Annotated in this window: 63 protein-coding genes, 5 tRNA genes and 8 pseudogenes; 25 read left to right on the top strand and 51 right to left on the bottom strand. The window is 47.9% G+C overall.

The features are described 5' to 3' along the window. A pseudogene (locus tag ACFPVS_RS06150) lies at window positions 1-188 on the top strand (IS5/IS1182 family transposase); the annotation flags it as partial. Between the two features lie 157 nt (window positions 189-345). Here ACFPVS_RS06150 and ACFPVS_RS06145 read toward each other — a convergent pair. The 5 genes from ACFPVS_RS06145 to polA all read right to left on the bottom strand — a co-directional run bounded on the left by ACFPVS_RS06145 (window position 346) and on the right by polA (window position 4,917). Next, entirely contained in the window at window positions 346-582 is a 237-nt protein-coding gene (locus ACFPVS_RS06145; RefSeq protein WP_095502508.1) for a cytochrome-c oxidase, read from the bottom strand. A 186-nt stretch (window positions 583-768) separates the two neighbouring features. After that, entirely contained in the window at window positions 769-1,098 is a 330-nt protein-coding gene (locus tag ACFPVS_RS06140) for an STAS-like domain-containing protein (protein ID WP_096294551.1), read from the bottom strand. 18 nt (window positions 1,099-1,116) lie between these two features. After that, window positions 1,117-1,515, bottom strand: a complete 399-nt coding sequence (locus ACFPVS_RS06135; RefSeq protein WP_096294552.1) for a hypothetical protein — start codon at window positions 1,513-1,515, stop codon at window positions 1,117-1,119. Next, window positions 1,505-2,050 (bottom strand): hypothetical protein, encoded by a 546-nt coding sequence (locus ACFPVS_RS06130; protein WP_123804044.1) that lies wholly within the window; start codon window positions 2,048-2,050, stop codon window positions 1,505-1,507. Before ACFPVS_RS06130 ends, ACFPVS_RS06135 begins: the two co-directional genes overlap by 11 nt. A gap of 71 nt (window positions 2,051-2,121) precedes the next feature. Continuing rightward, window positions 2,122-4,917, bottom strand: a complete 2,796-nt coding sequence (gene polA, locus ACFPVS_RS06125) for a DNA polymerase I (RefSeq protein WP_378595497.1) — start codon at window positions 4,915-4,917, stop codon at window positions 2,122-2,124. A gap of 343 nt (window positions 4,918-5,260) precedes the next feature. Between polA and ACFPVS_RS06120 the strand changes: the two are divergent. Continuing rightward, a pseudogene (locus tag ACFPVS_RS06120) lies at window positions 5,261-5,807 on the top strand (carboxymuconolactone decarboxylase family protein). A gap of 178 nt (window positions 5,808-5,985) precedes the next feature. Here ACFPVS_RS06120 and ACFPVS_RS06115 read toward each other — a convergent pair. Next, complete coding sequence (locus tag ACFPVS_RS06115) at window positions 5,986-6,990, bottom strand: quinone-dependent dihydroorotate dehydrogenase (RefSeq protein WP_378595496.1); 1,005 nt, start codon at window positions 6,988-6,990, stop codon at window positions 5,986-5,988. A gap of 205 nt (window positions 6,991-7,195) precedes the next feature. Here ACFPVS_RS06115 and ACFPVS_RS06110 point away from each other — a divergent pair, with 205 nt between their 5' ends. Further along, a complete protein-coding gene (locus ACFPVS_RS06110; protein ID WP_096294554.1) occupies window positions 7,196-7,900 on the top strand; it encodes a fumarylacetoacetate hydrolase family protein in 705 nt (234 codons plus the stop codon). A gap of 57 nt (window positions 7,901-7,957) precedes the next feature. On the opposite strand, the gene ACFPVS_RS06105 is transcribed toward ACFPVS_RS06110, so the two are convergent. The 12 genes from ACFPVS_RS06105 to tagD all read right to left on the bottom strand — a co-directional run bounded on the left by ACFPVS_RS06105 (window position 7,958) and on the right by tagD (window position 25,877). Then, window positions 7,958-9,376 carry a tetratricopeptide repeat protein gene (locus ACFPVS_RS06105; protein ID WP_378595495.1) on the bottom strand — a complete coding sequence of 473 codons (1,419 nt, stop codon included), beginning with the start codon at window positions 9,374-9,376 and terminating at the stop codon, window positions 7,958-7,960. Between the two features lie 143 nt (window positions 9,377-9,519). Then, window positions 9,520-10,761: a capsule biosynthesis protein gene (locus ACFPVS_RS06100; protein WP_378595494.1), complete on the bottom strand. Its 1,242-nt coding sequence runs from the start codon at window positions 10,759-10,761 to the stop codon at window positions 9,520-9,522. 170 nt (window positions 10,762-10,931) lie between these two features. Further along, window positions 10,932-12,980: a capsular polysaccharide biosynthesis protein gene (locus tag ACFPVS_RS06095; protein ID WP_378595493.1), complete on the bottom strand. Its 2,049-nt coding sequence runs from the start codon at window positions 12,978-12,980 to the stop codon at window positions 10,932-10,934. Between the two features lie 125 nt (window positions 12,981-13,105). Then, window positions 13,106-13,645, bottom strand: a complete 540-nt coding sequence (gene rfbC, locus ACFPVS_RS06090; protein WP_096294556.1) for a dTDP-4-dehydrorhamnose 3,5-epimerase — start codon at window positions 13,643-13,645, stop codon at window positions 13,106-13,108. Between the two features lie 260 nt (window positions 13,646-13,905). Next, the gene (gene rfbA, locus ACFPVS_RS06085; RefSeq protein WP_123804036.1) at window positions 13,906-14,781 is read right to left on the bottom strand and encodes a glucose-1-phosphate thymidylyltransferase RfbA; all 876 of its coding nucleotides are present in this window, start codon (window positions 14,779-14,781) and stop codon (window positions 13,906-13,908) included. A gap of 214 nt (window positions 14,782-14,995) precedes the next feature. Continuing rightward, window positions 14,996-16,057 carry a dTDP-glucose 4,6-dehydratase gene (gene rffG / locus ACFPVS_RS06080; RefSeq protein ID WP_378595492.1) on the bottom strand — a complete coding sequence of 354 codons (1,062 nt, stop codon included), beginning with the start codon at window positions 16,055-16,057 and terminating at the stop codon, window positions 14,996-14,998. A 114-nt stretch (window positions 16,058-16,171) separates the two neighbouring features. Continuing rightward, window positions 16,172-17,188 carry a UDP-glucose 4-epimerase GalE gene (gene galE, locus ACFPVS_RS06075; RefSeq protein ID WP_096294557.1) on the bottom strand — a complete coding sequence of 339 codons (1,017 nt, stop codon included), beginning with the start codon at window positions 17,186-17,188 and terminating at the stop codon, window positions 16,172-16,174. Window positions 17,189-17,235: 47 nt separating this feature from the next. Further along, the gene (locus ACFPVS_RS06070) at window positions 17,236-20,082 is read right to left on the bottom strand and encodes a tetratricopeptide repeat protein (RefSeq protein ID WP_123804033.1); all 2,847 of its coding nucleotides are present in this window, start codon (window positions 20,080-20,082) and stop codon (window positions 17,236-17,238) included. A gap of 77 nt (window positions 20,083-20,159) precedes the next feature. Then, on the bottom strand, window positions 20,160-21,200 hold the full coding sequence (locus ACFPVS_RS06065; RefSeq protein ID WP_123804032.1) for a glycosyltransferase family 2 protein: 1,041 nt from the start codon (window positions 21,198-21,200) through the stop codon (window positions 20,160-20,162). Window positions 21,201-21,211: 11 nt separating this feature from the next. Continuing rightward, the gene (locus ACFPVS_RS06060; RefSeq protein ID WP_378595491.1) at window positions 21,212-24,190 is read right to left on the bottom strand and encodes a CDP-glycerol glycerophosphotransferase family protein; all 2,979 of its coding nucleotides are present in this window, start codon (window positions 24,188-24,190) and stop codon (window positions 21,212-21,214) included. Between the two features lie 7 nt (window positions 24,191-24,197). Continuing rightward, window positions 24,198-25,466 carry a tetratricopeptide repeat protein gene (locus tag ACFPVS_RS06055; protein ID WP_378595490.1) on the bottom strand — a complete coding sequence of 423 codons (1,269 nt, stop codon included), beginning with the start codon at window positions 25,464-25,466 and terminating at the stop codon, window positions 24,198-24,200. Window positions 25,467-25,469: 3 nt separating this feature from the next. Then, window positions 25,470-25,877 (bottom strand): glycerol-3-phosphate cytidylyltransferase, encoded by a 408-nt coding sequence (gene tagD / locus ACFPVS_RS06050; RefSeq protein ID WP_096296059.1) that lies wholly within the window; start codon window positions 25,875-25,877, stop codon window positions 25,470-25,472. A gap of 118 nt (window positions 25,878-25,995) precedes the next feature. Between tagD and ACFPVS_RS06045 the strand changes: the two genes are divergently transcribed. From ACFPVS_RS06045 to ACFPVS_RS06030, 4 genes are read left to right on the top strand one after another with little or no spacing between them, the layout of a single operon-like run. Continuing rightward, window positions 25,996-27,168 (top strand): polysaccharide biosynthesis/export family protein, encoded by a 1,173-nt coding sequence (locus ACFPVS_RS06045; protein WP_123804030.1) that lies wholly within the window; start codon window positions 25,996-25,998, stop codon window positions 27,166-27,168. Between the two features lie 16 nt (window positions 27,169-27,184). Continuing rightward, window positions 27,185-28,348 carry a capsule biosynthesis protein gene (locus ACFPVS_RS06040; RefSeq protein WP_096294560.1) on the top strand — a complete coding sequence of 388 codons (1,164 nt, stop codon included), beginning with the start codon at window positions 27,185-27,187 and terminating at the stop codon, window positions 28,346-28,348. After that, window positions 28,348-29,145, top strand: a complete 798-nt coding sequence (locus tag ACFPVS_RS06035) for an ABC transporter permease (protein ID WP_096294561.1) — start codon at window positions 28,348-28,350, stop codon at window positions 29,143-29,145. Before ACFPVS_RS06040 ends, ACFPVS_RS06035 begins: the two co-directional genes overlap by 1 nt. Beyond that, window positions 29,142-29,792 (top strand): ABC transporter ATP-binding protein, encoded by a 651-nt coding sequence (locus ACFPVS_RS06030; RefSeq protein WP_096294562.1) that lies wholly within the window; start codon window positions 29,142-29,144, stop codon window positions 29,790-29,792. Before ACFPVS_RS06035 ends, ACFPVS_RS06030 begins: the two co-directional genes overlap by 4 nt. A 108-nt stretch (window positions 29,793-29,900) precedes the next feature. Here the strand turns inward: ACFPVS_RS06030 and ACFPVS_RS06025 are convergent, their stop codons facing one another. Further along, window positions 29,901-30,935, bottom strand: a complete 1,035-nt coding sequence (locus tag ACFPVS_RS06025) for a lysozyme inhibitor LprI family protein (RefSeq protein ID WP_378595489.1) — start codon at window positions 30,933-30,935, stop codon at window positions 29,901-29,903. A 133-nt stretch (window positions 30,936-31,068) separates the two neighbouring features. Continuing rightward, window positions 31,069-32,289: a sodium/glutamate symporter gene (gltS, locus tag ACFPVS_RS06020; protein WP_378595488.1), complete on the bottom strand. Its 1,221-nt coding sequence runs from the start codon at window positions 32,287-32,289 to the stop codon at window positions 31,069-31,071. Window positions 32,290-32,693: 404 nt separating this feature from the next. Between gltS and ACFPVS_RS06015 the strand changes: the two genes are divergently transcribed. Genes ACFPVS_RS06015 through ACFPVS_RS06005 form a run of 3 tightly spaced genes read left to right on the top strand, consistent with a single transcriptional unit; the run spans window position 32,694 to window position 35,634 of the window. After that, on the top strand, window positions 32,694-34,364 hold the full coding sequence (locus ACFPVS_RS06015) for a carbon starvation CstA family protein (protein WP_096294563.1): 1,671 nt from the start codon (window positions 32,694-32,696) through the stop codon (window positions 34,362-34,364). Then, window positions 34,364-34,627 carry a cory-CC-star protein gene (locus tag ACFPVS_RS06010; RefSeq protein ID WP_096294564.1) on the top strand — a complete coding sequence of 88 codons (264 nt, stop codon included), beginning with the start codon at window positions 34,364-34,366 and terminating at the stop codon, window positions 34,625-34,627. Before ACFPVS_RS06015 ends, ACFPVS_RS06010 begins: the two co-directional genes overlap by 1 nt. Further along, a complete protein-coding gene (locus ACFPVS_RS06005) occupies window positions 34,627-35,634 on the top strand; it encodes an ArsA family ATPase (protein ID WP_233572075.1) in 1,008 nt (335 codons plus the stop codon). Before ACFPVS_RS06010 ends, ACFPVS_RS06005 begins: the two co-directional genes overlap by 1 nt. Window positions 35,635-35,710: 76 nt before the next feature. Here the strand turns inward: ACFPVS_RS06005 and ACFPVS_RS06000 are convergent, their stop codons facing one another. From ACFPVS_RS06000 to ACFPVS_RS05970, 6 genes and pseudogenes are all read right to left on the bottom strand, one after another. Beyond that, window positions 35,711-36,307 carry a uracil-DNA glycosylase family protein gene (locus ACFPVS_RS06000; RefSeq protein ID WP_378595487.1) on the bottom strand — a complete coding sequence of 199 codons (597 nt, stop codon included), beginning with the start codon at window positions 36,305-36,307 and terminating at the stop codon, window positions 35,711-35,713. 15 nt (window positions 36,308-36,322) lie between these two features. Next, window positions 36,323-36,869, bottom strand: a pseudogene (locus tag ACFPVS_RS05995) (hypothetical protein). After that, window positions 36,866-37,680 (bottom strand): annotated as a pseudogene (locus ACFPVS_RS05990) (DNA-methyltransferase). Before ACFPVS_RS05990 ends, ACFPVS_RS05995 begins: the two co-directional pseudogenes overlap by 4 nt. Continuing rightward, window positions 37,670-38,484: pseudogene (locus ACFPVS_RS05985) on the bottom strand (Dam family site-specific DNA-(adenine-N6)-methyltransferase). Before ACFPVS_RS05985 ends, ACFPVS_RS05990 begins: the two co-directional pseudogenes overlap by 11 nt. A 300-nt stretch (window positions 38,485-38,784) precedes the next feature. Next, complete coding sequence (locus ACFPVS_RS05980; protein WP_378595499.1) at window positions 38,785-41,073, bottom strand: Tex family protein; 2,289 nt, start codon at window positions 41,071-41,073, stop codon at window positions 38,785-38,787. 549 nt (window positions 41,074-41,622) lie between these two features. Next, the gene (locus tag ACFPVS_RS05970; RefSeq protein WP_096294567.1) at window positions 41,623-42,084 is read right to left on the bottom strand and encodes a hypothetical protein; all 462 of its coding nucleotides are present in this window, start codon (window positions 42,082-42,084) and stop codon (window positions 41,623-41,625) included. Between the two features lie 149 nt (window positions 42,085-42,233). Here ACFPVS_RS05970 and prmC point away from each other — a divergent pair, with 149 nt between their 5' ends. The 4 genes from prmC to ACFPVS_RS05950 all read left to right on the top strand — a co-directional run bounded on the left by prmC (window position 42,234) and on the right by ACFPVS_RS05950 (window position 45,385). After that, window positions 42,234-43,049, top strand: a complete 816-nt coding sequence (gene prmC, locus ACFPVS_RS05965) for a peptide chain release factor N(5)-glutamine methyltransferase (RefSeq protein ID WP_096294568.1) — start codon at window positions 42,234-42,236, stop codon at window positions 43,047-43,049. 193 nt (window positions 43,050-43,242) lie between these two features. Next, window positions 43,243-43,584 carry a glycine zipper domain-containing protein gene (locus ACFPVS_RS05960; protein WP_096294569.1) on the top strand — a complete coding sequence of 114 codons (342 nt, stop codon included), beginning with the start codon at window positions 43,243-43,245 and terminating at the stop codon, window positions 43,582-43,584. 200 nt (window positions 43,585-43,784) lie between these two features. Continuing rightward, on the top strand, window positions 43,785-45,167 hold the full coding sequence (locus ACFPVS_RS05955; protein ID WP_096296060.1) for a Na+/H+ antiporter family protein: 1,383 nt from the start codon (window positions 43,785-43,787) through the stop codon (window positions 45,165-45,167). Next, complete coding sequence (locus ACFPVS_RS05950; RefSeq protein ID WP_096294570.1) at window positions 45,167-45,385, top strand: SlyX family protein; 219 nt, start codon at window positions 45,167-45,169, stop codon at window positions 45,383-45,385. The genes ACFPVS_RS05955 and ACFPVS_RS05950 overlap by 1 nt, the downstream gene beginning before the upstream one ends. An 84-nt stretch (window positions 45,386-45,469) precedes the next feature. On the opposite strand, the gene lysA is transcribed toward ACFPVS_RS05950, so the two are convergent. Both lysA and lptM read right to left on the bottom strand, forming a co-directional pair. Beyond that, window positions 45,470-46,690, bottom strand: a complete 1,221-nt coding sequence (lysA, locus tag ACFPVS_RS05945; RefSeq protein ID WP_096294571.1) for a diaminopimelate decarboxylase — start codon at window positions 46,688-46,690, stop codon at window positions 45,470-45,472. Window positions 46,691-46,696: 6 nt separating this feature from the next. Continuing rightward, entirely contained in the window at window positions 46,697-46,870 is a 174-nt protein-coding gene (gene lptM, locus ACFPVS_RS05940) for an LPS translocon maturation chaperone LptM (protein ID WP_096294572.1), read from the bottom strand. Between the two features lie 70 nt (window positions 46,871-46,940). On the opposite strand from lptM, the gene cyaY reads away from it, so the two are divergent. From cyaY to ACFPVS_RS05925, 3 genes are all read left to right on the top strand, one after another. Then, the gene (gene cyaY / locus ACFPVS_RS05935) at window positions 46,941-47,264 is read left to right on the top strand and encodes an iron donor protein CyaY (protein ID WP_096294573.1); all 324 of its coding nucleotides are present in this window, start codon (window positions 46,941-46,943) and stop codon (window positions 47,262-47,264) included. A 50-nt stretch (window positions 47,265-47,314) separates the two neighbouring features. After that, window positions 47,315-47,821, top strand: a complete 507-nt coding sequence (gene luxS, locus ACFPVS_RS05930) for an S-ribosylhomocysteine lyase (RefSeq protein WP_378595486.1) — start codon at window positions 47,315-47,317, stop codon at window positions 47,819-47,821. 284 nt (window positions 47,822-48,105) lie between these two features. Next, on the top strand, window positions 48,106-48,888 hold the full coding sequence (locus ACFPVS_RS05925) for an Abi family protein (RefSeq protein WP_198345364.1): 783 nt from the start codon (window positions 48,106-48,108) through the stop codon (window positions 48,886-48,888). 249 nt (window positions 48,889-49,137) lie between these two features. Here ACFPVS_RS05925 and glnE read toward each other — a convergent pair whose 3' ends face one another. Next, complete coding sequence (glnE, locus tag ACFPVS_RS05920) at window positions 49,138-51,834, bottom strand: bifunctional [glutamate--ammonia ligase]-adenylyl-L-tyrosine phosphorylase/[glutamate--ammonia-ligase] adenylyltransferase (RefSeq protein WP_378595485.1); 2,697 nt, start codon at window positions 51,832-51,834, stop codon at window positions 49,138-49,140. Between the two features lie 531 nt (window positions 51,835-52,365). On the opposite strand from glnE, the pseudogene ACFPVS_RS05915 reads away from it, so the two are divergent. The 4 genes and pseudogenes from ACFPVS_RS05915 to ACFPVS_RS05900 all read left to right on the top strand — a co-directional run bounded on the left by ACFPVS_RS05915 (window position 52,366) and on the right by ACFPVS_RS05900 (window position 55,143). Further along, window positions 52,366-53,463 (top strand): annotated as a pseudogene (locus ACFPVS_RS05915) (FAD-dependent oxidoreductase). 22 nt (window positions 53,464-53,485) lie between these two features. Beyond that, entirely contained in the window at window positions 53,486-54,103 is a 618-nt protein-coding gene (thiE, locus tag ACFPVS_RS05910) for a thiamine phosphate synthase (protein WP_096294574.1), read from the top strand. A 40-nt stretch (window positions 54,104-54,143) separates the two neighbouring features. After that, a complete protein-coding gene (gene thiS / locus ACFPVS_RS05905; RefSeq protein WP_096294575.1) occupies window positions 54,144-54,338 on the top strand; it encodes a sulfur carrier protein ThiS in 195 nt (64 codons plus the stop codon). Window positions 54,339-54,354: 16 nt separating this feature from the next. Then, entirely contained in the window at window positions 54,355-55,143 is a 789-nt protein-coding gene (locus ACFPVS_RS05900; protein WP_378595484.1) for a thiazole synthase, read from the top strand. Between the two features lie 82 nt (window positions 55,144-55,225). Here the strand turns inward: ACFPVS_RS05900 and ACFPVS_RS05895 are convergent, their stop codons facing one another. Both ACFPVS_RS05895 and moaC read right to left on the bottom strand, forming a co-directional pair. Then, on the bottom strand, window positions 55,226-55,972 hold the full coding sequence (locus tag ACFPVS_RS05895) for a HesA/MoeB/ThiF family protein (protein WP_096294576.1): 747 nt from the start codon (window positions 55,970-55,972) through the stop codon (window positions 55,226-55,228). Between the two features lie 120 nt (window positions 55,973-56,092). Beyond that, window positions 56,093-56,593: a cyclic pyranopterin monophosphate synthase MoaC gene (gene moaC / locus ACFPVS_RS05890; protein WP_096294577.1), complete on the bottom strand. Its 501-nt coding sequence runs from the start codon at window positions 56,591-56,593 to the stop codon at window positions 56,093-56,095. Between the two features lie 289 nt (window positions 56,594-56,882). Here moaC and ppc point away from each other — a divergent pair, with 289 nt between their 5' ends. Together ppc and ACFPVS_RS05880 are read left to right on the top strand one after the other, a co-directional pair. Next, the gene (gene ppc, locus ACFPVS_RS05885) at window positions 56,883-59,585 is read left to right on the top strand and encodes a phosphoenolpyruvate carboxylase (protein ID WP_096294578.1); all 2,703 of its coding nucleotides are present in this window, start codon (window positions 56,883-56,885) and stop codon (window positions 59,583-59,585) included. A gap of 388 nt (window positions 59,586-59,973) precedes the next feature. Beyond that, window positions 59,974-61,119: a 5-methyltetrahydropteroyltriglutamate--homocysteine S-methyltransferase gene (locus ACFPVS_RS05880; RefSeq protein WP_096294580.1), complete on the top strand. Its 1,146-nt coding sequence runs from the start codon at window positions 59,974-59,976 to the stop codon at window positions 61,117-61,119. Window positions 61,120-61,496: 377 nt separating this feature from the next. On the opposite strand, the gene ACFPVS_RS05875 is transcribed toward ACFPVS_RS05880, so the two are convergent. The 4 genes and pseudogenes from ACFPVS_RS05875 to ACFPVS_RS05860 form a co-directional block, all read right to left on the bottom strand. Next, window positions 61,497-63,065, bottom strand: a complete 1,569-nt coding sequence (locus ACFPVS_RS05875; RefSeq protein WP_096294581.1) for an AbgT family transporter — start codon at window positions 63,063-63,065, stop codon at window positions 61,497-61,499. Window positions 63,066-63,239: 174 nt separating this feature from the next. Continuing rightward, window positions 63,240-63,620 (bottom strand): annotated as a pseudogene (locus tag ACFPVS_RS05870) (universal stress protein); the annotation flags it as partial. Between the two features lie 240 nt (window positions 63,621-63,860). Beyond that, a pseudogene (locus ACFPVS_RS05865) lies at window positions 63,861-64,304 on the bottom strand (universal stress protein). A 411-nt stretch (window positions 64,305-64,715) separates the two neighbouring features. Continuing rightward, the gene (locus ACFPVS_RS05860) at window positions 64,716-65,507 is read right to left on the bottom strand and encodes an inositol monophosphatase family protein (protein WP_123804014.1); all 792 of its coding nucleotides are present in this window, start codon (window positions 65,505-65,507) and stop codon (window positions 64,716-64,718) included. A 145-nt stretch (window positions 65,508-65,652) separates the two neighbouring features. Here ACFPVS_RS05860 and ACFPVS_RS05855 point away from each other — a divergent pair, with 145 nt between their 5' ends. Further along, the gene (locus tag ACFPVS_RS05855; protein WP_096294583.1) at window positions 65,653-66,378 is read left to right on the top strand and encodes a 16S rRNA (uracil(1498)-N(3))-methyltransferase; all 726 of its coding nucleotides are present in this window, start codon (window positions 65,653-65,655) and stop codon (window positions 66,376-66,378) included. Window positions 66,379-66,653: 275 nt separating this feature from the next. Here the strand turns inward: ACFPVS_RS05855 and glyS are convergent, their stop codons facing one another. From glyS to glyQ, 4 genes are all read right to left on the bottom strand, one after another. Continuing rightward, window positions 66,654-68,717 (bottom strand): glycine--tRNA ligase subunit beta, encoded by a 2,064-nt coding sequence (glyS, locus tag ACFPVS_RS05850; protein ID WP_378595498.1) that lies wholly within the window; start codon window positions 68,715-68,717, stop codon window positions 66,654-66,656. Between the two features lie 239 nt (window positions 68,718-68,956). Continuing rightward, window positions 68,957-72,112 (bottom strand): glycosyltransferase family 2 protein, encoded by a 3,156-nt coding sequence (locus ACFPVS_RS05845; protein ID WP_096294584.1) that lies wholly within the window; start codon window positions 72,110-72,112, stop codon window positions 68,957-68,959. Between the two features lie 61 nt (window positions 72,113-72,173). After that, on the bottom strand, window positions 72,174-74,024 hold the full coding sequence (gene msbA, locus ACFPVS_RS05840) for a lipid A export permease/ATP-binding protein MsbA (RefSeq protein ID WP_096294585.1): 1,851 nt from the start codon (window positions 74,022-74,024) through the stop codon (window positions 72,174-72,176). Window positions 74,025-74,181: 157 nt separating this feature from the next. Next, window positions 74,182-75,087 (bottom strand): glycine--tRNA ligase subunit alpha, encoded by a 906-nt coding sequence (gene glyQ / locus ACFPVS_RS05835; protein ID WP_096294586.1) that lies wholly within the window; start codon window positions 75,085-75,087, stop codon window positions 74,182-74,184. 230 nt (window positions 75,088-75,317) lie between these two features. On the opposite strand from glyQ, the gene ACFPVS_RS05830 reads away from it, so the two are divergent. Beyond that, a complete protein-coding gene (locus tag ACFPVS_RS05830) occupies window positions 75,318-75,845 on the top strand; it encodes an OmpA family protein (RefSeq protein WP_096294587.1) in 528 nt (175 codons plus the stop codon). Window positions 75,846-76,049: 204 nt separating this feature from the next. Here the strand turns inward: ACFPVS_RS05830 and ACFPVS_RS05825 are convergent. The 12 genes from ACFPVS_RS05825 to ACFPVS_RS05770 form a co-directional block, all read right to left on the bottom strand. Continuing rightward, window positions 76,050-76,125, bottom strand: a tRNA-Val gene (locus ACFPVS_RS05825). Window positions 76,126-76,164: 39 nt separating this feature from the next. Beyond that, window positions 76,165-76,241 (bottom strand) — tRNA-Asp (locus ACFPVS_RS05820). Window positions 76,242-76,275: 34 nt separating this feature from the next. Then, window positions 76,276-76,351: transfer RNA gene (locus ACFPVS_RS05815), tRNA-Val, on the bottom strand. 39 nt (window positions 76,352-76,390) lie between these two features. Next, window positions 76,391-76,467: transfer RNA gene (locus ACFPVS_RS05810), tRNA-Asp, on the bottom strand. Between the two features lie 34 nt (window positions 76,468-76,501). Continuing rightward, window positions 76,502-76,577, bottom strand: a tRNA-Val gene (locus tag ACFPVS_RS05805). 71 nt (window positions 76,578-76,648) lie between these two features. After that, window positions 76,649-78,631 carry a monovalent cation:proton antiporter family protein gene (locus ACFPVS_RS05800; protein ID WP_096294588.1) on the bottom strand — a complete coding sequence of 661 codons (1,983 nt, stop codon included), beginning with the start codon at window positions 78,629-78,631 and terminating at the stop codon, window positions 76,649-76,651. A gap of 295 nt (window positions 78,632-78,926) precedes the next feature. Continuing rightward, the gene (gene fabG, locus ACFPVS_RS05795; protein ID WP_096294589.1) at window positions 78,927-79,673 is read right to left on the bottom strand and encodes a 3-oxoacyl-ACP reductase FabG; all 747 of its coding nucleotides are present in this window, start codon (window positions 79,671-79,673) and stop codon (window positions 78,927-78,929) included. Between the two features lie 116 nt (window positions 79,674-79,789). Further along, window positions 79,790-80,821 (bottom strand): WaaS/CpsH family glycosyltransferase, encoded by a 1,032-nt coding sequence (locus ACFPVS_RS05790; RefSeq protein WP_123804010.1) that lies wholly within the window; start codon window positions 80,819-80,821, stop codon window positions 79,790-79,792. Further along, entirely contained in the window at window positions 80,818-81,828 is a 1,011-nt protein-coding gene (locus ACFPVS_RS05785) for a WaaS/CpsH family glycosyltransferase (protein ID WP_465263257.1), read from the bottom strand. Before ACFPVS_RS05785 ends, ACFPVS_RS05790 begins: the two co-directional genes overlap by 4 nt. 88 nt (window positions 81,829-81,916) lie before the next feature. After that, entirely contained in the window at window positions 81,917-82,843 is a 927-nt protein-coding gene (gene fabD / locus ACFPVS_RS05780; RefSeq protein WP_096294590.1) for an ACP S-malonyltransferase, read from the bottom strand. Window positions 82,844-82,867: 24 nt separating this feature from the next. After that, on the bottom strand, window positions 82,868-84,115 hold the full coding sequence (locus tag ACFPVS_RS05775) for a DUF1294 domain-containing protein (RefSeq protein WP_096294591.1): 1,248 nt from the start codon (window positions 84,113-84,115) through the stop codon (window positions 82,868-82,870). A 183-nt stretch (window positions 84,116-84,298) separates the two neighbouring features. Continuing rightward, the gene (locus ACFPVS_RS05770; protein WP_096294592.1) at window positions 84,299-85,261 is read right to left on the bottom strand and encodes a beta-ketoacyl-ACP synthase III; all 963 of its coding nucleotides are present in this window, start codon (window positions 85,259-85,261) and stop codon (window positions 84,299-84,301) included. Window positions 85,262-85,567 lie beyond the last annotated feature (306 nt).

Genomic DNA, 85,567 nt, shown 5'->3' with positions numbered 1-85,567 from the left:
GCAATACGCAGCTGTCGGAAGTGCGCTGTGCGGCCGGGCAAACCTTCGGTACGCCGCACCGGAAATCCGGCTGTAAAAGAGCGCGTTATTTCGGTTTACGGAAAGTACCGGCGCAAAGCCATTTGAAAGCGGTGTGCCTGAACCTGCCAAAGGCAGCCGGCAGGCTTCGTGTGCCTGCTGCTGCCTGAAAAGGGCAATGGCACCCGATAAAGGGGCTGATTGGGGGAAATACGGACGGGAAACACGTCTGAAAATGAAAAAACGGTTACCTGATTGTTCAGGTAACCGTTTGGATGGGGTGGCCGGTATTTCGCAAAGGTCTCGGCCTTTGGTATGGTTTAACCATCAATCTTTATCATTGCCGGCCACATCGTTGACCACATCTTCCACAAACTGCTCCACCGGATTAATACCCGACTGCTCACGCACGATTTGACGCTGCTCATCTGTCAACGGCTCATATACTTCCGTCGCCGCACGCTCACGCGCTTCTTCACGCTTGCGGTCTTGCTCTTCAAAGCTCTCATAAGGCTGCGGCTTCACTTTACTCAAATCCACTTCATCGCCTTTAAAAATGCTCATATCTCGCTCCTTTGCGTTATTGCGGGGTATGGATTGAGTGTAAACAAATAGGGGTGGGGTGGCAAGTAAGGATGGGTAAAAGGGGCTAACTGACAAAAGATGAGTATATTTCGTTATCAAAGATAAAGCTGCTTGAAAAAAATATTTCAAGCAGCTTTTTTATATTTTTTATAAATGTATGAAGCTTTAAGCCATCGCTAAATCTAATTTTTGTACTTTAAAATTAGCTAACTCTTTTTTCCTGCCTAAAATAGCTTTTGCGATACTCTTATCCGCTTGACCATTGCCATTGATTAAACGTATTTTTGATTTAACAGTATCCCAGCCATAAATTTTAACTAGAATACCTACGCATTCATCAGCAAATGAGCCAGAAATTATTTCCGTATTTTTGAGATCAAGGATAATTTTCGTGCAATCTTTGTCTTCAATAAGACTGATAATTTGGTCTCGAAATGGAATAGCGGAGCGACGAGAAGCAAGGCTACCGCTAGGTAAGCGAATAGTTTGTTCCATGATGTGTACTCCTTAAGTTTAATCGGTTAGTGCTAATAAAATATCACTAAGTTCTGAATTGTCTACTGAGTCGATACAAGGTTGTGTTAATGCTTCTACATTTAGTTGACATGTGATAATAACGCCATCCCAATTGTATTGTTCAGAAGTGGTGTAGACAATATTAGGCGAATTCGGATTGATTGACAACATACAATTTCCAGAAACTATATTTAATTTTCCATTATATTGTTGAATTAATTCGATAAATTTTGCTAATCCCAGACCTGCATGATTGTTGCTTTTCCTGTATTTAGCGGATTTCCCCATGGGGTTTCCAATTACATCGGAGGGAAGTTGTTGTGTCCAATCATCATAATTTTCGGCTTCAATCTTTTTGGAAGAGTGCCCTTTTTCGATACACCATTTATTGGTCATGTGTTGAAATTGGCAAATTTACACGATTGAGCTCTTTTAAAAAGCCACCGCCTAAATCTGCTAGTGCAAATTCGATTTTTCCAGCTTTCTTGTAGAGTTGAGTCATGGAGAATCCGGTAGATTTTCCATGGGACCATACATTGTCATGAACTTCTCCAATTACTTCCTTTAATGAATTTAGTCCCTCACTTTGGTAATTAGTTGTGAAGTTGCTGATACAGCTAATAATTTGTGTATTGGCGCTATCTGTGGCTTCTTCATTATCGAGTAAGGTTAAAACGGAGTAAGTGCTACCTATGTTATGACGATAGTTAGTACAAGGTATGTTCCATAATGCTTCATTGAATCCAATAGTAGCTAAGTAGCTCTGAATAGACTCTGATTGGACCTGAAAACAATCTAATGTAATGGGGTTCTTTTTAAGATGGGCTGCAATTGTCACAATATATGATGGAGTCAGAAAGTCGTCATTTTTAATAAGAAAATTAGATCCTGAGCTACATTCTTGTAATGCTGAAAAAATATTTTTAGTCATAATAAAGTTTTATAGAAGTAGAGGGTTTGTGAGTTAGTATATTAATGTATTATTATTTAGTTATCTATCAATCAATGTGCTTCGTCCCAATTCTCCCCCACGCCCACTTCAGCCACCAGCGGCACGTTCAATTCACCTTTGGCGACATTGGCCATAATCTCGGGCAGTTTTCGCTTCACCAAATCCAATTCGGATTCCACCACTTCCAGCACCAATTCATCATGCACCTGCATAATCAGTTTGCTTTGCAGGCCGTCTGAAACGAGCCATTGGCGCACATTTTTCATGGCGCGTTTGATGAGGTCGGACGCGGTGCCCTGCATGGGGGCGTTGATGGCGGCGCGTTCGGCACCGGCGCGGGCGTTGCCGTTTTTGCTGTGGATGTCGGGCAGGTAGAGGCGGCGGCCGAACAAGGTTTCGACATAGCCTTGCTGCGCGGCTTGTTCTTTGGTGCGCTGCATGTAATCGGCCACACCCGGATAGCGGGCGAAGTAGCGGTCGATAAAGTTTTTCGCCGACACGGCATCGATGCCGAGTGATTTGGCCAAGCCGTATTGACCCATGCCGTAAATCAGGCCGAAGTTGATGGTTTTGGCGTAGCGGCGTTGGTCGGTGGTGACGTTTTCAGGGGGTACGCCGAACACTTCGGCGGCGGTGCGGCGGTGTACGTCTTCGCCGTTTTGGAAGGCTTCAAGCAGGGTTTTGTCGCCGGAGAGGTGCGCCATAATCCGTAATTCGATTTGCGAGTAGTCGGCAGAGGCAATCACGCTGCCGGCCGGTGCGTTAAAGGCGCGGCGCACTTTGCGGCCTTCTTCGGTACGGATGGGGATGTTTTGCAGGTTGGGGTTGTTGCTGGCCAAGCGGCCGGTGATGGCGACGGCTTGGGCGTAGGTGGTGTGCACGCGGCCGGTGCGCGGGTTGACCATTTCCGGCAGCTTGTCGGTGTAGGTGGATTTGAGCTTGGCCAAGCCGCGGTTTTCCAAGATGATTTTCGGCAGCGGAAAATCGGCGGCCAGTTGTTCCAGCACGGCTTCGTTGGTCGACACGCCGCCGGATGCGGTTTTTTTCAGGCCTTTGGTCGGAATGCCCATTTTGCCGAACAGGATTTCTTGCAGCTGCTTCGGCGAATTGAGGTTAAACGGCTGACCGGCGGCTTTGTAGGCCTGCTGTTCCAATTCAAGCAGGCGGCGGCCGAGCTCGTGGCTTTGGGCGGCCAATTCGGCTTTGTCGATTTGCACGCCGGTGCGCTCCATCTCGAACAACACCTGCGCCACGGGCAATTCCATGTTTTGATAAATATCGCGCTGCTTGTCGTCCATTTGTTTGACCAAATGGTTTTCGATGCGCAGGGCGAAATCGGCATCTTGGCAGGCGTATTCGGTGGCTTGTTCCAAGGCGGCATCGGCAAACGAAATCGCTTTCGCACCTTTGCCGCACAAGGATTCGTAGGTGACGGTTTCCAAGCCGAGCCAGCGCGCGGCCAATTCGTCAAGGCTGTGCCCCAAATGGCTTTCGACAATGTAGGAAGCCAACATGGCATCGCCGCTGATGCCTTGGAGCGCGATGTCGTAATTGGCGAACACGTGTTGGTCGTATTTGAGGTTTTGGCCGATTTTATGCAGCGTTTCGCTTTCTAAAAAAGGTTTCAGACGGCCTAATACGTCTTCCAAAGCCAATTGGTCGGGCGCGGCGGCCGGGGTGTGGCCGACCGGAATATACACCGCTTCGCCGGCGGCAAAGGCCATGCTGATACCGACCAATTGCGCATTCATGGCATCGAGTGAAGTGGTTTCGGTGTCGAGGCCGATGGTTTTTGCGGTGGCGAGTTTGCTTAATAAGGCGGCCAACTGCGCTTCGGTGGTGATGGCTTGGTAATCCAGCTTGGCCGGTGCTTCGGCTTGGGTGATGATGTGTTCAGACGGCATTTGGGCAGCCAACGCGGCTTGTTCGCCGATGTCGGGGTTGCCGAACAAATCATCGCCTTGCGCTGTTTCGCGCATACGCTCTTCCGCTTCTTTCAGCCAGGTGCGGAAGTTAAGGCGTTTGAATTCGACTGCCAATTGCGACCATTTCGGGGTTTGGCGGCGCAGACTGTCGAGACCCTCTGAGAGCTCGCCGTGCAAATCCAAATCGGTTTTAATCGTGACCAATTCGTAAGACAAGGGCAGGTAGGGCAGGGCGGCTTGCAGGTTTTCGCCGACTTTGCCTTTGATGTCGGCCGCGTTGGCCATCACGCCTTCGAGCGAGCCGTATTGCGCCAGCCATTTGACGGCGGTTTTCGGGCCGCATTTTTCCACGCCCGGCACGTTATCGACTTTATCGCCCATCAGCGCCAGATAATCGCGGATTTGGTCGGGGCGTACGCCAAATTTGGCCATCACGCCTTTGCTGTCGAACGTTTCGCCGCTCATGGTGTTGACCAAGGTGACTTGCTCGTTGACCAACTGCGCCATGTCTTTGTCGCCGGTGGATACGATGACTTTCATGCCTGCGTCGCCGCCTTGTTGCGCCAATGTGCCAATCACGTCATCCGCTTCTACACCCGGAATCACCAGCACCGGCCACCCCATCAGCCGCACCAGTTCCGGCAGCATTTCCGCTTGCGGGCGCAAATCATCGGGCATGGGCGGGCGGGCGGCTTTGTAGTCGGCAAACATGTCGTGGCGGAAGTTCTTGCCTTTGGCATCAAATACCACCGCGCAATAACCGTGGATATGGTCGGCGCGCAGGCGGCGCAGCATGTTCAACACGCCGTACACAGCGCCGGTGGGCGTGCCGTCAGGGGCGGTGAGCGGTGCCATCGCGTGGTAGGCGCGGTAGAGATAAGATGAGCCGTCGACTAACAGCAGGGTTTGGTTTGGTGACATGATAAAGCCTTTGCGAAGACAGCGCGTGATGACAGGCCGTCTGAAATCTAAGAAAATAAAGTGCATTATAAAGGAAAAGGCGGCTTTCTCTATATATCGCGGCCGTGGACTTGCAAATCCATAAAATAGCCGCCATACCTGAATCAAATGTCTGAACATAGTTTCAGACGGCCTACTAATCAATGAGTTAGCGGTGATAGCGATTTAATTTCAAGTAAAATCATACATCTGCTGCCGATATGGCTTTTTGTTTCAGGTAAAAACTTAGTGAGTGCTTTTGTTATTTCGGCGAATCAGGCAGCATGGCTCGTTTACTTTCATTGGGTTGGAAAAGGAAATCATCATGGCACGTTTGACCGTACACAATTTGGATACTGTTCCTGAAGCTGCGAAACCGCGCATGGAAGTGGTTTTGAAAAACAATGGCTTTATCCCGAACTTAATCGGTTTTGTCGAATGCCCCTGAGGCGTTGGCGTTTTATCAAGAAGCCGGCAAAATGAATGCCGCCAACAGCCTGACGGCAGGCGAAGTGGAAGTGGTGCAAATCATTGCCGCCAAAACCAACGAATGCGGCTTCTGCGCGGCGGGCCACACCAAATTGGCCACCCTGAAAAAACTGATGTCCGAGCAATCTATCCAAGCCGCACGTGCATTGGATGCGGATGCATTTGACGATAAGAAACTGTCTGCTTTGGCGGCGTTTACCCAAGCGGTGATGGCGAAAAAAGGCGTGGTAGCCGATGCCGAACTGCAAGCCTTCTTCGATGCCGGTTACAACCAGCAGCAAGCCGTTGAAGTGGTGATGGGCGTAGCTTTGGCAACTTTGTGCAACTATGTCAACAACTTGGCGCAAACCGACATCAACCCTGAATTGCAAGAGTTTGCATAACAGATTGTTGGTTTTATAGCGGATTTCATTACTTCAATACCAGGCAGCAAGCCGCAGACAGTGCAAGTAGTACGGCAAGACGCAGTAACGCCGTAGCGAAAGTTAAGTTAATCCGCTACAGATAAACAGAGGCCGTCTGAAATATTTCAGACGGCCTCTGTTTTGCCGCATATTGCGTTTAGCGAATCGCTGCCACACAATCTTTCACCAGTGCGGAACCCTGGTAGATTAAGCCGCTGTACACTTGTACGGCGGTGGCGCCCAAGCGGATTTTTTCGGCAGCGTCGCGGCCTTCCATGATGCCGCCGACACCGATAATCGGTAACGCGCCGTCGATGTGTTCAGCCAACAATTTCAGCACTTGGTTACTTTTCCCGCGCACCGGCAAACCGCTCAAGCCGCCTTGTTCTTTCGCTAAGGCGTGGTTGCCCAATGATGATTTGTCGATGGTGGTGTTGGTGGCGATGATGCCGTCCATTTGCACGCTTTTGACCACGTGGGCGATGTCTTCGATTTGCGCTTCGTCCAAATCAGGGGCGATTTTTACTGCCAGCGGCACATATTTGCCGTGTGCTGCGTGTAAATGCGCCTGCTTGTTTTTCAATGTTTCCAGCAAGGCGCTCAACTCGTCGCCGCCTTGTAAGGCACGCAGGTTTTTGGTGTTCGGCGAAGAAATATTAATGGCGATGTAATCGGCGTGGGCGTAGGCTTTTTCCAAACAAATCAGGTAATCATCGGCCGCATGTTCAATCGGGGTGGCGGCGTTTTTGCCGATATTGATGCCCAAAATGCCTTGGTAGCTGCTGGCTTCGATGTTGCGAATCATAGCATCGATGCCGTGGTTGTTGAAGCCCATGCGGTTGATAATGCCTTGGTGCTCGGGCACACGGAACAGGCGCGGTTGCGGATTGCCGGGTTGCGGCCGGGGGGTGACGGTGCCGACTTCGAGAAAGCCGAAACCGAGCGCGCCGAACGCATCGATACATTCGCCGTTTTTATCCAAACCTGCCGCCAAGCCGACCGGATTGGGCAGATGCAGCCCCATCAGTTTGGTGGCTTTGCCATGGTTGTTGGCGAAGGGAATCAGGCCGAGTTTGTTGCAGATTTGCAGGCCTTTGATGGTCATATTGTGGGTGGTTTCGGGATTGATTTTAAACAGAATGGAACGGGCAAGGGCGTACATGGGACAGGCTTTCTCAATAGTGGAAACAATGGCGGTATTTTACCTGAAAATCATGTAAAGGCCGTCTGAAACCGTTTGTAAGCTGACGACGGTCAAGCTTCAGACGGCCTGATGAACGCAACGTTTAAGCGAAAACGCACATCGGCTCAGACGAATCTGCTAAACTGTCGGCCAAATTGTCTTGATGAAAAACAAAGGAGAAATTATGTCATACGTTTTCGAGCCGGTTAAGACGGCTGCTTTGCCGGTAGCCGGCAGCAGCGACAAATATTCCGTGCGCCGCGTGTATTGCGTCGGCCGCAATTATGCCGAACATGCGCGTGAGATGGGTTCCGATCCTGACCGCGAACCGCCGTTTTTCTTTTGCAAACCAAACGACTGCCAATCAATCGTGCCGGTAGCGGCTAATGAAATCGTCGATTTGCCGTATCCGGGCTTAACGTCAAACTATCATTATGAAGTGGAATTGGTGGCGGCCATCGGCAGGGGTGGCCGGAATATCCGTGTGGAAGATGCCCAAGCACATATTTTTGGTTACGCCGTCGGCCTGGACATGACCCGCCGCGATTTGCAGGCGCAAATGCGTGAAACCGGCCGCCCGTGGGAAATTGGTAAAGCATTTGATTTTTCAGCGCCCATCGGGGAATTGCACCGCATCAGCGAAACCGGTGTACTTTCCGACGCAGCGATTGAATTGAGTGTCAACGGTGAAATCAAGCAAAGCAGCAACATCAATCACTTGACATGGAGCGTGGCGGAAACGATTGCCAAATTATCCGAATTGTTTGCCTTACAGCCGGGCGATTTGATTTTCACCGGTACCCCCGAAGGTGTGGGCGCGGTCGTGAAAGGCGATACCATCCGGGCGAAAGTCGAAGGCTTAACCAGCATTACTGTGTGCATTAAGTAAACATAGGGTTTCAATAAAACAGGCCGTCTGAAAGATAATTTTTTCAGACGGCCTGTTTTATTTTGAAGATGTCAAACCTGCTTCGCGCTGCCATTTGTCGAGCAAATACTGAAAGACCTGCGGGTTTTCATAGCCGTTCTCGATGGCGGCTTGCAGCCAAGTGCAGGCGATGGGCAGGTTGGCGACCACGCCTTGGCCGTAGTAATACAGGCGGGCAAGATGGTATTGCGCTTCGGCATGGCCTTGCTCGGCCGCTTGTTCAAACCAATAGGCGGCTTGGCGGTTGTCGGCTTTGACGCCTTGGCCGTGGTAATAAATAAGGCCTAGACCAAATGCAGCAGCGGCATGGCCTTGTGAGGCGGCTTGCACATACAGTTTGCGCGCTTCTACATAATTCACGGCCTGATTGCGGCGGCCTTGGTGGTGGGCGAGTGCGGTTTGATGAGCTTGCTCGGCTTCTTGGTGTTGCAAGGCGGCGGTTTTGATGCGGCCGTATTGCTCGGGGTGGTGTAGTGCGGCATCGCTCAACAGCTTTTGATAGGCACTCAAGCTGCCGTGTTCAGCAGCTTCGCGGTAATAATGCTCGGCGGTTCGTGCATCGGCTTTGATGCCCAAGCCGTAGCGGTAAATATCGCCCATCAATTGTAGCGCTTCGGGGTGGTGATGCGCGGCTGCGATTTTGGCGTGTTTGGCCGCTTGCAAGGGGTCGCGCTCGGTCAGTTGGCCGGTCAGATAATGGCGTGCCAAGGCGGTGCGCGCTTGTTGGTCGCCGTTATCGGCGGCGGTTTGATACCATTTCAAGGCATCGGCATGGTTTTGTTCGGCTAGAACATCGGCCAACAGGGTTTGCGCGGCGATAAAGCCGTTGTCAGCAGCAAAGCGCAGATGGTGGGCGGCCAGGGCGTTGTCGATGTTTGTGCCGAGGCCGTAGCGGTAGATTTTACCCAGTTGCCAATGGGCAACGTGCAGGCCTTGTTCGGCTGCCTGATGGTACAGTTCGCGCGCTTGGGCCAAATCAGGTTCGGCAGAAAAATGATGGTGCAACGCTAAAAAATATTGGCCGAACGGGTGGCCTTGTTCCGCTACCTGCTGCGCCCAATACACGGCTTGTGTCTCATGGCGGTCGGCATAATATTCGAGCAGGCTCAGTTGTGCAGCAAGCAGGCCGCTTTCGGCCAACCACGCATATTGCTGAATGTGGCGGTCAAACGAGGCGCCCATGCTTTCTCGGATGCGCAGCAGATTGTAGGTGGCGTAAGGATGTTTTTGTTCGGCAGCAATGTCGAGCCATGAGAGAATCCCCGGATAATCCGGCTGGGGCGCTTCCATCATGATCAGACTGATTTCAAACGCCGCATCCGCATGCCCTTGTTCCGCCGCTTGGCGCAGCAATGTCAAACCTTGTATGCTGTCCGGGCTTTTGGCCAACAACGCACAGGCTTGCTGATAAAGGGTTTCTGGGGTGGCGGCGCTCATGATGGATGGAATTATGCGTTAAGAGTAGGACATTATACTGTTTTTGGTAAAGTTTTGTTCATCACCGTGGCATGAATGTCAGGATTTAAGGATAAAAGGCTGTCTGAAAATAAATTTATTTTCAGACAGCCTTTGAGTAATCGTCAGCCTTCGGATTGAATGTCGGGAAAATTCACTTGGCTGTAAAAGCTGCCGTTGATTTGGGTAACGTTGATGTGGTACATGCGGTAGGCATGGAATAGCCGGCTATCCGGCGGCGTAGGATTGTTCCAAAAATCGGCCAGCTTGCCTTGACAGGTCATGCCGGGAATATCGTAATGCGCCCGCCCCAACACTTTGACAGGCATATTGTGAATCAAAGCCGATAAGCCGCTGGTACTGTTGATGGTCACCATGCCGATACCGTGGCGCAGGAAAACCGGTAAAGGAACATCATGCACATAGGTAATGCGGCCTTTGAGCTTGGGGTGTTTTTTCACAAAGTGCTTGATGTCGAGGGCGTAGTCGATAAAACCGCGATCCATCGGGTGATGCTTGATGATGAGGTTTACATCATCAGGCGCATGGTTGGCAAATGAGGTTAATACATGCAATAAGAAGCTGCGTACTGTGGAGAAATCGCAGTGGATGCGCACTTGGCTGTCGTTGAATACTTGCAGTGGAACGACAAAAAACTTACCGAATTTCCCTGCTTCGATTTGTTTGGCAAAGTTGGCATCTTCAATCCAGTAATTCAGTCGTTTGAAAATGGAGATAGACCAAAGATTCAAATAGTGGCCGAGATTGGGGGCACGGTGATGGATATAATTCGGGTATTTTTTGCGATTGAGATTGGCTCGAATGTAATAACGCGTGGCATTTTTCGCCATAGGCATGAAGCCGCCGGGCACAGGTTTCGGGTCGTGATATTCCTGTTTCTCCAGCATAGGAAATCGGGCGTTAAAAAATTCCGCCGTGCGTGGAAGTGGGGAGTATGCATTGACCCCTGATTTTTCTAAGGTGATGAAAAAAGGGCGGAAATAGCCTTCTTCAAATACCCAAAATGTCACATTGTTTTGATTACAAATTTGACGCGCTAAAAAATGGTAAGGGCGCGTATCGCCAAAGCAGACCACAGCTTGAATGTCGTGTAGTGTAATGTAGTGTTGGAGGTGGGTTGGAAAGTCGTCGTAAGTGCCCAGATAGGGGGAAGTATGGGCGATGCTTTCAGGATAGAAATACTCATCGCCGGCATTAAAGTTGAATTTGTGAACGGTTTTTCCGTGGGTAGAGGTCAGCCATGAGGACAAGCGCTGAAAAAAAGCCCCGACAGGGCCTTGTAACAGCAAAATGCGATCGGCAGTCTCTACCAATTCATGAAGATGGCTTTTAAGAAAACAGTTCATTGTCGTAATGTATCAAATCGGTCGTAATATTATTATTGATTATGTAAGTAACTTGCCGTTTGACATCAAAGCAAGCCGTTTATCTAAGAATACGATGGTTTGAGTGTTAGGTAAAGTTTGAAGGCATTGAATATTATGACTAAAGAATAAAACAATGGGCGGTAAGTTAATTATCCCGATAGAGAACGGTATAATTGTTTGATTTTACCGATTTGCTTGCTTAACCAACTTTTATGTAGTCTGGTGTTGTTTTTTTGCAAAGATTTTTGTGTTTTCAGCACTTCGATGGCGGTGGCGGCATCAATCATGCGGCGTGTGTCCGGGTGGACATAGCCGGGATAGTAGATTAAGGTGCCGGCGATTAGCTCCCAGAGTTTCAGACAGCGTGTGCGGCGCGGGAGGGTTAAGCGGTCTTCGGTTAAGCCCCAGCCTGCGTAAAACGGCAGCCCGTAGCACACTACTTTTTTGCCGCGCAACAAAGCTTCAAATCCGGTCAGCGAGGTCATGGTGTGTACTTCAGCGGCGTATTGCAGGCAGGTGAGAATATCGGCTTCGGGTGCGGTTTGATCGGCATAGCGTGCCATATCTTCCGCACTGATGTGGCCTTTGCGGTTGCCACTGACTACGTCGGGATGCGGCTTGTAAATGATATAAGCGTCGGGATGGCGTTCGCGCACGGTACGGAGCAAATCCAGATTACGGTAAATTTCGGGCGAACCATGCCGGACAGACGCATCATCTTCCACCTGCCCCGGTACGAGAATCACGGTTTGGCAGGTGTCCGGTGGGGTAAACACCTGATTGCCGACATTGTATTTGCTGATGTGGTGTTCAGTCAGGGTATGTTGCAGCATGGAGGCCGTCTGAAAATCCTGTTCGCTGAAAGCTTGGTTTTGCAAGATATATTCCAAGCGTGACGGTGTTTCGGCATTGAAATAAATCCCCATATCGTCGGTAACCAAAGACAATGCCGGCACCAAGTTCGATCCCAAACCTACCGAGCGGATAAAACCGTCTTCCATCCGCAGCAAGGGCAAACCTCGACTTTGGGCAAAATCAATAATCGCCTGCCTGCCGTTGCCCCAAGCCAGCAGACGCGCATCGGCGGAAAAATCGATGTTTTCCAGTTTTTTGACCGATTTCACAAATTTCAGACGGCATGAAGGCACATTGAAAAAAGGCTTCATCACTGCCTGTTTCCATAACGACATTCCCACACAATACAATTCGCCCCGCAGCTTTTCATTCAAGCGGCGGGCAGCGGCCAGATAATCAATCACATCAAACAGCGTACCGGCCTTGCCTGTATTCGGATTAAGGTAGCGGCTGTATTGCAGGTAAGCTGCGGCAAACAGCTGCAACAGCGAGCGTGGCGCACGGCGTTTTTGTTCCGCCAGTTTGGCAATATCGGGATGACGGTCGTCACTTACACCCCAGCCGGCATACCACGGCAAACCGAAGGTCACCAAAGGCTGGCCGCACAATAGGGCTTCAAAGCCCATTTGCGAGGTCACACAATACACTTTGTCTACCTTTTGCAGCAGCGAAATCGGATTGATGTCTTCGGCCAACAGGCGCACACGCGGCTGCTGTGCCAAATCAGTAAGGTAACCCTGTTTCTTACCGGTCAATACATCGGGGTGGGTTTTGACCCAAATTTCCGCATCGGGATTTTCCACTAAGGCCGTCTGAAACATTTGATGGAACGTCGCTTTATCTGCCCCGCCATATCGAACCGCCATATCGCCGAAGGTTTGATCAATCACCAAAACAATATTTTTGTCCGCCTGCACAAGGCCGTCTGAAAAATCCGGTGCATGGTTGTATTTAGACAAACGGTGCGCCAAAATCAAATCGATAGCCTGCTGCGCTTGGGCAAGCATTTCAGACGGCGTATCTGCGGCCAAAATCAACTGTTCCAAACGTGAAGGGCTGGTTGTGTCGTAATAAATGCCGATATCGTCGTACACCAGAGAAAACGGCGGATAACCGGCCACGCCTAAGCCCAGTGAGCGCAAAAAGCCGTCTTCCAATGCCACAAACAGTAAGCCGTGTGATTGTGCAAAAGCACGTGTTTTATGGGTGGTCGGGCGTAGGCCCCAACCGATAACCGTTTCCGTATGTTGGCTTCTTTTTTGAATGGTGTACTCAGGCAGAAAATCCGTAAGATTGGGAATCTTACGGATGCCGCAGGATGGGATGTAAGCGTTTTTTGCCATATGGATTTTTTCTTGGGGAGATGAAAAGGTTTCAGACGGCCTGATCAGCATAAAACCGTTGGAACACTATTCTACCGAAAAAACAAAGGCGGGTGCATCCCCGCCTTGATTCATGGTGTTATTGCTTAGAACGTTACCGCTTCGGCGAGTACCTTACCCGCCAAATCCTTGGCCGATAAACTTGGTGCACCCAATAAGGGCCAATCGATTCCGACAGTAGCATCATTCCAAATCAAAGAATGTTCTGCATTCGGGTTGTAATAATCGGTGCATTTATAGACAAATTCCGCCTCATCGCTCAACACATAAAAGCCGTGGGCAAAACCTTCCGGCACCCATAATTGGCGTTTGTTGTCTGCCGATAAAATCTCGCCGGCCCAGTGGCCGAACGTAGGGCTGTTGCGGCGCATATCCACGGCGACATCAAAGACTTCACCCGATACCACACGCACCAGTTTGCCTTGGGTGTTTTCGGTTTGATAGTGTAAACCGCGTAACACGCCTTGGGTGGATTTACTGTGGTTTTCCTGCACAAAAGTGCGGTCGGCCACATTTTGGCGGAACCATTCATCGCGGAAGGTTTCCATAAAAAAACCGCGCTCGTCACCAAAAACTTTGGGTTCGAGCAGTTTGACATCGGGGATACGGGTGTCGATGATATTCATCATATTTTCCTAAAAACTAAAAAAGCGTTTCAGACGGCCTCAAAATTGGTAAAACAGCTTGAGACCTTTGAAAACTCCTTCAAAGCCAGCACATACAAAACCGACGTCATTCCCGCGCAGGCGGGAATCCATTTTTCAGCATAGCCAGCTGTTGAAAAAATAGGTTTCTTAGATGTCTCAATGGATTCCCGCCTGCGCGGGAATGACGGCCTTTAGGGTTTTTATTGGTTGTTCATGAGTTTTACAAAGGTCTCGGCTTGTTAATCTTTGCCAACCAAGCGCAATAAATATTGGCCATATTCGTTTTTACACATTGGCATCGCTAAGGTTCTGACTTCTTCACTGCTTAACCAGCCATTACGCCAAGCAATTTCTTCCAAACACGCTACTTGTAAGTTCTGAATGTTTTCAATGGTTTCTACAAATGCAGCCGCTTCCAGCAGACTGGCGTGTGTGCCGGTGTCAAGCCAAGCGAAACCGCGGCCGAGCAGTTGGACATTGAGAGAGCCGTCGTCCAAATACATTTGATTTAAGGTGGTGATTTCCAATTCGCCGCGTTCAGACGGCCTTACTTGCTTGGCAAACTCCACCACGCGGTTATCGTAGAAATAGAGGCCGGTGACCGCCCAATCAGATTTAGGTTGTTTGGGTTTTTCTTCAATTGACAGGGCTTTGAAATTATCGTCAAACTCAACCACACCGAAACGTTCAGGATCTTTTACTTGGTAGCCGAACACGGCAGCGCCTTTGGTTTTGACAAATTCCGCAGCTTCCTTGAGCGATTGGCTGAAATGCTGGCCGTAGAAGATATTGTCGCCCAATACCAAGCATACCGAATCACCGCCGATGAATTTTTCACCAATTAAAAATGCCTGTGCCAAACCGTCGGGGCTGGGTTGGATGGCGTAGGAAATTTGAATACCGAAATCGCTGCCGTCACCGAGCAGACGGCGGAAAGCATCGTTGTCTTCCGGTGTGGTAATGACCAACACATCACGGATTCCGGCCAACATCAACACCGACAAGGGGTAATAAATCATCGGTTTGTTATATACCGGCAGCAATTGCTTCGATACGCCGCGGGTAATCGGGTAAAGGCGGGTACCGCTGCCGCCTGCAAGAATAATGCCTTTCATCAGCCTGCTTTCCTTATGTAGTTTGTGTTCAGACGGCCTTAATGCCGTCTGAACGTGTTTTTTTATTTAAGGCCTTTGCAAAGCCCCGGATTTGAGTACGGTTCGAAGTTAGAACAGCACAGAAAGCGCAGACCTATCATCAAGACAGGCAAGATTTCGGGCAGCACCTAACGGAGAAATGCGCCAAAGATGGAGGGTTTGCAAAGGTTTCTATTTAATTGCCTAAGCGTTCACGGTTGTAGCTGCCGTCTAACACGTGCGACCACCAAGTTTTATTGTTTAAATACCATTCCACTGTTTTGCGAATGCCGCTTTCAAAAGTTTCCTTCGGCTGCCAACCCAACTCACGGCCGATTTTGGCGGCATCAATCGCATAGCGCACATCATGGCCGGGGCGGTCTTTCACATAAGTAATCAAATCTTCATAACGCGCTACACCTTGCGGTTTGTTCGGCACCAATTCTTCCAACAGGGTGCAAATGGTGCGCACCACTTCGATATTGGCTTTTTCATTGTGCCCCCCGATATTGTACGTTTCGCCGATTTCACCTTCTGTGACCACTTGATACAGCGCACGCGCATGATCTTCGACATAGAGCCAATCGCGAATCTGCATACCGTCGCCATACACCGGCAGCGGTTTGCCATCAAGCGCATTCAGAATCATCAGCGGAATCAGTTTTTCAGGGAAATGATAAGGGCCGTAGTTGTTGGAACAATTGGTTACGATGGTTGGCAGACCGTAAGTGCGCAGCCATGCGCGCACCAAATGGTCGCTGGAGGCTTTTGAAGCCGAATAAGGGCTGGAAGGGGCGTAGGGCGTGGTTTCGGTGAACAAATCATCCGTGCCGTGCAAATCGCCATACACTTCATCAGTCGAAATATGATGGAAACGGAAAGCCGCTTTTTTTTCAGACGGCATATTCTGCCAATACGCGCGCGCTGCTTCCAAAAGCGTATAAGTGCCCACAATATTGGTTTCGATAAATGCCGCAGGACCATCAATGCTGCGGTCGACATGGCTTTCTGCCGCCAAGTGCATCACCGCATCAGGCTGATGTTCGGCAAATACACGGTTCAGCGCCGCGCGGTCGCAAATATCGACTTGCTCAAACGCATAGCACGGATGATGGGACACAGGTTCCAGCGATTCCAGATTACCCGCATAAGTGAGTTTGTCCACATTCACCACTGCATCTTGCGTGTCGTTGATAATATGGCGCACAACCGCCGAACCGATAAAACCGGCGCCGCCGGTGACAAGGATTTTTTTCATGATCGAGACAATTAAAATATTGTGATAGATAAGTAATAATATACTGATTATCTTATTTTATCAAAAATTAACAAAGGCCGTCTGAAACTTCAGACAGTCTCTCAATGGAATGGCTTAATCATCATAGCCATTCGGATTATTACTCACCCAGCGCCATGAATCTTCCATCATTTGGGTTAAACCAAATTGCGCTTTCCAGCCGATTTGCGATTCAGTAAACGCAGGATCGGCAAAGCAAACGGCAATATCACCATCGCGGCGCGGGTTGATTTGATAAGGAATATCCAAGCCGGAAGCTGCTTCAAAAGCCTTAACCATATCCAAAACAGAATAACCGTTGCCCGTGCCCAAATTATAAATATGTACGCCTGATTCTTTTGCTTTAGCTTGCATGGCCTTCAAATGACCACCGGCCAAATCAACCACATGGATATAATCGCGTACGCCCGTGCCGTCGGGTGTAGGATAGTCATCGCCGAATACCGACAAATAAGGCAGCTTGCCTGAAGCCACTTGGCAGATATAAGGCAGCAGATTATTTGGAATACCATTAGGGTATTCACCAATCAAACCACTTTTGTGCGCACCAGCCGGATTAAAATAACGCAGTAAAATCACACTCCAGCGTGGATCCGATTTTTGAATGTCGGCCAAAATCCGCTCGACCATATATTTGGACGTGCCGTAAGGATTGGTGGTACCGCCGACGGACATATCTTCCGTAATCGGTGTACGTGCCGGGTCGCCGTAAACGGTAGCCGACGAGCTGAACACGATGCTGAACACGCCTGCCTTAGCCATTTCTTCGGCCAAAATCAGGCTGCCCGATACGTTGTAATCGTAATATTTCATCGGCAGTACATTGCTTTCACCCACTGCTTTTAAGCCGGCAAAATGCATCACCGTTTCAATTTTGTGTTCGGCAAAAATCTTTTGCAGCATGGCACGGTCGCGGATATCGCCTTGGTAAAAAGTGATATCTTTACCGGTAATTTCTTTTAAGCGCGGCAGAATCTTGGCACTGGAGTTGCACAGATTATCGAGAATCACGACATCGTAGTCTGCTTCAATTAGTGAAACGGCAGTGTGCGAGCCGATAAAGCCGGTGCCCCCTGTGATGAGAATGGTCATTGTTTTTCCTTGTTACAATTTTAGGTTATGCCGTCTGAACTGCTTAACTACATAAAATCTTGGTATTTATCAGTTAAATGTTGCAATATGGAGTTATTTACTTTTTTACCTTGCTGATACAAATCGGTTTTTCTAAAAGTATTGTTCCAAACGTGCATGGCATACATATTATTGGATAAATTACGCTCATCGAAGTTTTGATCTAGAAGCATTCTTCTCGTCTGTATGGCGTTTAAGCCATAAAAGTAATAATAAGGTTTGGCAAACTTATCCAAGTTGAAATAAAGCAAGGCTTTCGTTAAACCTGTGGGGCCGCTTGATTCACCCCAAAGCGTATGTTCGCGGCCCAAACCTTTTTCAATGCGTTTCTGTTTTCGTTCAATATCCTGCACCGTATCCCAAGGTAAAATCTGATTAGGGTTTTGGCTCATAAACTCCATCAACTCCACCAAATGATGATGGGCGGGAAATTTCAATACCGCATTGGCTACAGCATGGCCTTCATAGCCGAATACATAATCTTCTTTCGTAAAATCAAACGGTTTTAAGCAGATTTCATCCATATCCACCCAGTAGCCGCTCTTCATGGCAATCATTTTCCATCTGAACCAATCTGAGAAGTGGGCGGGTGAACCGTGTGAATAGAAAATATCTTTTTCGGGCAAGATCTCATTGCCGTCTTTAACAATCACGCCTTTGGGGATATTTTTCAAATCCTGGTAAGTATATAAATGCACTTCGTGGCCGTGATACAGGTAAGATGCCAAACACAGTTGCTGGACGATGCCCAAGTCCTTGCCAATCCATAAAGACTGGATAGTGTCTTTTACGATAGGTGAGCTATTTTCCGTATCAAATTGTTTTTTATCTAAATAATCAAACCAAGAAGAGAATCTGAGCGCATCAATCTCTGCCAGTTTTGAGCGGCCGGACACAAACAGATCTTTGGCTTCTTTGTTCAGATTTTGCGACAGTTTTTCATGAATTAAGATATTCAAAGGTTTATTGTCGGTTGTGCTATTTCTTAATGCTGCTGTTACGGTATTTTCGGATTTAATCCATTTTTCCCTATATAAATTCCAATACTTAATTGTTTCATCATAGTTATTAAGGCATTGGCTGATTTTTGCCAATTGCGCCAATGAAGCATATGGTGAGTTGCTGCTTGGGTTGGGCAGGTTCTGTTTATGATAGGCCAAAACATCTTCGTATAAGCCCAAGCTTTGTTTTAAATAAATAACATGATGCTCATTGTTTTTATCCTTGCCAAATCTGTTGCAGTAGGTTTCGTAATAAGGATAAGCCGTATCAAAATCAAAATTTTGACACATCGTTACTGCCAAATATCTATGTGCCAGCTCAAGATCCGGGAATTTATCGGCAAATTCATGACCATACTGAATAGCTTTATCTATCTGATTATCTCCCTTTAAACTGGTAATTTGTAAGGCATAAGATACCGGCAAATTTGGGAATGCCTGAAACAGTTTTTCTGCAAATATGGCTGCTGATTTCCAATCCTGCTCGTATTGATAGACATTAACCAATCCCTCCAATCCCCGATGGCTTTTTGGGGATAATTTTTGCAGCATTTTAAATTCATTTCTTGCTTCTTCGTAGAGAGACAGGTTTTTATAAGCATGACCAGCCCACCAATAGCTGTGCCATAAATCTGGAAAACGCTCTCTGAATTTATAGGACCTTGAAATTACTTCTTCCCAACGGCCTTGTTGCTGGGCGACATTAACCATACCTTCCAAGCCGTGGTGCAGATGTGGCAGCTTTTCAGTCATTAATTGAAATTGTGCTTCTGCTTTATCATATTGTTTTAGATTTTTATAAGCTTGTCCCGCCCACCAATATCCTTGCCACATATCGGGCTTCATTTTTTGCAATTGAATGGAATATGCAGCGGCCTTTTCCCAATTCTTTTGCTGGTTGGCAAGTTCTGCCAAACGTTGTATTTCTCTAGAGTCTTTCGAGAAATCTTCTGTCATTGATTGAATTGGTTTCCCGGTATTTATCAGTATGCAAGCATTGCGGTTTTCTACCTTTAATTGTTTATCCAACTTTTCAGTAAAGATTTTGTTGCCGTATGCCAGCGAGACATACAAGTCATAAATTCCTAGTTCGAACTGGTAGGTTTCAATGCCTTTTAGCCCCAGTGTGGCAAAATAACTGGCATTATAATCACTTGTCGGGTTTCCGATTTTGAATCCGAGATTGTTTTTGCGCACTTGTCCCAGCTCAAACACATATTGGCGTTGGGTGATTAGTTTTTGGGCAATTAGATAATACTTGCCTTGTGTAAAGTTGCTTAATGGTGCATCAGGAACGATAAACTCGCCTTCAACATGAAAAACCGTACCCTTGGTCCAAGAGTTTTCTATACTGATATGGCTGTTTGCCGGCGCATTGCTGCCGAAAATGTCTTTTTTTGCAAGGTAAACTTTGCCGCTCTCTTCAAATAAGCGGCATTCGAAAAAATCATCCGCCGTATGCTTGTCCAAATTCACGCTTGCCATTACCAAACCGGTGTAGTTGCGGACATTTTTATCGGGCGAAACGGAAATTTGGATTTCATAAATGCCGTCGTTTAAGAAACCGATATCGATGCCTTTAAAACCTATGGTTGCCGTACCGGCTGCCGTATAGTTGTAATTTTTGCCATTGTGAGGTTGGTTTGCCAATTCACGTTTGGGCACTGTTCCCAGTTCAAATTCTGCTTCACAGTCATTGAGTAAGTTTCTGAATTTGATATGTTTGTGCAAATAGCGATAGTCAGGAGCATCATAGCCTTGTAAATAGGCAAGTCCTTCGATAAAGAAAATAGTTTTAGCTATCCAGATTTTCTCAATTTTATTGATCGGAATGTGCTTGGTTGGGAAATTCATAGTAAAACCTCAGTTAAATATTTTTTAATGAGTAAAACGGTTGTGTCGGTTGGCAGGCCTTGTTTTTCAGACGGCCATTAAATCCGTTGTTTAATTTTCAGTTCATCTTGAAAGGTTTGTGACAAAATCTGTGCGGTATACATAAATTTTTCTTTGTTACCTGCGACTAATGCATCCAAACAAGCCCGGATCAGGCTGTTGGTTACCAAACGTGTGTAAATATATTTTTTGTGCTTTTGAATAAAGTCTAAGGCCGTCTGAAAAATTTCTTCTTTTTCGTCTTCGTTATAAAACACAAATTCACGCAGATAAATCAGTAAATCATGGTTCATATAAAATGCGATTTGATAGGCTTTGCGTAGTTCCGGAATATATTGCCACAAGCTATTGATGGCAGCCATGCGTCCTTGAAAATTACTCACGGATTTGGTTGTGGTGATGGTGGTTTGGCTGCCGTAAATCAGCCAGACATACACGCGGGTGTCAATCAGGCCGATACGGCCGAGTTTGGAATAAAGCTTGGCGGTGAAAAGTTTGTCTTCGTATAAGCCGGGCTCAAAATAGAGAACCAAGTCTTTAAGCATTTGCACTTTATAGAGCTTGTTGGTGGACAAGGTGTCATCAAACAGGGAAAGGCGGTTGGCGAATGTGCTGATTTTTGGGGCTTTATACAAACTGCGAAACCATTCGCTTTCCATACCGCTTTCAAAATCTTTGCGCACGGTTACGCCCGACACACAGTCGAGCTGGTGCTTTTCGGCATAGGCCAATAATTTTCCTAGTGCGTCGGGGCAGATCAGATCGTCTGAATCCAAAAAGAAAATATATTCGCCTTTGGCATGGCGGATGCCGAAATTGCGTGTCAGCCCCAAGCCTTCGTTATCTTTATAAAAATAACGGAAGCGCGGGTCGTTGAATTCTTTTACGATGTCTTCCACCGTTACGGTGTGGCCGTCATCAACAATCATTACGTCGAGATTGGTGTATTGCGACGCTTGAATAGACTTTAGTGTTGCCGGTAGGGTGGTACGCGAGTTGTAGCAAGGCACGAGTATGGAAATAGTGGGCGATTTGCCGGTTTTTTTGGTTTTTCTTAAGAATTTATCAAGAAAGCTCATGTTGTTTTCCCTTATGTGTTTGTTTCGGTATCAAGCTGGCTGATCAATTTGTCCCACTGGGTGAATACGCTGGCGTTAGAGAAAGATTCAAACGTAGCTTGAATTGCGCTTGCTGATAAAGTATCGGTTTGGTTGAGTGCATCCACAACGGCGGGATAATCGCCATAAGCCGTAAGAAAACCTGTTTCGCCGTGTTTGATAATTTCTTTGGCGGCGGTAAACGAATCAAAGGCAATCACGGGGCGGCCGTGTGCATAGGCTTCCAATACCACAAGCGGAAAGCCTTCCGATTTGCTCATCAAGAGCAGGGAATCGTTATCGCTGAAGATTTTTTCTTTGTTGCTTTCAAAACCGTGCAGTTTGAGCACATTTTGCAGGCCGTTATTTTTTAAGGCCGTCTGAAACTCATCTTTTAATGCGCCATCGCCATAAATATTGATAACGATACCGGCATTTTGTTTGATGATTTCTTTGCCCAAATCAATCATGCTGAAAATATTTTTGTCTTCGTCGAGCCGGCTGATAACGGCGGTGTGCAAGGGATTTTGCGGAGCAAGCGCTCGGTATTGCGCATCGATGGAGTTGTGTATGTAATCCAGTTTGTTTTGCACTTCTTTCTCTAAATGCGGGCGCAGCAAATCCACCGACGATTGGGTGAGCAACAGCAGACGGCGGTAGTTGTAAAGTTTGCCTTCATTGAGCCAGCCTAGGTGCGGACCGTACATTTCACGGGAGACAATGTCTTTAACGTCGCCGTGGAACATCAATACGGATTTTGCATTTTCCAGATATTTTTGGAAATGCAGATGGGCGGAAAATTGCAAAGAGATCACAATGCCGTCTGTATTCTGCAAAATATTGGCGCACGCCCCGTTGAGATATTGTGCCGATAATTTGAAATCAATGTAGGGGCTTTGCAGTTGATGGAATTCGCTGTTGGTTTCGGCAAACTCGCGGATGGCGATAACAAAAATACGGGCGTTGTATTTTTGTTTGTAGTGTTTCGCCATGTTTTGCAAAAAGCTATGCACGCCGCCGATTTGGTTTAACTCGTTTACCAAGAAAATGATGTCTTTGCTGTGGCGGTGCGTCGGGTCAAATGCCAACGCTTCTACAATGCGTTGGGTGGATTGCCCGTCTTCCAAAGGATAGAACGTATCGGTAATTTTGTGGTTATCGCCGCTTAAACCTTGCCAATCAAGCTGATACAGAGCCTCTTCGCTTTTGATGATTTGTTTGGCAGGCAAATAGTAACTAAAGTTAAAATACACGCCGCGCTGATTCATATAATCTTCATAATCATATTGAAACAAAACAATCGGTTTATGAAGCAGGGCAAAGTCCAGCACCAATGATGAATAATCGCTGATCAGAATATCGGCAATTTTCATTAAGTCGGCAATATCGGAATAGGCGGTGCAGTCGATTACATCATCGTATTTTTTGTTCAGATGATTCAGATAGTGCAGTTTTGTGATGATAACGTATTCATTATTCAGGCTTTCAAGCAGGGTTTGCGGGTTAAACGGCAACGCCATGACACCGGCCTTGCGGAAAGTCGGTGCATAGAAAATGATTTTTTTGTTGTGCGGAATGCCCAGCGATGTTTTTAAGAATGTTGAGCCGATGTTTTCGTGTAAGGCGAAATCCAGGCTGTATTGCTTGAGCTGTGCCCAATCCAACGCGCACAAAGCATCTTCGTTATCAGCGGTAAACGGGCGGCGGTGCAGAATCTGCAATTCTTGATAACGTTGTGCGTGATCTTTTGCAAATATTTCATGATCGTAATGGAACAAGGCCACCGGGCGGTTGTATTGGTCGAAAGTGTAAATCAACGGGTTGTAGTCGCTGATGAGAATATCGGCAAGCAACAAAGCGTCGCTGTTATTTAAATCGGCGGTGTAATACACGCCGGCCGGCGGATTGCCGGGGATGGTATTGGTTTGGGAAGCCAATAAAACCAGCAGGCAATAATAATAATCGCTGCCAAAGGTAGCCAACAGGCGCGCGGCGTCAAATGGCAATACCATTTCGCCAGCCTTACGGAATTCAGGCGCATAGAGAATGATTTTGGCGTGTTCGGGCAGGCTGATGCGTTCACGCAATCGTTTCAGGCGGTCTTGATTATCTTCTTGGCGGAACAGTTTGTCGGTTTTGGCACAACCCAATTGTAAGATTTTCCCGTCGTAACGCATGGCGCCGCGCAAGAACACATCGGTATAAAAATCCGACATGGAAATCATGCAGTCATAGGCGAGGTTGTAGCGGATGGCTGTTGCCAGATGTTTGATATCCAAATCGGCAAACATTTTCTTGTAGGGAATACCGTGCCACACCGAAATCCAAGTGTTGGTGTCGGTGATGCGGTAGCCGTAATTCATTGTGCCGGCATCAATCACATAATCAGCAGTAAATTTCAAAAACTCACCGAATGATGAGCCGTTTTTTACCAACGTGTGTGTGCTGCGGTAAACAATATCCTCGCTTAAATGGCGGATGATAATGTAGATGTTGAAATCGTTTTTGTAGTATTCAATGAATGAGTCAATATCCGCCATAACACGGTAATTATAATCAGACGGAATAAGCAGTAGTTTTTTCTTCAGTGTAATACCTAACGAACGGGTTTCACCACTTTGGTTAATACGAGGTACGGTAATTGGTTGGGTAGTTGCCAAAACTGATGAAGCATGATGTGTTTTGCTATTAAGTTGACGATTACATTGCTGCAGTTGGATTTGCCATTGTTGGTTATAAGGCGCAAGAGTAATCGCTTTACTCAGGTAAAATTGTGCTTCGTGGAGATTGCCAAGTTTTAAGTGGCATAAGCCTAGTTTGAAGGTATTTTGGGCGTGTTGAGGCTCAATATCGTAAACACTTTGAAAAATTTCCAAAGCTTGTTGCCATTTTTTTTTGCGGTAAAATATCAAGCCTTTGCGATAGCCGGCCGGTGCGGTAATGTGATAGTAGGAGTTTTTTAAAAATTTCATAAGATATTCAATCCAAATGTTCGCCGTATTCGCGCAACACGCTTAAATAGCGTTCAGGCGGCCTTTTACCTGTATGTAGGGAAAAGGTAATTTTTTTATACAAATAAATCAAAAATTCATCTTGTGAGATGATTTCCATGTTGGGTGTATCTAATGCACTATCAAATGATAATTGCGGTGTGCGCCAATCTCCATAATTTTCAGTAAGATATAGATCGTAATCAGCGGGAATTAGATAATGGCCATTTAAAAATGGCCGGCTAGTTAACTCAAAAGGCGAGTTATGCCATTTGCTTTTTCCGCCTGCGTGCCAATAATCATTTTCTTCACGGTAATGGATGAAAATATCGATCGTAATGCCGTTCACATGGCGAATAACTAAAATATCAGGGCTATAAATAGGTAAAACATAAAAACAGCCACTGCTATAAATTTTATTAGCTAATCCGCTAACTGAATGGGTTTCCCAAATACCTATGTCAATGTCTTTATCATGTCCTAGTAATTTACCTTCACGGATGCAGCCGAGTAAAGTTCCGCTGATAAGAAAGAAATCAATCTGGTGAAGATCAAAAAAATTTTTCAAATCACTGAGCGCCTGTGCTGCTTTTTTATCACTATATTGGCGAGAAGTAGGAGGCTTTGCTGGTTGGGTAGGAGGATTTTGGCAAAGAAGACAATATTGTTTTCGCCAAAAATTTAAAACAAAAGTTGTCTGTTGGGCACGTGTTGCAGCAGTAGATAAATGACAGGATAAATCATAAGAAAGGGGCTTTTTGCCGTAATGATTATGTGCATTCACAAATAATTCGTAAAAACGATCAAAATCAGCTTTTGTTTCTACTAGGTTAGACAAATATTGCCATGTTTTGCCACGTTGACTCTGTTGAAGAAATTTTTTTAATAAATCAAAAGCTTCCTCTTTTTGATTATTTCTATATTTAATTTCTGACAGCAGGTACAGGCCTTCTGCATGGCATGGATACGCTTGGCAAAACCGGAGTACATGATGTTCGGCTTTATCAAGCTTATTTTGTAAAAATAAGCTTTGGGCCAAATATAAATCACCAACATTTATTCCTTGAGCAATCAGTTTTTGGGCATTTTTACGGATATTCCCATGTAAAGGTATGCTGAAATCTTTATGAATGAAATAAAGGTATAAATACCACTTACACGGTATGCGCATGCCTTTGGTGTGTCGGAAAATATTCAATATGATTTTTATTAATGCATATTGCCGGAGATAATTAGTTAAGGAGTAGAATAAAGACATATTTCAAAAGCCGGAATCAGCTATTTTGCCGGATAGAGCTTCTTTTGTTTGCGTGGTAGAAATACCTTCTGTACGAGGTAGGTATACTACTTCACAGTAATCTTTAAGAAAGTCAAATTTTCCAGCCCAGTCATCACCCATGACAAAAATATCAATATTGTTTTCCTGTACATCTTTGATTTTTTGTTCCCAAGATGTTTCAGGGATGACTTTATCGACATATTGAATAGCATTGACGATAAAGGCTCGCTCTGTATAAGGATAAGCGCACACCTTGCCTTTACCTAAATTGAACTCATCAGTAGAGATGGCGACAGTTAAGTGATCGCCTAGAGCTTTTGCTCGCGCTAAAAGGCGAATATGACCATGATGGAGTAAATCGAATGTGCCGTAAGTTAATACTTTTTTCATTTTTTTTTGTTGTCCCGGTAATTAATAGTTTGTTGTTGTATCTATAATAATGGATTACAAACCCAAGTAGATAACATATAATTAGCCAAAACATAATTCTAGTTGATTAGGTTATATTATGGAAGTAAAACAAATATCTTCTTTCATCATTTGTGGTTTGTTGTTTGTTATGGTGACGGCATGCAGCAGTATTCCTTCATCAGGCCCAAGTGCAAAAAAAGTTATCTCGTTAGGCCAACAGTCTGAAACTCAAATTCCTGAAGTGGAGTTGATTGATGTCAATCATGAGGTGGCACAATCGTTGTATAAGGCTCAGGTGAGTCAGTCATTCACTCAGTTTGGTGACGGCTATGCTTCGGCCGGTACGCTGAACGTTGGTGATGTATTGGATATTATGATTTGGGAAGCACCGCCGGCTGTTTTGTTTGGCGGTGGTATTTCGTCGATGGGTTCGGGCAGTGCGCAGCAGACCAAACTGCCGGAGCAGTTGGTCACGGCGCGTGGTACGGTTTCTGTGCCGTTTGTTGGAGATATTTCGGTGGTCGGTAAAACACCGGGACAAGTTCAGGAAATCATCAAAGGCCGTCTGAAAAAAATGGCGAACCAGCCGCAAGTGATGGTGCGTTTGGTGCAGAACAATGCGGCGAATGTGTCGGTTATCCGTGCGGGGAATAGTGTGCGTATGCCGTTGACGGCAGCCGGTGAGCGTGTGTTGGATGCGGTGGCTGCTGTGGGCGGCTCGACGGCAAATGTGCAGGATACCAATGTACAGCTGACACGCGGCAATGTGGTGCGGACTGTTGCCTTGGAAGATTTAGTTGCCAATCCGCGACAGAATATTTTGCTGCGCCGTGGTGATGTGGTGACGATGATTACGAATCCTAATAGCTTTACGTCTATGGGGGCGGTAGGTCGTACGCAGCAAATTAATTTCTCGGTTAAGGGTTTGTCTTTGGCTGAGGCGGTAGGCCGTATGGGTGGTTTGCAAGACCGGCGTTCTGATGCGCGTGGCGTGTTCGTGTTTCGTTATACGCCGTTGGTGGAGTTGCCGGCTGAGCGGCAGGATAAGTGGATTGCACAAGGCTATGGCAGTGAGGCGGAGATTCCGACGGTTTACCGGGTGAATATGGCTGATGCCAATTCTTTATTTTCTATGCAGCGTTTCCCCGTGAAAAATAAAGATGTATTGTATGTATCGAATGCACCTTTGGCTGAAGTGCAGAAATTCTTGTCGTTTGTGTTCTCGCCGGTTATGAGTGGTGCGAACAGTATCAATAATTTAACTAATTAATGTGGGAATAAGTAAGATGTCTGAGCAGCTTCCTGTGGCGGTTGTCGCTGAAACTAAAACCGAGAATAAGAAGCCAAAGAAAAAGGGGTGGTTGAAAAAAGTAAGCCCTTTATTTTGGGTGACGGTGATTATTCCTACTGCGATTTCGTTGGTGTATTTTGGTTTCTTTTCTTCCGAACGCTTTACTTCGCAATCGAGCTTTGTAGTGCGTTCGCCGAAAAGCCAATCTTCGTTGAATGGTTTGGGTGCAATCTTGCAGGGCACAGGTTTTTCCCGTGCTCAGGATGATATTTATACGGTGCAAGAATATATGCGTTCCCGCTCGTCTTTGGACGAGCTGCGCAAAACTTTGCCGGTTCGTGAATTTTACGAAACCAAGGGAGATGTGTTCAGCCGATTCAATGGCTTTGGACTGCGTGGTGAGGAAGAGGCTTTTTATCAATATTATAAAAATAAGCTGAATATCAATTTTGATGCGGTTTCAGGTATTTCCACGTTAAATGTAACGTCATTTGATGCGCTTGAGTCTAAAAAAATCAATGAGGCTTTGTTGAAACAGGGTGAAGCCTTAATTAATCAGCTGAATGATCGGGCGCGCTCTGATACGGTACGCTATGCGGAAGAAGTGGTCAAAACGGCTGAGGAACGCGTGAAGGAGACTTCTCAGAATCTGACTGATTACCGTATTTCAAATGGTGTTTTTGATTTGAAAGCACAATCAGAAGTGCAGATGGGTTTGGTGTCTAAGTTGCAAGATGAGTTGATTGTGATCCAAACCCAGCTTGACCAGGTGAAAGCGGTTACACCGGAAAATCCGCAAATTCCAGGTTTGCAAGCCCGTGAAAAAAGTTTGCGTAAGGAAATTGCCCAGCAATTAAGGGCAATTTCGGGTGGTGGGCGGTCTTCATTGTCAAATCAAGCCGCAGATTATCAGCGTGTATATTTAGAAAATCAGTTGGCAGAGCAGCAATTGACCGCTGCTATGACCTCTTTGGAGAGTGCCAAGGCTGAGGCTGACCGACAGCAGCTTTATTTGGAAGTAATCTCGCAACCGAGTCTGCCGGATTTGGCGCATGAACCTAAACGTTTATACAACATTGTCGCCACTCTGATTATCGGTTTGATGGCTTATGGTATTTTGAGCCTGTTGACTGCCAGCATTCGTGAGCATAAAAACTAATGAAAGCGTTGCATAAAACATCATTTTTGGAATCTTTGGCGATTCAAAGGCGTGTGATTGGCGCACTTTTGATGCGGGAGATCATCACCCGCTACGGTCGCAACAATATCGGCTTTTTATGGTTGTTTGTCGAACCGTTGCTGATGACATTGTTTATTGTCTTGATGTGGAAATTTTTAAGGGCAGAACAATATTCGACTTTAAATATTGTGGCATTTGCGATTACCGGCTATCCGATGATGATGATGTGGCGTAATGCCTCTAATCGGGCAATAGGTGCTATTTCTTCAAATGCCAGCTTGCTTTATCACCGTAATGTCCGGGTGCTCGATACCATCTTGGCGCGCATGATTTTGGAAATTGCCGGTGCAACCATTGCGCAAATTGTGATTATGGCCGTATTGATTGCTATCCGTTGGATTGAAATGCCGGCTGATATTTTCTATATGCTGGTGGCTTGGCTATTGATGGCGTTTTTTGCCATCGGCTTGGGTTTGGTGATTTGTTCGATTGCCTTCAATTTCGAGCCATTCGGTAAAATTTGGGGAACATTGAGCTTTGTTATGATGCCGTTATCGGGCGCATTCTTTTTTATCCATAATTTACCACAACAAGTGCAAGAATATGCATTAATGATACCGATGATGCATGGTACAGAAATGTTTCGTGCGGGATACTTTGGCAGTGATGTGATTACCTATGAAAATTCCTGGTATATCGTTTTGTGCAATTTGGTCTTGTTGCTGCTTGGCTTGGCCATGGTCAGTAAATTCAGTAAAGGGGTCGAGCCACAATGATTTCGGTTGAACATGTTTCCAAGCAGTATCAGATGCGTGGTGGTATGCGGACTGTATTGGACGATATTAACTTTTCACTGCAAAAAGGTGAGAAAATCGGTATTTTGGGCCGAAACGGTGCCGGCAAATCGACTCTGATCCGTTTGATTAGCGGTGTCGAGCCGCCAACTTCGGGCGAAATCAAGCGAACCATGAGCATTTCTTGGCCGCTGGCGTTTTCCGGTGCCTTCCAAGGAAGCCTGACCGGGATGGATAATCTGCGTTTTATCTGCCGGATTTATAATGTCGATATCGATTATGTGAAAGTGTTTACGGAAGAATTTTCGGAGCTGGGGCAATATTTGTATGAGCCGGTGAAACGCTATTCTTCAGGTATGAAAGCGCGTTTGGCTTTTGCGCTGTCGTTGGCGGTGGAGTTTGACTGTTACCTGATTGACGAAGTGATTGCGGTGGGCGACTCACGTTTTGCAGCTAAATGTAAATATGAGCTGTTTGAAAAACGCCAAGACCGTTCGATTATTTTGGTGTCGCACAGTCACAGCGCGATGAAACAGTATTGTGATAATGCCATGGTATTGGAAGCGGGGAAGTTGTACCAATTTGATAATATGGATGAAGCTTATCAATATTATAATGCTTCGGTATGATGTTATTTGAATTGAAGGCCGTCTGAATATTTCAGACGGCCTTCAATTTTGTTGAGTAAATTAAAAACAGGCTTCTCGAAAAAGTAACCCCTGTTTTGATTTTAGAATTTAGTGAATGGTAAAGCCACGCAGATATTGGGTCCGCTCACGGGTCATACGGGTGTCACATTGCAGTTGCAGATACTCGGCTTGAGCCGGATTATCAGCAGGGGTAGCGGCTTGTAGGCAATTTTGTGATTTGCTTTGAATCCAGCTGCGTTGTTCATCCAAAATACCTTGCTGTACGCTGCGTTCCATATTGTTCCATACGCCGTTGATTTCGGCTTCTGCTTGACGGTTTTGCGCGCGTGCACTCTCTAAGTCACTCATCGAGAATGATGAATTTTGAGAAGATAAGTCTGAATTCGGACTGATGATCTCAGTATGTGAATCCAAACCGATTAAATCTTGCGGTATGCCGTCTGACTGGCTGGCGGCATTGTTTTCCAAAATATCTTCTGGATCGGCTTCTGGCGGTTCATTGAAGGCTTGGGTCGTACTCAGGCGAATGGCTTCTTCTTTAGTCACTGCTTGACCGTCAATCATGACAATGCTTTTTACGCCGTATGGCAATAGGGCGGCGGATAAGGTTTGCGCAGTTGAGGTCACGACATTGTCTTCCAAGCTCACCCCGTCGGTTTTGCTCGGTGTGTAGCGGATGGTGGTGGTGAAGCTGTTGCCTGAATAGCTCAGATTACTGCCCATGATTTTTTGCTTGATGATTTCGCCTACGCTGCTGCTGCCGTAAATCAACGGGCTGTTGGTGGCGGCGCTGTTGGCAATATCGGTTGGGATGATGATACGCAAACCGGCGCTACAGAGGGTTTTATTGCCTTCACGCACGGTTTGGGCATCTTCTAAGGTGATATCGAGTAGGGAGCCTGCGGCAATGATTTTATCGGCATCAACAAATTGCCGGCTGTCATTGCGGGCAAACGCACGCGCTTCTTGTTTGATGATGTCTTGGATATTGTTACGGATGTTTTGCACCACGGTAGGGTCGCTACAGGCTAATTCGGTGGTGGTATTCTGCTTGTTTGACTCATCGCCGCAAGCAGCTAACAAACCGGTGGCGAGCGTTAAAGCCAGCAGTCTTCGATACATAATGTTCTCCTTAACGGTGTTGCCGTATTGAAGTAAAGACGGCAATACGCATTTTTGATGTTTCAGACGGCATCATAACAAAAGCACTTGTAACAAGTAAGATGTTGCAAGTGCTTTTTCGTTCATTAACTGATTATTTGAGGAAGTTTAAGAAGCCCGACAAAATAATCACATTGATGATATCGACAAAAAATGCGCCGACCATCGGTACAATCAAGAATGCTTTGTGTGACGAACCAAAGGTTTGGGTAATCGATTGCATATTGGCAACCGCAGTCGGCGTTGCCCCCAAGCCGAAACCGCAGTGGCCGGCAGACAATACGGCCGCATCGTAGTCGCGACCCATTACCATGTAGGTTACGAAGGTTGCATACAGAATCATCACCACCACTTGAACGGCCAAAATAATCGCCACCGGGCCGGCCATACCGGTCAATTCCCACAGTTTCAAGTTCAACAACGCCATGGCCAAGAATAACGACAGCGAGGCATTACCGAATACGTCAATCGCACGGTCAAACATGTTGATTTTGAATGCACTGGTCAAGACATTACGCAGAATCACGCCGAAGAACAAACACCATACAAATTTCGGCAAATCAATCAAATATTGTTTGTCGTAGCTGTCCATGATTTCAGCGAAAGCCAGGCACGCGGCAAACATTGCCAGTGTTTCCACAGCATTGTCTGCGGTAATCAGACGTTGGCGGTGCGCTTTTTCAAAGATGTCATCGTTGTTGTCGTTGGTGTTTTCGTTTGAGATTTCTTCAGGGGAAATCGGTTTGCGGCCTTGGCGGTTAATCAGGCGGCGGGCTACCGGGCCACCAATCAAACCACCGAATACCAAGCCAAATGTAGCGGCAGCCATACCCAAAGTGGTTGCGCCCATTACACCATATTCTTTCTCAAAAGTCGGTCCCCAAGCACCTGCGGTACCGTGACCACCGGTCAAGGTTACCGAGCCGGTCATCAGGCCGATCAGCGGATCCAAGCCTAATATGGTGGCCAAACCGACACCCACAGCGTTTTGTACCACAATAAAAAAGCCTACGACCAAAGTAAAAATCACCAATAGCAAACCACCGGCTTTCAAACGTGAGAAATCTGCACTCAGGCCGATAGAGGCAAAGAAAATCAGCATGAAGGCATCTTGCAAAGGTTTTTCAAATTTGAAGCTGACGCCGTACATTTGGTGCAAAATAAATAATACCAAAGCGGCAATCAAGCCACCGGCAACCGGCTCAGGGATGTTGAAATCGCGCAGAATGCGGATTTTTTTCACTAAAAGTTTACCCAAAAGCAGCACCAAGGTTGCCGCAATCAGCGTGTAATAGCTGTTAAATGCCCATTCCATAATAGTTTCTCGCTATAAAAAAAGGGGTTATGAAAGATGATTGACGATATTATGGGATTCGTTAAAGTTTGTCAAAGAGCAAAGCCTATTTTAATCGTATATTTACATTTTGAGTGTTAATGAATATTGATAAGGCCGTCTGAAAAAAATATTAAAACGACATGGCTTAGAAATGAAGAGTCAGGGGGGTTTGGATGATTCATCAATCAACTTGGTTGCTGTGCCGGAATGGGAGGTATACGATGAACCGCTATGACAATTTAAGTGAATGAAAAAAGTGTTTCACATGTTCTAAAAACGTTCCAAACCACTGCCGTTAGGTAAGTTTATGTATGCAGGCTATTAAGGTTTGTGATATATAGTCTATGGGTTACATGCAATTACAAATCAATAAGGAGCAACGCATGAGTGCATCTTTACTCTTGATCATAGGCTTGGCTTTAATGGCCTGCGGTTATTTTTTCTATTCGAAATTCATTTCACAAAAGATCTTCAAGCTGGATGACAACTTCGTTACTCCGGCGCATGAAATTAACGACGGTGTAGACTATGTGCCGACCAACAAATATGTTTTATGGGGTCACCATTTTACGTCGGTAGCAGGGGCGGCACCGATTGTAGGCCCTGCGATTGCCGTGTTTTGGGGATGGCTGCCGGCATTTGTGTGGGTGGTGTTGGGCACCATCTTTATGGCCGGTGTGCACGATATGGCGGCGGTGTGGGCGAGTGTACGCAATAAAGGCCAGTCAATCGGCACCATTGCCGGCTCGGCGGTGAACGCGCGTACCCGCAGCCTGTTTATGATTGTGATTTTCCTGCTGTTGCTGATGGTGAATGCCGTGTTTGCCGTGGTGATCGCGGGCATGATGATTAAAACACCGTCTTCTGTGTTGCCGGTATGGGGTGCACTGGTGGTGGCTTTTGTTATCGGACAATGTATCTACCGCTTTAAAATGAACCTGTTGTGGGTATCAGTTATCGGGGTAGTGGCCTTGTACGCCTTGATTTACTTAGGCCCAATATTCCCGATTGTGTTGCCGGAAACCATGTTCGGCTTGCCGGCCAATGCGGTATGGATTATTTTGCTGTTTGTTTACGCAGCGATTGCGTCGTTGCTGCCGGTATGGATGCTGTTGCAACCGCGTGACTACATCAACGGCCTGCAATTGTTTGTCGGTTTGTTTGTGATGTATGCCGCCATTTTCTTAGTGAGCCCGGATGTGGTCGCACCTGCTTTGAATGAAAACGTACCGGCCGGCACTCCGCCGATTATGCCGCTTTTGTTTGTGACCATTGCATGTGGCGCGATTTCAGGCTTTCATGGTTTGGTATCGAGTGGTACGACCTCTAAACAAATCAATCGCGAACCGGATGTGCGCTTTGTCGGCTACTTCGGTGCGATGGGCGAAGGTATGTTGGCCTTAGCCGCAATTTTGGCCGCTACCGCCGGTTTTGCCACTTTGGGTGACTGGGAAGCGGTGTATACCAAATTCGGTGCGGGCGGTATTGGCGCGTTTATCGACGGTGGCGCAGCGATTATGCACGAAGGCGTTGGTTTATCGCCTGAGTTGTCTGCCACCATGTTGACCGTAATGGCGGCTCTGTTTGCCGGCACCACCATGGATACAGGCGTTCGCTTGCAGCGCTATATTTTCCAAGAGTGGGGCGACATTTACCAAATCCAATCCTTCCGCAAAGGCTGGGTGGCAACATTATTGGCTGTCGGTACTTGTGCGCTGTTGTCATTTGGTGCGGGTGGTTTGAAAGGCGACGGCGGTATGCTGATTTGGCCTTTGTTCGGTACCACCAACCAATTGATGGCCGGTTTGACCTTGCTGGTGGTGACTGTGGTGTTGATGAAAGCCGGCCGCAAAGTGTGGTTTACACTGATTCCGATGGTCTTCTTGCTGATTATGAGTATTTTGGCCTTGGTGTTGCAGCTGAAAACCTTCTACGATCAATCCAACTGGCTGCTGGTCGTATTGGATGTGGTGATTCTGATTTGCTCGATTTTGGTGTCGCTGGAGTGCGTTTCCGTGCTCAAACGCGAATGGCCTAAGCGCAAAGGTGCATAATGAACTGGCATGAAAAATGGCAGGCGTTTGCCGAGGGGTTGCAGGAGTTTTACCATGCGCCTTACCGGCAAACGCTCACTCGGGCGTATCGTGACGAACAGGATTTGTTTATGCTGATGATTTTTGCAGAAAGCCTGGGCATACCCAATCCGATGACGTTTTACACGCTCGAGCTGCAGCCCCTGCTGTTGGAAGAATTCCACGATTGGCACTTGCGCATGGGCATGCCGCATTCACCTTTAGATCGATTCGGATGCTGTTAATGGATACATTATTGCAACAAGCGGCGGCAACGCCGCTTTTATTTGTCGGCGGTAAAGGCGGGGTTGGTAAAACCACCCATGCCGCCGCCTTGGCCACACGCTTGGCGAAAATCGGCAAAAAAGTGCTGCTGGTTTCCACCGATCCGGCGCATAGTTTGGGCGATGTGCTGCAATACACACTCTCGGGCACCATCCGCCCATTGACGGACAACTTGGCCGCGTTGGAATTCAATCCGCACCAAATCGCCGACAAACATTACGCCCAAGTCAGCGAATTGTTGGCGGGCTACACCAAGCCCGAGCTGGTCGAGAAAATGCGCCAGCATATCGAAGCGGCCAAAAGTTCGCCCGGCGCGGAAGAAGCCGCGATACTCGAAGCCTTGTGCAAATACATCACCCATCACAAAATCATGGGCTATGAACACGTCGTGTTCGACACTGCCCCCACCGGCCACACCCTGCGTTTGCTCGAATTGCCGCAAATGATGGCCGCATGGACGGATGCTTTGCTGTCACAACAAGGGCGGCAGCAGAAACTGCGCGATGCCGCTTTACCGTTTTGGCAGAAAACCCGGCGGGAAAATACCCTGCTGAGTGAATCGCGCAACCAACGCTGGGACAAAGCCCTAGAAACCTTGGAAAAGCGCCGCCAATTGTTTGCCGATGCCGGGCAATTGCTCGCCGATCCTGCTTATACGTCCATCATTTTGGTGATGATCCCTGAAATGCTGCCACTGGCCGAAACCCGCCGCGCATTGGCGCAACTGCATCATTTCAAACTGCCGTGCAGCCACATCATCGTCAACCAAATCATGCCGCAATCTCAAGCCGACAATGATTTTTGGCAGCAGCGCTATCAGCGGCAGCAAGACATCTTGCAGCAAATCCGCCGCGATTTCAGTCAAGTCAACCTGCATCATTATGCTTTGCAATCCAATGACGTTCGCGGGCTGGATGCCTTATCCGAATTCGGCAGTAAGGGGCGCATGAATGAAGAGTGTTTATAAAACCGATTAAAATCAAAAGGCCGTCTGAAACAATATTGTTTCAGACGGCCTTTTCTTGCCACAACATGATTGCTGTTCAATCCGACAGCAAACCCAGCTCCATAAAAAACGCCCGATAAGCCGCCGCTTTCTTTTCCAGCGCCAACGGATAAGCCCGCGAAGACGAAGGCAGACGATACAACCGCAGCGCGCGTTTTGCAAAACACGTTTCCACACACGCCCCGATTTTCGGCTTTGGCGTTTCAGACGGCATCAAAGACAACAAAGTATCCGTCGCCAATTCGCCCGTGGTCATGATGGTATCGCACAGAGGCATGCGTTCAAGCAAAGCCGCCAAATCCACCGGCTCAACGACCTGCAAAAACTTATCCGACGCATTCTCCTGCAAACGCCGCACCCGATACGCCGTATCGTAAACCGCAATTCCCTTGTTTTCCAAAAACGAACGAATCAATGTTTCTTTAAACCGCTTCCCATCTGCGCCTGCATCGATGAAGTAATCCGCATCATCAAAAAACACCAGCCCGAAAATCCGCCACATATCATTTTGAAAATTCGGATAATAAAAATCCATTTTCCAACGCGTACGCGGCGGTGGGAAAGAGCCGAGCATCACCAGCTTGGCATGGGGCGGGGTAAACGGGGGCAAGGGGTGGGTTTCGGTAGCTTTCATATCTGGCAGAAATGATTATTCGTGTGGCAATCCCAACCATTTTAAGGGTATTTCATTAAATAAGTAATGGCAGTTCATAGAGTGAATATAGTCCAGTGTATCCTTATAAGAAGGTGACTTAAACCAATCGTTCAATACATAAACATATTCAACTTTCCAACCTAATTGATGAACTAGTTTTGTATATTGCTTGCGTTTAAAATCACAGGTTTGCAATTTTTCATCATCAGAACCGGGAACATGTTGAAACTTAACCTCAATGATAAATAAAGTATCTCGAATAATGATAAATAATGCGTTATCAGGTTCTAGTTGTTTGGAAAGATGATTTCTCCAGTCAATGTTATATGGCTCCTTAGACAGAAACCTATATAGCTCTCTCTTCTTAAAACAATATGCTAACAATTCACCATTGAATAAAATCTGATAGCCGTAACGCTCTATTCCTGTATCTCTTAATTCATAGCCTTCTATTGCTTCAAAAAGTTTGCCTCAAATCGGTTCGAGTTTCAAAATGTAATCCTGTAATAGTATTTCCACCACCGATGCCGCCTTTAATCATATATTTTCCATCCTTTTTTGCGCCAATTCAAAAAACTCTTTTTCCATCTCGCAGCCGCAAAATTTCCGTTTGTTTTGCAAAGCAGCTACGCCTGTTGTGCCACTACCCATAAATGGGTCAAAAACCAAATCGCCGATATTAGAGGCTGCCTGAATACACCTTTCCAATAAAGCCAGCAGTTTTTGCGTCGGGTGTTTGCCAAAGCGTTTTTCTTCTTTACTCGGTGGAGCAATCTGCCAAACGTTTTTCATCTGCTTGCCGCTATTTTGCGTTTTCATCGTTGCATAATTAAACGTATGCTTGGCTTCTTGTTTTTCTTTGCCCACAACAGCGTTTCGGTGGAGTGAGTAAAAAAACGGCACGACAAATTGGGCGGCGGATTGGGCTTTTCCCATGTAATGTTATTCAAAATATGATAGCCGATTGTTTGCATTAAATAGCCGATCAAATAAATATTGTGATACGTGCCGCAAACCCAAATGGTGCCGTTTGGTTTCAGTAGTGCATAACACAACCGCAACCATTCTTCGTAAAACTCTAAATCGCCAGCCAATCCTTTCGATTTATCCCAACCACCTTTATTTACAGAAACCATTTTGCCGTTTTGACAAGTAAAGCCGTCATTAGAAAGAAAATATGGTGGATCGGCAAAAATCATATCAAAACAGCCATTAGGATGTTTATCCAAAATACGGCGCATCACAGTCAATGCGTTTTCATTGTAAATAACCATGCCATCTGAAGCCTGTTTTTTCATAGAGACATGGTAAACCGCTGCTTCTTCTTTTAAGACATTAAAATCATTCACCATAGATTGCCAACAATTCGCCCACTTTTTGTCTACTGCTGCCTTTCGCTGCAATATTGCGCTGAACTTGAACAGTCTCTAAGCGTGCTTCTTTATACAATTTACGGGTAAAAACCGTGTCATGATTGGAAATCAACACACCTTTTGATTGTTCTGAAACCTGTTTGGCTCTTTCTGCCAAACGGTTTTGATTATCCAAACCAAAGCTACCTTTTGCGTAGGAAGTAAATGAAGCAGTTTCACTTAGCGGCACATAAGGCGGATCGCAATACACCACGTCATCATTACTTGCTAATGTTAAGGCCGTCTGAAAATCTCCACATATCAATTCAATACGGTCGGATTTCGTAATAAAACCCTGCATTTCCGATTCAGGAAAGTACGGTACAGCATAGCGGCCAAATGGTACATTAAATGCCCCTTTGCTATTGTAACGACATAAGCCGTTGAATGCATGTCGGTTTAAATAGATAAATAAGGCAGCACGTTCAAACGTTTCCTGGCATTAAACCGTTCTCGCAATTCGTAAAAAAGGACTTCCTGATTATTTTCAGGAATAAAAAATGATTTGGCATAATCAATGAATCCTTGTTTTTCTTTTTTTAGAGTTTGATAGAGACCGATTAAATCGGTATTGGTATCGTTGAGCAAATACGCGTCAAACTCCAAGGCCAATGACAGCGCAGCCGATCCCGCAAACGGTTCAATCAAACGTTTACGAGATTGGCTCGGTAAATTAGCTGCAATAAATGGGGCAAGTTTGAACTTACCACCTGCCCACTTGAGGAAAGGTTTGTTAGTGTCCATTTGAAAATTTCTGATTTCCTTCTCTCCAGCCAAGATCGTATGCTGCTTGTGCAGATTTATGCCTTACTGTTCCTGCCTGACTATAAGGTAAATTTAACGACTCTAAAGAGCGCTTTTTATGATCCAATCCGTCAGAAAAACCTTCTTCATAAGCACAAGCTGCACAAAGATGTCTTCCTTGCTCAGGACTTTGGCTTTCTGGAAGATTCTTAAAAGATTAGGCATAGCGATGTTCTTTTTTACAAATTGATGACATTACAGATCTCCTTAATAAATAATTACTCTTACACGGGCTCTATTCTACCGTTTCAACCGCGCAAACGCATCCGCCATCGCGGTATTGCCCACAACTTTTTCACGCGGATTGCGTGGATTGCCGTTGGAACGCGCCTTACCGCTGCCCGATTGGTTTTCAGACGGCCTGTCGCTGTGTTTGGCCTGCGTGCCGGGTTCGTCATCCAAACGCATGGTCAGCGCGATGCGTTTTCTCGCGGCGTCCACTTCCAGCACTTTGACTTTGACCACGTCGCCGGCTTTGACGACTTCGCGCGGATCTTGTACGAAACGATCGGCGAGCGCGGAGATGTGCACGAGTCCGTCCTGGTGGACGCCGATGTCCACGAATGCGCCGAAGTTGGCGACGTTGGAGACGACGCCTTCCAGTATCATGCCTGTCTGTAAATCGCTGATTTCGTTGATGCCTTCGGCAAAGGAGGCCGTCTGAAATTCGCCGCGCGGGTCGCGGCCGGGTTTTTCCAGTTCGGCGAGGATGTCCATGATGGTGGGCAGGCCGAATTGGTCGGTGGTGTAGGCGGCGGGTTTGATTTGGCGGATTTTGTCGCGGTTGCCGATGAGGTCGACGGCGCTGATGTGCAGGTCGTCGAGCATTTTGGCGACGACGGGATAGGCTTCGGGGTGCACGGCACTGGCGTCCAGCGGTTCTTTGCCGCCGTTGATGCGCAAAAAGCCTGCGGCTTGCTCGAAGGTTTTTTCGCCCAAGCGTGGTACTTTTAAGAGTTTTTTGCGGCTGTCGAACGCGCCGTGTTCGTCGCGGTAGGCGACGATATTGTGCGCCAGCGTTTGGTTGAGGCCGGAAATTCGTGCCAACAGCGGCGCGGAGGCGGTATTCACATCCACCCCCACGGCGTTGACGCAGTCTTCCACCACGGCATCGAGCGATTTGGCCAGTTGCGATTGGTTGACGTCGTGCTGGTATTGGCCGACGCCGATGGATTTGGGGTCGATTTTCACCAACTCGGCCAGCGGGTCTTGCAGGCGGCGGGCGATGGATACGGCGCCGCGCAGGGAAACGTCGAGTTCGGGGAATTCTTTGGCGGCCAACTCGCTGGCGGAATAAATCGACGCGCCGGCTTCGGAGACGACGATTTTATGCAAACCCATTTCCGGCATGGCTTTCACCAAATCGCCCGCCAGCTTGTCGGTTTCGCGGCTGGCGGTGCCGTTGCCGATGGCAATCAGCTTCACGCCGTGTTTTTTAATCAAACCGGCAAGCGTGGCCAACATATTGTTTTCTTGGTGCAAATACACAATCACCGTGTCCAATAGTTTGCCCGTATCGCTCACCACCGCGCATTTCACACCGTTGCGGTAGCCGGGATCCAGCCCCAAGGTGGTCAGACGGCCGGCGGGGGCGGCCAGCAGCAGGTCTTTGAGGTTGCGGGCGAACACGGTGATGGCGTCGGTGTCGGCGTTTTCTTTCAGACGGCCTAAGGCTTCTAATTCGAGCGACAGGAAGATTTTGGCGCGCCAAGTCAGGCGCACGGTGTCGCGCAGCCATTTGTGGCCGTCTGAAACGTGGAAATGTTGGGCGATTAATGTTTCGTATTCAGAGGCTTGGGTAATCGGCGTGTCATCGGGCTGGTATTTCAGCGCGATGGACAACACGCCTTCGTTGCGGCCGCGTAAAACGGCCAGCGCGCGGTGGCTCGGCATGGTGCGCACGGCTTCGCGGTGGTCGAAATAATCTTTGAATTTTTCGCCTTCGCTTTCTTTGCCGTCCATCACTTGGGCGTGGATTTCGGCTTCATTCCACAATTTTTCACGCAAACGGCCGATGAGTTCGGCATCTTCGGCGAATTGTTCCATCAAAATCGCGCGTGTGCCGTCGAGCGCGGCTTTGGTGTCGGCGATGTCGTCTTTGACAAATGGCGCGGCGGCGGCTTCCACGTCTTGCGGCTGTTCGTTCAACAATAAATCGGCCAGCGGTTGCAAACCTTGCCCGCGGGCGGTTTGCGCTTTGGTGCGGCGTTTGGGTTTGTAGGGTAGGTATAAATCTTCCAGCGCGGTTTTGTTGTCGCAGGCCTCGATTTGCCCGCGCAGGCCGTCTGAAAGTTTGCCTTGTTCTTCAATACTTTTTAACACGGTTTCTTTACGCGCTTCGAGTTCGCGCAGGTATTGCAGACGCTCGGCCAGCGTGCGCAATTGCGTGTCGTCCAAGCCGCCGGTCGCTTCTTTGCGGTAACGCGCGATAAACGGCACGGTGGCGCCTTCGTCGAGCATGGCGGCGGTGGCGGTGATTTGGGCGGCGGTGGCGGAGAGTTCTTGAGCGAGGATTTGGATGATGTTCATGGTGGGTAGTTGGGGCAAAAGGCCGTCTGAAAAAAAAGATTGATTATAGCGGATATGAAGCGAAAAGGCCGTCTGAAACTATGAACTGCACCCCAAAAGTCGGACACCCCGCCAACTTTAAAAGGTGCAGTTTTCTTATGTCCAAATATAATCCTACACTTCAAATACCGAGCCGTACTCCATTATCACCAAGTGCACAGCTGACAGCGCACCGCAGAGCATTTCAACGTCCCGACCAAGGTGTGCTTTACCGCACCGAGGCTTATCGGGCGAAACCGGCTGAGAAAGGGATTGTGCAAAGTATGTCGCGCAAAGGCACGTTGGGACAATGCGCCGATGGAGCGTTTCTTCGGTACATTAAAAGAAGAGAGCTTCTATCAGGAAGAGGCGTTATCGGTACTACAATCATGAACGGATTAGTTTAAACTTAAAAAAGCTGAGTCCTGTGGCTTACAGAATCCAGCTTGAAAAGGCTGTTTGAGAAAGATTTTTAACTTGTCCAAGAATTGGGGGCAGTTCATAGTTTCAGACGGCCTTTGAAACCAACACTTAAAACACAAATTTATTCAACACCGCCGCCAGGCAAAACAGTGCGGAAACCGCCATGCCGACTTTTAAAAACGACCAAGTACGTGATACGGCTTCATCGGTGATGGCTGCCTCGATGTCGTCTTCCACCGCAATTTCAGGGTAGCGCACATCGTTACTGCCGACATACCAGCCGCCGTCATCGCCGACTACTTTGGCCGATGGAAACGCTTGTGCGATTTCAATCATGCGTTCTAAAAAGGCATCGCTCGGATTTTTCACGCGTAATTCGCCACCACCGTATTCCATAATGTTTTCTTTGAAATCGCAATGGTAGAAAAAATCGAAAATGCCGTGGCGGTCTTTGCGGATTTTGAAGCCGAATTGTTCGGTTAAGATTTGGCTGACCTTGTCGAAATTCTGCAAATCTGAAAAAGCGGCAGCCACATCAGCCTTATCACTGATGAATACCAGTTGGTTCATGTTTTCTTTCCCGTAATAATTTAAATTTTATGACGATATTAAATCACGGTTTATTGCGTCAGTAAACCGTATATCTGATATTTAATACCGTTTATCAAATTTTTTAACACTGATATAATGGCAGCAGTTGAATGAAAAGGCCGTCTGAAATGACTTTAGAACAATGGTTGCGCCAATCTGCGCTGCCGAAAAACGAAGCGCGCATGTTGCTGCAATACATCACGGGCTACTCGCGCGTGCAGTTGGTTACGCAGGGCGATGCCGAAATGCCGTCTGAAACCGCAGCAAAATTGGAGGCAGTGGCACAACGTCGTCTGGACGGCGAGCCGATGGCCTATATTTTGGGTGAACGCGAATTTTACGGGCGCATGTTTATGGTTAATCCGCATGTGTTGATTCCGCGCCACGAGACCGAACATTTGGTCGAAGCGGTAATGGCACATTTGCCGCAAGGCGGCAAGGTGTGGGACTTGGGCACCGGTAGCGGCGCGATTGCCGTCACCATCGCACTTGAGCGGCCGGATGCAGAGGTGCGCGCTTCCGACATCAGTAGCGGCGCATTGCAAACCGCACAAAGTAATGCACAGTATTTGGAGGCAGCGGTAGAGTTTTCGTTAGGCTCGTGGTTTGACGTGGACAGGCCGTCTGAACCGTATAGCTATGATGTGATTGTGTCGAACCCGCCTTACATCGAAGCAGAAGACGAACATTTGCAGCAAGGCGATTTGCGTTTCGAGCCGCCGGCAGCGCTGACCGATTTTTCAGACGGACTAAGCTGTATCCGCGAATTGGCGGCCGGTGCGCCGCAGTATTTGAAAAACGGCGGCTGGTTGCTGTTGGAACACGGCTATAATCAAGGCCGGGCGGCACGGGAAATTTTGAAGGCGAACGGATTTGTGAAAATAAATACTTTACAAGATTTGGCCGGACTTGACCGCATTACTTCAGGCCAATGGTCTGCCTGATTTCAGACGGCATGAAATCAAGACAGGCCGTCTGAAAGTCACATCAAGTAAATATTTCCAGTTGGCACGGTTTACCGAGACTTACCTGCTTTTGCCCAATCTATAAGAACGAATCGGTCAAGAATGGGCATAATAGGCATACATTCACTGTAGTATGTGTGATGAAAAATGACCGAGCAGAAGGAGGCCTGACATGACTTCATACAAAAAATATTGTGCCGTAGCACTGATGTCGGCGGCATTGGTGTTGCCGAGTACCGCCGTACACGCGCGCGGTACGTCGAATCAAACCAAAGCCACTATTGTCGGTGCAGCGGCCGGTGCGGTGTTGACCGGAGCCTTGGGCGGCGACGGCCAAAGTATGTTGCTCGGCGCAGCAGCAGGAGGCTTGGCCGGTAACGCTTATGCCTACCACAACAAAAAAATGGAACAGAAAGAAAGCCGCGGCTACCGCCATTACAAAGTGTCGGATAAGAAATACAAGAAACACAAAAAATATGCCAAATACCGCCGCCATCACCGCGATTGGGATTAATGATCGGACAATTGATACGGTGTTAATAAACCGAACATCAATTGCCAAACAAAGGCCGTCTGAAATTTCAGACGGCCTTTGTTATCTTGGCATTTTATTGCCTTATCTGTTATGCCGATGTAAATTTATGTTATGATAACATTTCCTTTTTGATGTTCCATCAAGAAGCTGTTTCTTTACGACAAAAACGGAGAAAAGGCATGAATGCCGTTGTAATTGCAGTAGTGGTGATGCTGGCCTTGTCGCTGGCCAGGGTGCACGTGGTACTGAGTTTGGTGATTGGCGCTTTTACCGGTGGTTTGCTTGCCGGTATGCCGTTGGCTGATTTGAAAGATGCCGCCGGTGCGGTGTCGCAAGAGGGTATTATTACCGTGTTCCAAAACGGTTTGGCCGGCGGTGCGAAAATTGCGCTGTCGTATGCCATGCTGGGCGCTTTTGCGATGGCGATTACCCATTCGGGTCTGCCGCAGCAATTGGCCGGTGCCGTGGTGCGTAAGTTGAATAACGGCGGTGTGCCGGATCAGGTCAACCGCAGCGGCAACCCGGTTAAATGGGCATTGCTGCTAGTATTGCTGGTGATGGGGATTATGAGTCAGAACGTGGTGCCGATTCATATTGCGTTTATCCCGATGATTGTGCCGCCGCTGCTTTTGGTGTTCAACCGCCTGCAGCTTGACCGTCGTCTGCTGGCCTGCGTATTGACGTTCGGTTTGGTCACGACGTATATGTTCCTGCCGTATGGTTTCGGCGCGATTTTCTTGAACGAAATTCTGCTGAGCAATATTAAATCTGCCGGCTTGAACACCGACGGTTTGAACGTGATGCAGGCGATGGCGATTCCGGCATTGGGCATGGTCAGCGGCTTGGTATTGGCGTTTGTCCACTACCGCAAACCGCGCGTATATCAAAACAGCCAAATCGACACCGATAACAACGATGCCAGCACCAAACAGCCTGAGCCGTCGTCTTACCGCAGCTTGGTAGCTGCCGTGGCGATTGCCGTGTGTTTCGCCATTCAGTTGATTTATGACGATGCCTTGCTGTTGGGCGCGATGCTGGGCTTTGCTGTATTCATGACCTTGGGCGTGGTAAAACGCAGCGATGCCAATGATGTGTTCGGCGCGGGTATTAAAATGATGGCGATGATCGGCTTTGTGATGATTGCCGCACAAGGATTTGCTGCCGTGATGAAAGCAACCGGCGACATTCAGCCGCTGGTCGACGGCAGCATGACCGCGTTCGGCGGCAGCAAAGGCATGGCCGCATTCACCATGCTCTTGGTCGGCTTGCTGGTCACAATGGGTATCGGTTCATCGTTTTCAACCCTGCCGATTATTACCGCGATTTATGTGCCCCTGTGCATGAGCTTGGGTTTTTCGCCGCTGGCTACCATTGCCTTGATTGGTACCGCCGGTGCGCTGGGCGATGCCGGTTCGCCTGCGTCGGATTCCACACTCGGCCCGACCATGGGCTTAAATGTAGACGGGCAACATGACCATATCCGTGATTCTGTGGTGCCAACCTTTATCCACTACAATATCCCGCTGATGATTGCCGGCTGGATTGCTGCCATGGTGTTGTGATGGAAGATTTGGAAAACCGTATCATCGAGCTGGAAATTCAGACTGCCTTGCAAGACGATCTGATGGCCAGCTTGAGCGATACCATCGCCAAAATGCAGCAAACGCTGGATTTGCAGCAGGCGCAAATGCGGGTGCTGTATCAGAAAATGCAGGATAAGGGGGCGAATGGCGAGCGCGAGGCATACAGTTTGCGCGATGAGATTCCGCCACATTATTAAATTGATGTTTTGAAACTCATGAAAAGGCCGTCTGAAAGTGGAATGCTTCTTTCAGACGGCCTTTTCGTTGTAAACATCAAACCCTTACAAACAAGCCAATTCGTTGGCCATTTGCTGTTCCGAGGTTTCGCGTTGGCGGATGAGTTTGGCTTCGCTGCCGTTGACCAGCACTTCCGCTGCGCGGTTGCGGGTGTTGTAGTTGCTGGCCATGCTGGCGCCGTATGCACCTGCGCTGCGTACAGCCAGTAAATCACCGGCTTCACAGGCGATTGGGCGGTTTTTGCCGAGGAAGTCGCCGGTTTCGCAAATCGGGCCGACGATGTCGGCGGTAAACGGGGGAATGTCTTTTTGCTCGACGTTTTCAATGTGGTGGTAAGCGTCGTAAAGGGCAGGGCGCATGAGGTCGTTCATGGCGGCATCGACCATCACGAAGTTTTTCTCTTCGCCGGTTTTAACAAATTCCACGCGCGTGAGTAAGGTGCCGGCATTGCCGACCAAGCTGCGGCCGGGTTCGAGAATCAGCTTCAAGTTGCGGCCGGCCAAGCGTTGTTGGATTTCGGCGGCATAGGCAGCCAAATCCGGCACGTTTTCATCTTTATAAACAATGCCCACGCCGCCGCCTAAGTCTAAGTGTTCCAAGACAATACCGTGTTCGGCCAAGGTATCGGCCAGCAGCAAAATGCGCTCGCAGGCTTCGACCAACGGGCTTAAATCGGTGAGCTGTGAGCCGATGTGGCAGTCGATGCCGACGATTTTAAGATTCGGCTGTTTGGCGGCGTGTTGGTAGGCCGCCAAGGCATCGGCGTAGGCAATGCCGAATTTGTTGGCTTTCAGGCCGGTGGAGATATACGGGTGGGTTTTCGGATCGACATCGGGGTTAACGCGCAGGGAAACCGGCGCGGTGATGCCGAGTTTGGCGGCTACTTTTTGAATGCGGTCGATTTCGGGAATGCTTTCCATATTGAAGCATTTCACACCGGCATTGAGCGCAAATTCGATTTCGGCTTCGCTTTTGCCGACACCGGAAAAAATCACTTTCGCGGCATCGCCGCCGGCTGCCAACACGCGTGCCAGTTCGCCGCCGGATACGATGTCGAAGCCGCTGCCCAGAGCAGCAAAGTGTTTGATGATGCTTAAATTGCCGTTGGCTTTGACCGCATAGCAAATCAGCGGGTCGAGCGCGGAAAAGGCGCAAGTGTAGGCGGCAAATGCTTCAGTCAGCGCGGCTTGGCTGTAAACATACAGCGGTGTGCCGAATTCTTCGGCCAAATGAGTGTGGGGGACTTGTTCGCAGTAAAGTGTCATAATCGTTTAATCTGGTGATTGGGAGGTGGGTTCTTTGGCGTTGCGGTTAAATTCGAGGCCGGTCTGAATCACGCCGAAACGCGCTTTGTCGCCTTCTTTGGGCAGATACAAATCGCCTTTGTAACCGCAGCCCGACAGTAAAACCGCCGCCGCAACCGATAAAAATACGCAGGATTTCATGGGAAAACTTTCGTGTTGAGCGTGAATGTGGCAAGATTGAGTATCTTAAACAAAAAACACACAAAAAGCCATGATGACCGAGAGTGAATTTATCCGCCACACGGAAGAATTGTTCAGCCACATCGAAGACCAAATCGATGAAAACGGCTGGGATTTCGACTGCCAATTTGCCGGAAACGTATTGACCATCGAAGCCGGCGACGGTACGCAGATTATCGTCAACCGCCATACGCCCAATCAGGAATTGTGGATTGCAGCCAAAAGCGGCGGTTATCACTTCACCGAAAAAAACGGCCAATGGTTGTCCACCCGCGACAACAGCGAATTTTTCACCGTATTAAACGAGGCCTTGAGCGCGGCTTCGGGCGAAGACGTTGCCGTGGCGGCGTTATAAACCGAGTGCCCCAATCATTTCAAATACCGACATTTAAGTAAGGAAAAACCATGCCTTTATTAGACAGCTTCAAAGTTGACCACACACGCATGCACGCCCCTGCCGTGCGCGTGGCCAAAACCATGACCACCCCGAAAGGCGACACCATTACCGTGTTCGACCTGCGCTTCTGCATTCCGAACGAAGAAATTTTGCCGGAAAAAGGCATTCACACGCTGGAGCATTTGTTTGCCGGTTTCATGCGCGACCATTTGAACGGCGACGATGTGGAAATCATCGACATTTCGCCGATGGGCTGCCGCACCGGTTTTTACATGAGCCTCATCGGCGCGCCGTCTGAAAGCCAAGTGGCCGACGCATGGCTGGCTTCGATGAACGGTGTGTTGAACGTGCAAGACCAAAGCAAAATTCCCGAATTGAACGAATACCAATGCGGCACTTATCAAATGCACTCGCTCACCGAAGCGCAAGACATTGCCCAAAACGTGTTGGTGCGCAAAGTGGCCGTGAATAAAAATGAAGATTTGACTTTGGACGAAAGCTTGCTGAATGCGTAAGCGGGGTTGAAGGAAAGAGAGAGGCTGTCTGAAAAGGTATTTTTCAGACAGCCTTGTTCCGTTAAACAAATTCTTATATAATTCACAGCAATCGTGGGCTAGTCAATGGTCGGCGTTAAAGGAAACTTTATCGGCCGGCTACACTAGCCCCTTGTCTTATCTGAGTTTACCCATGACAACAAAACCCTTTAAAGAATATGATGAATTGATTTCATTGCTGCGACAGCGTGAAATGATGATTTCTGATGAGGGATATGCGAAAAAGAAATTGACACAGGTAGGCTATTACCGGTTGTCGGGATTCTGGCTATATTGCAAGAGAGCCATCAAAGGATAATCCGCAGCTTTCCGGGAAATTCCTGTCTGATTGTGATTTTATTCAAATTTATCGTCTGTATATTTTTGATAAAAAATTACGTTTGCTTTTGCTGGATATTATTGAAAGATTTGAAGTCCATTTCCGTACAGTTCTTGCTCATGAAATGAGTAGGACAAATCCTTTAGCATATCTGGATAAGCAGGTAATCAATCCTAAATTTGAAGACCGCTATGCCCAATGGCAGCAAAAGCTGAAAGAAAAAATCAACAGCAGTCGGGATGATTTTGTGTTATGGCATAAGAAAGAGAACAAACCTTTACCATTTTGGGCAGTGGTGGAGACATGGGATTTCGGCATGCTTTCCAAGTATTTTTCTATGCTGAAAAGACGGCATCAGAATGAAACCGCTAAGCGGTTTAATGTGGATAATACAGCTGTATTGATTAACTGGTTAAATGAAATCAACATTGTGCGGAATCAGTCTGCGCATCATTCCCGGGTATGGAACCGAAAAGGTAACCCGATTGAAATATTGGACAACGTATTTTTTAATCAATGGAATTTATCGGAAGAAAGCAGAAAACGTTTATACCCGAGAATGTTGGTGTTGTGGTATTTAATCAGTCAGACCAGTGAAAATTATCAATGGTTAGATAAAGTTCATAATCTGATTAAGGAAGAATTTCCTATGGTACCAAATGCTAAATTAAAGTCGATGGGTATCATTGAAAACCTTTTTCTAAGCTGAATGATGTAAGAAGGCCGCCTGAAAATAATTTTCCGGCGGCTTTTATTTAGGCTGAGACCTTTGCAAAACTCCCTGAAAAGCCACGGCACCAAGAATCGACGTCATTCCCGCGCAGGCGGGAATCCATTTTTGAGCCTGGCAAGCCATTGAATAAAATAAGTTTCTGAAATTTTAAAATGGATTCCCGCCTTTACGGAAATGACGGCTGTTTTGGTTTTTCTTGATGGTTCATGAGATTTTGCAAAGGTCTCAGGCTGCGTAACACGTTTTCGCCTCTTCCCCAAACACCGCCAGCCACAGCTTCCGAACGCTGTCATAATGCCCCAGCAACACATCATTCACTTCCACTTTGCCGACATCGCGCAGCTTGGTGTTGTGCTGCTGTTGGCGGTAGAAGCGGTAGGCGGTGCGGCTTTGTCCGGCCAGTTGTTTGTTGATCAAACCGCAGTCGGCGGCGATGTTCAAAAGGGCGATGTTGCCGTAGTTGTCGAGCAATTCGGGGTGTTGGCGGGCGTGTGCCAAAATCAGGAATTGCACGATGAATTCGACATCGACCACGCCGCCGCGCGCGTATTTGACGTTGCTGTCGACGGGCGGATGGCTGGGGAACATTTTTTCGCGCATGCCGATGATTTCGCGTGCCAGTTTGGCAGTGTCGCGCTCGGTGGTGAGAATATCGGTGCGGATGCGGTCGAATGCCGTCTGAATTTCGGGCATGCCGCAGATAAAGCGGGCGCGGGTAAGGGCTTGGTGTTCCCATGTCCAAGCGTTTTCGCGTTGGTATTTTTCAAACGCGGCCACGCTTTGGGCGAGAAAACCGCTGTCGCCGTTGGAGCGCAGGCGCACATCGACATCGTAGAGCGTACCCGCACCAGTAGGGGTGGAAAGCCAGTTGGTCAGGCGGCGGGCAAAGCGGATATACACGTCTTGCGCCTCGGGATCGTTGTCGTCAAACAGGTAAACCAAGTCTAAATCCGAGGTATAGCCCAATTCTTTGCCGCCGAGTTTGCCGTAGCTGATGACGGCAAATTGCGGTGTGTCGCGGTGTTTTTTCGGCATATCTGCCCACACAAACGGCAGCGCGGCGGCAATCACGGTGTCGGCCAGTGCGGAGAGTTCGTCGGAGAGGGCTTCAATCGTCCGCAAGCCGGCCAAATCCTGCACCGCCAAACGGAACAGCTGGGCGTGTTGGAAATGGCGCAGGATGTCCATTTGCGCTTCGGTGTCGTGTTTGCAGTTGTTGAGGCCGTCTGAAAGCTCGGCGGCCAGCTTAGTCCAATCGAAATCGGTTTCGAGCAGTTGGGTGCTGATCAGCTCATCGAGCAGAATCGGGTATTGTGTGAGATAAGCGGCCACCCACGAGCTTTGGCTCATGATTTCGGCCAGTTGCTGCAGGATTTGCGGGTGTTCGTTGATAAAGGCGAGATAAGCCGAACGGCGGCTGATGTTTTCCAGAAAATCCATCAGACGTATAAAGGTGTCGGTAGGATTGGGTTGCGCGGCGGCGGCCTGCATAAAGGCGGGCACAATCGCATCAAAGCGCGGCTGGGCTTGCGCCGACAAATGGCGGTATTTGTGGCTGCCGCGCAATTGGTCGAGGCGTGCGGCTACACTGCCGGCATGGAAGCCGTGTTCGTTTAAGCGGTGGGCGCGTTCATCTTCATCGGGTGCTTCCTGCCAAGCCCACAGCCATTCGTGGTTGCTTTCGGTGACTTCACTTTCGGAATCGCTCAAAATTTCGTTGAACAAAGCATTCACGCGGCTGCGGTGGGCGTTTAGGCCGTCTGAAAAAGCGGCGTAATCGGCAAAGCCCATGCTTTCGGCCAGCAATTGCTGCTGCTCGGGCGTGGTCGGCAGGGTTTGCGTTTGCTGGTCTTCCCAATATTGCAGGCGGTGTTCCACATCGCGCAAAAAGCGGTAGGCTTCCAGCAGCACGGCAACTTGTTCGCCCGGGATAATGTCCAATTCTTCCAGTTTCAGCAGTGTTTCCTGTGTGCCTTTTAATTGCAGCGCACGCATTTGGCCGCCGCGTATCATTTGGAAAATCTGTGCGATAAACTCGACTTCGCGGATACCGCCGGCACCGAGTTTTATATTATCCGCCAAGCCTTTTTTGCTGACTTCGTTGCGGATTTGGCGGTGGAGGCTGCGCATGGCGCTGTAGGCGTTGTAGTCCAAATATTTGCGGAATACAAACGGACGGATTAATCCCTTAATATCATTGGGATACGGTGTCACCACGCGGCCTTTGCACCACGCATAGCGCTCCCATTCGCGCCCTTGCTGAATCAAATATTGTTCTAAGGCGGTTTCGCTCAATACCAATGCGCCCGAATCACCATCAGGCCGCAAGCGCATGTCGACGCGGAATACCCAGCCGTCGGCGGTGACGTCATTCAACAGCGCAATCAGCTTCTTGCCCACGCGTGTGAAAAATTCCTGATTGTCGCGGTCACGCTTGCCGTCGGTTGAGCCCGATTCGGGATACACAAAAATCAAATCAATGTCGGAAGACACGTTCAACTCGTAACCGCCGGCCTTACCCATCGCCACCACGCTCAAATGCTGCGGCCCGCCCGTGTAGCGGCCGATGGGCGTGCCGTACATGTCTTGGTAATAGGCATAGGAAAAATCCAGCGCCATATTGATGGCAAAATCGGCAAACAGCGTAATTGTGCGCGTGACTTCGTCCAAATCGCTCAAACGATTCACATCGCGCACGATGATTTGCGACACCACATAGCGGCGCAACTCGCGCAATTGCTTGGCCAACTCTTCTTCGTTTTCATCGGCGCGGATTTTGTCCCAATCGGCAAAGGCTTGGAAATCTTCCATGCTTAAAACTTTGTGCAGCATGGGCTGAAAAACGTCCGCGTTCAGACGGCCTGAATCCAAATTACGGGCGAGAAACGGAGAATAGCGGCGGGCGGTGTCAAGCAGGGTCATGATGGTGGGTAAGTGAGAAGGGAAAGGTTTATCATAGCAAAGAAAACAGGCCGTCTGAAAGGGTTTAACAGGTTGAAATTTCTAGAATGCGGTTAGGGTTATTAATTCAGTATTTCAGATAATTAAATTTTGCCTGGCAGAAACTTTTAGAGCCTACAGTCAATCCGCTGGCGCAGCCGAATGGAGTAGGGTTTTGGCAGGATAAAAGCTCGGTGTTTGAGCTGCCCAAAGGCAGCGAGTTCGAGCCTGCTGCCAAAATCCTGCGTAGTGAGGGAAGTTCGCCCCAAAGGGCGAACCTGCAACTGCGGCCGCCTTTCTTTTGCCTACTTTTCTTTGGCGAAGCAAAGAAAAGTAGGTGGCAGCGCGGCCATGAAGCGCAAACTTTAAAATAACATCAATCTTCAATCATAGCTCAATCAATCTTACTAAACCCCTTGATACATTTCAAAATTCATTCAGACGGCCTTTATCCGCATCACTAAATTATTTACAATGACATACAGTCATTTTTCGATCAAAAAAGAGCAAAAGATGAAACACATCGCAGTATTGGGCGGCGGCTTGTCGGGTCGTTTCACCGCATGGGGTTTGGCGCAGCAAGGCTTTGAAGTGTCGCTGTTTGATAAGGGTACGCGCACGGGCGAGCAGGCGGCGGCTTATGTGGCGGCGGCCATGCTCGCGCCTTTGGCCGAATCGGTGGAAGCCACACCGTTGGTGGTGGAGCTCGGGCGGCAAAGCATGGATTTGTGGCGCGATATCACAGGCCGTTTGAAAACGCCGGTGTTCCATCAGGAAAACGGCAGCCTGATTGTGTGGCATGGGCAGGATAAGCCTTTGTCGCGTGATTTTCAGCAGCGCTTAAGCCGCGCCAATCAAGGGCAAAACCCGACTGTACGCTGGTATGCCGCCGATATTGCCGCTCATGAGCCGCAACTGGCCGGCCGTTTTTCAGACGGCCTGTATTTGCCCGGAGAAGGCCAGTTGGACAACCGCCAAGTGCTGGTGTCGCTGGCCGATACGCTGGAAGGCATCGGTGTGCATTGCCATTAGCAAGAATCGCGTGAAGTGGCTGATTTGCAAGGATTTGACGGCATTATCGATTGTCGCGGTTATGGTGCCAAAACGCGTTGGAACAGGCCGTCTGAACCGAGCCGTTTGCGCGGTGTGCGCGGCGAAGTGGCACGCGTTTATGCCCCCGAAGTCAGCCTGAACCGCCCGGTACGCCTGCTGCATCCGCGTTATCCGCTCTATATTGCGCCGAAGGAAAATCATCTGTTTGTGATCGGTGCGACCCAGTTGGAAAGCGAAAGCAATGCGCCGGCCAGCGTGCGTTCGGGTTTGGAGTTGTTGTCGGCACTGTATGCGGTGCACCCCGCTTTTGGCGAGGCTGAAATCCGCGAAATTGCTGTCGGCCTGCGCCCGACTTTACACCACCATAATCCGGAAATCCGTTATCATGAGGCATCGCGTTTGATTGAAGTAAACGGCCTATTCCGCCATGGTTTTATGATTTCACCGGCGGTGGCAGGCGCGGCAGTGCGCTTGGCGGTCAATTTGTTCGGCGGCGGCGCGATTGTCCAATCCGATGCCGGAACCGGCTTGGATTACGTGCGCCTAGCGGCCGTCTGAAACCCCTATAAGGAAACCCAAAATGCAGTTCCCAAAATTAGTTAAACCTTTGAAATTTTATGCAGTTGTTCCGACCGCCGACTGGGTCGGACGTATGGTAAAAGCCGGTGCGGATACGGTACAGCTGCGCAATAAAGAATTGAGCGGCGATGCCTTATACCGCGAAATCGAACGCTGCGTTGCCGCCTGCCGAGGCAGCGATACCCAGCTTTTCATCAACGACCATTGGGAAATGGCGGTGAAAGCGGGCGCGTATGGCGTGCATCTGGGGCAGGAAGACATGGATACCGCCGATTTGGCCGCCATCGAAGCCGCCGGATTACGCTTAGGTTTGAGCACGCATTCGGTGAGCGAGCTCGACCGCGCCTTATCAGTGAACCCGAGCTATGCCGCCAGCGGGGCGATTTTCCCGACCACCACCAAGCAAATGCCGACTGCGCCGCAAGGCTTGGATAATCTGCGCCAATATGTGCAGCAGGCAGGCGATACGCCGGTAGTGGCCATTGGCGGCATTGATTTGGATAACGCACGCGAAGTGTTGGCAACGGGTGCGGCCTCGTTGGCCGTGGTGCGTGCGGTCACTGAAGCGGCAGACCCGGAAGCAGCGGTGAAAGCGTTTCAGGCCTTGTGGGATGAATAAGCCGTCTGAAACATTTCAGACGGCCTGAAGGAAAGTTGGCATGAACATTAAACTTAACGGCGAAGATTTTGAATTTTCAGGAAAAAACGTGTCCGATTTGGTGGCGGCGGTCGAGCCTGCGAAGCCGTTTGCCGTGGCGGTGAACACGCAATTTGTGTCTAAAGGCGTGTATGGGCAAACGCTATTAAATGAAAACGATGCGGTCGATATTGTGCGGCCGGTGGTCGGCGGCTGAAGCGGAAAGGAACATCATGTTGAATCTTTATGAAGAATCGTTTGCTTCGTGCCTGTTACTCGGCACCGCGGCTTATCCGACGCCGGAGGTATTGCGCCAATCGGTCGAAGCGGCCAAACCCGGCATGATTACCGTGTCGCTGCGCCGCGCCGGATCGGCAGGTGAGGCGCACGGACAGGGCTTTTGGGATTTGCTTCAGCAAATGAAGGTGCCGGTTTTGCCCAATACCGCCGGCTGCCAAAGCGTGCAAGAAGCCGTGACCACGGTGCACATGGCGCGGGAAGTGTTTGAAACCGATTGGATTAAATTGGAATTAATCGGCGACGACGATACTTTGCAGCCGGATGTGTTCCAATTGGTTGAGGCGGCCAAAATCCTGATTGATGACGGCTTTAAAGTGCTGCCGTATTGCACCGAAGATTTAATCGCCTGCCGCCGTTTGCTTGATGCCGGTTGCCAGGTGCTGATGCCATGGGCGGCGCCGATTGGCACGGGCTTGGGCGTGGTGCATGAATATGCGCTGAAAGTGTTGCGCGAACGCTTGCCCGATACGCCGCTGATTATCGATGCCGGCTTGGGTTTGCCGTCGCAAGCGGCGCAGGTGATGGAGTGGGGCTTTGACGGCGTGTTGCTCAACACCGCCGTGTCGCGCTCGGGCGATCCGGTGAACATGGCGCGTGCGTTTGCACTGGCTACCGAAGCCGGACGAGCTGCTTTCGAAGCCGAACCGGTGCAAGCGCGCGAACAGGCTAGGGCGAGTACGCCTACCGTGGGGCAGCCGTTTTGGCATTCGGCGGAATATTGATTCTCGTCGGTTGTTATAAAAAAATAGGCCGTCTGAAAAGCGTTGTTTCAATCTTTTTCAGACGGCCTATTTTATATTTAAATCAATGTTTCCCGCAGACACGGCAATCAGGGTTTTTCTCGAAGTCGAATTTTTGCCAATCGCCCGATAAACCGTCATACACACGCAGGCAGCCGTGTTGGGCGGTGCCGCTGCCCATCAGGATTTTTAAGGCTTCGGCGGCTTGGCTGGTGCCGATGATGCCGACCAAAGGCGAGAATACGCCGAATAAGGCGCAGGCACCGTCGCTGGCGGAATCGCCGTCAAACAGGCAGGCATAGCAGGGCGAGCCGGGCAAGTCGGGGCGGTATACGGCAAGCTGGCCTTCAAAGCGCACTGCCGCACCGGAAACCAAAGGCGTGCGCGTGGCGACGCTGGCGCGGTTGACGGCTTGGCGGGTGGCGAAATTGTCGCAGCAATCCAAGACGATGTCGGCGTGTTGCAGCAAGTCGGTGAGGCGTGTTTCATCGAGCGCTTCGGTGATGACGGTGATGTCGGCCGCGTTGTTGATCGCGTTCAGACGGCCTGCCATCACTTCGGCTTTGCTGCGGCCGATGTCGGCTTCGGTGAACATGATTTGGCGTTGCAGGTTGCTGTCGTCGATGGTGTCAAAATCGGCGATGGTCAGGCGGCCGATGCCGGCAGCGGCGAGATAGGGCAGCGCGGCAGCACCGAGTCCGCCGCAGCCGACCACCACGGCATGGGATTGCAATAATTTTTCTTGGCCTTCAATACCGATTTCGTCTAGCAGAATATGGCGGCTGAAGCGTAAGAGTTGGGCATCGTTCATGGTATCGCTTGAGGCCGTCTGAAATGTTTCAGACGGCCTTTTGAGTAAGAAAAAAGTCTGCACCGATTATAAAGCAACCGTGCAGACTTGGCAGAATGGGGAACCGATATTTAGCGCAGTTTAGTAATCGATGTTTTCAAAATCGTTGTTAAACAGGAAATTACCGCTTTTGCCGCCGGTTTTCTCTTCCAAATGGATTTGGGTGATGGTCATGCTTTTGTCGATGGCTTTCATCATGTCGTAAATGGTCAGAAGCGCGATGTTGACGCCGGTAAGCGCTTCCATTTCTACGCCGGTTTGGCCTTCGGTGGTGGCGGTAACGGTGGCTTTTACACGCGCCAGTTCGACATCGACATCAAAATCCACGCGCACGTGGGTGAGTGAAATCGGGTGGCATAAGGGAATCAAAAAGCCGGTTTGCTTGGTAGCCTGAATTGCGGCCACGCGCGCCACGCCCAATACGTCGCCTTTTTGTGCGGCATTGTCGGCTAAGATGCCGATGGCTTGCGGGCTCATGTTGATCACGCCGCTGGCACGGGCGGTGCGGGAGGTGGAAGCCTTGCCGGAAATATCCACCATGTGGGCTTCGTTGTTTTCGTTTAAGTGGGTCAAGTCTAACATCGTCGTTTCCTGAAATGTGCCGGCCGAAGCCGGTTTTGTTTATCAATGCGTGAATGGTGGCATTTTAAGCTATTTTTGACTTAGGGAATAGGGTTTACGCGGATTGGATAATCATCAGGCCGTCTGAAAATCTGCAACATATCGCGATATTAATAATGAAACAAAAACCGCCTTATGTGAAAAGAAACAGGCGTATGGCTTGCTGTAAACGGCATTATTATCATTGTAGCGGTTTTCCCAATCCTGCTATACAATGGAATCGTCTAAGCTTGAAATAAGAGAGAAAAATATGCAGCTTCATATTCTGAATAACCCGAAAGACGCGGCGCTGGCCGCCGATGCCGAGTTTTTGAAACAATGCCTGTTCAATCTGCTGCACCAAGAAGCATCGCCGTTGGTGGTGGAAATTGTGAAGCAGTTATCCACATCTGACGATACCGGTGCGCTGATTGAGAAGGTTTTGCCGCAGCTTGATGAGCAGCAGGCACATGATTTGACCTTGGCTTGCGGTTTATTCGCCCAGATTTTGAACATTGCCGAAGACGTACACCACGAGCGCCGCCGTCAAGTGCATGAAGATGCCGGCCACAATACTGCCGACGGCAGCTTGGCCGAAACCGTGCGCAAACTGCGTGCCAATAAGGTTGACGGCAAAACGGTACAAAAACAATTAAACGAAACCAATGTCACTGCCGTATTGACCGCGCATCCGACCGAAGTACAACGCCAATCGGTATTGCGCTTCAACCGCCGCATCCGTGCGTTATTGCCGCAGCGCGAACGTTGCACCAATGCCGAATCGTTGGCCGATTTGCGCCGCGACATCGAAACCATTTTGCTGGGCTTGTGGCAAACCAGCGAAACGCGTCAATATAAGTTGAGCGTGAACGACGAAATCAACAACGGCGTCAACATTTTCCCGATGAGCTTTTTTGAGGCGCTGCCGAAACTCTACCGTGGCATGGAACGTGATTTTCAGACGGCCTATCCTGATGTGGAAGTGCCGGATATTCTGAAAATCGGCGGCTGGATCGGCGGCGACCGCGACGGTAATCCGTTTGTGACCGCCGAAACCCTGCGCCATGCGTTTACCCGCCATGCCGATGCGGTGTTCCGCTGCTATCGCGGCGAATTGGACGAGCTGTATCACGAGTTGCCATTGTCCACCCGCCGAGTGAAAGTGAATGACGACGTGATGGCAATGTCGGATGAGTCGCCTGACGAAGAAATTGCCCGTTTGGAAGAGCCTTACCGCCGCGCCATTGCTTACATCATGGCCCGTGTGATGGGCAAAGCGCGTTCATTGGGTTTGGGCATGGGCTGCCATTTCGGTTTTGGCCAACCGTATGCCAATGTGCAGGAATTTATTGCCGACTTGCAAAAGCTGCAACGCTCGTTGCGCGACAACGGCAGCGCCTTGATGGCAGAAGGCCGTTTGGCCGATTTAATCCGCATTGCATCGGTGTGCGGTTTCAATATGATGCCGTTGGATTTGCGCCAACACGCTGAAAAACACGGCGATGTGGTGGCGGAATTGTTCCGGCATGCGGGTTTGGAAGATTATGCCAATTTGTCGGAAGAAGAAAAACAAGCCGTGTTGCTGCGCGAATTGCAGCACCAACGTCCGCTGTACAGCCCGTTTATTACTTATAGTGAGCATGCCCGCCGAGAACTGGCGATTTTTTCCGAAGCACGCAAAATCAAAGACGAATTCGGCGAACAGGCGATTACCCAAAGTATCATTTCCAACTGCGAGCAGCCGAGCGATTTGCTGGCCTTGGCCTTGCTGCTGCAGGAATGCGGTCTGTTGCTGATTGAAAATGGCAAACCGAAGAGCCGTATGAATATTGTGCCGTTGTTTGAAACCATCGAAGCCTTGGAAAACTCCTGTCCCGTGATGGACAGAATGTTCAGCTTGAAATGGTATCGCGAGCTGGTGATGAGCCGCGACAACCTCCAAGAAATCATGCTGGGCTATTCCGATTCCAACAAAGACGGCGGCTATGTGACCAGTTCATGGTGTCTGTATCAGGCAGAGTTGGGCTTGGTGGATTTGTTCAAGAAATACGATGTACGCATGCGCCTGTTCCACGGCCGTGGCGGCAGCGTGGGTCGCGGCGGCGGTCCGTCTTACCAAGCGATTTTGGCGCAGCCCGCCGGTTCGGTAGCGGGGCAAATCCGTATTACCGAGCAGGGCGAAGTGATTACCGCCAAATATGCCGACCCGAGCAACGCCCGCCGCAATCTGGAAACCTTGGTGGCGGCCACGTTGGAAGCGACTTTGCTGCCCGACCGCAAAGATCCTGATCCGAAACTCATGCAAGCCTTGTCGGACATTTCCTTCAAGTATTACCGCGAGCTGATTACGCATGAAGATTTCATCGATTACTTCCTGCAAACCAGCCCGATTCAGGAAATCGCCACGCTGAATTTGGGCAGCCGTCCGGCCAGTCGTAAAACTTTGGCGCGGATTCAGGATTTACGTGCGATTCCGTGGGTGTTCTCATGGATGCAAAACCGCCTGATGCTGCCGGCTTGGTATGGTTTCGGCAGCGCGGTCGAAACCTTGTGCCGGCAAGATCCGGATAGCATGGCGGCGATGCAGGACCACGCGAAAAACAATCCGTTCTTCCAAGCCATGCTGTCGAACATGGAGCAGGTGATGGCCAAAACCGACATCACTTTGGCGGAAGACTATGCCGGATTGAGCGAAACGCCCGAAAAAGCCGCGGCCATTTTCCAAATGATTAAAGCCGAATACCTGCGCAGCCGTAAAGCCCTGCTGGATATCCTGCAAACCACCGAGCTGTTGAGTGACAACCGCAGCCTGGCGCGCTCGCTGGCCTTGCGCATTCCGTATCTGAATGCCTTAAACGGCTTGCAAGTGGCCATGCTCAAGCGCTTGCGTAAAGATCCGAACAACCGTCATGCTTTGCTGATGGTGCATTTGACCATCAACGGCGTGGCGCAAGGTTTGCGTAATACCGGTTAAGGTCGGATTGGGATAAGGCTGTCTGAAAGGATTATTGTTCAGACGGCCTTTTAACCTTTGTAAAAAACGGGCAGTAGCCAATCAATGCTGAACACTGCATTTTCTTGTAGCCGGAAATCCATTGTCGATGATAAGAAACTATTGGATAAAATAGGCTTCTCGAATTTGAAGAGGGATTTCCACCTGCGCGGGAATGACGTCAGTTTAGTGTTGTTTGTGTTATCGGAAGCTTTGCAAAAATCTCGGCCTTGATATTTTGTATGAAAAAGATTCATCCCAACATGCTGATTTTTCAGATGGCCTTTATTTCGCAGGCCGTCTGAAAACCGGCAGAGTCTGTTATACTCAAACGTTAACTATAAAACCGTTACCTGAAAAAAGGATCATCATGAGCACACTTTTCCCAAACGCGACTTTACGCGACCGCGCCCCTTTCCGTTTCGACATCGTCGGCAGTTTTTTGCGCCCTGAGGCTTTGAAAAAAGCCCGCAGCCAATGCGCGTGCGGCGGGTGTTCGACCGAACAATTGCACCAAGTGGAACACGCTGAAGTGAGCCAATTGGTGGCCAAAGAAAAAGCAGTCGGCCTGCCGAACGTGACCGACGGCGAATTCCGCCGCACATGGTGGCACTTGGATTTCCTGTTTGAATTATTGGGCGTGGAATTGGTGGAAGCCGAAGAATACAGCACCCAATTCCAAGCGCACATGCGCCCGATTACGTTGAAAATCACCGACAAAATCGAATTTCCGAAAGTACACCCGTTTATCAATCACTTCAAATCCCTGAAAGCCGAAGCGGGCGATTATCCGATGAAATTCACTATTCCGTCGCCAAGCATGCTGCACCTGATTACCTGCGTGCGCACACCGAATCCGCAATTAATTGAGCGCTATCAAGACAACGAAGCATTGTTGTTTGCCGACATCACCCAAGCCTATATCGACGCAGGTAATGCGCTGTATGCCGAGGGCTGCCGCATTTTGCAATTAGACGACACCTCTTGGGGCGAATTCTGTTCGGAAGAAAAACGCGCCAAATACCAAGCACAAGGCTTGGATTTAGACGACATCGCGCGTAAATATGTAAAAATGCTGAACGACATCCGCGCCGCCTTGCCGCAAGACATGGTCGTGACCATGCACATCTGCCGCGGTAATTTCCGTTCGACTTGGTTCTCCAGCGGCGGTTACGAGCCGGTAGCGGAAATCTTGTTCGGCGGCTGCAACGTTGACGGCTTCTTCTTGGAATACGACAGCGACCGCGCCGGCGACTTCAAACCGTTGCGCTTCATTAAAGACCAACAAGTCGTGTTGGGTTTGATTACCTCAAAATCAGGCGAGTTGGAAGCCAAAGAAGAAATCATCGAGCGCATTAAAGAAGCCACGCAATATGTTGACATCAACCAATTGTGCCTCAGCCCGCAATGCGGTTTCGCTTCTACCGAAGAAGGCAATGAATTGACCGAAGAAGACCAATGGAAAAAATTGGCGCTGATTCGCAGTATTGTTGATGACGTGTGGGGCAGCAAATAATCTCGGCAACATAAAAAATTATTGGGATAAGGAAAGGCCGTCTGAACGCAAAAGGTTCAGACGGCCTTTTTGTATTTTCGTGAATATTAATTAGGTTAGGTCGAGATCTTTTGAAAACTTCATGAGCCATCAATAAACGCTCAAACGGCCGTCATTCCCGCACAGGCGGAAATCTATCTTAACATTTAAGTAAGTTATTTTATTCAATAGTTTGCCATGTTCAAAAATGGATTCCCGCCTGCACGGAAAGGACGTCGATTTTTTGTGCAGTGGCTTTTCAGGCAGTTTTGCAAAGGCCTCAGGCCGTCTGAAAACTAAAGCAGCCAATGCGCCACTTTATCTTTCTTTCAGACGGCCTTGTCATTAAACCTCGAACCTTAAGGCTGGTAATACGTTGCCGAACCCGGACCGACTGGCCAGCCCAATATGAATACCCACACGTAGAACAAAATCGTCCAGCCGATGGCAAAGACAATTGAGTAGGGCAGCATTAGAGAAACCAAAGTACCTACGCCCGCATCTTTTTTGTAGCGGATGGCGATGGCCAAGGTCAAGCTGAAGAACGGCATCATCGGTGTGATAATATTGGTGACTGAATCGCCGATGCGGTAGGCCGCCTGAATCATTTCCGGTGCGTAACCGGCCAACATCAGCATTGGCACGAAAATCGGTGCGGTTACTGCCCATTGCGCCGAAGATGAGGCAATCATCAGGTTAATCAGGCCGCAGATGATGACGAAGAATACAAACAACAAGCCACCGCTCAAGCCGATCTCTTTTAAAAATTCCGAACCTTTCACCGCCAGAATCGGGCCTAAGTTGCTCCAGCCGAAGTAGGCGACGAATTGCGACACAAAGAAAATCAGTGTCAGGTAAATCGCCATCGAGCGCATGGAACTGACCATGCCGTCCACTACGTCGGAACTGGTTTTCAGCGTCCCCGCTACTTTGCCGTAAGCCAAGCCGGAGAGGGCGAAGAACACGAAAATCAACGCCACAATACCCGACATCAACGGCGAATTCATCAAATCACCCGTTTCAGGATTGCGCAATGGCGCGCCTTCGGGCAGACTGGCAGCGGCAATTAGGCCGAGTAGCACCAAAATTGTGGCAAATGCCGCCCGCAAGCCTTTTTTCTCTTGCGCGTTTAATTGTTCAATGCTCATGCCTTCCGCGCTTCCGTCACCTTCGGATTTGTCGTATGCACCCAAGCGTGGCTCGATTAATTTATCGGTAATCAAAAATCCGAGGCCGGCTACCAAAAAGGTGCTGGCCGCCATAAAATACCAGTTGGCTTGTGCGCCGACCAAATAATCCGGTGCAATCAATTGTGCAGAAGATTGGGTAATGCCCGACAAAATTGGATCCACTGTGCCGATTAATAAATTCGCGCTGTAGCCGCCCGAAACGCCGGAAAACGCAGCGGCGATACCGGCCAAAGGATGGCGGCCGAGCGAATAGAACACCATGGCAGCCAAAGGAATAATCACCACATAGCCCAGTTCCGCCGCGATGTTGGACATCACACCCGCAAATACCACCGCTAAGGTCACCAAGCGTTTCGGTGCATTCAATACGATGGCGCGCATGGCTGATGAAATCAAGCCGGATTTTTCAGCAATGCCCACACCGAGCAAGGCCACCAAGGCCGTACCCAAAGGCGCGAAGCTGGTGAAGTTGCTCACCAGATGGGTGACGATTTTGGCCAAGCCTTCGCCGTTGAGCAGGTTAATCACGCGAATCATGCCGTCTTCGGCGCGGCCTTTGGTGCCTTCAGGGCGTGGGTCAATCACGCTCACGTCAAAATACGCCCCCACTGCCGACAAAATCAGCAGTGCAATAATCAAGGCTAAAAACAATACCACCGGATTGGGAAGAATATTGCCCAGTCGTTCGACGATGTTGAGAAAACGGTTAATGCCCGTTTGTTTGTTCGCGTGCGCCATACATCCTCCTTTTGTGAAATCAATATTTCAGCTATTGTATGTGACATTTCGTAAATTGCTAAATATCAGGAAGTTATTAATGCGGGTTTTTCAGGCATAAGAAAAGGCCGTCTGAAATACATTAACCTAAGGGCTGCTTCGGTAAATGGTTCAGACGGCCTGATGTGTTATTAATTAATTGCGTACCACCAGCACATCAGCTTCAGCGTGTTCAATAATGTAGCTGGCGCACGAGCCAATCATCAAACGCTCGAATACGTTCAAGCCGGTGGCGCCGGTAACAATTAAATCCACTTTTTCACGCGATGGAATATCAATGGCAAGCAAGGCTTTTGGGTTGCCTTGCTCAACGATGCAAATCACATCGGTACAGCCCGATTCGACACAGCGTTTGGCGCAGCCGTTGATCAATTCTTGTGCCTGATCCTGAATTTGGATTTGTGTGCCGTCATGAAATGACGCTGCACGATATGATTTGATTTCTTCGACAATATGCACAATCGTCAGGCGCGTGCCGTTTTGTTGGGCGATGGCAGTCGCTTTTTTCAAGGCTGCTTCTGCTTGCGGGGGCCATCGATACCGGCCAAAATGTTTTTATATTCGTTCATACGTTATCTTTGGTAAATATATAAAAAGATAAAATGTCATAAAGATGTTTTTCTTGGGTTTGTTTTTTATCATAATTCAGATTCAGACGGCCTTTCATTAATTTAAGTCTAAATTTTGACCGATTCTGCGGCAAAATTGATTTTGAGAGACAGGCCGTTTGAAACGGCTTTAAGTGATGGAAATCGATTATGCGCCACTGCGCACTACTAATACATCAGTTTGGGCATGTTGGACAATATATTCAGATGATGAGCCAACCAGCATACGTTCCAAAGCATTCAAACCGGTTGCGCCCAAAACAATCAGGTTGATGTTTTCACGTTGCGGAATGTCTTCCGACAAAAGCTGTTTCGGATTGCCGGATTGCAAAATTAAATCCACTTCGCCGACACCTTGCTGATGTGCGTGTTCGGCATAATCGTTTAACATGGTTTGTGCTTCGGTTTCGAGCTGTTCTATAGATGTTTTGCGTCAGCAGCGTGGTATGTGCATCAGCGATTGATCGAGAATGTGCGCAATCACCAAGCGCGATTGGTTGCGCAGGGCAATGGCCACGGCCTTGTGGAAAGCTCTTTCTGCTTGAGGTGACCCATCGACGGCGACAAGAACGTTGCGGTATTCGAGTAACATGATACAGTCTCCTTTTTTGTTGTCAGACAGCGGGTAATTGTTATCATCTGTTTCATTTTCAGTATAGCGCCGAGCAGTAATAAGAAATAAGAGCGTAGTGTATTTACACTTATTTTCATGTTTATATTGATTTCAATTACTTATCATTTGAAGTCGGTAAATTTTTAAGAAGCGGCACGTCAGCATAGAGAAATAACAGACAAAAAAAACCATTCATACCAAGGGAGAAGTATGAATGGCCAATACATTGCGGGAAAACGTCTTACTTGCTGCACTGCCCAAAAGGGATAAAAGAGCAGTGTCTGTCAGCAGAATCGATTCTACTATTCTTAGTATTAAATGCTGTTAAGAAGTGAAATAATTTTAGTAAATTGTCAGCTTTAAGCGAATATTAAAATCAGATAAAAGGCTTTATTGATTCTGGCGTATCCAAGCAAGCCATTTGTTGAACAAATTGGGCTCAAGTGCGGCGATAACCGAGCGGTTGAAGACATGTTCGCCACTCCAAAACGCATCGCCTTCCAAAGTATCCAAACAGCCGCCCGCTTCTTCAAAAATCAGCGCGCCGGCGGCATAATCCCACAATTTCTGCCCGCCGTGTACATATACATCGTAGCGGCCGCAAGCCAGATAGCACCAATCCATTGTGCTGCACCCCATGCTGCGGCTGGCGCCAACCGGCGAGAGCGTACTCATGCGGCTGGTGAGTTTGCCTGAACGCAGGTATTTGATTTCTACACCGGCAATGGATTCTTTTAAGCTTTTTTCCACCAGGCGCAAGGGAAGGCGTGTGCCGTTTAAAAATGAGCCATTGCCGCGTTCGGCATAAAAGCATTCGCCGCTGACAGGATTGTAAATCACGCCCAATTGCGTGCGACCGTTTTGAATGTAGGCCACGGAAATGGCAAAATGCGGCAGCCCGTTGACGAAATTATTGGTGCCGTCGATGGGGTCAACCACCCACAAGCCGCTTTCCGAGTGTGCGTTCCACAAACGGATTTGTTCTTGCAGGGTCATTTCTTCCCCCATCATCGGCCTGTCGATGATCAACGGCAAACCTGAGGCCAGCGCAGTTTGCGCCGCCAAGTCGGCTTCGCTGAGCATGGAGCCGTCGGTTTTGCGGCTGGCTGGTGTGTTGAGAAAACGCGGCATCACTTCTGTTTGGGCGACGTGACGAACCAGTTTTTGCAATCGGTGTAACAATTTTTGTCCTTAAACATGCAGAGGTCGCTTAAAATAGCGTTACCGCGTTGGCCGAATGGCTCGTGCCGGTATCGCCTTTGCCCGAATACGGCTTGGCCGCTTCGGTTTGTCTGATACATTATATACGCTAATAATTCTGAAAACTATGCCCCGTTTTTATCTTACCGATTCGCTTGAGTCAGGCCAAACCCTTGACTTACCTGATAATATTGTGCGCCATTTGAATGTATTGCGCTTGAAACATGAAGAAGAGATTGTTTTATTCAACGGCAACGGCCATGTTTATCCTGCGCGGTTGCTCGGTTTGGAAAAGCGCCGCGCCCGCGCGGAAGTATTGCGCGAAGAGCCTGCTGACAACGAATCCCCGCTGAACATCACCTTAATCCAATCCGTTTCCAGTGGCGAGCGTATGGATTTTACCCTGCAAAAAAGCGTGGAACTGGGTGTGAGCGAGATTCAGCCCGTAATCAGCGAGCGCACCACCGTGCGCCTGCAGGGCGGGCGTGCCGACAAGAAAGTCGAGCGTTGGCAGGAAATTGTGATTTCCGCCTGCGAACAAAGCGGCCGCAATATTGTGCCGAATGTGTTGCCGCTGATGTCTTATCGTCAGGCTTTACAGAAAATGCCGTCTGAAAAAACCAAATTATTATTGAGCTTAAACCGTGCGCAAAAGCTGAACCAAATCCAACCGTCTTCAGACGGCCTGATTTTTATGGTCGGCCCCGAAGGCGGCTGGACGGAGCAAGAAGAGCAGCAAGCCTTTGCCGCCGGTTTTCAATCCGTCACTCTAGGCCCGCGCGTATTGCGTACCGAAACCGCTTCTCTGGCCGCTATTGCTGCTATGCAGACGCTATGGGGCGATTTTGTGTAGGCTGGGATCTTTGCAAAACTTCTTGGCTACCAATAAAAGTCAAAACCGCCGTCATTCCCGCGTAGGCGGGAATCCATTTTTGAGCAAAGCAACCTATTGAATAAAAAAGTTTCTTAAATACTAAGATAGATTCCCGCCTACGCGGGAATGACGGCGGTTATGTATATGTCTGGTATTCGGATGAGTTTTGCAAAGGTCTCAGGCGAGAAATATAATAGAAAAGGCCGTCTGAAACTTATGTTTTCAGACGGCCTTTTATTTAACAATTCCAAACTTTATTCGCTCAACAAAGCAATATCGGCCACGGCATTCATTTGCCCGGCCAATTGGTTCAGCAGATTCAAGCGGTTTTGCTTGATGGCGGCATCGTCGGCCATGACCATCACGCCGTCGAAGAAGGCATCGACTTGTGGTTTGATGGCGGCCAATTCGGTTAAGGCCGTCTGAAAATCACCTTGGGCAACAGCGGCGGCAATTTTAGGCTGTAAACCGCGTGAGGCGGCAAACAAGGCTTTTTCTTCGTCTTGCTGCAACAGGCTTTCGTTGACGGCGCCCAATTCGGCATCGGCTTTTTTCAGCAGATTTTGCACACGTTTGTTGGCAGCGGCCAGCGCAGCGGCTTCCGGCAATGCTTTAAACGCGGCCACGGCTTGAAGTTTGGCTTCCACATCGTTCAGGCGGCTTGGATTTTTCGCCAATACGGCGGCCACGATGTCTTGCGGATAATCATTTTGCAGCAACACCGCCAAGCGCGCCTGCATGAATCCGGCCACTTCAGACGGCGTGTTGGCATTGAGCAAACCTTGCGGGAATGCGGCAAAGGCCGTCTGAACCAGCTCGTTAACGTCCAAATCGTTTTGCATCACCATACGCAAAATACCCAAAGCCGAGCGGCGCAGGGCGTAAGGGTCTTTGTCGCCGGTCGGAATCAGGCCGATGCCCCAAATGCCGACCAGCGTTTCCAGTTTGTCTGCCAGTGCCGCGGCGGTGGCAATCTTGCCTTCAGGCAGTTTGTCGCCGGCAAAACGCGGCCAGTAATGCTGCTCGATGGCGTTGGCGGTTTCTTCGCTTTCGCTGTCCAAGCGGGCATAGTATTTGCCCATCGTGCCTTGCAATTCAGGGAATTCGCCCACCATTTCGGTGACCAAGTCGGCTTTCGACAAACGGGTTGCGCGCTCGGCAGCGGCGGCATCCGCGCCCAAACTGTCGGCGATGTGACGGCTGATGGCAGCCAAACGCTCAATGCGCTCGGCTTGGTTGCCCAGTTTGTTGTGGTAAACCACTTGCGAGAGCTTAGGCAGGCGGCTTTCCAGCGTGGCTTTTTGGTCTTGCTGATAGAAGAACTCGGCATCGGCCAAGCGCGCACGCAACACGCGTTCGTTACCGGAAATAATGTGCGAAGGATCAGCGGCTTCAAGGTTGGACACCAGCAAGAAGCGGCTCATCAGCTTGCCCGAAGTGTCTAACAGGGGGAAGTATTTTTGGTTTTGCTGCATGGTGAGAATCAAACATTCTTGCGGCACGGACAAGAAATGTTCTTCAAAACCGGCTTCCAATACCACCGGCCATTCCACCAATGCGGTGACTTCATCCAATAAGCTGTCGTCGGCCGCTACGGTGGCGTTCAGACGGCCTGCCTGTTGGTTTAAGGCCGTCTGAATTGCATCCTTACGCTCGGCAAACGAAGCAATCACTTTGCCTTCGGTACGCAGTTGTTCGGCATAGCTGTCGGCCTGTTGAATGGTGATCACGCCGTCTGAAAGGAAGCGGTGGCCCAAAGTGGTGTTGCCGCTTTGTAAGCCCAAAACGCTCGCGTTCACCACATCGGCACCGTGCAGCACGATCAGGCTGTGCACCGGACGCACAAAGGTAAAGGTGCTGCTGCCCCAACGCATCACTTTCGGAATCGGCAGTTTTTTCACAGCCTGATTGATGATGTCGTCGAGCAGGGCAGACAAAGGCTGGCCGGTTTGGGTAAATTCATAGGCAAACACGTCTTGCTTGCCGTCGTGAATCACTTTCAAATCTTCAATCTTCGCCCCCGCACCGCGCGCAAAACCTTCCAAAGCCTTGGTCGGCGCGCCATCTTTCATGCCGTTGGCTACGGCAGGGCCTTTTTTCACAATCTGCTGATCAGCCTGAACAGGCTTCACGTTTTTCACCTGCACAGCCAAACGGCGCGGCGAAGCATAAGCGGTTACGGCGGTTTCACCGTCAATCAGTTGCGCTTTTTCCAAGCCTTCGGCAATGGAAGCGGCAAAATGGTTGCTCAGATTATTCAGGGCTTTGGGGGGCAGCTCTTCGGTTAAGAGTTCGATTAAGAGGGTTTGGGTCATTATTTGCTTTCAATCAATAATTGAACGACTGCTCTTCAAACAGGCCGTCTGAAAATAGGTTTTACCCAGCAAAAATATGGGTTTGATTATACAGAAAGTTAAAAAGGAAATTAAGCCGAAAAGCCGCCCTTTTAAGTTGGGCAGCTTTTACAGCAGAAAGCTTTTCAATAAGTGAGGATAGGTTTTACTTAGCCAATAATATCTGTCTTTGTCTGAAGTATATCTCCGTACTTAGCCATTTTTTACTCGTTTGGCTTAATCTCAAGAGCATTAATTTTCTGATTTAGGAGATTTTGGCTTTTATCAATCATCTCACGATAAATGGTATTTTGTTTACCCCATAAAGTCGAAAATAGCTCTTCTTTATGTCCTACCAGGAATGGCGAAGTAATAACACCTTTCATCCCTCCATGTTGCTCTATATAGCGGTCTATGGTGTTATGAAACACACGATCGTGTTCATCCCATGTATGGATTTTTGAATAAGCAGATTGATTGTAAATATTAAAAACCATACTGACTAATCGATCAATACTGTAAAAATTTTCTTTATTCCCTTTTATGTTTGATTGAGAAATTTTCGTTTCTTCGGATAAATCAGCTATCAATCCTGAATAAATATCCCAAGGTATAGGTGTATTTTCTAAAGTGCTTTTTATTTCTTCATAGCGTTGCTCAAATTCTGGATTAAACAACACATCATCTTCGCAGATGGTAACATTAGGAAGTTTAAAATCTTCTGCAACACGCATCATGAATTTATAACTTAATCCGCAGCCTATCCATCCTATGTTGTGGCGTAATCCCGGGAAAACATAGATACCGTAGTGATTGTCGTGGTCAAAATCCCGTCTTCTTGCAACAGATTCAGGAAGGCTAAGACACCAAAAATTACCTTTTGGTTTAACATATTTACTGCTTAAACGGTAAAAGGTTTCGAAATCAATCAAATCTTGAGAGAGTAAGAAACGATAGAGATAAAATTGGAATTTATCTGGTTGTTGCTGGAAATGATAGATATCTTGCAAACGTTTTTCAAAATCTTTTGGTGAATTTAGCCAAAAACTTATTTGTTGAACCATTGAGTCAATATCATCAATTTCTATGAAGTCAACAATACCGTTTAATTCGGTATGATCATTTTGGTCGCTGCCTTTTTCAGAAACAACCAATTTATTTAATGATAGGCATTCATAAATTCTAGTGGTTTCTAAAAGAGCATTTTCATAATAATGAATGTTTACAACAATTCTTGCTTTTTTCAATAAAGCATGTAACTCATCTCCAAATACTTCGGAAATGACTTTGACCTTAAATTTTTCTTCTAATTTTTTAAGGAATAATTGCCTGCGTTCACAATTTGGATCTCCATAGAAAGCAACATCATATTCAAAATCTACATCTTTCGGTTTTGCTTGAGATGGTAAGATTCCTATAGGCATATAGTGAAGTTGTTTAAATGACAGTTGATGCTCCTGAAGGAAAGCAATATTCGTCAGTGAATAGTCAAAAATATGGGCAGCGTTGTGTAAACGATTAAAATAATTTTCGCTAAACCATCTGCTAGAGACAGATTGTTCCATCTGGAAGGCTAAATAATGAGATGGCATAGAATCAAACATTTGTGGGCAAATGACGATATGCCATTTGTCTGAATAACCGCTGTTTGGCATCTCAAAAATAATTGACGAACTAATGCCTACTTTTTCGAGCGCGTGGCTAAATAATTTTGCAATATAGTGAGTGTGCTTGGTAGTTAAAATAACAAAGCCGCCTTCTTTTGCAGTTTCAATAGATAGTTCTTCAACCATCTGTAAATCTAAATTCTGCTGTCGAAGCAAAGCCTTAACTCCCCGGATGCCGGAAGTTTTATAAGTACGACGACAAGTTTGGTAGGCTTTTCCGATACTACCTTTTTCGTTAATTAAAGTACGGAATAACTTCCGGTAACGATTAGCCGAGCTGATTGCTTGTTCAATTTTAATTAAAGGTTTGATTAAGCGTATGACCCATAGTTTCTTGTATTTTGCAAGGCGATAATGGCTTTCTTGCAAATGTTCTTCTAAATATCCTTGATGTGAATGAAGAGTAAGCGCATTTTGAGCATGTGCATCACGGTCTTCAGTTAGCTTATTGATTTCTAAATTTAAATCTTGTATATATTGCTCTTGACTCTGAATATGTTGTCTCGTCAATTTCAGTTGTTGTTGAACAGCCTGAAGTTCCTGTTCTGTATCTTGTATTTTTGTTTGATGTTGGACAAGATAATCGATTTGCTTTTGCAAACTATCAGCTTGCTCAGAGTATTTTTCTGTTTGTTGTAAAATTTTAGACAGAGTAGTCTGAAGTTCCTGATTTTGTTGTTCGAAAGACATTATTTGTTCTCGCAATGAATAATTAATTTTATCTGATTCTTCTTGTTGCTGTTCCAGACAGTCAATTTTTACTTTAAGTACTTGAGTGTTTTTTGCGAAACTATTAGCAATAGTATCTAAGCTACGGAGTACACTTAGGTTATTTAAATTTGTGTACTTATGCTCAATACAAAAAGAATTTAATTTTCCATTTGAAAGTTTAATTTCTTTTGTATAGAAGGGAGGAACCCCGTAAGAATAGGCAATTTCTCTACATTTTTTTATATCAAGCTGGTAGTTGTTGGAAACTATTTCGTTTTTAATTTCAAAAATGTGAAAAGATTCTCCCTCTGCTAGCGAACGGCTATTTAATGAGATGGCGTTAGTCAGTATTTTAGTAATTGCTTGTGCTTTTGATCGAATTGGGAAATGTGCTAACGCAATACCCTCTAGTATTATTTGGTCAAGGGGATTTCCTGTTACTCTATCTATTAAATGATGATTACCGGTAACTGTCTGAGCATGCTCCAACATCTCTCTTGAGTATATGGCTTTTTGATGCGCTATTGGTGGATCTGTACATTCTGAAAATTCACAAAAATGATTGATATAATCGTTTGATACGCCAATTTCTATTGGTAAGAAATTTATCCAGTGTAAGGCGGCTACGCCATGTTTTTTTATTTTTAATAGATAGTCAAGGAAGAAATCTTTGACTTGTTCTTGTCCATATGTATTAGAGCAAGGATGTAGACAGATAAACTCGTCTGCATCTAACAACATAAAAATATCGGCATCAGATTGGCTTTTTGCTAGCGACAGTAATTTTTCAGAAATTTGTTGTTGCTGATGGCCAAGAGCGGTATCTTCAAATAAATGAATAGGCAATCCTTCTTCTTGAAGTTTGTGTAAAATCAGCAACGTATTATCATCACTACCGTTATCTAATACAAAGATTTCATCTGCAAATTGCAAGTTGTGCCGAATGAATGACTCAATAATATCTGATTCATTTTTTACCATGGATACAATCGAAAATTTCATTTTTTCCCCTCTAATTTAGGATATTTTTTATCTTTGAAGTAAAATTAAGAAGACTGAGATATTATTCACTTGCTATCGGTATGTGATGTAATGCAGCATAATAGCCCTGCTTTGCCAAAAGCTCTATATGGCTGCCTTCTTCAATAATTTTTCCTCCATCCATTACGATAATACGGTCAACCTTCTCAATTGTACTTAAACGATGGGCAACAATAATACTTGTACGTCCATGCATCAGATTTTCTAAGGCTTGTTGAACTAAGCGTTCGGATTCGTTATCCAGTGCGCTGGTGGCTTCGTCCAGCAGCAGAATCGGAGCATCTTTGAGAATAGCGCGTGCGATGGAAACGCGTTGGCGTTGTCCGCCGGAGAGTTGGCTGCCGTTGGCACCAATCGGCTGGTGTAAACCATACGGAGAATTCTCTACCAGATCTCTCAGATTGGCAGCTTCGAGTGCAGCCATTACTTCGGCTTCCGAGGCTTCTGGGCGGCTGTAACGGACGTTTTCCAATAATGTATCGTCAAATAGAAAAACGTCTTGCGACACGAGTGCGAATTGACTGCGTAAATTGATCAATTGCACATCGGCAATATTAGTACCGTCGAGATAGATTGCACCTGAGCTTGGCTCTATAAAGCGTGGAAGCAGGTTTACAGCAGTCGTTTTACCGCTGCCGGAGCGACCAACTAAGGCAATACGTTCGCCCGGTAGTATATCAAGATTGAAGTTGTCGAGCGCTTTGCAACTTTCTTCATTGTAGCGTACATCAACATGATCAAATTTCAGACGGCCTTTTACCTTGGATAGGATTTTTGTGCCAGTGTCATTCTCAGGTAAATTATCCAAAAACTTACAGACATCATCCGAAGCCAGAAACATGGTTTGCATGGGGATGCTGATGTTGGCCAAATTTTTAATCGGTGAGAGCATTTGCAGCATGGCGACGATAAAGGCCATGAATTCGCCAATGGTGGTGTAGCCCTGTTGGCTTTGCCATAAGGCGATGAAAATGACTACGGCTAAGGCGAATGAAGCGATGAGTTCGCTAAAGGGTGAACGTGCGGCAGAAGCTTGGGTAATTTTTTTACCTAAGCGCACGATGGTGTGGTTGACATCGGCAAAGCGGCTGGCAGCTTGTTTTTGCCCGCCGAATAGTTTTACCACGCGGTGGCCTTGGTGTACTTCGTTAACCACGTTATTCAGCGTGCCGATACTGAGTTGCGCGCTGGAGATGATGCCTTTGAGGCGGTTGCGGTAATAGCGTGACAGTAATGACAACAGCGGGAACATCAGCAATACTACCAAGCTTAACTGCCAGTTGAGATACAGCAATACGCATACCAAACCAATGACGATCAAGGTATCGCGGGTAAGGGTGATGAACACGTTGCTGGCGTTGCTGATGGATTGTTCGGCCATCTGAACCATGCTCATCAAGACAGTGCCGGATGGGTTTTTTTGATGGTAATCTGAAGAAAGGGTGAGCATGTGTTGGAACATATCGCGGCGGATATGGCTGACGGCCATTACCGACACCCAAGTCATTAGGTAGGTACTGGCGAAGCGGCAGATGCCGCGAATCAATACAATCACAATTAAAAACAGCGGAACCGTCCAAACTTTGTTTTCGGTGCCCCAAATCATGTGATTAAACTGGTCCTTCCAGTTTTGCACGGTAGCCATAATGCCACTGGCGGTATTTAATTCCGGCGGTGCGCTGGGCGCGGCAAAGCCTTGATTAACCAATGGTGCGATAAAGGCGGCCAGATAGCTTTCGGTAGCGGCCACGCCGACAATGGCCAGCAATGCCCAAATAATACGCGCTTTGTAGGACTTCACATAGGTGAGCAGACGCATGAAATTGTGCGTGTCGGCTTTAGTGAAGAGTCCGAAGGTGAGTTTTTCTATCATAAGGCACTTTTAGTGGGTAAAGCTTGGCTGCGTGATTGTTTCAGGCGGCTTGCTTTAGTCTAGCTGGTTTGGCTTGATTTGGTATGCTCGGCAAATAAACATACCGGATTTAAATTTCAGACGGCCTTTGTGATTGAGTCAAGGCCGTCTGAAACTGTTATGCTGCTTTGTTTTTAATCAATGGAAAGCCTAGTTGTTCACGGCTTTCCACGAATTTTTGTGCCACAATGCGGCTTAAGGTGCGGATGCGGCCGATATAGGTGGCGCGCTCGGTAACGGAAATGGCTCCGCGTGCATCAAGCAGGTTAAAGGTGTGGCCGGCTTTCAACACCAATTCGTAAGCCGGCAGGGCAAGGCTGGTGTCGTCGATGTCGAGCAGGCGTTTGGCTTGGGCTTCGTAGCCGTTAAACTGGCGCAGCAGCCATTCGGCATCGCTGTATTCGAAGTTGTAAGTGGATTGTTCCACTTCGTTTTGGTGATACACATCGCCATAAGTGACGGCTTGGCCATCAGGAGTGTGTGACCAAACCAAGTCATACACGTTTTCCACGCCTTGCAGATACATGGCCAAACGCTCAATACCGTAGGTGATTTCGCCCAATACCGGTGAGCAGTCAATGCCGCCGACCTGTTGGAAATAGGTAAATTGGGTGACTTCCATGCCGTTGAGCCATACTTCCCAGCCCAGGCCCCATGCGCCGAGGGTAGGGTTTTCCCAGTCGTCTTCGACAAAACGGATGTCGTGCACTTTGGGGTCGATGCCCAATTCGCGCAGCGAATCCAGATATAAATCCTGAATATCGGCCGGCGCAGGCTTCAAGGCCACCTGAAATTGGTAATAGTGTTGCAGGCGGTTGGGATTGTTGCCGTAGCGGCCGTCTTTCGGGCGGCGGCTCGGTTGCACATAAGCGGCATACCAAGGCTCGGGGCCGAGTGCGCGCAGACAAGTGGCAGGATGGCTGGTGCCTGCGCCGACTTCCATGTCGAAAGGTTGGATTAAGGTGCAGCCTTTATCAGCCCAGAATGTTTGCAATTTGAAGATGATTTGTTGGAAAGTCAGCATGGCTTTTGTTATCAGATAATCGAAAGGCCTTATTTTACTGTTTTGATGAGGTTTTGAATAGTTTTGTCCGTCGTTATCTGCGGATTTTTCAGACGTCCTTGCATAATGATTGCGATTGTCGGCGACGGCAGTATTTAAGATAAGGGAAGTTGCGCTACAAATACGGCTTTTTAGGTATAATGGCGGCTAAATGGCTTTTTAATGGTTTAACTTAAAAGAGGAAACGGAATATGTCGGATAATGACGATCACAAAGAACAACGCTTGGGTTTATGGATTGCCGGCGGCGCCGCAGCGTTGGCAACGGTAATAACCCTGTTTCTTTCTGTTTGGGGTTGGGAAACCGGTAAAATCGAAGGCTCACCGAATTATGGTCAAACTGAAATGGTCGCACATGATCATGCTGCCGCTGCACATAATCTTGCCGATGATGAGGCGGCGGTATTTGTGGAAAACGGTATTGTAAAATTCTACTTTGCGACCGGTAAATCTGATTTGGCTGCCGGTGCGGAAGAGGCATTGAAAGATATATTGGCCGGTGTGAAAGGTGGTCAAAAAGCAGTCGTATCCGGTTTTCATGATTCGACCGGTAATCAAGCGTTTAACGAGAAATTGTCTAAAGATCGTGCTTTGGCGGTAAAAAATGCTTTGATGGGCTTTGGTGTGCCGGAAGAGCAAATTGAATTGCGCAAACCGGCAGACACCGAAGGCAGCGGCAGCAATGCAGAAGCGCGCCGTGTGGAAGTGGTGTTGGAATAAAATCGGTGGTTTGAAGGCAAATTTTAATGCCGTCTGAAAAAGTTTCAGACGGCATTTTTGATGAGTGGAATGTTTGGGATTATCCGGTAGGTTTCTTTAACAAAGCAAAGATAATGTCTTTATTTGTTCGGTGAATGGCTGATAAAGGCCGTCTGAAACGATAAGGATAAAAAAGCCCTATGCATTGCATAAGGCTTTTTGATTTGGTGGGTGATGACGGAGTCGAACCGCCGACATTCTGCTTGTAAGGCAGACGCTCTACCAACTGAGCTAATCACCCAGAAAAATAATATTGATGACTTCAATATTTGCAAAGGTTTGGCGCGGCGGACGGGGCTCGAACCCGCGACCCCCGGCGTGACAGGCCGGTACTCTAACCAACTGAGCTACCACCGCGCAAGCAATTGTGTTGCCACAACTGCCAGAAACTTGGTGGGTGATGACGGAGTCGAACCGCCGACATTCTGCTTGTAAGGCAGACGCTCTACCAACTGAGCTAATCACCCAGAAAAATAATATTGATGACTTCAATATTTGCAAAGGTTTGGCGCGGCGGACGGGGCTCGAACCCGCGACCCCCGGCGTGACAGGCCGGTACTCTAACCAACTGAGCTACCACCGCGCAAGCAATTGTGTTGCCACAACTGCCAGAAACTTGGTGGGTGATGACGGAGTCGAACCGCCGACATTCTGCTTGTAAGGCAGACGCTCTACCAACTGAGCTAATCACCCATTGACGCAAAACTGCGAAGCCGCTATTAAATCAAAAAACGATATCTTGCGCAAGTTTTATTTTTATATAATTAAGATTCACCCTGTAAGCTCCAGTTTTCAAAAGAAATAATTTTGTCTTGTGGACCCGCAACGACTAAGATGTCACCGGGAGATAAAGTGAAATCCGAGTCAAAATCTTCAATGCGGCTGGCACTACGGCGTACAAATAATAGTTTGATGCCTAAATCGGCCAAAGGCAAATCACGCACAGGATGGTCAATGGCGTAGGCTTCACCGGTTAGCGCAAAGGCATGGCGACAGATGTGTTTGTGTTCTTCGGAAAAAATGGTTTCGTCATCACTGCCGACGAATAAGTCTTCTAAGAAGCTATAGCCGCTGCGGCGGATATTCATGATGGTTTGATGTACATGGTTGTAGGGCGAACCATTGGCCAACATGGCATAGCTGGCCAGAGCCAGGCTGGTTTCCTTGGTATCGGAAACGGCTTCTTCCACTCCCATTTCAGTCAGGCTTTTGACGTAATCGTCGTCAATTGCGCGCGCGTAAATCGGCATGGTCGGGTGCAGGGAAATAATATTGTTCACCACATGCTTAGCTTCAGCCATATTGTTGAGCGTCAGCACCACCATTTTGGCACGCCCCAAGCCGGCTGCTTCCAATACTTCGCGGCGTTTGGCATCGCCAAATGCTACCGGTTCGCCTGCGCTGCGGGCAACCTGAATGCGCTCGACATCCAAATCCAGAGCGAAATAGGGGATGTTTTCCTGCGACAAAATACGGCCGACGGTTTGACCGCCGCGACCAAAGCCGATAATCAAAACGTGATCGGATTTGCTCATGGTTTCAACCAGCATATTGTGCAAATCCAGCGCTTTCATGTCCCAATTAGACTTGATAAAGCGGTTGATGAGCTTATCGCTGCTACCCAACAGGAACGGTGCGATTATCATCGACAACAATACGGCAGCGGTAGCCGCTTGCTCTAATTCGGGTGAAACCATATTGATTTTGCTGGAAATTGCCAGCATGACAAAGCCGAACTCACCGCCTTGCGCCAAATACAATGCGGCCTTCATGCTGTCGCCGACAGGATGTTTCATGCGGAAGGTAATCAAGAATACTATCAATGCTTTCAGCCCCACCAACATCGCCAGCAACACCAAAATCATCTGCCAATTATTAATTAGCGCTTGAATATCCAGCTTCATGCCGACGGTGATAAAGAAAAAGCCGAGCAAAATGTCGCGGAATGGGCGAATGTCGTCTTCTACTTGGAAGCGGTATTCGGTTTCCGACAGCAGCATACCGGCAACAAACGCGCCTAAAGCCAGTGACAAGCCTTCCAGTTCGGTCAGATAGGCCACACCCAGCGTCACCAGTAAAACATTTATCATGAACAATTCAGACGATTTGCGCTTGGCCACCATGCGGAACCAAGGTGACATCAGCTTATTGCCGACAAAGAACAATACACCGAGCGTCACCACCATTTTCAGTGCCGCCCAGCCCAGTTCTGCCCACAAATTACCTTCGCTGCCGGTCGCCAGCGCCGGAATCAGAATCATCAGCGGCACCACCGCAATATCCTGCATCAGCAAAACACCCATCGACATTTGGCCGTGCGGGTGACCCAATTCGGTTTTCTCCGACAAAATGCGGCTCACAATCGCGGTAGAGGACATCGCTAACGCGCCACTGACGGCAAACGCCCAATTAAACGGTGTGCCCATCAGCATCAAAATGCCCATAATCGCCAACATACTGATGACCACCTGTAAGCCACCCAGGCCGAACACCAATTTTCTCATCGCTTTGAGTTTCGGCAGCGAAAACTCCAAGCCAATGCTGAACATTAAAAACACAATACCGATTTCGCCCAAGTAATCCGTGGCATGACTTTTGGGAATCAGGCTGAACATGCCCGGGCCGGCGATGAAGCCGACCAGCAGATAACCGAGCATGGAAGGGATATTGAACTTACGGCAATAGATAACGGTGATGACCGAAACCAGCAGAACGATGACGACATGTGCAAGGGAAAACTCATGCATAAAAGGCGGCCCAGTTATGAATAGACAGAAGAATAAGCAAGGTCGTCTGAAAAAATCTTAGCGAAACAGGGCGGGGATTTATGCAAACGGCGGAAGATAGTCGTTTATTATAGAAATAATACAGCGCTGCCAGCTCCCTTATGTACCACCTGTACACGGCGGCCGCTGTCGCCTTGTCTTATTTCTATTTTAAACAACTATAAATTATAGCAAAAAATAAGGGAGATTCAGGGTTTTATCGACAAAAGGCCGTCTGAAAACGATTTTTCAGACGGCCTTTCCATTCGCATAAATCTTAAGGCATCAACATGCCGCCGTTGACGTGCAGCGTTTGGCCGGTAATGTATTTGGCTTGGTCGGAAGCCAAGAACAAAACCGCATCGGCAATGTCTTGCGCTTCGCCGAATTTGCCTAAAGACGTTTGTGTTTCAAACATTTTGCGGGTTTCTTCCGGCAGAGCGCGGGTCATATCGGTATTGATAAAGCCCGGTGCTACGCAGTTGACGGTAATCCCGCGGCTGCCTACTTCGCGCGCCATCGATTTGGAAAAACCGATTAAGCCCGCCTTGGCCGCAGCATAGTTGGTTTGACCGGCATTGCCCATCACACCGACAACGGAAGTGATGTTGATGATGCGGCCGCTGCGCTGTTTCATCATGCCGCGCAACACCGCTTTGGAAGCGCGGAACACCGATTTCAGGTTGACCTGCATAATCTCATCCCATTCCTCTTCCTTCATTCGCATTAATAAGTTATCGCGCGTAATGCCGGCATTGTTGACCAAGATGTCCAGTTTGCCGAATCCTTTTTTAATCTCGGCAATCAATGTTTCGATGCTTTCAGGTTCGGCAGAATTCAACGCGCGGCCTTGACCGCCCCATTGCGCCAAACGCTCGCCGATTGCTGCTGCTCCGCTGTCGCTGGTGGCGGTGCCAATCACGGTGGCGCCCGCAGTAGCTAATGTATCGGCAATCGCCGCGCCGATACCGCGCGATGCGCCGGTAACTAAGGCGATTTTGCCACTTAAATCTTGATTACTCATCCAGAATCCTTTCGTTGCGTAAAATGAAGTTTCAGACGGCCTTTATAGCATAAATAGGCTTTTTAATCTAATTTTGTAAGGTTGTATGCTGTCTAAAAGGATAAAGCATTTATTTTTTATTTTGGTAGGTCAATCGGCTGATGTGGATGAATATCTAAAATATAGCGTATCCAGTTGCCGAAGCTGTATTTCTCATAAATTTCAGACTGCATTTCATGATAAGGCTTATCCATGAATGTTTTTAATCCCTCTAAATCGTTGCCGCGCCACACGAAGATGTTATCAGGATGATAAAAATCGTATCGGGTAATGTCGGTATTGGTGGTAATCAGTTTCTTGCGGTAGCCTAAAGCTTCGAATGGTCGGAAGGACAGGCCGTTGTGGGCAGGGGTTTTAAAGTCGACAAGAACTTTAGCTTGTCTTTGAGCGGCTTGAAGATTGTCTGCAAAACTTCTGACTCCTTGAAAGGTTTGAATGTTATCAGGGTATTGCTTAGACAAAATGTCAGAGGAAATATCCAAACTGCCGATATGGAAATCTAAGCTTAAGCCTAATTTTTCAGCGGCCTTTGCGAAGGTACTGATTTCTTCAACACGGTTAGGATAGTGTAAACCGACAAAATATAAATCATGCTTGAGGTCAGCAGAGATTGTCGGAATATGGTCAAAATAGAAATTTGTTGCCGGTAATAGATTGGGTTGATGACTTAAATCTGTGGGGTCAAAAACGTAAAATTTATCAAATAATCTGATATATTGGTGGATTTTTGAGAAGCGGCTCAATCCGTCCCATTGGTAATTAACCATCTTATGACGAACGTGATGTTTGATGGTTTGCAGAAAATCTTGTGTGTAAATATCACCCCGAATAAATAAGGCATAATCTACATGGCCATATTGAGCGATTTGTTTTTCGACATGGTCGAGCAGTATTTTAGACTTTAATTTGTCTTTAGCGTATTTGTCGCTCAGAATGACTTGTTGAAATTTTATTTTCAGGCGGTGAAAAGCAGATGGATAATGGAAATCCTGCCCGGGCTGAATGGCGCTGATTACCTCAAAACCATGATGCTTTAATGCGATTTCTATGGTTTGATAAATCAGATTATCGGTTGGCATTCCGAGTAAAATAGTTGGCTTCTGGGTCATGATTCCATAATTCCCAGTATGCGGTAAAGCCAGTTTTTCAATGCATATTGCTGCTTGATTTCAGAAGGAATAGGGCGGTAAGGACGGACTAAAAAGTCATTTAAATCATTTAAATGATTGCTGTCCCAAACAAAAATATTGTCTTCGTGGTAGAAATCGGCATTTAAGATGGTTTGATTGGTGGTAATTAATTTTTTATCTAAACGCAGTGCATCAAAAACCCGAAATGATAAACCGTAATAATCAAACTGGGCAAAGTCGACAATGGCTTTACAGCAAGCTGCATTATGCATATTTTGTTCAAACGTGAGAACAGTATCACGATTAAGATAAGTGATGCCGTCTGAACCAAAAGCAGTTCTGGCCCGATCATCTTTACAATAGATATGGAAATCTAAAGGAAAGTGATGACGGCGTGCTTCTTCGATGAACAGTTTGGTACGCTCTTCCCGACGTGACTCATAGCCACCCAAAAAATATAATCGGTCATTCAGTGGACATGTTTCAACCGGCATATCAAAGAAGAAATTGGTTGTCGGTTTAAAGCCGTATTGCGGATAACGGACGGAGTCGTTGGGGTCGAAAACCCAGCAGTGATCGAAATAATCCAAATATTCAAAAATATCCGGAAAACGATCGATACCATCCCATTGATAATTGATACAGATGTTACTGTGTTGCCGGATGGTGTGGATAATTTCTTTAGGATAAATATTGGCACGAATGCACAAGGCGTAATCAGCTTTTTTTCCCTTTAGTGCAGATAATTTTTTTTGAATGTCATCAGAGTAGCGAAGGTATTTCATTCGTTTTTTGTAGTTAAGATCTTTTTTGATGACTTTTTGATAAGTACCGTAAATTCGGCTGGTCAGATTAGGATAATAAGAATCTCTATCATCATAACAAAGATTAATCACATCGAAGCCGTGGAAACGCAGATTTTTTTCCAAATACTGATCAAATCCGTAGATATGTGGAATGGCTAAGATAATGGTTTTATTGTTCATCTTTTTGTCATAATGTTGAAAGTTTATAGACATTTCAGACGGCCTTGCTTTCTGGCCGTCTGAACATATACCATGAGATGAAATCAAATCAATGCGCTTCAACAAAAGCCTTCACGCTGTCGCTGGAAACCAATGCGCTGCATACGGCTTCTTTGTTGATGCGTTTGGCCAAGCCTGCCAATACTTTGCCCGGGCCGCATTCGGCGGATTCGGTAATGCCTTCGCTGACTAAGGCGTTGACGGTTTCCGTCCAGCGTACAGGGCTGTAGAGTTGGCGAACCAAGGCATCTTTAATGGCTTCAGGACTGTCGTAAGCAGCCACGTCGGCGTTGTGAATCACGCGGATTTGCGGTTGTTTGATGTCGACTGTTTTTAAGGCTTCGGCCAGTTTCCCGGCGGCAGGTTTCATCAGGCTGCAATGCGAAGGTACGGATACAGGCAGCGGCAGGGCGCGTTTGGCACCGGCTTCTTTGGCGGCAGTCATGGCGCGTTCTATGGCAGCGGCATTGCCGGCAATGACTACTTGGCCGGGCGAATTGAAGTTGGCTGCTTCGACTACTTCACCTTGTTCGGCAGCCGTGCAGATGGCTTTGACTTGTTCGTCTTCTAAACCTAAAATCGCTGCCATGGCGCCCACGCCTTGGGGTACGGCCGATTGCATTAATTCTGCACGCAGGCGAACCAGTTTCACGGCATCGGCAAAGTCTAATGCACCCGCGGCAACCAATGCGGTGTATTCGCCCAAGCTGTGGCCGGCAACCACGGCCGGTGTTTTACCTCCGGCTTCTAAATAGGCGCGGTAGGTAGCCATGCCCGCAGACAGCATAATGGGTTGCGTGTTAACAGTTTGGCCGATCAGCTCGGCATCTTCACCGTTAATCATCGCCCACAAGTCTTGACCCAATGCGGCAGAAGCTTCATCGAAAGTGGCTTTCACGACGGCTTGTTCGCTAAACCCGTTCATCATTCCTAAACTTTGCGAGCCTTGACCGGGAAAGAAAAATACAAAAGACATGATATTCCTTTAATTTCTTAATCTTTAATTTCTTAATAATGAGAGAAGTGGATTATCTGCGTAATGTATCAGTAGGGCATAGGTTATGGCAATATTTATCGCCACCGTCAGCCAAAAAAGGCGGATAAAACTGATTTTGCTGGTTTTGTGGTTGTAAACCGCCCGCGAAACCAAAGCGCCCGGCCAGCCGCCAAGAGTATCAAGAATATGCAGGTTTTTTTCCGGAATTCTGCCTTGGTATTCGTAACTTTTCTTTTTCGGATTCCGGGCGATCTGTTTGTCAAACTTATACATCAGGTAAGACACGACGCTGACGGCAAAATACAGTCCGGCCAATATCTTAGAAACGGAGGCCACGCACACGGTAAATACAGTGGCAATCAGGATGTTGATTAAAAATCTCGGCATATTGGCGGTGGAAAGTCTTGGGCGGTTGTAGTCTGAAGGAAAGTCATCATGCAGAGAAACTTCATCTCCGCGCAAAACCACTTTTGCCGCTTTCTGGCGTTCTTCTTTAACCGTCGGCTTGCAATAAAAGCTGACACTTTGGCCGATTTTCGGGCGTGCGGTGGCGTAGTGGAAGCTACTGATGTGGAAGAACACCGTTTGGGCATCGCTGCCATAGCGGATAAAGCCGTAGCCTTTAACATCGTCCCATGAAGTAACTTCACCGCTTAATACTTGATTCACTGGTAATTCGGTCAAGGTTTCGGGTTCGGGCGCTTTATAAAGTTTGTAAATGCTTTCAATAATGCGCGGTTGCTCGGTGGGTAAAGTGGCTGTATCTGTTGCAGTTTCGATTGAGGCTGTTTGAAACAGCGGTTCTGCCTCCGGTGGCGGTAAAAAAGTGGCATCAGTCATCATCCATTGGCCATTTTCGTGTTGGAATAAGTTTCCTTTAAATCGGTCGCCGATTTCAGGAACGCGGCTTTGGTCGGCTAAAAATTGACCTAAGATGAAAATAGGTGTCGGATTGCCTACTTCCTTACCAAAGCCGCCATTTTGCATAAAATCCCAGTCGACAATGGTAATGGTGGTTTTTTGTGCGGCTGGTGCTACGCGTTCGGCGAGAGTGATGTTTTGGGCGGATGGTTTGTGTTGGCTATGATCCAGATTGAAGCATACGCGGTCGCCTGTTTGTGGCGCGAGATAGTCTGCGGCTAATGACAGGCCGTCTGCAAAGATGCGTTGTCCGGTTTCGGCCATAATGGTGCCGCGTTGCATGTCGTTGAACCAATGAAGAATTGTCCCGTAATATTTTTCTTGAGTCATTTTTTATTATCTAAAATCAGTAAAATTGGTTATTGGATGTAAAGAGTAATAAGCGGTTAATTATACTGATTTATTATAATGATGTGTATTCTGATTGCATAAAAATACCGCTTATTCTAATTTGCTTGCACTGCGGTGCAAATTAGAATAAGCGGTATTTTTATTCGGGATAACGAGCGAATATCAGTATTTCACCAATACTGCGCCCCATGCGAAACCGCCGCCGATGCCTTCGAGCAGCAGGTTTTGGCCTCGTTGGATTTGTCCGTTGCGAATACCGTGGTCTAAAGCCAGCGGAATCGAGGCGGCGGAAGTGTTACCGTGATCTTGTACGGTGAGAATGACTTTATCAGTACTCAGCCCCAAGTGTTTGGCGGTAGCGTCGATGATGCGTTTATTGGCCTGATGCGGTACCAACCAGTCTATTTGGTCTTGCTCGTAACCGGCTTCGGTGATGACATCATCGGCTACTTGCGACAGCATCTTCACAGCAAATTTGAATACGCCCGGGCCATCCATTTTCAGATAGGGGGTGCCGCATATTTGACCATCAGCGATTTGCACCGGCACTTTGAGTAAATCTAAATAGTTGCCATCGGCTTTCAATTTGCTGTGGATAATGCCCGGTTTATCTGAGGCTCCCAATACCACCGCGCCGGCGCCGTCGCCGAATAATACGCAGGTGGTACGGTCATTCCAATCAAGAATGCGACTGAAGATTTCGGCGCCAATCACCAATACGTTTTTGGCCATGCCGCTTTTAATATAGGCGTTGGCCGTGGTTAAAGCATACATGAATCCCGCACACACGGCCTGTACGTCAAAAGCAGGGCAGCTATTGGTGATGCCGAGTTTTTGCTGCACGATGGTGGCGGTCGACGGGAACTGCATGTCGGGTGTGGTGGTGGCCACAACGATTAAATCAATATCGTCGGCATTAAGCTTAGCTGATTCCAGTGCGCGTTGTGCGGCTTGGACGGCCAAATCACTGGTTTTTTCGTTGTCGGCTGCAATATGGCGAAATTTGATACCGGTGCGCGTGGTAATCCATTCGTCGGAAGTATCTACTTTTTTTGCCAAGTCATCGTTGCTGACGCGGTTGGCGGGAAGATAGCTGCCGGTGCCTAAAATTTTGGCATATTGCATAATGAAAAGCCCTTTGAAATGATTGGAACAGATTGCCGTATTGTAAGCGAAAAATCAGGATTTTTGTAACAAAAAACCGTTGTTTTAATTTAATAAGGATTAGGTAAATTCTTTTTAGTAAGATGACTAACCCATTTAAAGGCTAGAACCCGCAGGCTGAGTTTATGAAGACCAGACAGGCCAAACGCAAAAACCCGTTTATCGCCGAGAAACCCGGCCACGAAAAAAAACCGGGCGGAACTGATTGAAGAGTGGCGTTACATGAGGGCGGGGAACGGCTACCTAAAGCACATGAAAGCCCTCAAC

The sequence above is a fragment of the Neisseria weixii genome (assembly GCF_042658245.1).
Taxonomy (GTDB): Bacteria; Pseudomonadota; Gammaproteobacteria; order Burkholderiales; family Neisseriaceae; genus Neisseria; species Neisseria weixii.
Note: the sequence above shows the minus strand (reverse complement) of the source record. Positions and strands in the feature narration are given on the sequence as shown.

What these genes read in the sequence shown, in the direction of transcription:
- ACFPVS_RS06015 (WP_096294563.1), top strand. Translation starts at nt 32,694, where the DNA reads ATGAGTGCATCTTTACTCTTGATCATAGGCTTGGCTTTAATGGCCTGC.
- ACFPVS_RS06060 (WP_378595491.1), bottom strand. Translation starts at nt 24,190, where the DNA reads ATGAAATTTTTAAAAAACTCCTACTATCACATTACCGCACCGGCCGGC.
- ACFPVS_RS05980 (WP_378595499.1), bottom strand. Translation starts at nt 41,073, where the DNA reads ATGAACATCATCCAAATCCTCGCTCAAGAACTCTCCGCCACCGCCGCC.
- ACFPVS_RS05830 (WP_096294587.1), top strand. Translation starts at nt 75,318, where the DNA reads ATGTCGGATAATGACGATCACAAAGAACAACGCTTGGGTTTATGGATT.
- ACFPVS_RS05880 (WP_096294580.1), top strand. Translation starts at nt 59,974, where the DNA reads ATGAGCACACTTTTCCCAAACGCGACTTTACGCGACCGCGCCCCTTTC.
- prmC (WP_096294568.1), top strand. Translation starts at nt 42,234, where the DNA reads ATGACTTTAGAACAATGGTTGCGCCAATCTGCGCTGCCGAAAAACGAA.
- rfbA (WP_123804036.1), bottom strand. Translation starts at nt 14,781, where the DNA reads ATGAAAGGCATTATTCTTGCAGGCGGCAGCGGTACCCGCCTTTACCCG.
- ACFPVS_RS06040 (WP_096294560.1), top strand. Translation starts at nt 27,185, where the DNA reads ATGTCTGAGCAGCTTCCTGTGGCGGTTGTCGCTGAAACTAAAACCGAG.
- ACFPVS_RS06065 (WP_123804032.1), bottom strand. Translation starts at nt 21,200, where the DNA reads ATGAGCTTTCTTGATAAATTCTTAAGAAAAACCAAAAAAACCGGCAAA.
- ACFPVS_RS06045 (WP_123804030.1), top strand. Translation starts at nt 25,996, where the DNA reads ATGGAAGTAAAACAAATATCTTCTTTCATCATTTGTGGTTTGTTGTTT.
- ppc (WP_096294578.1), top strand. Translation starts at nt 56,883, where the DNA reads ATGCAGCTTCATATTCTGAATAACCCGAAAGACGCGGCGCTGGCCGCC.
- ACFPVS_RS06000 (WP_378595487.1), bottom strand. Translation starts at nt 36,307, where the DNA reads ATGAAAGCTACCGAAACCCACCCCTTGCCCCCGTTTACCCCGCCCCAT.
- ACFPVS_RS05785 (WP_465263257.1), bottom strand. Translation starts at nt 81,828, where the DNA reads ATGAACAATAAAACCATTATCTTAGCCATTCCACATATCTACGGATTT.
- rffG (WP_378595492.1), bottom strand. Translation starts at nt 16,057, where the DNA reads ATGAAAAAAATCCTTGTCACCGGCGGCGCCGGTTTTATCGGTTCGGCG.
- ACFPVS_RS05790 (WP_123804010.1), bottom strand. Translation starts at nt 80,821, where the DNA reads ATGACCCAGAAGCCAACTATTTTACTCGGAATGCCAACCGATAATCTG.
- msbA (WP_096294585.1), bottom strand. Translation starts at nt 74,024, where the DNA reads ATGATAGAAAAACTCACCTTCGGACTCTTCACTAAAGCCGACACGCAC.
- ACFPVS_RS06035 (WP_096294561.1), top strand. Translation starts at nt 28,348, where the DNA reads ATGAAAGCGTTGCATAAAACATCATTTTTGGAATCTTTGGCGATTCAA.
- galE (WP_096294557.1), bottom strand. Translation starts at nt 17,188, where the DNA reads ATGACCATTCTCATCACAGGGGGCACCGGCTTTATCGGCTCGCACACT.
- ACFPVS_RS05855 (WP_096294583.1), top strand. Translation starts at nt 65,653, where the DNA reads ATGCCCCGTTTTTATCTTACCGATTCGCTTGAGTCAGGCCAAACCCTT.
- ACFPVS_RS06105 (WP_378595495.1), bottom strand. Translation starts at nt 9,376, where the DNA reads ATGAGCGCCGCCACCCCAGAAACCCTTTATCAGCAAGCCTGTGCGTTG.
- ACFPVS_RS06100 (WP_378595494.1), bottom strand. Translation starts at nt 10,761, where the DNA reads ATGAACTGTTTTCTTAAAAGCCATCTTCATGAATTGGTAGAGACTGCC.
- ACFPVS_RS05970 (WP_096294567.1), bottom strand. Translation starts at nt 42,084, where the DNA reads ATGAACCAACTGGTATTCATCAGTGATAAGGCTGATGTGGCTGCCGCT.
- ACFPVS_RS05900 (WP_378595484.1), top strand. Translation starts at nt 54,355, where the DNA reads ATGTTGAATCTTTATGAAGAATCGTTTGCTTCGTGCCTGTTACTCGGC.
- ACFPVS_RS06005 (WP_233572075.1), top strand. Translation starts at nt 34,627, where the DNA reads ATGGATACATTATTGCAACAAGCGGCGGCAACGCCGCTTTTATTTGTC.
- ACFPVS_RS06095 (WP_378595493.1), bottom strand. Translation starts at nt 12,980, where the DNA reads ATGGCAAAAAACGCTTACATCCCATCCTGCGGCATCCGTAAGATTCCC.
- ACFPVS_RS06145 (WP_095502508.1), bottom strand. Translation starts at nt 582, where the DNA reads ATGAGCATTTTTAAAGGCGATGAAGTGGATTTGAGTAAAGTGAAGCCG.
- ACFPVS_RS05845 (WP_096294584.1), bottom strand. Translation starts at nt 72,112, where the DNA reads ATGAAATTTTCGATTGTATCCATGGTAAAAAATGAATCAGATATTATT.
- fabD (WP_096294590.1), bottom strand. Translation starts at nt 82,843, where the DNA reads ATGTCTTTTGTATTTTTCTTTCCCGGTCAAGGCTCGCAAAGTTTAGGA.
- ACFPVS_RS06130 (WP_123804044.1), bottom strand. Translation starts at nt 2,050, where the DNA reads ATGACTAAAAATATTTTTTCAGCATTACAAGAATGTAGCTCAGGATCT.
- ACFPVS_RS05950 (WP_096294570.1), top strand. Translation starts at nt 45,167, where the DNA reads ATGGAAGATTTGGAAAACCGTATCATCGAGCTGGAAATTCAGACTGCC.
- thiS (WP_096294575.1), top strand. Translation starts at nt 54,144, where the DNA reads ATGAACATTAAACTTAACGGCGAAGATTTTGAATTTTCAGGAAAAAAC.
- lysA (WP_096294571.1), bottom strand. Translation starts at nt 46,690, where the DNA reads ATGACACTTTACTGCGAACAAGTCCCCCACACTCATTTGGCCGAAGAA.
- glyQ (WP_096294586.1), bottom strand. Translation starts at nt 75,087, where the DNA reads ATGCTGACTTTCCAACAAATCATCTTCAAATTGCAAACATTCTGGGCT.
- ACFPVS_RS06135 (WP_096294552.1), bottom strand. Translation starts at nt 1,515, where the DNA reads ATGACCAATAAATGGTGTATCGAAAAAGGGCACTCTTCCAAAAAGATT.
- rfbC (WP_096294556.1), bottom strand. Translation starts at nt 13,645, where the DNA reads ATGAATATCATCGACACCCGTATCCCCGATGTCAAACTGCTCGAACCC.
- ACFPVS_RS05875 (WP_096294581.1), bottom strand. Translation starts at nt 63,065, where the DNA reads ATGGCGCACGCGAACAAACAAACGGGCATTAACCGTTTTCTCAACATC.
- gltS (WP_378595488.1), bottom strand. Translation starts at nt 32,289, where the DNA reads ATGGAATGGGCATTTAACAGCTATTACACGCTGATTGCGGCAACCTTG.
- polA (WP_378595497.1), bottom strand. Translation starts at nt 4,917, where the DNA reads ATGTCACCAAACCAAACCCTGCTGTTAGTCGACGGCTCATCTTATCTC.
- ACFPVS_RS06010 (WP_096294564.1), top strand. Translation starts at nt 34,364, where the DNA reads ATGAACTGGCATGAAAAATGGCAGGCGTTTGCCGAGGGGTTGCAGGAG.
- ACFPVS_RS06140 (WP_096294551.1), bottom strand. Translation starts at nt 1,098, where the DNA reads ATGGAACAAACTATTCGCTTACCTAGCGGTAGCCTTGCTTCTCGTCGC.
- lptM (WP_096294572.1), bottom strand. Translation starts at nt 46,870, where the DNA reads ATGAAATCCTGCGTATTTTTATCGGTTGCGGCGGCGGTTTTACTGTCG.
- ACFPVS_RS05955 (WP_096296060.1), top strand. Translation starts at nt 43,785, where the DNA reads ATGAATGCCGTTGTAATTGCAGTAGTGGTGATGCTGGCCTTGTCGCTG.
- thiE (WP_096294574.1), top strand. Translation starts at nt 53,486, where the DNA reads ATGCAGTTCCCAAAATTAGTTAAACCTTTGAAATTTTATGCAGTTGTT.
- cyaY (WP_096294573.1), top strand. Translation starts at nt 46,941, where the DNA reads ATGATGACCGAGAGTGAATTTATCCGCCACACGGAAGAATTGTTCAGC.
- ACFPVS_RS05775 (WP_096294591.1), bottom strand. Translation starts at nt 84,115, where the DNA reads ATGACTCAAGAAAAATATTACGGGACAATTCTTCATTGGTTCAACGAC.
- ACFPVS_RS06110 (WP_096294554.1), top strand. Translation starts at nt 7,196, where the DNA reads ATGTCATACGTTTTCGAGCCGGTTAAGACGGCTGCTTTGCCGGTAGCC.
- ACFPVS_RS05800 (WP_096294588.1), bottom strand. Translation starts at nt 78,631, where the DNA reads ATGCATGAGTTTTCCCTTGCACATGTCGTCATCGTTCTGCTGGTTTCG.
- ACFPVS_RS06030 (WP_096294562.1), top strand. Translation starts at nt 29,142, where the DNA reads ATGATTTCGGTTGAACATGTTTCCAAGCAGTATCAGATGCGTGGTGGT.
- ACFPVS_RS05960 (WP_096294569.1), top strand. Translation starts at nt 43,243, where the DNA reads ATGACTTCATACAAAAAATATTGTGCCGTAGCACTGATGTCGGCGGCA.
- ACFPVS_RS05895 (WP_096294576.1), bottom strand. Translation starts at nt 55,972, where the DNA reads ATGAACGATGCCCAACTCTTACGCTTCAGCCGCCATATTCTGCTAGAC.
- ACFPVS_RS06070 (WP_123804033.1), bottom strand. Translation starts at nt 20,082, where the DNA reads ATGAATTTCCCAACCAAGCACATTCCGATCAATAAAATTGAGAAAATC.
- tagD (WP_096296059.1), bottom strand. Translation starts at nt 25,877, where the DNA reads ATGAAAAAAGTATTAACTTACGGCACATTCGATTTACTCCATCATGGT.
- ACFPVS_RS06025 (WP_378595489.1), bottom strand. Translation starts at nt 30,935, where the DNA reads ATGTATCGAAGACTGCTGGCTTTAACGCTCGCCACCGGTTTGTTAGCT.
- ACFPVS_RS06055 (WP_378595490.1), bottom strand. Translation starts at nt 25,466, where the DNA reads ATGTCTTTATTCTACTCCTTAACTAATTATCTCCGGCAATATGCATTA.
- ACFPVS_RS05770 (WP_096294592.1), bottom strand. Translation starts at nt 85,261, where the DNA reads ATGCAATATGCCAAAATTTTAGGCACCGGCAGCTATCTTCCCGCCAAC.
- luxS (WP_378595486.1), top strand. Translation starts at nt 47,315, where the DNA reads ATGCCTTTATTAGACAGCTTCAAAGTTGACCACACACGCATGCACGCC.
- glnE (WP_378595485.1), bottom strand. Translation starts at nt 51,834, where the DNA reads ATGACCCTGCTTGACACCGCCCGCCGCTATTCTCCGTTTCTCGCCCGT.
- ACFPVS_RS06115 (WP_378595496.1), bottom strand. Translation starts at nt 6,990, where the DNA reads ATGTACGCCCTTGCCCGTTCCATTCTGTTTAAAATCAATCCCGAAACC.
- fabG (WP_096294589.1), bottom strand. Translation starts at nt 79,673, where the DNA reads ATGAGTAATCAAGATTTAAGTGGCAAAATCGCCTTAGTTACCGGCGCA.
- moaC (WP_096294577.1), bottom strand. Translation starts at nt 56,593, where the DNA reads ATGTTAGACTTGACCCACTTAAACGAAAACAACGAAGCCCACATGGTG.